Origin of the sequence: Paracerasibacillus soli (assembly GCF_042432965.1) — a bacterium.
Classification (GTDB): Bacteria; Bacillota; Bacilli; order Bacillales; family Amphibacillaceae; genus Paracerasibacillus; species Paracerasibacillus soli.
Window position 1 is genome coordinate 75517 of sequence record NZ_JBHLWL010000061.1, and the last position, 115343, is coordinate 190859.

General features: G+C 37.1%; 98 protein-coding genes, 5 tRNA genes, 2 pseudogenes and 3 riboswitches (1 of these 108 running past the window's edge). Of the genes and pseudogenes, 43 read left to right on the forward strand and 62 right to left on the reverse strand.

What is annotated here, in order from left to right; translation table 11 throughout:
• The 3 genes from ACFFIS_RS14910 to ACFFIS_RS14920 form a co-directional block, all read left to right on the forward strand.
• Positions 1-352: IS3 family transposase (locus ACFFIS_RS14910; protein ID WP_390188170.1), on the forward strand; the 352-nt coding region annotated here is incomplete at its 5' end.
• 126 nt (positions 353-478) lie between these two features.
• Entirely contained in the window at positions 479-1000 is a 522-nt protein-coding gene (locus tag ACFFIS_RS14915; RefSeq protein ID WP_390188172.1) for a GNAT family N-acetyltransferase, read from the forward strand.
• Between the two features lie 20 nt (positions 1001-1020).
• The gene (locus ACFFIS_RS14920) at positions 1021-1434 is read left to right on the forward strand and encodes an SLAP domain-containing protein (RefSeq protein ID WP_390188173.1); all 414 of its coding nucleotides are present in this window, start codon (positions 1021-1023) and stop codon (positions 1432-1434) included.
• Positions 1435-1578: 144 nt separating this feature from the next.
• On the opposite strand, the gene ACFFIS_RS14925 is transcribed toward ACFFIS_RS14920, so the two are convergent.
• The 6 genes from ACFFIS_RS14925 to ACFFIS_RS14950 all read right to left on the reverse strand — a co-directional run bounded on the left by ACFFIS_RS14925 (position 1579) and on the right by ACFFIS_RS14950 (position 10218).
• On the reverse strand, positions 1579-2334 hold the full coding sequence (locus ACFFIS_RS14925) for a class I SAM-dependent methyltransferase (protein ID WP_390188174.1): 756 nt from the start codon (positions 2332-2334) through the stop codon (positions 1579-1581).
• A gap of 1088 nt (positions 2335-3422) precedes the next feature.
• The gene (locus ACFFIS_RS14930; RefSeq protein ID WP_390188176.1) at positions 3423-5522 is read right to left on the reverse strand and encodes a hypothetical protein; all 2100 of its coding nucleotides are present in this window, start codon (positions 5520-5522) and stop codon (positions 3423-3425) included.
• A gap of 225 nt (positions 5523-5747) precedes the next feature.
• Positions 5748-5882: a hypothetical protein gene (locus ACFFIS_RS14935; RefSeq protein ID WP_390188178.1), complete on the reverse strand. Its 135-nt coding sequence runs from the start codon at positions 5880-5882 to the stop codon at positions 5748-5750.
• 306 nt (positions 5883-6188) lie between these two features.
• A complete protein-coding gene (locus tag ACFFIS_RS14940; RefSeq protein ID WP_390188179.1) occupies positions 6189-8039 on the reverse strand; it encodes an ABC transporter ATP-binding protein in 1851 nt (616 codons plus the stop codon).
• The gene (locus tag ACFFIS_RS14945; protein WP_390188180.1) at positions 8036-9760 is read right to left on the reverse strand and encodes an ABC transporter ATP-binding protein; all 1725 of its coding nucleotides are present in this window, start codon (positions 9758-9760) and stop codon (positions 8036-8038) included. Before ACFFIS_RS14945 ends, ACFFIS_RS14940 begins: the two co-directional genes overlap by 4 nt.
• Positions 9754-10218 carry a MarR family winged helix-turn-helix transcriptional regulator gene (locus ACFFIS_RS14950; RefSeq protein ID WP_320381144.1) on the reverse strand — a complete coding sequence of 155 codons (465 nt, stop codon included), beginning with the start codon at positions 10216-10218 and terminating at the stop codon, positions 9754-9756. The genes ACFFIS_RS14945 and ACFFIS_RS14950 overlap by 7 nt, the downstream gene beginning before the upstream one ends.
• A 302-nt stretch (positions 10219-10520) precedes the next feature.
• Here ACFFIS_RS14950 and ACFFIS_RS14955 point away from each other — a divergent pair, with 302 nt between their 5' ends.
• A complete protein-coding gene (locus ACFFIS_RS14955; protein ID WP_320381143.1) occupies positions 10521-11231 on the forward strand; it encodes a phosphatase PAP2 family protein in 711 nt (236 codons plus the stop codon).
• Positions 11232-11275: 44 nt separating this feature from the next.
• Here ACFFIS_RS14955 and ACFFIS_RS14960 read toward each other — a convergent pair whose 3' ends face one another.
• Complete coding sequence (locus ACFFIS_RS14960; RefSeq protein WP_390188181.1) at positions 11276-12616, reverse strand: MFS transporter; 1341 nt, start codon at positions 12614-12616, stop codon at positions 11276-11278.
• Positions 12617-12821: 205 nt separating this feature from the next.
• Here ACFFIS_RS14960 and ACFFIS_RS14965 point away from each other — a divergent pair, with 205 nt between their 5' ends.
• The 11 genes and pseudogenes from ACFFIS_RS14965 (at position 12822) to ACFFIS_RS15015 (ending at position 25051) form a co-directional block, all read left to right on the forward strand.
• A complete protein-coding gene (locus ACFFIS_RS14965) occupies positions 12822-14558 on the forward strand; it encodes an ABC transporter ATP-binding protein (protein ID WP_390188183.1) in 1737 nt (578 codons plus the stop codon).
• A 91-nt stretch (positions 14559-14649) separates the two neighbouring features.
• Positions 14650-14753: riboswitch (TPP riboswitch) on the forward strand.
• A 74-nt stretch (positions 14754-14827) separates the two neighbouring features.
• Positions 14828-14958 (forward strand): annotated as a pseudogene (locus ACFFIS_RS14970) (lipoyl synthase); the annotation flags it as partial.
• A 46-nt stretch (positions 14959-15004) separates the two neighbouring features.
• Positions 15005-15118, forward strand: a riboswitch (TPP riboswitch).
• A gap of 109 nt (positions 15119-15227) precedes the next feature.
• Entirely contained in the window at positions 15228-15722 is a 495-nt protein-coding gene (thiW, locus tag ACFFIS_RS14975) for an energy coupling factor transporter S component ThiW (protein ID WP_390188185.1), read from the forward strand.
• A gap of 65 nt (positions 15723-15787) precedes the next feature.
• On the forward strand, positions 15788-16612 hold the full coding sequence (gene thiD / locus ACFFIS_RS14980; RefSeq protein ID WP_320381142.1) for a bifunctional hydroxymethylpyrimidine kinase/phosphomethylpyrimidine kinase: 825 nt from the start codon (positions 15788-15790) through the stop codon (positions 16610-16612).
• Complete coding sequence (gene thiM / locus ACFFIS_RS14985) at positions 16609-17376, forward strand: hydroxyethylthiazole kinase (protein WP_320381141.1); 768 nt, start codon at positions 16609-16611, stop codon at positions 17374-17376. Before thiD ends, thiM begins: the two co-directional genes overlap by 4 nt.
• Before the next feature lie 6 nt (positions 17377-17382).
• A complete protein-coding gene (gene thiE, locus ACFFIS_RS14990) occupies positions 17383-18000 on the forward strand; it encodes a thiamine phosphate synthase (RefSeq protein ID WP_390188186.1) in 618 nt (205 codons plus the stop codon).
• 149 nt (positions 18001-18149) lie between these two features.
• Positions 18150-18950 (forward strand): pyridoxine/pyridoxal/pyridoxamine kinase, encoded by an 801-nt coding sequence (pdxK, locus tag ACFFIS_RS14995; RefSeq protein ID WP_390188187.1) that lies wholly within the window; start codon positions 18150-18152, stop codon positions 18948-18950.
• 413 nt (positions 18951-19363) lie between these two features.
• Complete coding sequence (locus ACFFIS_RS15000) at positions 19364-20329, forward strand: glycosyltransferase family 2 protein (RefSeq protein WP_390188188.1); 966 nt, start codon at positions 19364-19366, stop codon at positions 20327-20329.
• Positions 20316-20693: a GtrA family protein gene (locus ACFFIS_RS15005; RefSeq protein ID WP_320381138.1), complete on the forward strand. Its 378-nt coding sequence runs from the start codon at positions 20316-20318 to the stop codon at positions 20691-20693. Before ACFFIS_RS15000 ends, ACFFIS_RS15005 begins: the two co-directional genes overlap by 14 nt.
• The gene (locus tag ACFFIS_RS15010; RefSeq protein ID WP_320381137.1) at positions 20690-23308 is read left to right on the forward strand and encodes a YfhO family protein; all 2619 of its coding nucleotides are present in this window, start codon (positions 20690-20692) and stop codon (positions 23306-23308) included. The genes ACFFIS_RS15005 and ACFFIS_RS15010 overlap by 4 nt, the downstream gene beginning before the upstream one ends.
• Before the next feature lie 387 nt (positions 23309-23695).
• Complete coding sequence (locus ACFFIS_RS15015) at positions 23696-25051, forward strand: Nramp family divalent metal transporter (RefSeq protein ID WP_320381135.1); 1356 nt, start codon at positions 23696-23698, stop codon at positions 25049-25051.
• A gap of 99 nt (positions 25052-25150) precedes the next feature.
• On the opposite strand, the gene ACFFIS_RS15020 is transcribed toward ACFFIS_RS15015, so the two are convergent.
• The 3 genes from ACFFIS_RS15020 to ACFFIS_RS15030 all read right to left on the reverse strand — a co-directional run bounded on the left by ACFFIS_RS15020 (position 25151) and on the right by ACFFIS_RS15030 (position 28189).
• A complete protein-coding gene (locus ACFFIS_RS15020) occupies positions 25151-25603 on the reverse strand; it encodes a GNAT family N-acetyltransferase (protein ID WP_320381134.1) in 453 nt (150 codons plus the stop codon).
• A 29-nt stretch (positions 25604-25632) separates the two neighbouring features.
• Positions 25633-26328 carry an RluA family pseudouridine synthase gene (locus ACFFIS_RS15025; RefSeq protein ID WP_320381133.1) on the reverse strand — a complete coding sequence of 232 codons (696 nt, stop codon included), beginning with the start codon at positions 26326-26328 and terminating at the stop codon, positions 25633-25635.
• Between the two features lie 103 nt (positions 26329-26431).
• Positions 26432-28189, reverse strand: a complete 1758-nt coding sequence (locus tag ACFFIS_RS15030) for a chorismate-binding protein (protein ID WP_390188189.1) — start codon at positions 28187-28189, stop codon at positions 26432-26434.
• Positions 28190-28474: 285 nt separating this feature from the next.
• On the opposite strand from ACFFIS_RS15030, the gene ACFFIS_RS15035 reads away from it, so the two are divergent.
• Positions 28475-28894 (forward strand): YugN family protein, encoded by a 420-nt coding sequence (locus tag ACFFIS_RS15035; RefSeq protein ID WP_320381129.1) that lies wholly within the window; start codon positions 28475-28477, stop codon positions 28892-28894.
• 14 nt (positions 28895-28908) lie between these two features.
• On the opposite strand, the gene ACFFIS_RS15040 is transcribed toward ACFFIS_RS15035, so the two are convergent.
• The gene (locus tag ACFFIS_RS15040) at positions 28909-29832 is read right to left on the reverse strand and encodes a S66 peptidase family protein (protein WP_390188190.1); all 924 of its coding nucleotides are present in this window, start codon (positions 29830-29832) and stop codon (positions 28909-28911) included.
• Positions 29833-30016: 184 nt separating this feature from the next.
• Here ACFFIS_RS15040 and ACFFIS_RS15045 point away from each other — a divergent pair.
• Positions 30017-30130: pseudogene (locus tag ACFFIS_RS15045) on the forward strand (YjcZ family sporulation protein); the annotation flags it as partial.
• Positions 30131-30310: 180 nt separating this feature from the next.
• Here the strand turns inward: ACFFIS_RS15045 and ACFFIS_RS15050 are convergent.
• The 7 genes from ACFFIS_RS15050 to sigW form a co-directional block, all read right to left on the reverse strand.
• Entirely contained in the window at positions 30311-31690 is a 1380-nt protein-coding gene (locus tag ACFFIS_RS15050) for a sensor histidine kinase (protein ID WP_390188191.1), read from the reverse strand.
• A 72-nt stretch (positions 31691-31762) separates the two neighbouring features.
• Positions 31763-32440 carry a response regulator transcription factor gene (locus ACFFIS_RS15055; RefSeq protein ID WP_390188192.1) on the reverse strand — a complete coding sequence of 226 codons (678 nt, stop codon included), beginning with the start codon at positions 32438-32440 and terminating at the stop codon, positions 31763-31765.
• A gap of 100 nt (positions 32441-32540) precedes the next feature.
• The gene (gene glmM / locus ACFFIS_RS15060; protein WP_390188193.1) at positions 32541-33890 is read right to left on the reverse strand and encodes a phosphoglucosamine mutase; all 1350 of its coding nucleotides are present in this window, start codon (positions 33888-33890) and stop codon (positions 32541-32543) included.
• Between the two features lie 182 nt (positions 33891-34072).
• Entirely contained in the window at positions 34073-35302 is a 1230-nt protein-coding gene (locus ACFFIS_RS15065) for a CdaR family protein (RefSeq protein WP_390188194.1), read from the reverse strand.
• Complete coding sequence (gene cdaA / locus ACFFIS_RS15070) at positions 35295-36110, reverse strand: diadenylate cyclase CdaA (RefSeq protein ID WP_320381122.1); 816 nt, start codon at positions 36108-36110, stop codon at positions 35295-35297. Before cdaA ends, ACFFIS_RS15065 begins: the two co-directional genes overlap by 8 nt.
• 267 nt (positions 36111-36377) lie before the next feature.
• Positions 36378-37037: an anti-sigma-W factor RsiW gene (gene rsiW / locus ACFFIS_RS15075; protein WP_390188196.1), complete on the reverse strand. Its 660-nt coding sequence runs from the start codon at positions 37035-37037 to the stop codon at positions 36378-36380.
• A gap of 15 nt (positions 37038-37052) precedes the next feature.
• A complete protein-coding gene (gene sigW, locus ACFFIS_RS15080) occupies positions 37053-37616 on the reverse strand; it encodes an RNA polymerase sigma factor SigW (protein ID WP_320381119.1) in 564 nt (187 codons plus the stop codon).
• Positions 37617-37951: 335 nt separating this feature from the next.
• On the opposite strand from sigW, the gene ACFFIS_RS15085 reads away from it, so the two are divergent.
• Complete coding sequence (locus tag ACFFIS_RS15085; protein ID WP_390188268.1) at positions 37952-38119, forward strand: aspartyl-phosphate phosphatase Spo0E family protein; 168 nt, start codon at positions 37952-37954, stop codon at positions 38117-38119.
• 194 nt (positions 38120-38313) lie between these two features.
• Here the strand turns inward: ACFFIS_RS15085 and rocF are convergent, their stop codons facing one another.
• From rocF to ACFFIS_RS15135, 10 genes are all read right to left on the reverse strand, one after another.
• Entirely contained in the window at positions 38314-39210 is an 897-nt protein-coding gene (gene rocF, locus ACFFIS_RS15090; protein ID WP_390188198.1) for an arginase, read from the reverse strand.
• 141 nt (positions 39211-39351) lie between these two features.
• Positions 39352-40458: a phosphomevalonate kinase gene (locus tag ACFFIS_RS15095; protein WP_390188199.1), complete on the reverse strand. Its 1107-nt coding sequence runs from the start codon at positions 40456-40458 to the stop codon at positions 39352-39354.
• Between the two features lie 3 nt (positions 40459-40461).
• Positions 40462-41451 carry a diphosphomevalonate decarboxylase gene (gene mvaD / locus ACFFIS_RS15100; protein ID WP_320381115.1) on the reverse strand — a complete coding sequence of 330 codons (990 nt, stop codon included), beginning with the start codon at positions 41449-41451 and terminating at the stop codon, positions 40462-40464.
• Between the two features lie 137 nt (positions 41452-41588).
• Positions 41589-42560: a mevalonate kinase gene (gene mvk / locus ACFFIS_RS15105; RefSeq protein WP_320381114.1), complete on the reverse strand. Its 972-nt coding sequence runs from the start codon at positions 42558-42560 to the stop codon at positions 41589-41591.
• Positions 42557-43846, reverse strand: a complete 1290-nt coding sequence (locus ACFFIS_RS15110; RefSeq protein ID WP_390188201.1) for a hydroxymethylglutaryl-CoA reductase, degradative — start codon at positions 43844-43846, stop codon at positions 42557-42559. Before ACFFIS_RS15110 ends, mvk begins: the two co-directional genes overlap by 4 nt.
• Before the next feature lie 334 nt (positions 43847-44180).
• A tRNA-Lys gene (locus ACFFIS_RS15115) sits at positions 44181-44253 on the reverse strand.
• Positions 44254-44927: 674 nt separating this feature from the next.
• Positions 44928-44999: transfer RNA gene (locus ACFFIS_RS15120), tRNA-Gln, on the reverse strand.
• A 9-nt stretch (positions 45000-45008) separates the two neighbouring features.
• A tRNA-Tyr gene (locus ACFFIS_RS15125) sits at positions 45009-45093 on the reverse strand.
• 50 nt (positions 45094-45143) lie between these two features.
• Positions 45144-45216: transfer RNA gene (locus tag ACFFIS_RS15130), tRNA-Thr, on the reverse strand.
• 32 nt (positions 45217-45248) lie between these two features.
• Positions 45249-45323: transfer RNA gene (locus tag ACFFIS_RS15135), tRNA-Glu, on the reverse strand.
• A 434-nt stretch (positions 45324-45757) separates the two neighbouring features.
• A riboswitch (cobalamin riboswitch) is annotated at positions 45758-45947 on the forward strand.
• A 254-nt stretch (positions 45948-46201) separates the two neighbouring features.
• On the opposite strand from ACFFIS_RS15135, the gene ACFFIS_RS15140 reads away from it, so the two are divergent.
• The 7 genes from ACFFIS_RS15140 (at position 46202) to ACFFIS_RS15170 (ending at position 54413) form a co-directional block, all read left to right on the forward strand.
• Positions 46202-48385, forward strand: a complete 2184-nt coding sequence (locus ACFFIS_RS15140; protein WP_320381112.1) for an LPxTATN C-terminal sorting signal domain — start codon at positions 46202-46204, stop codon at positions 48383-48385.
• A 112-nt stretch (positions 48386-48497) separates the two neighbouring features.
• Positions 48498-49382, forward strand: a complete 885-nt coding sequence (locus tag ACFFIS_RS15145) for a DUF4430 domain-containing protein (protein WP_390188202.1) — start codon at positions 48498-48500, stop codon at positions 49380-49382.
• Positions 49383-49651: 269 nt separating this feature from the next.
• Positions 49652-50521 (forward strand): energy-coupling factor transporter transmembrane component T, encoded by an 870-nt coding sequence (locus tag ACFFIS_RS15150; RefSeq protein ID WP_320381110.1) that lies wholly within the window; start codon positions 49652-49654, stop codon positions 50519-50521.
• Positions 50512-52182: an ABC transporter ATP-binding protein gene (locus ACFFIS_RS15155; RefSeq protein WP_390188204.1), complete on the forward strand. Its 1671-nt coding sequence runs from the start codon at positions 50512-50514 to the stop codon at positions 52180-52182. Before ACFFIS_RS15150 ends, ACFFIS_RS15155 begins: the two co-directional genes overlap by 10 nt.
• Complete coding sequence (locus tag ACFFIS_RS15160) at positions 52158-52844, forward strand: ECF transporter S component (RefSeq protein WP_390188206.1); 687 nt, start codon at positions 52158-52160, stop codon at positions 52842-52844. Before ACFFIS_RS15155 ends, ACFFIS_RS15160 begins: the two co-directional genes overlap by 25 nt.
• A 248-nt stretch (positions 52845-53092) precedes the next feature.
• Positions 53093-53869, forward strand: coding sequence for an enoyl-ACP reductase FabI (fabI, locus tag ACFFIS_RS15165; RefSeq protein WP_390188207.1), 777 nt, complete (start codon positions 53093-53095; stop codon positions 53867-53869).
• Between the two features lie 376 nt (positions 53870-54245).
• Positions 54246-54413, forward strand: coding sequence for a hypothetical protein (locus tag ACFFIS_RS15170; RefSeq protein ID WP_320381108.1), 168 nt, complete (start codon positions 54246-54248; stop codon positions 54411-54413).
• Between the two features lie 205 nt (positions 54414-54618).
• On the opposite strand, the gene ACFFIS_RS15175 is transcribed toward ACFFIS_RS15170, so the two are convergent.
• Positions 54619-54870 carry an SHOCT domain-containing protein gene (locus ACFFIS_RS15175; RefSeq protein WP_320381107.1) on the reverse strand — a complete coding sequence of 84 codons (252 nt, stop codon included), beginning with the start codon at positions 54868-54870 and terminating at the stop codon, positions 54619-54621.
• Positions 54871-55319: 449 nt separating this feature from the next.
• Here ACFFIS_RS15175 and ACFFIS_RS15180 point away from each other — a divergent pair, with 449 nt between their 5' ends.
• Both ACFFIS_RS15180 and ACFFIS_RS15185 read left to right on the forward strand, forming a co-directional pair.
• Positions 55320-55847: a hypothetical protein gene (locus tag ACFFIS_RS15180; RefSeq protein WP_320381105.1), complete on the forward strand. Its 528-nt coding sequence runs from the start codon at positions 55320-55322 to the stop codon at positions 55845-55847.
• Positions 55848-56004: 157 nt separating this feature from the next.
• Positions 56005-56418, forward strand: a complete 414-nt coding sequence (locus tag ACFFIS_RS15185) for a hypothetical protein (RefSeq protein WP_390188210.1) — start codon at positions 56005-56007, stop codon at positions 56416-56418.
• Between the two features lie 176 nt (positions 56419-56594).
• Here the strand turns inward: ACFFIS_RS15185 and chbG are convergent, their stop codons facing one another.
• Both chbG and ACFFIS_RS15195 read right to left on the reverse strand, forming a co-directional pair.
• Complete coding sequence (chbG, locus tag ACFFIS_RS15190; protein ID WP_320381101.1) at positions 56595-57296, reverse strand: chitin disaccharide deacetylase; 702 nt, start codon at positions 57294-57296, stop codon at positions 56595-56597.
• Positions 57297-57364: 68 nt separating this feature from the next.
• The gene (locus ACFFIS_RS15195) at positions 57365-58093 is read right to left on the reverse strand and encodes a GntR family transcriptional regulator (RefSeq protein WP_390188212.1); all 729 of its coding nucleotides are present in this window, start codon (positions 58091-58093) and stop codon (positions 57365-57367) included.
• Positions 58094-58328: 235 nt separating this feature from the next.
• Between ACFFIS_RS15195 and ACFFIS_RS15200 the strand changes: the two genes are divergently transcribed.
• The 4 genes from ACFFIS_RS15200 (at position 58329) to ACFFIS_RS15215 (ending at position 61798) form a co-directional block, all read left to right on the forward strand.
• The gene (locus tag ACFFIS_RS15200; protein WP_320381100.1) at positions 58329-59651 is read left to right on the forward strand and encodes a 6-phospho-beta-glucosidase; all 1323 of its coding nucleotides are present in this window, start codon (positions 58329-58331) and stop codon (positions 59649-59651) included.
• Positions 59652-59721: 70 nt separating this feature from the next.
• A complete protein-coding gene (locus ACFFIS_RS15205) occupies positions 59722-61020 on the forward strand; it encodes a PTS sugar transporter subunit IIC (RefSeq protein ID WP_320381099.1) in 1299 nt (432 codons plus the stop codon).
• Positions 61021-61157: 137 nt separating this feature from the next.
• Positions 61158-61496 (forward strand): PTS lactose/cellobiose transporter subunit IIA, encoded by a 339-nt coding sequence (locus tag ACFFIS_RS15210; RefSeq protein ID WP_320381098.1) that lies wholly within the window; start codon positions 61158-61160, stop codon positions 61494-61496.
• A complete protein-coding gene (locus tag ACFFIS_RS15215; protein ID WP_320381541.1) occupies positions 61493-61798 on the forward strand; it encodes a PTS sugar transporter subunit IIB in 306 nt (101 codons plus the stop codon). Before ACFFIS_RS15210 ends, ACFFIS_RS15215 begins: the two co-directional genes overlap by 4 nt.
• Positions 61799-61878: 80 nt before the next feature.
• On the opposite strand, the gene ACFFIS_RS15220 is transcribed toward ACFFIS_RS15215, so the two are convergent.
• The 6 genes from ACFFIS_RS15220 to ACFFIS_RS15245 form a co-directional block, all read right to left on the reverse strand.
• On the reverse strand, positions 61879-62574 hold the full coding sequence (locus ACFFIS_RS15220) for an amino acid ABC transporter permease (RefSeq protein WP_390188215.1): 696 nt from the start codon (positions 62572-62574) through the stop codon (positions 61879-61881).
• A 59-nt stretch (positions 62575-62633) separates the two neighbouring features.
• On the reverse strand, positions 62634-63506 hold the full coding sequence (locus ACFFIS_RS15225) for a transporter substrate-binding domain-containing protein (RefSeq protein ID WP_390188216.1): 873 nt from the start codon (positions 63504-63506) through the stop codon (positions 62634-62636).
• A 288-nt stretch (positions 63507-63794) separates the two neighbouring features.
• Entirely contained in the window at positions 63795-64823 is a 1029-nt protein-coding gene (gene splB, locus ACFFIS_RS15230) for a spore photoproduct lyase (protein ID WP_390188217.1), read from the reverse strand.
• Positions 64816-65067, reverse strand: coding sequence for a transcriptional regulator SplA domain-containing protein (locus tag ACFFIS_RS15235; RefSeq protein ID WP_390188218.1), 252 nt, complete (start codon positions 65065-65067; stop codon positions 64816-64818). The genes splB and ACFFIS_RS15235 overlap by 8 nt, the downstream gene beginning before the upstream one ends.
• 213 nt (positions 65068-65280) lie before the next feature.
• A complete protein-coding gene (locus ACFFIS_RS15240; RefSeq protein WP_390188219.1) occupies positions 65281-67062 on the reverse strand; it encodes a cation:proton antiporter in 1782 nt (593 codons plus the stop codon).
• A gap of 208 nt (positions 67063-67270) precedes the next feature.
• Entirely contained in the window at positions 67271-68020 is a 750-nt protein-coding gene (locus ACFFIS_RS15245) for an acyl-[acyl-carrier-protein] thioesterase (RefSeq protein ID WP_390188220.1), read from the reverse strand.
• Between the two features lie 155 nt (positions 68021-68175).
• On the opposite strand from ACFFIS_RS15245, the gene ACFFIS_RS15250 reads away from it, so the two are divergent.
• A complete protein-coding gene (locus ACFFIS_RS15250) occupies positions 68176-68874 on the forward strand; it encodes a DUF421 domain-containing protein (RefSeq protein ID WP_390188221.1) in 699 nt (232 codons plus the stop codon).
• A gap of 265 nt (positions 68875-69139) precedes the next feature.
• On the forward strand, positions 69140-69589 hold the full coding sequence (locus ACFFIS_RS15255; RefSeq protein ID WP_320381092.1) for a hypothetical protein: 450 nt from the start codon (positions 69140-69142) through the stop codon (positions 69587-69589).
• 353 nt (positions 69590-69942) lie between these two features.
• Here the strand turns inward: ACFFIS_RS15255 and ACFFIS_RS15260 are convergent, their stop codons facing one another.
• The 4 genes from ACFFIS_RS15260 to ACFFIS_RS15275 form a co-directional block, all read right to left on the reverse strand.
• On the reverse strand, positions 69943-70941 hold the full coding sequence (locus ACFFIS_RS15260) for an SDR family oxidoreductase (RefSeq protein WP_390188222.1): 999 nt from the start codon (positions 70939-70941) through the stop codon (positions 69943-69945).
• 553 nt (positions 70942-71494) lie between these two features.
• Positions 71495-71701: a copper chaperone CopZ gene (gene copZ, locus ACFFIS_RS15265; protein WP_320381091.1), complete on the reverse strand. Its 207-nt coding sequence runs from the start codon at positions 71699-71701 to the stop codon at positions 71495-71497.
• 179 nt (positions 71702-71880) lie between these two features.
• The gene (locus ACFFIS_RS15270) at positions 71881-74265 is read right to left on the reverse strand and encodes a heavy metal translocating P-type ATPase (RefSeq protein WP_390188223.1); all 2385 of its coding nucleotides are present in this window, start codon (positions 74263-74265) and stop codon (positions 71881-71883) included.
• 18 nt (positions 74266-74283) lie between these two features.
• Complete coding sequence (locus tag ACFFIS_RS15275; RefSeq protein WP_390188224.1) at positions 74284-74589, reverse strand: metal-sensitive transcriptional regulator; 306 nt, start codon at positions 74587-74589, stop codon at positions 74284-74286.
• Positions 74590-75257: 668 nt separating this feature from the next.
• Here ACFFIS_RS15275 and ACFFIS_RS15280 point away from each other — a divergent pair.
• The 6 genes from ACFFIS_RS15280 (at position 75258) to ACFFIS_RS15305 (ending at position 82660) form a co-directional block, all read left to right on the forward strand.
• Positions 75258-76277 (forward strand): LacI family DNA-binding transcriptional regulator, encoded by a 1020-nt coding sequence (locus tag ACFFIS_RS15280; protein WP_390188225.1) that lies wholly within the window; start codon positions 75258-75260, stop codon positions 76275-76277.
• 187 nt (positions 76278-76464) lie between these two features.
• Entirely contained in the window at positions 76465-78855 is a 2391-nt protein-coding gene (locus ACFFIS_RS15285; RefSeq protein ID WP_390188226.1) for a glycoside hydrolase family 31 protein, read from the forward strand.
• 58 nt (positions 78856-78913) lie between these two features.
• Positions 78914-80191: an ABC transporter substrate-binding protein gene (locus ACFFIS_RS15290; protein ID WP_320381086.1), complete on the forward strand. Its 1278-nt coding sequence runs from the start codon at positions 78914-78916 to the stop codon at positions 80189-80191.
• Between the two features lie 108 nt (positions 80192-80299).
• Positions 80300-81163, forward strand: a complete 864-nt coding sequence (locus tag ACFFIS_RS15295; RefSeq protein ID WP_320381085.1) for a carbohydrate ABC transporter permease — start codon at positions 80300-80302, stop codon at positions 81161-81163.
• Positions 81163-81984, forward strand: coding sequence for a carbohydrate ABC transporter permease (locus ACFFIS_RS15300; protein WP_390188269.1), 822 nt, complete (start codon positions 81163-81165; stop codon positions 81982-81984). Before ACFFIS_RS15295 ends, ACFFIS_RS15300 begins: the two co-directional genes overlap by 1 nt.
• A 166-nt stretch (positions 81985-82150) precedes the next feature.
• Positions 82151-82660: a hypothetical protein gene (locus ACFFIS_RS15305; protein WP_390188230.1), complete on the forward strand. Its 510-nt coding sequence runs from the start codon at positions 82151-82153 to the stop codon at positions 82658-82660.
• 17 nt (positions 82661-82677) lie between these two features.
• Here ACFFIS_RS15305 and ACFFIS_RS15310 read toward each other — a convergent pair whose 3' ends face one another.
• From ACFFIS_RS15310 to ACFFIS_RS15405, 19 genes are all read right to left on the reverse strand, one after another.
• Positions 82678-83838 carry an anhydro-N-acetylmuramic acid kinase gene (locus tag ACFFIS_RS15310; RefSeq protein WP_390188232.1) on the reverse strand — a complete coding sequence of 387 codons (1161 nt, stop codon included), beginning with the start codon at positions 83836-83838 and terminating at the stop codon, positions 82678-82680.
• A gap of 174 nt (positions 83839-84012) precedes the next feature.
• On the reverse strand, positions 84013-85059 hold the full coding sequence (locus tag ACFFIS_RS15315) for a serine hydrolase domain-containing protein (protein WP_390188234.1): 1047 nt from the start codon (positions 85057-85059) through the stop codon (positions 84013-84015).
• Positions 85060-85249: 190 nt separating this feature from the next.
• A complete protein-coding gene (locus tag ACFFIS_RS15320; RefSeq protein WP_390188236.1) occupies positions 85250-86242 on the reverse strand; it encodes an N-acetylglucosamine kinase in 993 nt (330 codons plus the stop codon).
• A 182-nt stretch (positions 86243-86424) separates the two neighbouring features.
• Complete coding sequence (locus tag ACFFIS_RS15325) at positions 86425-87330, reverse strand: MurR/RpiR family transcriptional regulator (RefSeq protein ID WP_390188238.1); 906 nt, start codon at positions 87328-87330, stop codon at positions 86425-86427.
• Between the two features lie 18 nt (positions 87331-87348).
• On the reverse strand, positions 87349-88296 hold the full coding sequence (locus tag ACFFIS_RS15330; RefSeq protein WP_390188239.1) for a GNAT family N-acetyltransferase: 948 nt from the start codon (positions 88294-88296) through the stop codon (positions 87349-87351).
• Positions 88283-89215, reverse strand: coding sequence for an N-acetylmuramic acid 6-phosphate etherase (gene murQ, locus ACFFIS_RS15335; RefSeq protein ID WP_320381073.1), 933 nt, complete (start codon positions 89213-89215; stop codon positions 88283-88285). The genes ACFFIS_RS15330 and murQ overlap by 14 nt, the downstream gene beginning before the upstream one ends.
• Positions 89216-89226: 11 nt before the next feature.
• Positions 89227-90375 carry an exo-beta-N-acetylmuramidase NamZ family protein gene (locus tag ACFFIS_RS15340; protein ID WP_320381072.1) on the reverse strand — a complete coding sequence of 383 codons (1149 nt, stop codon included), beginning with the start codon at positions 90373-90375 and terminating at the stop codon, positions 89227-89229.
• 55 nt (positions 90376-90430) lie between these two features.
• The gene (locus ACFFIS_RS15345; protein ID WP_320381070.1) at positions 90431-91396 is read right to left on the reverse strand and encodes a carbohydrate ABC transporter permease; all 966 of its coding nucleotides are present in this window, start codon (positions 91394-91396) and stop codon (positions 90431-90433) included.
• A 12-nt stretch (positions 91397-91408) separates the two neighbouring features.
• Positions 91409-92323 (reverse strand): carbohydrate ABC transporter permease, encoded by a 915-nt coding sequence (locus tag ACFFIS_RS15350; protein WP_320381069.1) that lies wholly within the window; start codon positions 92321-92323, stop codon positions 91409-91411.
• A 153-nt stretch (positions 92324-92476) separates the two neighbouring features.
• Complete coding sequence (locus ACFFIS_RS15355; RefSeq protein WP_390188241.1) at positions 92477-93826, reverse strand: extracellular solute-binding protein; 1350 nt, start codon at positions 93824-93826, stop codon at positions 92477-92479.
• Between the two features lie 138 nt (positions 93827-93964).
• The gene (nagZ, locus tag ACFFIS_RS15360; protein ID WP_446686914.1) at positions 93965-95593 is read right to left on the reverse strand and encodes a beta-N-acetylhexosaminidase; all 1629 of its coding nucleotides are present in this window, start codon (positions 95591-95593) and stop codon (positions 93965-93967) included.
• A gap of 11 nt (positions 95594-95604) precedes the next feature.
• On the reverse strand, positions 95605-96321 hold the full coding sequence (locus ACFFIS_RS15365) for a PIG-L deacetylase family protein (protein WP_320381065.1): 717 nt from the start codon (positions 96319-96321) through the stop codon (positions 95605-95607).
• Between the two features lie 515 nt (positions 96322-96836).
• Positions 96837-98957 (reverse strand): SpoIID/LytB domain-containing protein, encoded by a 2121-nt coding sequence (locus tag ACFFIS_RS15370; protein WP_320381064.1) that lies wholly within the window; start codon positions 98955-98957, stop codon positions 96837-96839.
• Positions 98958-99619: 662 nt separating this feature from the next.
• Positions 99620-101137 (reverse strand): osmoprotectant update ABC transporter permease/substrate-binding subunit OpuFB, encoded by a 1518-nt coding sequence (opuFB, locus tag ACFFIS_RS18205; RefSeq protein WP_512700597.1) that lies wholly within the window; start codon positions 101135-101137, stop codon positions 99620-99622.
• Entirely contained in the window at positions 101130-102116 is a 987-nt protein-coding gene (locus ACFFIS_RS15385) for an ABC transporter ATP-binding protein (RefSeq protein ID WP_320381063.1), read from the reverse strand. Before ACFFIS_RS15385 ends, opuFB begins: the two co-directional genes overlap by 8 nt.
• Positions 102117-102366: 250 nt before the next feature.
• Positions 102367-102744 carry a protease inhibitor I9 family protein gene (locus ACFFIS_RS15390; protein ID WP_320381061.1) on the reverse strand — a complete coding sequence of 126 codons (378 nt, stop codon included), beginning with the start codon at positions 102742-102744 and terminating at the stop codon, positions 102367-102369.
• Between the two features lie 66 nt (positions 102745-102810).
• Positions 102811-103488, reverse strand: a complete 678-nt coding sequence (locus ACFFIS_RS15395; protein WP_320381060.1) for a hypothetical protein — start codon at positions 103486-103488, stop codon at positions 102811-102813.
• 19 nt (positions 103489-103507) lie between these two features.
• Complete coding sequence (locus ACFFIS_RS15400) at positions 103508-104062, reverse strand: signal peptidase I (RefSeq protein WP_390188244.1); 555 nt, start codon at positions 104060-104062, stop codon at positions 103508-103510.
• A 69-nt stretch (positions 104063-104131) separates the two neighbouring features.
• A complete protein-coding gene (locus tag ACFFIS_RS15405) occupies positions 104132-108322 on the reverse strand; it encodes a S8 family serine peptidase (protein ID WP_390188271.1) in 4191 nt (1396 codons plus the stop codon).
• 445 nt (positions 108323-108767) lie between these two features.
• Between ACFFIS_RS15405 and ACFFIS_RS15410 the strand changes: the two genes are divergently transcribed.
• The gene (locus ACFFIS_RS15410; protein ID WP_390188245.1) at positions 108768-110009 is read left to right on the forward strand and encodes a helix-turn-helix domain-containing protein; all 1242 of its coding nucleotides are present in this window, start codon (positions 108768-108770) and stop codon (positions 110007-110009) included.
• Between the two features lie 32 nt (positions 110010-110041).
• Here ACFFIS_RS15410 and ACFFIS_RS15415 read toward each other — a convergent pair whose 3' ends face one another.
• Positions 110042-111841 carry a M4 family metallopeptidase gene (locus tag ACFFIS_RS15415; protein WP_390188272.1) on the reverse strand — a complete coding sequence of 600 codons (1800 nt, stop codon included), beginning with the start codon at positions 111839-111841 and terminating at the stop codon, positions 110042-110044.
• Between the two features lie 237 nt (positions 111842-112078).
• On the opposite strand from ACFFIS_RS15415, the gene sipW reads away from it, so the two are divergent.
• A complete protein-coding gene (sipW, locus tag ACFFIS_RS15420) occupies positions 112079-112612 on the forward strand; it encodes a signal peptidase I SipW (RefSeq protein WP_390188246.1) in 534 nt (177 codons plus the stop codon).
• Between the two features lie 70 nt (positions 112613-112682).
• The gene (locus ACFFIS_RS15425) at positions 112683-113288 is read left to right on the forward strand and encodes a TasA family protein (RefSeq protein ID WP_320381047.1); all 606 of its coding nucleotides are present in this window, start codon (positions 112683-112685) and stop codon (positions 113286-113288) included.
• Between the two features lie 45 nt (positions 113289-113333).
• Here ACFFIS_RS15425 and ACFFIS_RS15430 read toward each other — a convergent pair whose 3' ends face one another.
• Positions 113334-114572, reverse strand: a complete 1239-nt coding sequence (locus tag ACFFIS_RS15430; protein WP_390188248.1) for a helix-turn-helix domain-containing protein — start codon at positions 114570-114572, stop codon at positions 113334-113336.
• 352 nt (positions 114573-114924) lie between these two features.
• Here ACFFIS_RS15430 and ACFFIS_RS15435 point away from each other — a divergent pair, with 352 nt between their 5' ends.
• Positions 114925-115343, forward strand: the 5' portion of a protein-coding gene (locus ACFFIS_RS15435; RefSeq protein ID WP_390188250.1) for a multicopper oxidase family protein. The gene runs 1066 nt beyond the window's last position; only the first 419 of its 1485 coding nucleotides appear in the window; its start codon is at positions 114925-114927; its stop codon lies beyond the right edge, outside the window.

Below are 115343 nucleotides of genomic sequence, written 5' to 3' on the forward strand. Positions count from 1 at the left end.
TCCCTTGAAGGAAGCTATTGAAATAGTAAAAGATACAAAATATAGAACCACTATCCACTCCGACCAAGGATGGCATTACCAACATAAAAAATGGGTAAAAACACTTAAAGATAATAAGGTTTTTCAAAGCATGTCAAGAAAAGGAAACTGTTTAGATAATTCACCAATGGAAAACTTTTTTGGTTTACTAAAACAAGAGATGTATCATGGAGAAGCACGATGTTCATTTGAAGAACTAAAAGCCAAAGTTGAAAGATATATCAATTACTATAATAACAAACGAATAAAGCAAAAACTGGCTGGTATGAGTCCGATACAATATCGTCTACACATCAGCCAATTAGCTGCTTAATATAAACTCCAACTTATGGGGGTCACATCAGAACCGTCCCCATGTTTCATGTCACTTTTATCGTGTGCTTATTTTTTGTTAAAATATAGAGAGTAACATTTAATTTGATGAATAGAGGTAACTATGATGTCAACTATTTTTAGAGAAGAAGGTTTTGATGAATTTACTGTCATACAAGCAACTGAAAGTGAAATTTCTTCTATCACTAACCTATTAAAGGAGACTGCAAAGTGGATTCAGGAGAAGGGGATCAATCAATGGAGTTATTTACTTTATGGGAATGGAGATGGTGAAATAATAAAGGATATTAAGTTAGGAAAAACTTATATTGTAAAAGATAAACATGGAAAGTTCGCTGCAACATTCAATATTTCACCCCAACAAAACGATTGGGATATTGATATGTGGGGAAAAAGGACAGACCATGCTTATTATATTCATCGATTAGCTGTAAGTGGAGATTATCGTCGTCAGCAAATTGGCAAGCGTTTACTGCATTGGATAATAAAAAACAGCGATGGAATAATTCGACTTGACTGCGTTGCCCATAATACTGTTTTGAATAAATTTTATCAGGATACTGGATTTGCACTAATTGGATTTCGTGGAGAAGGTGATGATACATATTCCTTATATGAAAAATGTTAGATGGGAGGTATATTAAGATAATGCAAAAACTACAGTTTGAACAAGCATGGGATCGTACTTTATCAGATAAGGATCGCAAGATGATCACAGCATTATTTAAAGAAACAAGCACATCATACAATGAGGAAATTCACTTCACTCCCGTATGGCAAGCGAAAAACTATAAGGGCGAGTTACTCATCACCGTTATCATGCATAATTACCAATCTGAACCGCTAAGAATAATTGAACAACCTTTTATAATAACGTATCAGAAGGAAAAAATTGCTGAGAATATATTTTCTCTACCTTTTAAAATAGATGCAAAAACGAGTATGCCATGGACATTTATCTTTCCTACCGGTAGTTTTGTCGGATTTGAAGATTTAGTAGAAGATGGATTAGCTAGCAATAGGGAATTACGTTTATTGATGAAAGAACCAAACCGTCTGTAAACCCTTCTATTTTGGCTTAATTTATACTAATGCTGGCATTTCGTATAGAAGAATTGCTCCTATGGGACCGGTTTTATCTTTTTAACTACTTCCGATCTCAATGGAGCAACCTTCTTACCTATATTTCGTATTACTCTTCTATGCCTAAACCTTCGTTGCTTCAAAAGTAATAATTTCAGTATTTGTATCTGGATATTTACCTTCACAGTAATCAGCGGATATGATGATATTATCAAATCCTACCTTTTCAAGAATTAATTTAAATTCCTCAACCCCATACCATCGTAAAGGAAAATGCTCTAATTCTGTTTCTATTAAACTTCCATTGCGCCATCTTTCATATTTACCAAGAGATACCGTATATTGATGAACATAATTAATTTCGACATTTACCGATTCCATCGTTATCATATCACCATTTGCACATTCCCATATCTTCGTACTCGTTTCTCCCACTTTAAAATCCTCTTGTACGATTAAATCTACAATGAATTTACCACCTTTATTGAGATGACGATAAAAGTTTTTTAACGCTTTAAGTGATTTTTCCCTTTCAGACAGTAGCAAAAAGGAACCTGTAGGCAAAATAATCGCACTGTATTGCCTTTCCATAGAAAAGCTTTCCATATCAGCTTCAATAAGTTTCGGAGCCAGCCCTCTTTTTTTACAGTTTTTCTTACATAACTGTAGCATTTCCGAGGAACTATCGAATCCTTCAACAGAAAGCCCATTTTCTAAAAGCGGGATAAGTATTCGTCCTGTCCCTGTAGCAGGTTCCAAAATTGTCCCCTTACAATCTTGTAACTTGTTCAAATAAAATTCTACATCTCCAAACGAGTGCCCAATTGGTTTATCTAAATCATATACTTCAGCAGAAAGCTTGTGATAAAAACTTGCCATGATTTCACCCCCTCGTATAAATATCGTGTTACACATGCTTTGCATTTCAATAATTAATTTACCATTAAAGCATCCTTTAAAAAAGTATTTTTAAAAAATAGGGTGAGAGAGGAATAATCACGGTATATCTTCGAGGAAAAGTAGGGGGAATCTACCGTGAGGAGGGCTGTCTCGGTTCATAATCGGGGAAAGGCGGAGGGATTATACCGAGAGAGGGCCTGTCTCGGCGCATTATCAAGCAAAAGCGGAAGCAATCTACCGAGAGAGAGCCTGTCTCGGCGCATTATCAAGCAAAAGCGGAGGATATATACCGAGAGAGAGCCACTCTCGGCGCATAATCAAGCAAAAGCGGAAGCGATATACCGTGAGAGAGCCTGTCTCGGTTTATAATCGGGGAAAGGCGGAGGGATTATACCGAGAGAGAGCCTTTCTCGGCGCATTATCGGGGAAAGGCGGAGGGAATCTACCGAGAGAGGGCCTGTCTCGGTTCATTATCAAGCAAAAGCGGAAGCGATATACCGAGAGAGAGCCTGTCTCGGTTTATAATCGGGGAAAGGCGGAGGGATTATACCGAGAGAGGGCCTGTCTCAGCGCATAATCAAGCAAAAGCGGAAGCAATCTACCGAGAGAGAGCCTGTCTCGGCGCATTATCAAGCAAAAGCGGAGGATATATACCGAGAGAGAGCCACTCTTGGCGCATAATCAAGCAAAAGCGGAAGCAATCTACCGAGAGAGGGCCTGTCTCGGTTCATAATCAAGCAAAAGCGGAAGCAATCTACCGAGAGACAGCCACTCTCGGCGCATAATCAAGCAAAAGCGGAAGCAATCTACCGAGAGACAGCCACTCTCGGCGCATAATCAAGCAAAAGCGGAAGCGATATACCGAGAGAGAGCCACTCTCGGTTCATTATCGGGGAAAGGCTGAGGGAATCTACCGAGAGAGGGCCTGTCTCGGTTCATTACCAAGCAAAAGCGGAAGCAATCTACCGTGAGAGGGCCCCTCACGGTATCTAATCTAGTAAAGGTAATGTCCTACATTCATTCCAAAACGTTATCCTATCCAGTTTGAAAAACATGTCCCCTATTATCTACTCAAAGGATGGATTAGGTACCGTTATACTATTATTTACTTCCATTTCATACAAGATGTTTGTTAGTGATATATATAACTTTTCCGATGACGTGATATATAAACTACTATAATCAAATCCAAATCTTTCTCCATCTTTAAATGCTGCATGTTGGGATAGTGTGGGGTGAATACCTTGCTCATTTACCGTGTAACCATTTATGTATTCATCTTTATCTCCATATATCTCCTCACTATCTTCCTCAACAAAAGGTATTAATTTATCCTTCATTAACAACGGGCCAATATCGCGGTCCTCAGAATACAACATGACTTGAACACCCTTTAAAGAATAAACGACTTTTTCCAAGAAAAGTTTAGTGGGGAAAAATCCCGCCACCACCTCTCCTACTTCCTTTTCATAAGGTAGTTCCTCTGATTTTATAATCTCATCATAATCAGACACGTCTACTTCGAATGCTACTTTTTCTGGGCTACTATAGATTACATAATCAATGTATAATTTATAGTTTTCTGCATTACTTGCCGTTGGAAATGGCGGAAAAAATAACTTTATTTTACTATCTTCTTTATAGTTAAAGTGGGAGTTATTTCCTTCTTCTTTATAGTTGAATTGAAAATTATTCTCCTCATAAAATTGAAATTTCGCTAATTCCTGATGATTGCTTATAAACGCGCCTTCCATATGTTGTAATTGAAGTTCATCTCCCCAATGAGATATTGTCCCAGATAAGGTATTTTCTGAAATACCTATATCTATTTTTTCAATATTTAATGTCTGACCGTACAAATGAAAGTGTGGTTGTTCATCAAATAGAATAGTTGTCTCGTGTTGTTGATTTTGACGATAATCATGTGGAATTTTTACATCTAAAATTTCATCGGCATGACCAAAATGATATAAAATCATATCAACAACGACTTTATTATCCTCTCGATCTATTTTATCTTCCTCGCTATCAGCATGGATGAGTCTTATCGCATGATATGCCTGATTTTTATAAATGACTCCTTCTTCCATGTACTGAATAGTTTGTAATACACCGTCTTTATTTGTCACTGGATAAATAATTAAATCTTTTTGCAATGCATTGCGCTCTGGGGCGTCAATATGGTAATAGACAATACTTTCATGAGAATTTGTCCAAACGTAATCTAAAGAAAACTCCGATCCATTTCTTAGTGTATACACTTTATCGATAGGCGTAATAAAATCATTTGCTTTTGCCCAAAGAAAACCAGGCGTCATTCTCTCATAATACGCTTGTAATTCGGCCTCACTTTCCGCTTCAGACCACGAAGGAATATTATCGGAAGTATGTTGATATGCTTCATCAACTTCATCCGTAGTTTCCTTATCTATTGGATCCACCCTTTTATTCACAACTTGCTCCGGCTCCTCCAAAAAGAATTTCACTCCGATGAAAAATAAAACAAACAAACCAACTCCGATACCTACTTTTGTCCTCGTTTGTTTTTTACTGTTCCTTTCCATTTGTTGCTGTTCTATAAATGTTTGAAAATCGACTTCTGTATAAAATGGTGCCTCCCCTTGAAAGGTATAAAAATCTTCTTTTGTAAGTGTGTGAAAGTCATGTTTGTTTGATGTGGATAACTCATTCCATATACGCATTACATGTTGCTGAATAGAGGATTCTTCTAGTTGGAAAATTAAACTTAAATCTTGTATGGAAAACGAATAAAACAGATACAAAATGATCATTGCACGGTCCTGTGTTGATAGCTCATTAATATCCCTTATCATTTCCTCCTTTTCCTTTTCCATTTTAATAAATGATACTTGTCGTATTTCTTCTTTTTCACTTAGGTTCTTCTTAAAAAAGCGCTTGTAAAATGGGAATTCAGTATGCTTTTTACACTGCGTGATGACCAGCTGAAAAAGTAACGCTTGGTCCAGCGAATTTTCATTCATTAGATTCTGATGAATAGATTGGAGGACTTGCTGAAAAACCACATTTGTTTCCGCTTCACTTTGCACATATGTAAAGATAAACCGCTTCATACCTTCCCCATCTTGCTCCATCATTTTAAGTAAAATGTCATTCCATTTCATTGTTTCCGCAAAACTTTTTCTCATCATTTTTCACCATTTTCACTTTATCTGTATGTAATCGTACACTTTCTTAATCAATTCGACATTTATAGATAAAAATCCTTTATTTACACGCGATAGACCAATACCTTCGAAATATCAATCCCTGTTGAACCATGTATCCCTTCACATATGCTTAGCTAATAGCGAGAAATTCAGCATCATCCAAGTGCAAGTTAAAATATGGTAGAAGCACATATTTCCATTACATCAGAAAGAATACTTTGAAAATGAAAACGGAAATTCAATTGATTTACCTCCATCTGGTATAAAGTACGAAAAATTAGCTAACGTAATCGATAATACTGGATTTGTCACATCTACTGTTTCATGTAAAGGCATCACATGTACAATCCCCCTTCATTTACGATTTCTATATCATTCCCGCACAAGATAAATTCACTCTTTTTAGAACATTATGTACTACATCCAATACTATATATAAAACAATACTTTGTAAAACTACTTTCATATAGGTACCGATTGCTATAATTAGACGTTTCATTCAACTCATCTCCCTCATAACAAAGCGATAAACAAAAGCTGAAATTTTTCCTCTTTCCCCACAAAAAAATAAGGTTGAGATATAGGGGGGTCAGACCCCTAATATCTCAACCTTACTACTTTGTTTAATTTCTAGTGTGTTCTTTTTTAACTAGCTTCTTCATCTGAAAACTGACTATTATATAGATCAGCATAAAATCCGCCTTGTTCTAATAATTCCGCATGTGTTCCTTGTTCAATCACACTACCTTGATCCATGACTAATATTAAATCTGCATCTTGAATGGTCGATAGTCTGTGTGCAATCACAAAACTTGTACGTCCTTTCATCAGTTCATTCATCGCTTGTTGAATAAATACTTCCGTCCGCGTATCAACACTCGATGTTGCCTCATCTAGAATCATAATTGGTGAATCTGCTAAGATAGCGCGGGCAATCGTTAGTAGTTGCTTTTGACCTTGGGAGATATTCGACGCTTCCTCATTTAATACCGTATTGTATCCTTCTGGTAACGTCCGAATAAAGTGATCAGCACGTGCTGCCTTTGCAGCTGCAATAATATCCTCTTCTGTTGCATCTTTTTTTCCGTATGCGATATTATCATGAATCGTACCGTTAAATAACCATGTATCTTGTAGCACCATGCCGAAGTTTTTCCGCAATTCTCCACGTGACATCTCGGTAACATCGACACCATCAATCGTTATTTTCCCATCATTTATTTCATAGAAACGCATGAGCAAGTTAATGAGTGTTGTCTTACCTGCTCCAGTTGGACCTACAATGGCAACTGTTTGGCCTGGCTTTACATTGATGTTTAAATCATGCATGAGCAAATCTTCGCCATAGCCAAAATCTACATGTTCAAATGCAACTTCTCCATGAGTCTTTTCCAACATACGTTGTGATTTTTCTTCTACTTCTTCAGCTTCATCTAGTAGTTCAAAAACACGTTCAGCTGCCGCAACAGTTGATTGAATAATATTCGCGATATTTGCTGTTTGCGTAATGGGTTGGGTAAACTGTTTCGAATACGTAATAAAGGCTTGGATATCCCCTATTGAAATGACACGATTCGTAACAAAAATACCACCAACTACTGCAATTAAAACATAGCTAATATTCCCAATGAATGACATGACAGGCATAATAATACCGGAAATAAATTGTGCTTTTCTACCTGCATCATATAGCTCTTCATTAACTTTATGAAATGTTTGCAACGATTTTTCTTCTTGACCAAATGCTCTTACAACTTGATGGCCTGTATACATTTCCTCAATATGTCCGTTCAACTCACCTAAAGTACGTTGTTGTTTGGCAAAGTGGCGTTGTGAACGTTTCAGAAATGGCCGAATCACGAAAATAGATAGCGGTAAACTTACTAATGCAATGAGCGTTAATGTCGGACTAATGAAAAGCATCATACCGATTATCCCTACAATCGTAATAATCGATGTAATAAATTGGGTAATACTTTGTTGAAGTGTACTACCAATTGTGTCAATATCATTTGTCACACGACTTAGTGTATCACCATGTGAATGGCTATCGAAATATTTTAAAGGTAACTTCTCTAACTTTTGAAATACAGACTTCCGTAAATCATATACTGTCTTTTGCGCGACACTAGCCATTAAGAATTGTTGAATAAAGGTAAACATACTACTAAAAATGTATAGTCCAGCTAGAAACAACAACATTTGGCCAATCTTTCCAAAGTCTATTCCACCACCAGGTACGCCTTGCAGTTTCGCGTAAGCTCCTTCAAATAATTCCGTAATCGTATTCCCCATCACTTTTGGTCCAAGAATGGCGAACACAGTACTTAAAATAGCAGCAAAAAATACCGCTAATAGCCGATACTTCCGTGGTTTTAAATATGCCAATAGTCTTTTCAATGTTCCTTTAAAGTCTTTTGGCTTTTCACCAGCAACCATCATTCCACCATGGCCACGTGATCCCGAGCGATGTGCCTGTTTTTTCTCTGAGCTCATGCGATTCCCTCCTCTCCAAGTTGTGATGCGACAATTTCACGATAAATATCATTTGTTTTGATGAGTTCCTCGTGTGTTCCCATACCAGCCATTTTTCCTTTATCTAATACAATAATTCGGTCTGCATCGATAACGGTACTCACTCTTTGTGCAACGATAAGTACTGTTGCATCTTTCGTTTCTTCTTTTAATGCCTTACGTAGGGTAGCATCTGTCTTATAATCAAGTGCCGAGAAACTATCATCAAATAAATAAATATCAGGTTTACGAACTAAAGCACGCGCAATGGACAATCTTTGCTTCTGACCGCCAGATACGTTTGTGCCACCTTGTTCAATTTCCGTATCATAGCCCTCCTTCATTTTAGAAATGAAATCATTGGCCTGTGCAATATTTGCTGCATGCTCAATTTCACTTTGGGACGCATCTTCTTTTCCAAACCGGATATTATCAGCAATTGTACCAGTAAATAACAATGCCTTTTGCGGCACAAAGCCAATTTTGCTGCGGACATCTTCTTGCGGAGCTTCTCTTATATCCACACCGTTTACTTTTATACTGCCGCTTGTTACTTCATAAAAGCGTGGAATCAATTGAATAAGTGTAGATTTTCCAGCTCCAGTACCACCAATAATCGCTGTTGTTTCGCCTGGTTTTGCTTGGAAAGTTATATTCTCAAGTGCTGGGTGCTCTGCTCCCGGATAGCGAAATGTTACATCACGAAACTCCAGATATCCCTTTTTAACGGATGCATTTTTTGTTCCTTTGTCTTGAATCGTAGGCTCCATATCCAACACAGCCTGAATACGATTGGCCGAAACAGAAGCACGTGGGATCATAATAAACATCATAGATGCCATGATCAAGGCAAACATAATTTGCATAATGTATTGAATGAAAGCCATTAAGTCACCGATTTGCATATTCCCGCCATCGATTCTCATACCACCAAACCAAATGACACCAACAATCGTTAAATTCATGAGTAACATCATCAATGGCATCATAAAGGCCATTACTTTGTTAACACGAATCGACACATCAGTTAAATTACTATTTGCCTCTTCTAATCGTTCCTTTTCTTCCGTTTCACGATTAAATGCACGAATAACCCGAATTCCGGTTAAATTTTCTCGTAAAATTAAGTTTAGTTTATCTAAACGTTTTTGTACTGCTTTAAATAATGGTGTAGCTTTTTTCATAATAAATAAAATCGTTCCAAATAAGAAAGGTAAAATCACGACAATCACTAAAGATAATTTTGCATCTTTAGACACAGCCATTATAATTCCACCAATTAACATAATGGGAGCGGCTAGTACCATACGTAACATCATGATGGTAACTTGCTGAATTTGTGTAATATCGTTTGTTGTTCTCGTAATTAAGGATGCCGTTCCTACTTCATCAAATTCTTGTAAGGAGAAATCTTGTACATGGGAGAACACCTTTTCACGCAAATCACGGCCAAGTCCCATTGCTGCTTTAGAAGATAGGTAACTTGCCGATACGGAAGCAACAACACCTAAAGCTGCTACAGCTAACATGAAACCTCCTATTTTCCAAATATAAGGTGTATTTCCTTGGACAACCCCATTATCAACAATATCTCCCATTAAAGTAGGTAAATATAAATCTGATAATGATTGTAAAAATATAAGTCCAAATACAGCTAAAACAATCCATTTATATACGGAAAGGTTTTTCAATATCTTTAACATGAAGCTTCACCTCGTTTCAGTTCTGTTAAAATTTGTTCATGTATTTGTATCATTTGCTTAAACTTTTCATCTGATAATGAATCCGTCACTTGTTGAAAAAGTTGATGAATACCATCGGGTTGGGTATTCATACTAGACATGAGCTCCTTACCTTTTGTACTAACTACAAGTTGCATTTCTCGCCGATTCCCTTCTACAACTCTTCTTTCGATAAACCCAGCTTGCACTAACCCATCAATCGCCTGGCTTAATGTACTCTTAGGTAATTTTGTTTTTTGTTGGATTCTTTTTTGCATCATTTCCTTTTGATGAACCATTGCCAATAAAGTTGTATATTGTGGCATGGATAAACCATTTTGTTGAGCTGTTTTTTGAATTGAAAGTGCCATCTGTTTTTGAATATGCCAAAATGACATTAATAAAGTTGTCGCACGATCACGTTTTATATCTTCATCCATCACTTTCACCTCACCATAAACATTCCATTTACAAACCGTTCATTTATGAACAATGAATAATATACTCCTACTTTTAACCAAAGTCAAGAAACATGGGGACGGTTCTCCTGTTTCATTCCAAGCTAATTCTTATGGTCGAAATTCATAGACTAATCGCTGTTCTCCTATTGCAACCAATAAACACCCCTCATTTTCTTCACATTCCTATTGCATAATTGAAAAAAACTGGTACGATTAGAAAAGGTATTTTTATCATGAAAAAATGGGACACAAGAACCGTCCCTGAGAAAGAGGGATTCTTTGTGCAACGTAATAGAATAAATACATTTCCGTTATTTATCATCGGCTTTATATGTTTAGCTTTATTCGGCTGGATTGCTTGGGGTGTTACAAATAATAGTAAGTGGATAGAAACATTTGATATTCGTGTAATTGATTTTGTGCAATCTTATATTTCTGACTTTCTAACAAGTATTGTCAAAATTACTACCGAACTTGGTAATATCCGTCTCATCATTATCTTCACTATCATCATCGCAGCTGCTTTATTTGTAAAGAGGAAATTTGCTAATGGTTTATGGTTTGGCGGCACAATCTTATTTTGTGGTGTTATTCTAACGAAAATTTTAAAGAAACTTTTTGATCGTGATCGTCCACAATTTTTACAGCTTGTTGAAAAAACAAATGAAAGTTTTCCAAGTGGACATGCAACAGGAACGACTATTTTTTACGGATTTATTGGACTTGTCCTCGTTCTAGCTGCTACACATATGGGTAAGAAAATCCTTATTAGCATGATTACACTACTATGGATTTTATATATTATGGCTACTAGAATTTATCTTGGCGTTCATTTTCCAACAGACGTATTAAGTGGATTCTTCCTTGGTATGGCATCTGTTTTTATTTCTATAGCAGTTTACGTTCACGCCCAAGAACCACTTCATCATTTTCTAAGAAAGCTTAAATTAGATGATAGAAGTGTAGTACACGAAAGACAGCGGTATTATTAAATTCAAGCACTGGACTTTATCACAAGTTCAGTGCTTTTTTTTCGCTATTTTGTCGTTCTTACTTTCCCAGGTAATTTAAAGGAAATGAGGGTAACAACAACACAAAAGACAAAACAAATGATTGCAACCAGATGTAGGTGCGCTTGATCAAGATGGCGGTTAAATACAATTCCAAGTAAACTACCAGACAAAATTGACCCGAAATATCGACTCATCTGAAATAATCCTGAGGCTGTTCCAGTATCTTGTGCATCAACCTGATCATACAATGCTGTCTGTGTTGCAATATTATTAAAGCCATTACTCATTCCTAGTACAGCCATAATGACTAAAAACCAACTTAAAGGAGAAGTTTCATGGTATGTTAATAATAACCCCGTTCCAATTAATAATAAAAATGCCCCAATAATCATGGGTAGTTTTGCACCATATTTATCAATTATTCGTCCAGCAATAGGGGAACTAACTACACTTAGTCCAGCTAATGCCAACATAATAAGTCCAGTATGTTCTTCACTATACCCTTTCACCTGTTGTAGAAAGGTTGGAAATCCGAAGAAATAACAATAATAAACGAGATTAATAAAAACAAATTGTACATAAATAATCGTTTCATTGTGGCTATGTATGAGCCTGTTAATATTAATAAAAGGTTCCGGATGGCGCGTCTCATGGAAAACAAAACCTGATCCTACAATAAGAAACATAATAAGCGCCCACCATCGAATGTGTTCCTGGTCCAACGAGAGTAAAAACAATATCAATCCTACAATTGAAATGATAAATAACCCAATACCTATTACATCGATTTTCTTCAAACGAAATGTTCCTGATTTACCATTTGGTAAGACTTTCCACGCCAATATGATGCCTATCATTATAATCGGCACATTAATTAAAAAAATTGCAAACCAGCTCCACGAAGCAACAAGGAAGCCCCCAATGGATGGCCCGAACGCAGCAGAAGTATTAGAAAAGATGGATAATGTACCTAGTGCTCTCCCCTGCCCCTCGGTAATATATTCACGAACAATACTCATCCCACTTGGAAACAGCGCCGAACTTCCAATTGCTTGTAGTGCACGACAACCAAGAAGAAATATGTAATGAGGTGAAAATGGTGCCAGAGCACAGGCGGTAAATACAATTACTAAGCCAGTCATAAACACCTTTTTTGCCCCAAACATGTCGCTTAATTTCCCCATTACAGGCTGGCCAGCTGCACTTGCCAAATAAAAAATTGAAATTAACCACGAGGCATCGGCAAATGTCAGGGAAAAGTCATGTTGTAAGTGCGTAAGTGCAACAGAAATCATTGATGAATTCAATGGATTAATCATAATTCCCAATCCAATTGTAAAAACAAGTAATCCTGACTTTTTCATGCGTATCAACACCCATTTCAAAAACAGTTATGCTATAATTTGCTGCAAACTCCACTATTCAAAAATGCACTCGAATATGCATACGTTTTAATATCCTTCCCCAAAACAACTTACTTTATTGTGATATAACGCTTCGCATTTGAATTGGCTCCAACATACCTATTCATGTAAAATATATGAAGATAATGTGAAGCAGGTGAATATATTGAAAGAACAAACGATTAGTAAGGGGTTCCATTCCTTTTTCTCTCTCATAGCAACAACAAATGTACCAAAGGCAATGTTAATCAGCGGATTAATCGGGAGTGTCATTACTACAATGACAGGATTAATCGTACCCATCTTAACCAAGGGGCTCATCGATAACTTCACGCTAGCTTCGATTCATTACCCTTTTATATTTGCAATAGGTGCAGCCTTTGTCATCCAAGCAGTCATAAGCGGTATTTCTATTTTTTTACTATCTGTTGTTGGTCAAAGGGTTGTAGCTACTATACAAAGGAAAATGTGGGATAAGCTCATTCATTTACCGGTGCGTTTCTTTGATCAAACAGCAAGTGGGAAAATAGCCAGCCGAATAGTAAACGATACAGCCGTCATTAAAAATTTAATTTCTGATCATTTTCCTCAATTTATTTCTGGGGTTATTTCAATTATTGGTGCTGTCATCATTTTGTTTATGATGGATTGGAAAATGACACTCGTTATGCTGTTATCCGTACCAATTACGATATTGATCATGCTGCCACTTGGTAAACAAATGGCAAAGATATCCCGTAATTTACAAGATGAAATGGCCAATTTCACTGGTAATGCCCAACAAACTTTAGGAGAAATTCGCCTCATGAAAGCTTCTAACGCAGAGCAAACAGAGACATCAAAAGGTTATACTGGTATCCAAAATATTTATAAACTTGGAATTCAGGAATCTAAAATATATGCACTCATTTCACCTCTCATGAATTTTGTTCTCATGGCGGTAATCGTTGTCATTATTTCCTATGGTGGCATGCGCGTTGCAACCGGGTCCCTATCTACTGGTTCACTCGTTGCCTTTTTACTTTATTTATTTCAAATCGTCGTACCAGTTACATCTTTTGCCATGTTTTTTACACAGTTGCAAAAAGCTAAAGGAGCAACTGAACGAATTATTGCGATTTTACAAGAGCCCTTAGAGGAAGACAAAAAGGGAGTTAGCGTACCTACTACAAATCAATCAATCATAGTTGAACACGTTTCTTTTTCATACAATGAGGAAAAGAGCATTTTACAAGATATATCTTTTCAGGCTAATCCTGGTGATGTGATTGCATTTGCTGGCCCGAGTGGTGGTGGTAAAACAACGATGTTTGCGTTACTAGAAAGATTTTATGAGCCCGATAATGGTGAAATCAAGCTAGGTGATACACCTATTCAATCATTTTCTTTACAAAGTTGGCGCAAACAAATTGGCTATGTTTCCCAGGATAGCCCGATGATGGCAGGTACTATTCGGGAAAATTTATGTTATGGATTAGAGGATCAAAATATTTCAGATGAAAGACTTTGGGAAGTTACGAAGATGGCGTATGCGGATCAATTTATCATTGGATTCCCACAAAAATTAGATACGGAAATCGGCGAGCGTGGCATTAAACTATCGGGTGGACAACGTCAACGCATAGCCATCGCACGTGCATTTCTCCGCAACCCTAAAATCTTATTAATGGATGAGGCAACTGCCAGCCTAGATAGTCAATCAGAAGGAATCGTACAAGAAGCACTTTCCCGACTGATGGAAGGTAGAACAACTTTTATGATTGCCCACAGACTTTCAACTATTGTACATGCAGATCATATTATTTTTATAGATAAAGGTAAAATTACTGGGATGGGTACACATGATAAGCTGTTGAAAACACATGCATTGTATCGTGAATTTGCTAAACAACAGTTAACTTAGCATGTGATATGAGCGTAAAGCCAGTAACGAGTCCCATTTACTTTACAGTTTAGAAAATTACCGATATGATAGTATTGTTAGAAAAATTGGATATTCGCACTAGGGGAGCTTCAATAGCTGAGAAGGACAGATTTGTCCTGACTCTTTGCACCCGATCCGGATAATACCGGCGTGGGGAAGTGCAGTTTACATACATGACCTTTATATGTCATGCAAAAGGACTGCATCCCCCATGGATGCGGTCCTTTTTAGATTTTCATGCATGCTGAAGCAAAAGACAGTGGGCAACCTTTATGATTTTGGGTCGCACTAGTACTGTACAAGTAGTTGCCGCTTTTGCACAGTCAAAACAGGTCTAAGCCTGCCAAATGAACTTGATTGGGGTGAACCGGAACAAATATACTACGGCTATGAAAAACAAAAAAAGCAGATAGATTATTAGTTTTAATCACTACTAGGGGTGCCCAAAACTTTTGGGCTGAGAGGAAAGCGAAAAGCATTCCAACTCTTTTGAACCTGATCTGGATGATACCAGCGGAGGGAAGTAGGACCGACAAAACTTGTCATCTTCTATTTCACTCATCGGAAATCAGGTTCATGCATGCTGAACTTGATTTTTTCTGTTTTAGATGTCCATCGTTCCACCAATATTAAGGAGGTTTGCATGAAATGAATAAAACAAGATTGCTTATCACAATGGCTGTATTCGTAGCCATTGGTGTTGTAGGTGCACAATTTCTTTGGTTTCCAGCTGGTATTGCCAAGGCTTATCCCGTCCAACATGCAGTGAATGTCGTTTCAGCAGTAACACTCGGGCCAGGACCGGCTATTATAATTGCATTCATGATTGGTCTCGTAAGAAATCTACTTGGTCTTGGGACATTACTAGCATTTCCAGGAGGGATATTTGGAGCAATGATTGCTGGAGTTTTTTATCAAAAATTTAAGAGTAGGCGGTTAGCTGCTATCGGGGAAATACTAGGAACTGGGATTATCGCTTCCCTTTTCTGCGTTCCATTTGCCAATTGGGTCATGGGGAGTGCTCACGGTATCTTTTTCTTTCTACCATCCTTTTTGGTTAGTAGTATCTCGGGTGCATTGATTGGTGTTTTAGTTCTTAGAAGAATGGAAGTAAGGAAGTTTATCCAATATCGAAGCTATTAAAGATCTGTATTTCTATACGTTTGCAAGACTAGAATACGAGAAAATAATATTCGAGGTGTTTATTGATGAAACATATTCCATGTGCTTTAACGATTGCTGGTTCTGATCCAAGTGGTGGGGCAGGTATACAGGCTGATTTAAAAACCTTTCAAGAATTACAATCATACGGGATGTCTGTCATTACCTCTTTAACTGCGCAAAATACAACAGGTGTTCAGGGTGTTTACCACATTCCCACTGATATGATTGAACAACAGCTCACATCTATTATGAATGACATGCCAATCCATGCCTTTAAAACAGGCATGATTGCAAATGTTGACATGATGAAAGTCATAGAAAAAAGGGTTCCTGAGATTAATGCACCTTACATCATGGATCCTGTCATGGTTGCGACAAGTGGTGATCCACTTATTTCAACGCAAGCACAGCAATATTTATGTAACCATCTATTACCATTGGCGACTGTTGTCACACCAAATATTCCAGAAGCTGAAACAATCATTGGCGAAAAAATTAATACGGAAGACGACATGAAAGAAGCAGCGATACAAATTGTGAAACATTACGGTGCACAAGCCGCTCTCATAAAAGGTGGACATATAAAAGGTGATGCTGTTGATTTTCTGTATGATGGGAACAACATGTTTACTTTTTCCGCACAGCGAATTGAAACTAAAAATTCACATGGTACTGGCTGTACACTATCAGCTGCCATAACGGCATTTTTAGCACAAGGTGCATCTTTCTATGATGCTGTAAAAAGATCGAAAACTTATATTACATTGGCTATCAAACATTCACTTCCACTTGGCAACGGAAGCGGCCCAACGAATCACTGGGCACCACGAATAAACGAAACAACAAAATTGGAGGAGATCAAATCATGAATCAAGCAATCATCCATCAAGTTCGTGAAAAGAACCCACTCATTCATCATTTAACGAATGAAGTTACGATGAATTTTGTCGCTGATGGACTACTTTCTTTTGGTGGTAGTCCAGTTATGGCAAAAGCACTGGAAGAAGTAGATGAAATGACATCCCACTCTAATGGCGTATTCATTAACATCGGAACTCCTACAGAAAAAGACCTTCCAGCTATGATAGCAGCCGGGAAAACTGCTAATAAATATGGTATTCCTGTTGTTATTGATCCAGTTGGTATAGCAGCTACATCTTATCGAGCAAATTATATTCATCAAGTTTTATCTAAAGTAAAGCCAACTGTTATTAAAGGAAATGCGGGAGAAATCGCTTATCTAGCCGATACACCTTGGGAAGTAAAAGGTGTCGATTCATTAGGGGATGAAAGCGCGATAGATATTGCACGTAAAGTAGCAAACAAATATGAAACAGCTGTTGTCGTTACCGGAAAAACGGATATCATCTGCACCAAAAATAAAGTCTCTGAAAATATAACAGGACATCCTTATTTAACAAAAGTTACAGGCGGTGGATGCCTATTAGGTTCTGTGATAACAGCATGTCTCGCAACGGAAGCTTCCATTGATGATCAGCTACTAACTGCTGTCAGTTTTTATGGTTTGGCTGCAAACTATGCAACCTCGCTTCAACAAGTTACTGGACCAGGATCATTTAAATCCGCATTTATTGACGCACTCTCTTACGATATAAATAAACTGAAAGGATGATAAACTATGTGTGCTATCAAACATAGACTAAGAAAGTATTTGATTATGGGTAGCCAGGATTGTCATCGCGACCCCAAAGACATATTAACAGAGGCCATTGCGGCTGGAATTACCGCCTTTCAATACCGTGAAAAAGGACCAGGTTCACTTCGCGGAGATCACCAAGTAGAGCTTGGAAGACAGCTAAGGAAGGCTTGTTATGAGCATGATATACTTTTTATTGTGAATGACGATGTTCATCTAGCGAAATTACTGGATGCAGATGGACTTCATATCGGACAAAATGACATTTCCGTTGAGAAGGCTCGGACATTATTTCCTAACAAAATTATTGGTCTATCCGTTTCTAATACCACAGAGGTAGACCAGAGTCCCATGCATTTAGTAGACTACATAGGCGCAGGGCCTATTTTTAAAACAGCCACAAAACCAGATAAAAAGCCTGTCGGTATCCAATGGATTAAAACATTACGAGCTGAATTTCCGACTATCCCTATCGTAGGAATTGGCGGAATAAATATAGTAAATGCAACTTCAGTCATTCACGCTGGTGCTGATGGCGTTGCATGTATTACCGCAGTTACACAGGGAGATCCTATAAAAGAGGTAGTTGCGCAGTTATAAGAAAAAACACCAAAAATTGTGGTAAATCTCTCATATATACAAATGATATTTTTTACGGTTTATTGCTTTTTTTATCATTCCTTTTGGTATATCCTATTTATATGTTAGAAATCAAAGACAAAATGCACAGACTTATGGGGGTAACAGCTATGACAATGAAGAAAACACTTACCTTAGCTGGTTCAGATTCCAGTGGCGGGGCAGGTATTCAAGCAGACTTAAAAACATTTCAAGAACATAATGTGTACGGCATGACTGCCTTAACATCAATCGTTACCATGAATCCAGAACAAAATTGGAGTCACGGCGTATATCCAATTGATGTCACGATTGTCGAAGAACAACTTAACACCATTTTATCCGTTGGTATCGATGCGATGAAAACAGGTATGCTCGGATCTGTTGAGATTATTAATTTAGGCGCCCGTAAAATTGATGAGTTTCACTTAGATAAGGTTGTCATTGATCCTGTCATGGTTTGCAAAGGTGAAGATGAAGTATTACAGCCAGAAAATACCGATGCGATGCGTGAATTATTACTTCCACGGGCACTCATTACAACACCAAACTTATTTGAAGCTGGACAATTAGCACAGACTGGTCCAATCAAATCGATTGATGACATGAGACATGCAGCTGTAAAAATTCATGAATTAGGTGTAAAAAATGTTGTCATTAAAGGTGGCAAGGCGTTAGATCATGAGAAGGCACTAGACTTATTTTATGATGGAACAGAATTTACACTTCTTGAGGAAGATAAAATAGATACAACATACAATCATGGTGCAGGCTGTACGTTTGCCGCAGCTATTACCGCAAATTTAGCACTTGGAAAAACTGTAAAAGATTCAGTCACAGCAGCAAAACTATTTACAACAGCAGCAATTAAACATGGCTGGAAATTAAATCAATATGTCGGCCCAGTTATGCATGGTGCATATCACAAGTAAACTTTCATCAAAAGTCATGAATCGATATTTCGGTTCATGACTTTTTTGATTTATAATCTCCCTACTCTTTACTAAAAAAGCATCCTGAACTAGCAAGCCACAAGCCAGCTAAGCCCTTTATGAATGAAGAAAAAATTATTCTTCCTAATACTACTAAAATGGTATATAATTCTAAAGTTAATACTTTTTTTCTATCAAATTGATGGGCTAGAAACATGCTACGTAGAAAAGACAGGATATGGTTTCGCGGACATGAAAAAAGAGGGTCATAGACTCATATCCGTTGCATCGGGTCCTATCTCTAACGAAGAGCAACTTTCAAATACGAATAAAATTACGAACTTGTAGCTTATATAAACCTACTAAAATAATATGAAATAGTTCCATCTTATAAAGGAGATGCTAAATAAACGATGAAACAGCCACTCATTTCTTTTATTATACCTGCCTACAATGAAGCTGTTAACATTTCTTCTGTTTTTCAAGAAATCACAAAAGAAATGAGTAAACAATCTACTTATAACTATGAAGTTATTTATGTAGATGATGGTAGTACGGATGATACTTTACACTTTCTACAACAACTCACACAATTCCATCCACAAGTAAAATATATTTCGTTTACGAGAAACTTTGGTAAGGAAGCAGCTATCTTTGCTGGGCTTCAACATGCAAAAGGAAATGCGGTTATTATGATGGATGCTGACTTGCAACATCCTCCCACACTTATCCATGATTTCTTGGCTGGTTTTGAAGAGGGATATGATCAAGTTATTGCAAAGCGTGACCGAACCGGAGACTCAAAAGTACGCTCTTTTCTATCATCATTATATTATCGCATTGTAAACAAGGTTGTAGATGTAAACCTTACAGATGGTGAAGGTGACTTTCGCCTTTTAAGTCGCAAGGCAGTTCAATCTTTACTCTCATTAAGTGAAGGCAATCGCTTTTCAAAAGGGTTTTATTCTTGGATTGGACTTGATTGTAAAATTGTAACGTATCAAAATGTAACGCGTAAAAACGGTCAAACCAAATGGTCATTAGCAAAATTATTTAATTATGGCCTAGATGGTATCTTTTCATTTAATCAAAAGCCATTACGCTTTTGTTTTTATTTAGGATTTTTCATCTTAAGTATTTCATTATTATACATTCTATTTATTCTCGTGGATATTATGTTACATGGTATTTCTGTGCCAGGCTATTTTACGGTTATTTCTGCGGTTCTATTCTTGGGTGGCATTCAATTAGTCAGCCTTGGAATAATTGGTGAATATATTGGCCGAATATACTTTGAAACAAAAAAACGACCACATTATTTAGTTAAATATACAAATATTGAACATAAGGAAATCGGTGAACATCATGCGGTACATTAAACCTGAATTTATTAAATTTGCAATCGTTGGCTGCGTGAATACAGTTAACTACTATGGCATCTATTTACTCTGCTTACACGTTTTTCATTTTCACTATTTTTATGCACATATCATTGGGTTTATTTTAAGTATGATTGGCTCGTTCTTTTTGAATGTGTATTTTACGTATCGTGTAAAACCAACGTGGAAAAAGTTCCTTCAATTTCCATTAACCCAAGTTGTGAATACAGTAGTTTCCACAGCGCTATTGTTTATTTTAGTGGAGATGGCACATATTAGTAGTAGTCTAGCACCTATCATTGCCATGTTCTTCACCGTTCCAATTACATTTGTTGTGACAGGGAGAATTTTAAAAACAGCATGATGAATAAAATATTAAATCCTCAAGATAACCTGAAAATAAAATACGAACAAAGCCAATGGAAATCCTTACTTATCTTTAGTTTTATTGTCGCTTTGTTCGCGCATTTGTTTTTTATAATAAAATGGCTAGATGGTAGCTATTTAATTGGCATAGGTGATGGTGTTTCACAAATGCTACCTTTTAAAAAGTTACTATATGATGAATATACAAGTGGTAACTTTTTTTATTCTTGGAAATTCGGTATGGGTGGAGGTACTTATTCTGAATTAGGATATTACTTCTCTACATCCATTGTTTATTTATGTACCGTTGTGCTCACATATATGTTGGAGTTTTTTCACATTATCCAACACCCAACCATTTCATATTGGGCGGATATGATGTTATTTATGAGCATTATTCGGATGACGTTCATCATCTTCATCACAACCCGTTTCTTCATGTATTTAAAAATAGACAAGTTCCCTGCTTTTATTGGAGCTATTCTTTACGGAACAAGTATCATCTATTTTCGGCATGTTGTATACTGGGAATTTTTTGCGGATGCAATGCTATGGTTCCCTTTACTTCTCATTGGTGTTGAGAAAATAATAAGGGAAAAAAAATCAGGTTTATTCATATTAGCAGTGGCCATTCATCTATTTAATAATTTCTATTTTGCATATATTAGCTTTTTATTAGCCTTTATTTATATTATTTTCCGCTGGATGATTCCGTTAAGTAAAAATGAGACGAGTATCGTAAAGCAAATAAAAACTTACTTAATTGGTGGTATCGTTGGGTTTGGTATGAGTGCTGTGTCGTTCATTCCAGCTGTTTATGGCTTCCTCAACAATTATCGCCCGGATTATAAACAATCCATTCATCTACTTGGATTTCCAGATAATATTTTACTAAATGGCCGGGTCATCCTAATTCCGACGATTGCTTTACTTTGTTTATTTTTATTTAGCCAGTATAAGCAGCGGATATTTCGCTTCTTCGCCCTTTTATTGTTATTATCGTTCGTCATGCACTATAGCCCCATTGTTGCTAGTGTATTTAACGGCTTTTCTGCACCCCAATATCGTTGGGAATATTTTATGGCTCTCGTCGGGGCGGGGTTATGTGCAATTTCGTTACAATCGATTGCAGAACGAACGAAACGCGAAATGCTTATTTCACTAGCTGGCGTATGTATCCTCTACATGATTGGGTTGATTTTTAGTAGAAATAGTAGTCAATATATTGTGGTAGCTACCATCATAACAGTGTTAGCTTGGTTATTTGTAACTTATAAACGAAAAATGACCCGAATATTGTCTATTACAGTGATCATTATTGCCATTTTTATCGGGAATAGTTATCAACAAGTAAAGCTGAAAAATGCAGTCGTTTCTAAAGATTATTTAACGAGTGATGCCTATGATGGTAGTGCTCAGCATAAATTACTGGACAAAATAGCGCAGCAAGAACAAGATCCATTTTATCGTATCGATTGGATGAATGGCGTACGCAATAATACACCTATCATCCAAGACTTTCACGGCTTTAGTGTTTATTCCAGCATATTAAATAAACAATTGCTCTATTTTTATTTATTTGATTTAAACATTGACATGGGAAGAGAAAGCGTTAGCCGCTATGCAACATTAGGCGATCGTTCAAATCTTTATAGTTTACTCGGTGGTAAATATTACATGACGACAAAAGATGACCAGTCCATCCCATATCAATTTGAAAAACTGTATCAAATTGGAGATTACATCGCGTATAAAAATAACAATGCTTTACCGCCCGTGCGAACTACGGCAACAATTTTTGCAGAAAGTGATTTGGTAGAGGCAACTGCACTTGATAAGGAAAGAGCCATGCTAGAAGGTATCGTGATTAACGATAAAGTAGCTCCTATCCCAATCACACACGCTGAATCCTTTCAACAGGCTGAAAACATCATAAAAAAAGGACAAATAACAACGAATAACGCATCATATAAACATGATATTTTACAGGTTTATAACGGTGAAGGTGGATTAGATATAAACCTACATCATCTTCAACCGCAAACCGAAGACTTATACGTTTCCTTTCATATTGAAAGACTTGATAAAGATAAGGGCTATACACTTGCGGTAAATGATTATATCACAACTCGAAAGAAAAACACCTCCATTTACAAAACGGGTGTAAATGATATGACGGTACGCATTACAAAAAATTCACGGATTCACCTTCGTTTACCAGAAGGAATATATAAGCTTTCTAATTTAGCGCTTTATGAAGAATCATATGAAGCGCTAGCGGCTGAAAAACTACGAGATACACAAGATCAAGCCACCATTAAGAGATGGGAAAAAAATCAAGTTCATGCCCAGTATCTTAATAAGGAAAATGAGCGTTTCATATCTTTTGCCATACCTTATGAAAAAGGATGGCATGCATATCGAAATGGCAAACCTATTGATATTTTGGAAGTAAATTATGCTTTTATCGGTTTACCTTTAACGGAGGGAAACAATGACATTCAATTAGTCTATTATCCACCTTATTTCTTTTTATCATTATGGACTTCATTAGGAACTGTAGTCCTATTCATCCTAGTCAGATGTTACTTAAGAAGAAAGAAATCCTGTTAAAGTATTTATTACAGCGTAAGTGTACTTAAGTATAATTTCAATAAAAGATACACGAAACATTGTTTAACGAAGCTTGTAGAGAAAGTGTGCACGATTTTCTACAAGCTTTTTCTTACATTTACTATTTCCTAACAACGGATAACGCAACACATCAACTTAGTAGAGAATTAATTCCACACAACGTATTACTATTTTAGAAAAGAGAAAAAAGTACTTGCCAAAATAACAAATTAGATTTATTATAAATTAGTAACCAATTATTTTACATTAAATGTATATATGACATAAATCTCTGTTGCGATTTGAAAAAGCAACATTATTTTTTAACCAGGTTTTGCCTTGGTGCAAATTAATTAGATAAGGAAACACTTTTGTGAGGTGATAAATATGAGTGCCCATGCACAACAAAAAGATAACCATTCATGGATTCAGAAAAGTTCACATGTCAGTTTAGAAGAAGTTAATAATTCCGTACGTATTCCAGAAAAGGCAGGATTTTGGAGAAAGTTTTTTGCGTTCGCTGGACCTGGTTCACTCGTTGCGGTTGGATATGTTGATCCTGGTAACTGGGCAACATCGATTGCAGGTGGCGCTCGATTTGGATATACATTATTATTTGTAATATTAATTGCCAACTTAGCAGCGATGTTACTTCAATCTCTTGCAGCTAAACTTGGGATTGTGACTGGTCGTGACTTAGCACAGGCGACTCGAGAAGCTACAGGGATAAAAACAGCAATCGTACTATGGTTACTTACCGAACTAGCTATTATCGCGACAGATTTAGCAGAAGTTATCGGTTCAGCCATTGCCCTAAATTTACTTTTTAAGATTCCTTTACTAGTTGGGATTATAATTACAACACTTGACGTTATTTTGTTATTATTATTACAGAAAAGGGGCTTCCGTATCATTGAATCAATCGTCATCGTTCTGATGGTTACAATTTTCGGCGTTTTTGCCTTTGAAGTAATTGCTTCTCATCCAAATGTTGCAGCACTATTCGGTGGTTATATACCAAATACCGAAATTGTTACAAATCCTGACATGTTATTTATTTCACTCGGTATATTAGGTGCAACCGTGATGCCACATAATTTATATTTACATTCATCTATCGTGCAAACAAGACAGTATAAACGAACAAGTGAAGGAAAAAGAGAAGCACTTAAATTTTCCGTGTTAGATTCTACTTTTTCGCTAACCATTGCATTTATCATTAACTCCGCCATATTAATTCTTGGTGCAGCTGCTTTTTATGGAACAGGTTTGAATGTATCAGAAATAGAAGCTGCTTATGAATTGCTTAGTCCGACATTAGGTATCGGAATTGCAAGTACGTTATTTGCTGTAGCACTTTTAGCATCTGGACAAAACTCAACCATTACTGGTACATTAACCGGACAAATTGTCATGGAAGGATTTATTCATTTAAGAATTTCTCCATGGCTACGTCGCCTTATCACCCGATTGATTGCAGTCATTCCAGCCTTTATTGTGACGTGGATTGCAGGTGCGAAAGGTACTGGTGATCTATTACTTTGGAGCCAAGTGATTTTGAGTTTACAGCTCCCATTTGCTATTGTTCCATTGGTTATGTTTACAAGTAGCAAAAAGCGAATGGGGGAATTTGTAAATAGTAAATGGATTACAGTACTAGCATGGATTGTAACAGCTGTGATTATCGTCTTAAATGTATTCCTTGTTGGATATATTTTTGTAACAGGACATGATTTAGGATAAACAGAAGGAAAGGGACTCATCATTCTAATAGTCATCCCAAAAGTTAAATTCTTTACGCTTACTTTTGAGACCAGTACTAGTAAGTGAGTCCCTTATACTTTACAACTTCATTGATAAACGAATCATATCATGGCATGGTATACCATTTTCTACAATTTCCTCTACATAATTTCTTGAAAAATAGTCTATATCAATGCCTACCATTCTAAAACCACATTTTTGATAAAGGGCTAGTTGTCCAATACTAGAATTTCCAGTACCTATTTCTACGTATTCGTACCCATACTTTCGTGCTTTTGTAACAGCATCCATTACAAGTTGTTTGCCAATACCTTTATTCTGATATTGTTCTGCCACGGCAATATTCATGATTTCGATTATGTTTGGTTTGATGGAAAGCAGCACATAGGCGCCAATAAGCTCTTTATTATTTTCTGCTACAAAACAGGTACCCTTCCTTAAATAATCATTTACCTTTTCGCTTGAGGGATCAGCTAATAGCAATAAGTTCATTGGTGCATGTTCATCATGACGTAATCTTCTTATCTTCAAAATATCTCCCTCCATTACATTTCAATATTTTACAAGGTAAGTTTTTCCCACTCCGTTCTCCATAAATTCCATGGATACATATTTGGAGGATTGGAGATATAAGTATTTAAATCCTTTTTTGTCGGATGCTGGAACGCAAGCTGATAAGACCATAGTGCAATTTGCTGGCCTACTTGATTAACTTTTTGGCCATATTTTTGGTCCCCATAAATCGGAAAGCCACTCGTTGCCAATTGTACTCGAATTTGATGAGGCCTTCCGGTGTGTAACTGCACCCTTAATAAACTAAGCCCTTCTCTACTAGCAAGCACCTCATAATCCAAAATGGCCTCTTTTCCCTTCTTGTCTCCAGGACCCGTCGTATACACTTTATTTTCCCGTTTATTTTTATATAAATAATGTTTTAATCTTCCTTGTTTCCTTTTTGGTGTGCCTCGTACGACAACAACATAGTGACGATAAACTTCTTGTCTCCGTAACTTGTCAGAAATTCGCGATGCTGCCTTTGATGTTTTAGCAAAAACCATTGCACCACCAACTGGCTGATCTAAGCGATGAACAAGACCTAAGTACACATTACCTGGTTTTTGATATCTAATTTTTATATCCTCTTTTAAAATTGTTAACAAGTCCTTCTCCCGTGATTGGTCTGCTTGTACAGGAACATTAACTGGTTTTTCAACTACAAGTATATGATTATCCTCGTACAAAATTGTTATATTCATAGATTGTAAAAACTCCTCATATGTATTACCCCCATCATAACATGAAAATAAAAGGGTGTTTTTAAAAACTTTGGGATGTATCACTCTAGCAAAATATGATAGCTTAGAATTCTACTTCCACCCATTTACGTACACTATTAATAAACCAAACCTTTGAACACATTTCTAAGTCTTGTATGGTTAACCTTTTTTCTTCAATTTCCCCTCTTGCTAATAAATATTCACGATAAGTTCCTGGCAAAAGGCCACTATCCAATTTTGGTGTGTAGTAGTTTCCATCCATTTCCACCACAATATTTCCCATTGTAAATTCCGTTATTTCCCCATGTTCATTCCATAAAAGTACATCAAACAGTGTGGGATGTTCACTTTTAAATCTATCATACAGGTCACGGTTTGTCGTTTTATGTCGCAAAAAGATCTCATGCTTTTGAATTGATTTTCTGGCAACTGTTACCTTTTTCACTTCTGTAATGGGGGAAATAACTTCTCCTTCAACCGATACATCACCATGATGTGAAACAAGTAATCTTACCTTCATTGTATTTTCCTTATTTTTCTTCGCATAATTGAGCAAGGAGTTTTCAATCGTATCGCGACTCACTTGATAGTTAAAGTAATCAGCAGACTGTAGCAGTCTATTCATGTGATTATCAATTAAAAAATAAGTGCCTTTTTCCAATCGCAAGCTTTCTAGCAACTGAAAATCTTGCTTATTTTGTTCAAGCACAGCAGCTTTTGTTAATATTTCCTCATATTCCTCATTCACATTTGAGTTAATTGTAATACCGCCACCTACACCGTATTCCGCTTCTCCTGTATCTTCTTGGATTACAACTGTTCGAATCGGTACGTTAAATGTCATGTTTCCATCTGGTGAAATGAATCCGATTGCCCCACAATAAACTCCCCGTGGACTTGACTCCACTTCCGCAATAATGTCCATCGTCTGTCCTTTAGGGTTACCTGTAATAGACCCACTCGGAAATAAGGCACGGAAAATATCAATAATTGATGCATCCTCCCGCAATTCTCCTTCAACCGTGGAGGTCATTTGATAAACAGTAGGATATGTTTCAATATCAAAAAGACTCGTTGCCGTGACGCTTCCGTGCTTAGATACCTTGTTTAAATCATGTTTTAATAATTCAACTGTTAACTTGTTCTCCAGTTTATTTTTATCCGACTGCTGCAACCAAGCATAAGAAGCCTCATCCTCAGCTTTTGTTTTCCCACGCTTTGCTGTTCCAGCCATGGGGCGGGTAATCATTTTACCATCTTGAATTTTAAAGAATAATTCCGGTGAAGCTGATAATATCCGCCTTTCATCTGTTTTCAAGTAGCACGTATAATTCGCCAATTGTGACTGTGTCAGTTGCCTAAAATAAGCAAAATCATCCCCTACAAAATGAGCACCTAACCGTATCGTATAGTTTACTTGATTTGTTTTATGATCGTGAATATATTGCATCACCTTATCGAAATTCTTACTGTATGTATCAAAGGGAATTTTCGGCTGCCAGTCCGTTATAGCAAATGATGTCTTTCGATGTGTTGGTAGATCACCTGGTTCCGTAAATAACCCAAACCAGAGTAACGGTTCAACTGTAGGCTGAATTTGTGATATTTTTATTTGAGAATGAAAAGCAAAAGATGCTTCATAAGCCATGTATCCAGCTGCATAATACCCCTCTTTCATTGCTTGCTGTATCCTTTCTAAACTTGGTAATATTTGCTCTGGCGTTCTAGCAATTACAACTTCGTGTGGATTAGAAAAGCAAACCGGTTGTATTTTATTTTCCCTATTCGGAAATTCAAAATAACATACTGGGCCATGTAAATCTTGAAAGCTTGTTAACAAAATAATCTCCCCAAAGTGTAAGTATTGGCATTTTAGCTGTAGCGCGTTATTCTCTGTGCAAAGATCTATTTACTAGTTCCCATTTCAAGCACTATCATCATATTTAACATTACTGTTCATTATAACAGGAGAAGTCTAATATGTTATGGAAAATAAAAATTAGAAATTCATGCTGTCCGCCTTGGGGGGGATATTCATGTAGAAAAGAGGGGCTTACGCTTGTTTGTATGTTTTATCATCTTTTGGCTAAAAATAGCAAATAACAACTAAAATGGAGTGAACCAAATGATTAAACTACAAACAGAACTAGAAGGAAAACAAGCATACTTTGGTCATATGCAAAACTTATTAAGAGAATACGGTTTTGTAATTTCAGGTAATTGGGAATACGACAAAGGAAAATTTGATGCAGTGTTATGGCGTGATCAAGGCGAAACCATTTATCTCCGACTACCTTTTGATGTATTAAGCGGAGCGCTCGATCACCACGATGCTTTTATACAATTTCGAACGCCTTATGTCATTAAACATATCGTTCATGTTGGCCTTGATCGAGATGAAAACTCCTTACTATCAGCGACTGGTTTTAGTCAATTCCAAGAGCCTTTAGATCGTGATGGCAATATAATTAAAGAAAATAAATGGGAGCAAGCTGGCCTACAAACAATACAAAACGTCATTTATAAAATGGAAAAAAGTTCTTGAGGGGTGATTCCCCCTCAAGCAGTTACTGTAGATTCTGTTACGGTTAGGGTGTTGTTTATTGTGTCTAAATTAACTGTTGCACCAATTGGAATAGCTGCTTTATAAAATCCATGTCCTGAAGCAACATTTGTCATGAGTGGTTTCCCCAGAGGTACGATAACGGCATTTATTAAATCCTCATATGTCGTGTGATAAGCCTCTGGGCAATTTGTACATTCTCCCATCACAATACCGAGACAATCATCAAATTTCCCCGCAAGTTTTAATTGGTTGATATACCGGAAAACAGTATTGATAGGCTCACTCGTCTCCTCTAATAATATTATTTTACCCTTCGTATCGATTTCATAAGGTGTTCCAAGTGAACCGACAAATGACGTTAAATTTCCCCCAACTATTGGACCAGTTACATTACCAGATACCCGACTGATTTGTGGCATGTTCGGCGGATTCTCGATTTGCCTTCGAGAAGTAACATTTGAAGTGGCACTAAAAAATTGATTGTAATTATATGCTGGCGTTACGGGAGAAAAATCAAGGAGTAGCAAACTGTGTAACGTTATTAAATTAGCTTGTTGAGCAAGAACATTTAATAAAATTGTAATATCGCTATAACCCGATATAATTTTAGGGTGGTTTTGAATAAATGCATAATCCAAGTAAGGTAAAATTTCTGCAACACCTACACCACCTCGTGTTGGCAAAATCATATCTACATTATCATTTGTAAACATATCCATGAGATCTTTTGCACGCATTTGAGCTGACCCTGCAAGAAACCCTGTCTCCGCATATACCGAATTACCAACAACAACATGAAAACCTAGTTGTCGCAAGGTCGCAATTCCAGCATTTATTGTTTGCGCTGCTAATGGACTACCAAGTGTGACTAAACCAATTGTATCACCCGATCGCAACATCGGTGGCTTTATTGGCATCTTTATACACCTCACAAGTTCTTTCGTCTATTCATACGATATTCAATTGTATGGAAACTTGTTAGTGTAAATCCATAAGAAAATGTATCTGACTAAAAAATTCTACTTCATTTCAAAACAACCCACACACAAAGCAAAGAGCAACCATAAGATACATTAACCTAGTTAAGGAGGTGCTTTTTTTATGGGTAAAGGTACAGGTGGAGGAGCTGGATCTGGTTATGGGTCTGGTTTCGCTTTGATTGTTGTTTTATTTATCCTTCTCATCATTGTCGGAACTTCTTACGTAGGCAACTATGGCGGAGGTGGCTACGGCGGTGGTGGCTGTGGTGGAGGAGGTTACGGCGGAGGTGGATGGTGGTAAACACCATCAGTCCGTGTAACCATTGAAATTAAATATTGGCATTCGCGAATCCTAAAGGATAGCGAATGCCTCTGTTATCATTAGGCAAGTAAAATGGGATATTGTATCTTACGTCTATTTTTGCGGTAAATATATCGTAAAGGTTGTACCTTGATTACGTTTGCTTTCTACTTCGATAAATCCGTCATGCATTTCAACAATTTCCTTCACAATTGAAAGTCCCAAACCTGTACTATCTTCAGTACGCGTTCTCGCTTTATCCACTTTGTAAAAACGCTCAAATAAATGCGGAATATGTTCAGCATCTATACCTATTCCATTATCTGTAAAAGATACTATGACATTATTTTTATGAATCCGATTCCGAATCTTAATCATACCACCTTGACCTGTGTAACGAATGCCATTGGTTAGTAAGTTGAGCCAAACTTGCCTCAATAATTTCCCATTCCCAAAATACTCCATCGGACGAACATCTAATTCTATAGTTAATTCCTTTTCACGCCATTGCCATTCTGCTAAATCAACCGATTCCCTTAACTGTTCAGCAACATCAAATACCAGACAATCTTCTTGTCCTTCTCCACGGTCTAAAAAGGATAATGTCAATAATTGTTTACTTAATGCGGACAACCTTTGACTTTCTTTATAGATGATATCCGAGTAATGATGACGCATATCTTCTGAAATCTCTTCTTCACGTAGCACTTTAGAAAAACCTTGAATAGAAGTAAGGGGTGACTGAATTTCATGTGATACATTAGAGACAAACTCTTGTCGTTTCTCTTCTGTTTTTGCAAGCTGTTCACTCATTTTTGTGAAATCTTGTGCAAGACGGCCAATTTCATCTGAACGATTAACATTTAATTTCAAATGGAAGTTTCCAGAGGCAATTTTTTTCGTCGCCTCTGTCAATCTCTTAATCGGTCTTACGACAAACATTGTACTAAGTATAATAAGTATGAAGCTGAGTACTAAGATTAACACTAATAAAATTGCTAAAAATATCCGCATTTCTCCGAATTGTAACTTTGTATTCTGACGTACGAATAAAGCCTCAGTTTTTCCATTTACCTGGATTGGAATGCCTACCGTATTGACAAGTTCATTATCAAAAAAACCCGTAATAAACAGTTTCCAAGGATAATCTTTTATCCCGTGATACGTACCGCCCTGTAATACTTTATCAACCATGACTTGATTCATTTCATATTTTCTAAATGGCTCTCCAAATAACCTTCCATCCCCATTTTCATCTATTAAGTAAAACTGATAGCCTAAAGTAGATAAAGTCGTCAAATAATTGCCGATATCTTCTTCCTTACTTTGCTCAAAAATGTCAACTGCATTATTGGCAATCGATACAACCTTCGCATCATTTTGTTCCTTTAATACATGATCATAATATATATTTGTCACGATAAAACCAACGATTGAACTAATTAACATAATCGCCGTCGTCATGACAATAATTCTGACGTAAAGCGTACGCATCGTCGTTCCCCCAATTGAAAACTTCTTTAAAAAATAAATACTGTGAAATGGGATGTAAATAATTGATGATTTTTAGGCGATTACTTCCTCTAACTTATATCCCATTCCCCGAACAGTTTGAATAACAAATCCATGTATTTTTTCATCAAAACGCTGTCGTAGACGCTTAATATGCACATCAACCGTTCTATCATTCCCAGTAAAATCATGACCCCAGACTAAATCAATAAGTTGTTCCCTTGTAAATAATCTTCCAGGGTAGTTTGCCAGCTGTGCTAACAACTCAAATTCTTTTAAGGGTAAAATCATTGTCTTACCTTCTGCTTCTACTTCATAACTTTTACGATTAATAACAATAAAGCCAATTTGTAGGATTTCCTCATTAATCATATTAAATCTACGTAAAAGCGCCTTAATACGAAATAGTACTTCCTTCGGTTCAAATGGTTTGACGATATAATCATCTGTACCTAAAAAGTAAGCTTTTTCCTTATCCGTAATTTCACCTTTAGCCGTAATCATCATAACTGGAATATCATACATGGTTCGGATTTCCTGACATAGCACATATCCATCTACATGTGGCATCATAATGTCAATAAGTGCAAGTTGAATGCGCTCTGTCTGTAATAATTCCAAAGCCTTTTGTCCATTTTCCGCTTCTATTATGTGGTAGCCCTCTTTTTGTAAATAAAATCGTAATAATTCCCGAATATGCGGATCATCATCAGCAACTAAAACATTAATCATCATGGACCCCCCTCTTTCATATCGATAATAAATCATTAGAATTCAGATTATATTTTGATTTAAAAAGTCGCTTTCCAATTATTGAAAAGCGACTCGTCATTTATTCCCCTACTCCATATAACTTTTCTACAAGCTCCCCAATTTGATCCGCGTATTTTTCACACGCTTCTTCAGTTTGCGCCTCAACCATCACACGGATAAGTGGTTCTGTACCAGAAGGTCGAACGAGCACGCGACCTTGATCGCCTAGGACATCTTCCACTTCTTTCACAACATTAGAAATCTCCTCATTGTGTAAAGCTGCTTCTTTATTCGTTACTTTAATATTTTTAAGTACTTGCGGGTATACTTTCATTTCGCTAGCTAGTTCCGAAAGTTTTTTATCAGTTTCCTTCATAACATTTACGAGTTGTAAAGCAGATAACATCCCGTCACCAGAAGTAGCGTGATCTAAGAAAATAATATGGCCAGATTGTTCTCCACCTAAGTTAAATCCGCCTCTACGCATTTCTTCCATCACATAACGATCACCTACAGCTGTCTTATCGCTATGCATACCATGTTTTTCAACTGCTTTATAAAAGCCAATATTACTCATGACTGTGGAAACAACCGTATTATGTCTTAGGAAACCTTTATCGTTCATAAATTTCGCACAAATAAACATAATTTGATCCCCATCGACGATGTTTCCTTTTTCATCTACTGCAATTAATCGATCACCGTCACCATCAAAGGCAAGTCCAATATCGGCACCTTTTTCAAGAACAAATGCTTGAAGTGCTTCTGGGTGCGTCGAGCCAACGCCATCATTAATATTCATCCCGTTAGGTGAAGAGCCAATTGAATAAATATCTGCTTCCATATCTGCAAATAAGTGAGTCGCTAAACTCGATGTAGAACCATGCGCACAATCTAAAGCAATTTTTAAACCAACAAAGTCATTTTCTACCGTATCTTTTAAGTATGAAAGATATTTTTGTGCCCCTTCAAAGTAATTACTAATCGAACCTAAGTCTGTACCAACCGGGCGAGGCAAATCGTCTTCCCCTGCCATCAACTGTTCGATTTCATTTTCTTGCTCATCCAATAGTTTAAATCCATCAGGCCCAAAAAACTTAATGCCATTGTCACCGACTGGATTATGCGATGCTGAAATCATCACACCTGCTTGGGAACTAGTAGCCTTCGTTAAATAAGCTACCCCTGGAGTTGTAATGACACCTAACTTCATTACTTCTGCACCAATGGATAATAAGCCAGCTGTTAAAGCCGATTCCAATAAATATCCAGAAACACGTGTGTCCCTACCTACTAAAAAACGTGGTTTTGTTGACGTGTTTTTCGTTAAGACATAGCCACCAAATCGTCCTAATTTAAACGCTAATTCTGGCGTTAGTTCTCGATTGGCGATTCCTCTTACTCCATCTGTTCCAAATAATTTACCCATTTTCTGTACCTCTCCTTTACTTCCTTTTAACATGACGAGAGCTCTCTTCTTAAAATTGATATATTCAGATTAAAATATAATGTTCATGTATGTATAAGGGGAAAATAATTGCTATATATAAACAAGACGGTAATAAATTTACTATCATAAATTCATGTTCCATTCAATTGAAAGTGTCATTGTTATTTCTCGACGATTTCAATTGTAACTTGCTTCATTTCCCCTTCTATATCTACATCGTCAGGCCCTTCTATTTCTATGGGAACCCGATGCTCACCAACTTCCAAATCCTTCGTATCTACTCGAATATGGAAGTTGGTGGTACGTAGTTCTCTCACAATCTCCTCATTCCCTACAACGGTTATACTCATTTGCCCTTGATTAGGTTGAACAAATTGAACATCTAAATTATCAGCCGTATTTTCTGCAGAGATGCTTATATCCTTAAATACTTTCGTTTGCTTTAAACTAACAGAGATAGCGACCTCGCTTGTTTCCGGAATAATAATTCCTTTAGGTATATCAAGTTTCGCTTCAATAGTTCCCGTTTTATTTACTTTTGATAAATCAATTACTTCAGTTTTTATTTCCTTTATATCATCCAGTGCAGTACTTGTCCCAAAAATTTCAACTTCCTTCACATTCACGTCCATATCTTCTAGAGTTAAACCATCAGGAAGCTTACCTTTCGTCTCAACTTTTACCGGCACTGTTTTACTCGGGTTATTTATTTCTGCGGAAACAATTACATTTTCTGGTTCAATTCTAACTCTCAACTCGTTTCCTTGACTATCATAAACCTTAACCGGTACTTCACGATTATTGATGGATTCGGTTAACCCTGCCACATTCACAAACACTTTGACAAGTGATATCTTTTCAATCACACTTTTTGAGCTTGTTATTTTTACTTTTTGAGGTTCAACCTTATACTCACCTAACTCATAACCATCTGGAAGTTGATCTTTATTTAAGAAATCTGCACTAATACTAAATTCCTTTGTACTTCTTTCCTCAATGACAACATCAATTGACTTTGGCTCAATATAAACTGCAAGTCCTTCTGGCATATTGGTATACTCAATTTCAACGGTGTGCTCACCTTCACCCAGGTTTCGCAAATCAACATACACTTCAAAATTACGTTGTTTATCTGCACGAGTAATATTACTTGTAGAACCCTCAACCGTCACAGACACTGTTTCCGGAATACCACTTACGACATATTTTTGTGCATCTATGCGAACATTTACTGGAACATCCTCTAATACTTTCGTTTCATCTGTACCACCGAAGAAACTATAGTCTTTAGGTTTTGTATCACTCTCTGTATAGGCAACAAAATATAGGAAACATGCCAATACTAAAGCTACTGCTCGAACAAACCATTTACTTCTAAACCATTTATCCATGTTTCTTGCCACCCCATCTCCAAGTTTTTCTTTCAGGGGATTTGATATTGATAGACAAGTTATCTCGTAAAAATGTTGCCAATTCTTCTTCACTTAACTCTCGATGTAATTCACCATTTTTGGTAGCAGAGATTAACCCTGTTTCTTCTGACACAACGATTGTTAATGCATCCGTTACTTCACTAATTCCCATTGCAGCACGGTGCCGAGTTCCTAATTCCTTAGATATAAAAGGACTTTCAGATAAAGGCAAATAACATGCAGCCGCTACAATATTGTCACCTTTTATAATGACTGCCCCATCATGTAGTGGGGTATTGGGTGTAAAGATATTTGTAATTAATTGATGGGTTAATTGACCATTAATAGGTATACCTGTTTCGATATATTCTCCTATACCAGTTTCTCGTTCTATGGTCATTAAAGCACCAATTCTTCTTTTGGCCATGTAATTACATGAATGTACAATATCATGAATGATTTGATCTAATATCTCCTCTTCACTCTTTGCACTTCTGGTAAAAATATTACCCCTACCAAGCTGTTCAAGTGCTCGCCTTAACTCAGGTTGAAAGAGAATAATAATGACAAGAAAACCCCAATCAAGTACTTGTTTCGTTAGCCATTGAATCGTTTGTAAATCAAATAAGATGCTAATCATTCTAACTAAAATAATAACGAAGATTCCCTTTAGTAGCTGAATTGCCTTCGTTCCTCGAATAAGCATTATTAATTTATATAATACATACCAGACGAGGCCGATATCAACAACTATTCTGAGCAGATTTAAAAAACCCCCATCAAGCATGTTCCCACTTCCTTTAAGTATCCGTAAACTATTCATTCACCTACACGATCATAACGTTTCTTATTATACCATATTTTAACCTATCATATCCTTTTTACCATTCCATTTTATGTAGTTTTCAACATGTTTTTTTCGATAAAAATACGCAAAGAAAATGATATTTGAACCATTCCTCTTTATTAGCTATATAAAAGCCAAGCTAGCCTTGTACTTGGAGGATTCGTTCACAGGGCCATTTTTCTTTGCGTATTCTAAAGTTGTTTATGGTTAATCCATCGCAAATATGCCTTTAAACACATTTTTTATATTAAACCAAATCCATTCAAATACTTCATCAACTTTTTCAAGCTCTCCATTTACTTCACCAACTGAAGCCATCAGTCCCTCTCCGTCAATGGAATCTCCATCTACATCATCCTGAATAAGCTTACCTTTAATTAGTGTTACTTTTCCATCCACTTTTCCATCAATTTTAAGATTACCATTTTTAACGACTAAATCACCTTCAACCGTAACGCCTTCTGGGACAATAACTGTGTCACCTTCAATAATTAAGTTATCTTGTTTTGAAACAACGAGCTTTGTATCTTGATGCCAGGTTGAAACCATGCTTCCTAACATAAAAATAACAAATATAGCCGCTGCCGTTAAAACAGGATGCGCTTTAAACCAACGCGTGTATTTAAAACGACGCTTTTCTGTTGGTAAATTTGCCATTACCTTTTGAGTAAAGTGGGGAGGGGCCTCAACTTGTTCTACACTTTTTACTAACGTAATTGTTCGTTTTAATTCATGAAAATATTTCTGGCAATCACTACAATCCTCCAAATGCTTCCGAAGTTTCGCTTCATCATCCATTGAAATATCTCCATCCAAATATATATGCATCAGTTGTATTATTTCTTTATTACAATCTAATTTATCCAAAGTGGATCCACTCCTTTACACGTGACGAAGCTTTTTCCTTAAAGCTTCCCTCCCCCTATGTAAGCGTGTTTTTACAGTACCCAATGGGATATCCATAATATCACTAATTTCTTTAAGGGAGAATTCTTCTAAATAACGCAACATAATGACACTGCGATATTTTGGAGGCAAACTTGAAATTTGCTGAAGTATATATTCCTGCAATTCCATATCTTGCACTTCTTCTTCTGGCAATCTGTCACCTGCAGCCAGTTGGGAATACATATCCAGACCATCCGTTCCTTTCACCTCTGCATCTAAAAAATAATCAGGCTTTCGTTTTCTTAAATGATCTATCGTTAAATTTGTTGCAATGCGATAGAGCCATGTAGAGAACTTTCGCCGATCATCGAAGGAATGGATGTTTACATAAGCACGTATAAATGCTTCTTGAGCAATATCCTCCGCCTCGTGCGCATTACCAAGCATACGAAAGCAATGCTGAAAAATCCTATTTTGAAATAATGCAACTACATCTTCATAGGCAGCCTGATCCCCTTTTTTCACTTGTCTAATCTTCTCTTTTATGATTACATCCATACTAAAATACCTCCGCCAATCCCGCGGCACCTATAATACGAAACATCGTTTAAAAAAGTTTCATGTTTTTATTAAAAAATACAAGCCTGCCCGCATGTTTAACTTATGATGTTATCTACATCATGCTAACAAGTATTTTTCAAATTTTAACTGCATTTTCAAATCTCTTTATATCTTAATCAACCAACATACTACTCCATTTTACCAAAAAAGTAGACTAATTTACATGAAAGATAAAAACTAGCAAAAAATTGTGTTAAAACTATTGCATTATTGCTCATAATTTCATACTATATATATTGGAACAGGGGGATAATATATTGGGTAATCTTTTATTGAAACAAATTGAACAATGTAGGAAAGAAATGATTTCCTTAGGCTCAGAGTATGAGCTCACATCGGATGTAGTTGTTCAATCAAGTAAAAGGTTGGATAATCTACTCCTGCAATATCAAAAAAAAATAGTCGATGACTTCAAGAGTAATCATTACATAATAGATTAATAAAACAACTGTTTTCTAATTGAATGAAAACAGTTGTTTTATTTGTATAGAGTAAAACTCCCATCAGAGTGGGGCTTTCGCATATTGCCTACTGATTTTCAGTTGTTATCCCTAACTTTTCATTCTTAAATACCATCGAATCCCTGTGGTCGGGGTCTTATACCGAGTAAGATAGCAACAAATAAAGTATGCGCTTACAATAATTGTTCGCCAAAAAGTGATCCCATCAATCCAACGGCAAGCGTAGCTGTTTTATTACGGTCATCTAATATCGGATTTACTTCAACAAATTCTGCTGAAACTAATAAATCCGAAGCTGCAATCATTTCCATTGCCAAGTGACTCTCTCGATATGTTAATCCCCCAGGTACAGGTGTACCAACTCCTGGTGCCTCTGTAGGATCTAATCCATCAAGGTCTAAACTCAAATGAATACCTTCAGTCTTTTCCGCTAAATAATCCAATGCCTCTTTCATAACAAAAGGCAGCCCCATGAAATCAATTTCGTGCATAGTATAAACTTTAATCCCTTTCTTACGAATAAAGTCCCGTTCACCTGGATCTAACGAACGAGCACCTATAATGACAACATTCTCAGGTTTTATTTTAGCTGTTTGACTATATAAATTTGTAAGCCTTTCGTCACCATACCCCAAGCTAGCTGCCAGTGGCATCCCATGAATATTACCAGATGGGGATGTTTCCGAAGTATTTAAATCACCATGTGCATCATACCAAATAACCCCCAGATGTTCATGGTGTTTGGCAAGACCCGCTAAACTTCCAATCGCAATACTGTGATCCCCTCCAAATATTAATGGGAAAGAACCTTTTGCTACTTCCTGATCTACCATTTTAGCTAATATCGTATTTGCTTCTACGACTTGATTTAGATTTTTCAAATGTGCATCAGCGTACTTTTGATCTGGACGATGAATAGGAATGTCGCCTAGATCGTGTACATCATATCCTAGGTTTTGTAAACGTTCAATCGCTCCAGCATAGCGAATTGCACTTGGCCCCATATCAACTCCACGACGACTTTGTCCTAAATCCATTGGTACCCCAATTATTGATAATTTCTGTTTCATATCTTTCCCCTCCCTATCGCTATTTTATCGGAAGGTATCACAATGACTCAACTCGACATTTCCATGTATATTTATGCGTATCAAATACGGATGGTTAATCTAACATAAAATTACCAAATAAAAAAACGGGTATTTAACCCGCTAATATAAAGTATCTTCTTTTGCACCATATGGATATAATTGTAAATCCAAAGACTTAATGCCAGCTCGTTCCCATGCGCTTATCAAAGCATCCGCACTTTCCTTTGTTGGCATAAACGCAATACCACAATCTCCACCACCTGCACCAGATGACTTTCCGGCTCCACCGTATTGCTCGGCTAAGTCACAAAGCGTTTTTAATAAAGGCGTTTCAATCGGTACAGATGCCTTATCACCGACCTTTTGCAACGCGCGGCGATTTTCTTTGATTCCTTGCATTAGCTGTGAATATTGCCCGTTCCTTAAACCGGTACCAATCTTCGCAACTGCTTCTTGACTCTCATCTAGAAAAAGCTGAAAATGTTGTGGATCATTCAATTTTAGTCGTAATACTTGATCAACTAACTTCGCAGTAGAAGCGGGTTTCCCCGTCCATCCGATGCACATATAAATAGGCGAAGGAATGGAAATCGGTTTAATTGTCAAGTACTTCCAATCTTTTTGTAGCAATGTATGTAAATCCGTTGCATTTTTATAGGCTTCTGATAACCATTCCGCCTGAAAAGAAGCATATTCTAATAATCCGCCATGAGATGATGCTGCAACGTCTGCACCAGAACCGTTTCCTTGTGTGGCAACATGCGAAGTAGCAGCAAGTTGAAATACTAACTTGGCGGTAGGACGTTCAGGCAGAAAATATGTCAATATAGCAGAAATAACAGATGTTGAAACAGCCGCACTTGAACCTAATCCATATTTTTTACCTGATTCATCATCGAGTTCACTTTTAACCGTCAACGAGAATGATTCCCAAGCAATGGACTGTTCTTCTAAAAATTGAAGGGCAATTTCCATCGCACTTTTCACAAAGTTTACACGGGTGTCATCTACTGCCACATGTACATGGCGATTAGTGTAGTCCCAATGCAACTGATGTAAACCAAAGTTTTCAAGTGTTACAAGATGCTGATTACTTGATTCTATTGTTGTATAAACAAAACGATTAACTGCCATCGTTATAAGGTTTTGATGCGGCTCAAGAACAGCAAATTCACCTGCAATATTTAATTTTCCTGGAGTTTTTATACGCAATGGTGATTTTGGCAAAATTTACTCATCCTCTGTTGTATAAGTTACACCTCGACCCGGTTTACTTACAATTACATCGGTTACACCAGGTAAATGACGAAATGTATTGACGATTTTATCCTCGTTTTCTGGTAAATAAAGTACTTTCACATTTGGGCCAGCATCAATTGTGAAATAAGCTGGAATTCCTTCTTCTCTTAACTTTTGCACCGTTTGCATCACGGAAACTGTAATATCATTCCAATACGTAAATGGTGGTGCAGCACCAAGTGTTGTTGCATGCATCTTGAGACAATTTGCTTCCGCAACAGCACCTACCTTCTCAAAATCTCGTGCTTCAATCCCTTGTTTAATTTCACGTAAATCTGCCGGTATGCTATCTACCCATCCTTTAAAAAATGGCGAAGTATCCACAGTACGTTTCATTCCTTCACGACTGGAAACTTTTTTCTCCTTTGCCGAAAGAACGATCGCAGCAACCCGAACATCCCAAAAATTTTGTTCTGCAATCGGAACAGCATACGAATCGGAACCATCTTCAAGTGTTCCTTGTTGCCACTCAGCAAAGCCACCATATATGGACCGACATGCAGACCCTGAACCTTGCCTTGTCAAACGAGATAACTCATGATCGGCTAGTTGTAAACCAATTGCCTTTGATCCAGCGGCAGCTAGAGCGGCAAAACCTGAAGCAGATGATGCAAATCCCGCTGCAGTTGGAACATGATTTGTAGAATGTACCGTTGCAAATAGATTTGGTTTATCCGCTATTTTCCTAATTAGATCTAGAAATAACGTAACACGTTCGTAAGCTATCCCATTAATCTTTTCCTTATTTAAAAAAAAGCTATCTTCAGTTAACGAATCTTGAAAATCGACTGTTGTTTCCGTATAAAATCCATCCAACGTTAGTGATAAACTATTATTTGTAGGTAAAATTAAGGAATCATTACGTTTTCCCCAATATTTAATTAACGCAATATTTGTATGTGCCTTCGCAGTTGCTTTCATACCTATCTCCTTCTCCCTCAACTCACAAAAAGAGCATGATATATATCAATTCCAAAGAGGCTGATAAAAAATGTAGTGTATTTGCCTACTCGCCAAAAAAAAGCAGGAGAAAAGACATCCTGCTCTCATTTTTACAACTACTCTTCACTATCTTGTCTTTTTAAAACAAAAGGCCAAACAGCATGCGCACCAAACTTTCTTAATTTATCAGCAAGCTGTCTTGAATGCACTTCATTTTGTGCTAAAGCAATAATACAACCACCATTACCTGCACCTGTAAGTTTCGCTCCTAAAGCACCTTCCTGTCTTGCAAAGTTAATTAATTTATTTAAAGTAGCATCACTTACACCTAGCGCTTCAAGTTCCTTTTGTGCCTCATTTAATAATTGTCCTAAAATATTCTTTCCAGCCTTTTCAAGTGCATGTTTAGCTTGATAAGTTAATTCTCCAATGCGATCAAGCTTTTCTTGGATTATCTTGGGGGCTGATTTGAATAAATTCGCCACAGATTCAACAGCAGTACGTGTATCACCGTATTTACCCGTATCAGCAACGATAAAATGAAAATCATCACTAGGTTTTATATAGTAAACTGGGTTTTCTCTTTCAAACCAAACCGGGCATTCAGCTGTTATAGTTAACGTATCAATCCCACTCGGGGCTCCATGTGCCACTTCTTCCGATAAATTTGCAAAATATAATAAGTCTTCCTTCGTATACGGCTGTTCGGCATAAGCAAACAAAGACTTCACAACTGCAATCGCAACGGATGCACTAGAACCTAATCCTTTTCCTGGTGGAATGGATGACTTAACTTGAATTAATAAATCTCTATGTGGTAATTTTAAGTGATCCAACGTTTCATAGATACTACGTACAATTCCTGCTAAGGATTTAGGCGCAGAACTAATTGGACCATGGTAAAATGTGCTATCAATTTTAATTGTGCCTGGGACATACTCGATTACAGATTCAACACCAACTAATGGAAAGGGAATCGCGATTGCAGGTTGTCCGTGTACAACTGCATGTTCCCCAATTAGTATTAATTTGCTATGAGCTACACCGATAGCTATTTGTTCTGTTGTCGTAACTTTTTCTGCACTCATTTTATATACTGTTCCACCAATTCTTTTGCTCTACCTACACGGATTTCTTTTTCTTCTACTAATTTATTTGCAATCATATCTATCATCTCCCCAGCAGCCCCCGCGGCAATTGCGACAGAGCGAGAATGTAATGCCATATGACCTTTTTGTATCCCATCGGTAACTAATGCTTTCAATGCCCCAAGGTTTTGTGCCAATCCAACAGAAATAATAACTTGCGCCAACTCTTCTGCTGAATCAATTTCTAATATTTGTAAAGCTAATTTAGCTACAGGATGAACACGGGTGGCTCCTCCAACAATACCGATGGACATTGGTAACTCTAGTTCGCCTACTAAATTACCCTGCTCATCTACTGACCACGTTGTCATCGATCGATATCTACCCGTACGAGCTGCATAGGCATGTGCTCCCGCTTCAACGGCACGCCAATCGTTACCAGTCGCAATTACAACCGGGTCAATACCATTCATGATTCCTTTATTATGCGTAACAGCACGATACGGATCAGAGTCAGCAAATTCAAACGCATGTACAATACCATCACGCACTTCTTCTCCAGTAAAACCGTCACTTGCCAACAGTTTTGGCGGAATAACACAAGTAGCCTTTGCTAATGACCGATCAGCGTAATTGGAGAGAATTCGTAAATAAACCTTACCTTTTGTTAGCTCTTCCACCAAAGGTGCAATAGACTCCACCATCGTATTAATGATATTCGCACCCATTGCGTCGCATGTATCAATATACATATGCAAGATAAGCATTTTATCATACGGTGAATCAGATTCTTCATTAATAATACGAACATCTAAATCCTTTGCTCCACCACCCCTAGCCACAATACTAGGGTATGCATCATTACATGCAGCAACCAATTTATTTTTCTCGTTTATTAACATTTCCTTTGCAAGTTGAAAATCAGGGCAACCGACTACTTGAATTTGCCCGATCATGACTCTACCTGTCGATTCTGTCGTAAATCCACCAGCTCCGCGAATAATCTTCGCTATATAACTTGCAGATGCTACAACAGAGGGCTCTTCTATAGCCATTGGGACGATATACTCTTTTCCATTGATTAAAAAGTTTAGTCCTAAACCTAAAGGAAGAGGAAGGGTCCCAACTACATTTTCAATCATATTATTTGCAATATCTATTGGCAATGATTTTTCAGATGATAATACCGCAATATCTTCATCAGAAAAATCGTTCCATTTCTTTAGAATCTCAGTCCGTTCTGTAACGGTCTTATTATAAAAGCCTGGGATTCTAGAAGATTTCATATGAATTCATCCTCTTTTTCTGTCATGATCATGCTTCTATTTAGCATGTAACAATATAGTTTATTCGTAAAAGATATTAAGATATATAAATTATAATATAAAACATAACATTATGCAGTAGAAGTGATACATTTTCAGTACGAGTTCATAAAGGTGGATATTTTTACCTGGCCTTTTGAACTACATTTTAAAGTCTATAATAAATTCTCCCATCTATTATGTTAAAATACACTATAAAATGCAAATAAACAAGGTTGTTTTTCAGACGACCTTGTTTATTTGGGTAATAACATGTAGTTTTTTTAAATATATAGTGGACAATTTATATTCATGATGAGCCATACAGGATTCGAACCTGTGACCCTCTGATTAAAAGTCAGATGCTCTACCGACTGAGCTAATGGCTCGTGATGTTAATGATGCTCCGCTTCCTACAGGTCGTGCGTGCCATACCTCACTTCCTTTTGCCTATTCAAGAAGTGATGGGAAGTTCGGTTACTCGTAGTTAATTCGGTAGATGTATTGCTCGTTGCTCTACCGACTGAGCTAATGGCTCGTGATGTTAATGATGCCCCGCTTCCTACAGGTCGTGCGTGCCATACCTCACTTCCTTCATGCTTATTCAAGAAGTGATGGGAAGTTCGGTTACTCGTAGTTAATTCGGTAGATGTATTGCTCGTTGCTCTACCGACTGAGCTAATGGCTCGTGATGTTAATGATGCTCCGCTTCCTACAGGTCGTGCGTGGCATACCTCACTTCCTTTTGCCTATTCAAGAAGTGATGGGAAGTTCGGTTACTCGTAGTTAATTCGGTAGATGTATTGCTCGTTGCTCTACCGACTGAGCTAATGGCTCGTGATGTTAATGATGCCCCGCTTCCTACAGGTCGTGCGTGCCATACCTCACTTCCTTCATGCTTATTCAAGAAGTGATGGGAAGTTCGGTTACTCGTAGTTGATTCAGTAGATGTATTGCTCGTTGCTCTACCGACTGAGCTAATGGCTCGTGATGTTAATGATGCTCCGCTTTGCTTTAGTTAACAGTTGTTTTGATCCATGCATTAAAAATAAACACAAAAAAGCTGGGCTACTAGGATTCGAACCTAGGAATGACGGGACCAAAACCCGTTGCCTTACCGCTTGGCTATAGCCCAATAATCATATGGTGGAGGGGGGCAGATTCGAACTGCCGAACCCTGAGGGAGCGGATTTACAGTCCGCCGCGTTTAGCCACTTCGCTACCCCTCCATAAATATATTTTACAAGATGGCTTGTTCTTATACATAAAATAAAAAAAGTGCCGGCCAGAGGACTTGAACCCCCAACCTACTGATTACAAGTCAGTTGCTCTACCAATTGAGCTAGGCCGGCATATAATAGTTCACGCTAACATCAAGAATACTTGGTGACCCGTACGGGATTCGAACCCGTGTTACCGCCGTGAAAGGGCGGTGTCTTAACCGCTTGACCAACGGGCCACTATGTAATTTCTCAAGTCAACGATTTTCATTATATACACTATTTCACATTTTGTAAAGGGGTTTAATAAACTTTTTTTATACTTCTCTTCATTTTTCAACAAAAACATTGATTTCATAAGTTTTTAAAACCCTTCACTCCTCTCCTAATATTCTTTAACTTATTGATAATTAGAGTAGTGTCATGACAACGTGAATTCCTATGAAACTTATCACACCATAATAAATTGCTCTTCAAAACAGAGGATATTAGCAAGTTTTGGATGTACTATTTGTCTCCTTACAAATATTTAGATTTCACTTTTGGATTTAGTGCATTCATTTATTATCACAATTATTACATTTAAATTTTGACGTTCTAATATTTAGAATACCTTCTCTAATCCTACCGAGGATTATTGACTTAATAGTTTTATTATTCTAGAATAAAAGTAATTGAATACGAGAAGAGAGGTTGATTCTAGATATTTGTCTAGAATCATGAAAAGGGAAGTCCGGTGCAAAACCGGCGCGGTCCCGCCACTGTAAATAGGAGTTTTCTATCCATGCCACTGTCAAACGATGGGAAGGTGATAGAAAATGATGATGATGAGCCAGGAGACCTGCCTTTCTTTATACGATTCGACCTACGAGGATAGGAGGGATTGCTTATACAATATAACTTGCATACTTTTTGAGTTATACACATATCGTACAGCCCTGCTGTGCATTGCATAAGCATACACCTCTAATTTAGGAGGTGTATTTTTTATTGTTGTATGAAAAGAATCTGATGAAAGTTTGATTGAAAAGAACACAACACTTTTACTTGCAAATCAAAATTTACTACAGAAGATAATAACCTATTTTGAAAGCGTAACCATTGGAGGGGTAAATCATTGAAAAAGTTTCAAAAAATAATAAGTACTAGTTTAGTAATCTTACTTACTTTATTTTTAGCCTTGCCCAATCTAGCTACTGCTACAGCACGAGTTGATATTCACACGATTGATGAAGCGATTGATAAAGCTAGCGAATACATGATTAATAAAGACGAAGGTGTTATAAGTGAATGGGAAGCAATAGGTTTAGCGAAGGCTGGTAAAGAAGTTCCAGCATCCTACCAAGATTGGTTTCATTCCAACTTTCAAAGTCAAATTATAAGAGGACTAGATAACGGTCGCATTAAAATTACTGATATTGAGCGCTTAACCATTGCTGCTGTTGCAATAGAAAAAGACCCAAGAAACATTGATGGCATCAATTTAATCGAGCTCATTTATAATAGTCCAGATCATCGAAGTGGCGCTGACACGATGACATTTCAAGGAAATAACGGTCCGATATTCGCACTAATTGCACTTGACACAAAATCATTCGACGTACCAGATGATGCACGTTGGACACGTCAAAGCTTAGTCAATGAATTGTTACGTACACAAAATAAAGATGGTAGTTGGAATTTAAATGAAGCTTTTGGTTCTCCGAGTGTTGATATTACAGCAATGGCTTTAATAGGCCTAAGTCCATATAAAGATCAACCACTTGTAGAGGAGGCTTTAGATAAGGCTACCAATTGGCTATCATCGATTCAAAAGCAAAATGGTGGATTTGATGGTGGTGATTTTGTTGGCGGAATTACGAGTGAGGCTGCATCACAAGTCATCATCGGTTTAACTTCTTACGGTATTGACCCGACAAGTGAGTTATTTACGAAAAGCGGCAATCACGTCATCAGTCATTTATTAAGTTTCCAAGCTGACGATGGTGGATTTAAGCATACCGCTGAAGATACGTCGTCTAATTCTATGGCAACAGAACAAGCACTACAAGCATTAGTTGCTTACAAACTATTTCTTGAGGGCAATGGTCCGCTTTATCACTTCGGAAATCATGACAAAGACCCGACACCACCAGTTGAAGATGTTACGCCAGAAATCAGTGTAAAAGGGTTAAACAATGGAGAAATTATCACATCATCCGAAATCACCTTTACTGTTTCAGCAAAAGCTGGCGATCAACAGCTTGAGCCAATAGTACAATTAAACGGCAAAGACTTAACCGCAAATGGCGGGCAGTATACAGTACAATTAAATAAAGGAGAAAACAAAATTTCTATACATGCCGAAAGTGATAGTGGAAAAGTAACTTCAGTCCAATATATTGTAATATATCAAGCAACAAATACGATTGAAGTTGGCGAAGCATTACCTGTAGCAAGCTATGAAAGAATCGTAATAGCAGGTTCAAATACACAAGTCGTATTACCTGATAATATTCCACAAGGGACGACTCTATTGATTGAAAAGTCTGCATGGGATCACGATGGACTAACAAAAGTTGGAGACGCATTTAACTTTATATTCCAGCACCCAGAGAATAAACAAATAGCAGGCGTGTTTACATTAACGATGGGAGTATATGACAACAGCGAAAAGGAAAAAACTGGGGTCTACCATTACAATGAAGAAACTGGAAAATGGCAGTATGCCGGTGGATGGGGGCAAATGAAAGATGATGTAATCATAGTTGATGTCAATCATTTTTCAACTTATGGCGTGTTTATGGATACGGAAGGACCTACTAACGTTCAGCTTAAAAGTAAATCAACGACAAATAACCAAGTTACGTTAGACTTTTCAGCTGAAGATCCATCAGGAATAGCATCCTATGACCTTTATCGAGATGGTAAACTTCTACAAACAATAAAGGGAAATGAACATGAATTTATCGATACAGATGTACAGCCCGGCAAAGAATATCTCTATGAAATTATCTCTACTGATAAACTTGGTAATGAATCCGAGAAAACTAGCTTACGAGTAAAGGTTAGTGTCAGCGAAGAGACAGTAAAAGAAGATAATGATAATCAAGATGAAATGAACAACGGAAATCATGACAATGATAATTTACAAGGGAAAACGGACAAGGACAAAGAAACGACATTAGCACCAACAGACACGAATCAAGGTGATAAATTACCAGCAACAGCTACAAACATATACAATTTCTTCTTCATAGGAACAATGCTCGTTATGATTGGTATGTTTGTACTGTACGTTCGAAAAAAGCACATTATTTAAGATGGAATGAAATAGAACGTAAATTAACGGGAATACCATCCCCGTTAAAATAGACAGTAACCATAAAATATAATGGCGCGAAAATATCTTTAATAAACAAGGAGGACACTGCATGCGTAATCCATTAAAGATTTTATTTACTATTATCGTGTCTGCAATCATCATGTTAAGTTTAGCAGGTTGTGCTGATTCATTCAAAAAGCCAACGGGTCTGGAAGATAAAGATGGCATAGAATTAACGCATTCAACTGATGACCAAATAGCATCTAAGGATAGTCAGGAAGAAGAACAAACAGACCGCAATAAACCGAATAATGCAAGTACTGTAAAAAAGCAAGACGAAAAGTCAAATCAAACAAGTTCTTCTAAAGATAAAACAGTCAGCAAGGGTAAATCTGACAGTGGAGAATCATCGTCTAAAGAAAAGACCGACACGAAAGGAAAAAGCAAAGATATAACGTCTAGTAGCCCTTCATCGAACAAACAAAACAAAGAAAAAACGAAAGAGAAGAAATCAGATACAAAAAAGTCTCCTTCTACTAACAAGACAAAGGACAAGGAGAAAAAGTCTGACAAGGAGAAGAAGGAAGATCCAGAACCAGCAAAACAGAAGACGAGCACAATGGTTTATTCTATTGTTATATCGGATAACGAAGTCCCCTTACCACCAACAGAAATGGCAGTCCTAGATGAAGGCGATACGGTTTTAGAAGCGTTAATCCGAATAACCCGCGAAAGAAAAATCCAAATGGATTATCGCGGTGGCAGAGGGGCAACTGCTTATGTAGAAGGTATTGATAATGTCTATGAATTTGATCGTGGACAGGGTAGTGGTTGGATGTACCGTATCAATGGTGTGTTCCCAGATCGTGGCGCCGGGGTTGTACCAGTATGCCCTGGTGACCGCGTGGAATGGATATACACAACGGACTTAGGGAAGGACATTGGTGCAGACTTAGCCCCTGTCCGCAGAGATGGGAAATGTCCAACGCCATAAGATAAACATATTCAGTCGATGATATTTTCAGCAACATTTTGAATGTATGTTCATAAAGCACCCCGTCGGCTATGTTCCTAACGTCTAGGATTCGTGTAACGCAATGACCATAGACGTTGGAACTGCCGGCTTTATAAAGAGATATATTATTTCGCCAAATTTTTAAGCAACCTTTTAAATTAAATCATCTCTTTACGGTACATTCAGTAGCAGCATGCACATGATACACTACTGAATGAATTTTCATGGATTAAAAAGTAGGTGGAACGATGGAAAGTGGATTTCGCGGGTACCATCCATATGTACAGTTTCTTTATTATATATACACAGGTGCATTGGCATTTTACTTCAATCATCCATTATTTTTATGTACGGCCTTTTTACTCATCGTATTCGTAAATATTTCACATGATCGTGGACTGGCGCTTAAACAATGGATTCCAGCACTGTTCATAATGGCAACAATTATCATCGTGCTTAATCCGTTTTTAGTTTCCCGAGGTACAAATATTTTGTTTTACTTTAGAGGAAAACAGGTTACATTGGAAGCGACAATATATGGTGTGACAATGGCTTTATCCATTGCTCTCATACTACTTATCTTTGTATCCTTTAACTTGATCTTAAACGGTAATCGTTTCCTATACATATTTTCTAAGTTTTTGCCACGTACTGCCTTTTTAATTATGCTAGCAATTCGGTTCGTCCCTTTGCTAAAAAGACGTCTACAGGAAATTACCGCCGTACAGCGCATAAGAGGAATCAGTATGGTGGAAGGATCGATTATAAAACGGGCTAAAACTGGGATGGTCTTTACACAAATCTTGTTAACATGGTCATTGGAAGAGGCCATTCAAACAGCTGACTCCATGAAATCAAGAGGATATGGAATCGGAAGGAAAAGCACCTACATTCCTTTTCAAATAACCAAAAGGGATTGGGGATGGCTTCTGACACTTAGTTTATTATTTATCATATGTATTTCCGGAGGATTACTAGGGTATGGGAAAATCCTCATCTATCCAAAACTTGGAACATTACATATTTATTCACTTGATTGGTTCCTTTATATTTGTATGATTATGTTATATTCATTTCCAATACTTGTGGAAGGGAGAGAGCAATTAAGATGGCGATGATTCAAATAAATAATCTCTCATTTCAGTATGCCGACACGGAGGAAAATACGCTAGAAAATCTTTCCCTCCATATTAAGGAAGGAGACTTTGTTCTACTTTGTGGTCCTAGCGGTTGTGGCAAAACGACATTACTCCGATTATTAAAGAAGGAAATTGCACCGGTTGGTCACGTAACTGGAGATATATTATATAGGGGTAAGCTTTTAAACGAATGGGATGACCGTATTCTAATTGAAGAAATTGGCTTTGTTTTTCAAGATCCAGAAAATCAAATCATTATGGATGACGTCATGCAAGAAATTGTATTTAATATGGAAAATCTACATTATTCGCAGTTAGAAATGCGTAAACGATTAGCTGAGCTTGTTCACTTTTTTGGAATGGAGTCCCTCTTACAAACGAAAACATCTGAACTTTCCGGTGGACAAAAGCAAATGTTAAATTTATTATCCGTTCTTTTATTAAAACCAACACTACTCTTATTGGACGAGCCTACTTCCCAATTAGATCCTGTGGCAGCGAAAGACTTCATTCTAATGCTAGAAAGAATGAATAAGGAAATGGGGATTACGATTATACTTGTGGAGCATCGGTTAGAAGAATTATTTTCCATTGCCGATCATGTAGTTTGTATGGAGCAAGGGAATATTATATATGAAGGAACAAGTAAAGATGTCATTTATTCTGCTTTCCAACAACAAGATGAAGTCTTTTCATCCTATGTACCATCCATATCCCAATTGTATATGAAAAAGGAGAGAAACCCGAAACTATTAGAAATACCGTTGACAGTAAAGGAATGTAAAGCTTGGTTACGTACTTTACCAACGTTTACAAAAAGACATGCAGATGCTAAAACAGTTACAGACAAAAGGCCAATTCTGGAATTAACTGATATATATTTTCAATACACAAAAAAGGCTCCTTTTGTACTAAAAAACTTATCCATACAAATAAAGAAGGGTGAATTCTTTTCAATCGTCGGTGGAAACGGTTCCGGGAAAAGCACCTTTTTGAAAGCAAGTATCGGCAACATCAAACCACAGCGTGGAAAAGTATCATTTTTAGGTAAAGAGACAAGCAAATTAAAAGGTGATGTTCTTTTTCGTAGTTTTGCTTATTTACCACAGCATCCACAATCATTTTTTATTCATGATAGTATCGAAAAGGAAATGCAGGAGACAGTAAAGCGACATCATGTATCAAATGGTTCAGAAATAATAACTAAAATGTTAGACGCCTTCGGAATTCAGCATATTCGTTATCGCCATCCATATGACTGTTCTGGAGGGGAAATGCAAAAGGCTGCACTCGCATGTATGTTGCTAGGAAATCCAGAAATTCTTTTTATTGATGAACCTACAAAAGGCCTTGACCCAATTTCAAAGGAGAATTTTGCTGAAATCATTCAAAGACTCCACCAAAATGGATTAACGATTGTCATGGTTACGCATGATATTGAATTTGCAGCACGATATGCAGAACGCTGTGCCATGATGTTCGATGGTGCAATTACGACTATCGGGACACCGAAGGAATTGTTTAGTGGTAATTATTTTTATACGACTGCCATTAACCGTGCAACAAGTAATATGCACATAGAGGAAATGCTCACTTTAGAGGAGGCAATAGAAACATGGCCAAATCACGTACTTATTTAATGATCATTTCACTCATTATTTTTTTCCTGTTAGTCGTCTCTATTACGCTATTAAAATATCATGCCTATTTCCTATTAAGCATGGTCATACTCGCCTGTATCATGGTTCCATTTTTTATCCGCTTTGAATTTCGTAATATTACAGGAAGAGAGGTCGTCATTTTAGCAATATTAGCGGCAATTGCAGCTGTCGGACGAGTTCCATTCGCTGGATTGCCTAGTGTGCAGCCTACCTCTTTCGTTATTATGATAACTGGTCTCGTATTTGGTGCAGAATCTGGCTTTATCGTTGGTGCAGTGGCCGCAATTGTTTCCAATATCTTTCTAGGCCAAGGTCCTTGGACGCCTTGGCAAATGTACGCATGGGGGATGATGGGGATGACCGCAGGATTACTGCGAAATATAGACTGGATGAATAAACGGTGGGTTCTATGTATATTCGGATTTGTATGGGGTTATCTATTTGGCTGGTTTATGAATATATGGATTATCGTTAGTAACATGAGCAATATCTCATGGGAATTTATCGTTGGTATTTATATTTCCAGCTTCTATCACGACCTCGCACATGCACTTTCTAACGTCCTGTTCATAGCCATCTTCAGTGTATCATGGATTAAAATTATCAACCGAACAAAAATAAAATACGGACTATTCGAATGAAACATGGGGACGGTTCTCTTGTTTCATCTCGACATGTGAAGATCGAGTCTTCTGATCCATCTGCAGACAGTATTCGAACGATACCGTACTTAATTTCGCACTTTCCTCAACAATTGCTTGTCTTTTTTCAGGCTTTTACTTTATTATTGTAACCAGGTACTAATACCAAATTATATTTTTTGTTTCCTTACTATGAAAATTACGCTATACTTAATGAAGGAATCTTATTTGGGGGTGCAACAATAACAATGTCACAATTATTGGATGGAAAAAAAGTAGTAATTATGGGTGTTGCGAATGAAAGAAGTATTGCATGGGGAATTGCCAAGTCTTTATACAATGCTGGAGCAAAACTTATATTTACGAACCGACAAGAGCGATCATATAAAAAACTAGTAAAATTACTTGAAAAACATCATATGAATCCAGAGCTTATCGTTAGCTGTGATGTTGCAAATAACGAAAGTATTGAACAAGCCTTTGCTGAAATAAAGGAAAAAGTAGGCACGATTCACGGCCTCGTTCATTCAGTTGCCTTTGCGAATCGTGAAGATTTACAAGGTGATTTTAGCGACACATCACGTGATGGCTTTTTACTAGCCCAAGAAATAAGTGCCTTTTCGCTAGTTGCTGTTGCAAAAGCGGCAAAGCCACTAATGTCAGAAGGCGGAAGCATCGTTACCCAAACATATCTGGGAGCAGAAAGAGTTGTTAAAAACTATAATGTCATGGGAGTTGCTAAAGCATCTCTTGAAGCAAGTGTACGCTACTTAGCAGAAGACATTGGGAAAGATGGTATCCGTGTTAATGCCGTCTCAGCTGGACCAATTCGTACCTTATCAGCAAAAGGTGTCTCTGGTTTTAATGAAATTAACGCTGTCATTGAAGAAAAGTCACCATTAAGACGAAGTGTCGATCAAGATCAAGTTGGCGATGCCACACTATTCTTCTTAAGCGACTTATCTCGTGGTGTTACAGGCGAAGTCCTACATGTAGATTCAGGGTTTCATATAATTGGATATTGATAATTAGATAATTTGCAAGAGGCTGGGGCAACATCAAAGGGGCAGACTCCTCAAGAAGGGGGGTCTGACCCCTTTTTTGCATGAAGTAGAACAAACTAAATAAATACTTTCATTTGACATGAAGTAACGCCTAAATGTAGATAATCAGCCTTTCTATCACCAACACCGATTACCAACTTTTTTATAATATATTCAACGTTACACTCAAAATCAAAAAGGACAAATTTGATTAATGTCAAACTGTCATCATTTTTAAATATATTAGTGCGTTTCCTGTCCAGGGTAAACTCGGGTCCATAAAACACTTATCTGTACAAAATCCCTCACTCATATTCTTCGCTTATTTGGCAAAACATATGATGGAGGAGGGTTGTGAATGGAGCGTTCAAAACGAAGATTCCACCAAAACGAGGACATGATTGCACCTGGAATGAATACAGATGACAAGCTTGATATGGATGCAAGTGATACAGAGAAGCAAGCTGGGGAAACAACAAAAGTAACAAAGCTTATCTATGACGAATACGATCCTAGTGAAAAATAAAGTGAAGCTTCAATCAGTAGGAGCTTTCGTTTTTCCTACTAATTGTTAGCTCATCCTAACGGCTTTTATGGTTACGGACCACACTTATTATTCATCAAATCCCCACGAACGATTGAAGTGGGTCTTGCACCAGCTAAAATGATAAAATTTTTTATTAACCCCTCTCTAATATGCAGCATCAGAGGGGGGGTTATAAGTATACAGCTTATACGTTCAAAGAATCCTTTAACTCGGCCAATCTTTCCCTGTATTCTTCTGTACTAATTTCACCACGGGAATAACGCTGTCTTAATATATCAATCGCTTGATCCTTTGGATAAGGTTTCTCATTAGACGACCTACGAACAAGATAAACAATGAGCCAAATAACTAAACCCCAAAAAACGATCATCATGATTCCACCACCAAACATCATTGGAAAAAAACCGTCCCAATTTCCTCCATGGTGCCACATCATCTTTGATCACCTCGTAATCCTTCATTTTTTATATGCCATGCTATATAACATGGCGCTTCATTATCATTTTATTACTTTCCCCCCCAAGTTACCATTAACCAAGTTCATTTCTCACATTATTATTCCTTTTCCTTTCACTACTTTGTCATACTTTGCTAATTATGCTTTCGATTAGTCAGTAGTCACTATTTGGGTATCTATTCATAAAATAAAGTAAAACTTCAATCAGTAGGGGGTATTCGTACATACCACCCATTAAAGGAGAACAAAGGTTAAGATCGCAATTTCTTTTTGCAATGCTTTGTGATGTACGTCTTTTAAACCCAAATAAACCAGGTTTTTACTGGCTATCCATCCCCTACTTATCGTTCGTTAAAAATCCTCAAATCTTTGAAACGAGGATTTTACAGCAAGTATTCCTGTGATTACTAATGAGGAGGTTGGTATCTATGTTGCCATCTGTAGATCTAGGATTAATGACTGATCATCTTAACTCACACGAAGGTGTAATGAATAAATTAAAGCTTTATACTTCTATTGTTAAAAACAATTCGTTAAAATCTATTATTACATTGCAAACAAATATACTACGTGACCATGTTCAGGTTATGTTAGGGTTAATCAATCCAAATACGTACAATAAGACCGAGCTTAAGTCGTTTCATGAACAATTTCAACATCTCCTCCATCAACCACAAATAACAATTCAAGGTAATGAGGCCTATCCAGACAAATGGATCACATTAGAAAGCAATAGTACTGCAAATAACATGGGAATGGTAAATTTCTTTTCCGCCTCCATGATGCAGGATGAAAAAGTAAAAAGGATTCATATTCTTATGGCATTACAAAATGTAGAATTGCAACGTTTATATAAGGAAATAATAAAACATAACAGCTGGTCTTACACCCCACACGCATCTATAGCGGAACAAACGGATACAATTCACCATTTACACTATTTACTACAAATATAGATGGAAATAAATAAAGTTTCTAGAACGGTAACGGAGATTCTTCGTACATTTTTCGTATATCATTTTAATAAAGCCTTATACTAAGTGGATAAGTTTTCAAGCACACAACAAAACCAATTAACACACCTAGCAATACACTTTGTAAAGGAGGATTTTTTTGTTTTCTTCACGCGGGGATGCACATCATTTATATTTACAATTGAAAAAGGAACGTCATCTAAAGGAAAATAAATATTTAAAGGAAACCGCAGACATTCAAAAATTCTATGAAACAGTCGATAGTCATACGTTAAAGCTCATATATTATCGAATGGTTAAGGAAAAAAATGGCTTAGGAATCATTCCAATATTTGCTACGGGCATACCGTGGTTATTATTTTTATTTTCCAATAAAATACAAGACTTCCTCTTTAATAATGGGAACATGCTTTGGGTCATTTTTGTTTTCGTTTATCTCATTATTTTAACCATAACCACTGTCCTTCATTTTAAGGAAAAGGCCTGGGCTGCTTTGCATATTGCTATCATTGAAGATATTTTAGACGAGCGTTCCCCCAGCAATTCCTCATGAGAAAAACGTACACACTGTTTGGTCTCCTTCCACTTCAAAACTACTATAGTAGAATGCTACCTATAAAAAGAGGGCCAAGACATAGGCGTCTGACCCCTCACTTCCACTACTATAATGAACGTAGCATATTTAGAATACTCAAATTATGTGTAGTTAATGAGGGGTCTGACCCCCGCTTACATTTCCTCTACCCAGTCTGGTATTTCTAAGGAACAAAGAATGTCTAGTTCTGCTTCTCTTTTGGATGTATATGAGCTAACGCTTTGTAAATCGGCATCAACAAATGCTGGATGTGTCATCACTTCTACTGATTCAACAGATAACTCTTGTAACTTTTCAAAAATATCCCGTTCCACACCCTCACCATAAAAACCAACATATAATGTATCAGTTAGTAGTATTTCCGGTGATTCTTTTAATGAATCAACATAACGCACAGGAACTTGAAAATCCTTTGCTAGTTTGTAAACAACTTCTTTTAATGGATCCCAACCATGAACATGATGGTGGCTATCGATATGATGTAATGTCAAGCCAGTCGCCAGAAAAGCTTCTATTTGAGTGCGCCATTCCTGTTCAACTTGTTGTACATCTGGTGCTTCCATTTTAGCGAATGAGCTACTGTATTTAAACATACCTGTTTCATCTATTAAGTTAGGAACATCATTACGTAAGGGTTTGCCCCATGTTAGCACAAGATGTATCCCGACACGTAAATTTGGATGTTGCTTCGCTTGTTCTACTGCGTATGCCACAGCGTTTCCGTTCATCATTAATGTGGTTGCATGTACAACTCCCTCTTCATGCGCCTTGATAATGCCATCTGTCACACCTTTTGTTAAACCATAGTCATCTGCATTAAAAAGTACTTTCATCATATTCTACCTCCCATTAGGTGAATGCGTTTACTTATTGGACAATGCATATTAGGAACAGTACACCTGTCCTATTCCTCTGTAAGATAATTTCTTTCGATTAAGAAATTCGTCTTATCTCCTCGAAAATAAGCTCGAGAGAACTCTATCCTTCTCCCCTTGTCATCTTTTGTAACCGTTTCTATATAAAAACAAGGTAAACCTTCCTCACACTTTAAATGGTTACTAATACGTTGGTCGACAAGTGTAATTTCAATATTCTCGATTGTTTTGGCAACTTGAATATTAAAATCTTCTTGAAAAGATGCATAAAGTGAGGTTTCCGCATGTTCTTGTGTAATACCGGGTGCAATATTCCACGGTATATACGCAACTTCATATTGAGTAGGATCACCATTCGCTTGTCGAACCCGCTCAATTCGCTGAATAGGTGCATCTATTTCAACTTGAAGTGATTCAGCGAGATGTTCATCCGCCGGAACTACCGTAAGCGCAACCAGTTTAATTTTGGCCTTCTTCCCTTGAACTGCAACTTGATCGCCATATCGTTTTATCGTATGAGAGAGTGTTTGTTTTAATTTTGGATCAGCGACGTACGTTCCTTTTCCTTGCTTTCTAATTAAATAGCCTTCTAATGTTAATTGATTTAATGCAGTCCGCACTGTCGTTCTACTCACATTAAAATCTTTGCAAAGTTCAAGCTCTGTCGGAATTTGGTCACCTTTTTTATATTTATTCGTCTTAATTCGATCAAATAATTCTTCTTTTATAAATGCATGCAATGATTGATTTTTTTCCATCTCCTGACTCCTTCATCTTCTATACTTTGAGTGTACAAGAAATAACAAAGAATGACAATATAAAAAAGTTGTAATGACAAATTAAGTTTTTTCAAAATATGTATGGACATTATTTTAAATGTATGATACATTTTGATTAAAGGTAAGAACAATTATTTTTAACCGCTTTCATTAACATTCAAAGAAAGCAAACTTCATAAAACTTACTACAATCATGATAAAGGAGATGACTTTTATGTCATTAAAAGTAGCAATTATCGGTGGTGGGTCTAGTTATACCCCTGAGATAATCGAGGGAATGATAAATCGTTACGACAGTTTTCCAGTCACTGAAATTGTCCTCGTCGATATAGAAGCAGGAAAAGAAAAGCTCGAGATTATCGGCAACCTAGCAAAGCGAATGATTGAAAAAGCAGGTAAACCAATTCATCTATCTTGGACTTTGGATAGAAAGAAAGCGTTAACAAACGCAGACTTTGTATCTACCCAAATTCGTGTTGGTGGATTAAAAGCAAGAGAAAAAGATGAACGTATTCCTTTAAGTCACGGCTTTATTGGACAAGAAACAAATGGAGCAGGAGGAATCTTTAAAGCCTTCCGTACAATCCCTGTACTCATGGATATCGCAAAAGATATACAGGAACTTTGTCCAAATGCATGGATGATTAACTTTACAAATCCAGCGGGAATCGTAACCGAAGCGTTAATGAAACATTCTGCTCATAAAAAGGTCATTGGTGTTTGTAATATTCCTTATAACATGCGTCATTCCGTTGCAGAAATTTTAAACGCCGAACCAAATGATGTAAAAATTGAATTTGTCGGGATGAACCATTTCGTCTTCGGTCAAAAGGTAACTGTAAAAGGGATTGATCGTACAGAAGAAGTATTAGAAAAATTACGCGACAGTCTCGATTATTCACCAGCAAACATTGTAAGCCTTGGCTGGTCCAAAACATTTATTGAATCGATGAAACTATTACCTAATCCTTATCATGAATATTATTTCCATACAAAGGAAGTATTGGCTAAAGATATAAAAGCCTATGAGGAGCATGGTACGAGGGCTGAAGTCGTTCAAAAACTTGAGGATTCATTATTTGAATTATATAAAGACCCAGAGCTTCGTGATAAGCCAAAAGAGCTGGAAAAACGAGGAGGTGCTTTTTATAGCGATGTTGCATGCAGTTTAATGGATTCTATTTATAATAACAAGGAAGATATTCAAACTGTTAATACGCTAAACAATGGTGCAATTCCTGATCTACCAGCAGATGCAGTTATTGAAGTAAATAGTGTCATTACAAAAGATGGTCCAAAACCAATTGCTGTAGGAAAATTGCCTAGCGCTGTAAAAGGTATTATTTTACAGATGAAGAACTTTGAAGAATTAGTAGTACAAGCGGCCACTTCAGGTAATTATCAAGATGCTTATCTCGCTTTTGTTGCTAATCCGCTACTAGCTGATGAAAAACAAAGCAAAGTCATTTTGGATGAGATGCTTATTGCACATCAACAATATTTACCGCAGTTTAAAGATGTAATCAAGACATTATAATTTATCATGTACACAATCAACATAGCTTTATTAATCTATTAAAAACACTTATACATGAGGAGGCGTTAAAATGAATAATAAATTTATGCAGAAGTTCATTGAAGTAGCTGGACGAATTGGATCCCAGCGACATCTTGTAGCAATTCGTGATGGTTTCGTCGCGATTATGCCACTAATCATAGCTGGTTCACTGGCAGTATTAATTAACAACTTTCCAAAGATTGGTAGTTTTGATTTAGTTAGCATATTAAATGGAATATTTGGTGATGGAAATTGGCAAACCGTTGGTGGTAGTATTTGGAATGCAACGTTTGCTGTACTAGGAATCTTGCTATCCTTCTCCATTGCTTATAATCTTGCCAAGTCATATGAAGTAGATGGTCTATCAGCGGGGCTTATCTCCGCAGCATCTTACATTATGCTTGTACCAGAAACACCAGACTGGGGATTGAACTTTGCTTGGTTAGGTGCACAAGGACTCTTTGTTGCGATTATTTTATCACTTCTTGTTACTGAACTATTTAGATTCTTAATGGGCAACAAGAGATTGGTTATTAAAATGCCTGATGGTGTACCTGAAGGGGTTGCAAAATCATTTGCAGCATTATTCCCAGCTCTAATCATTATGATTATTGTAGGTTTATTCCAAGCTTGTATGACTGTTTTTGCAGAAACAAGTGTTTTCGAAGTTATCTTCGATGCCATTCAAAAACCGCTTCAAGGTATTGGTAATACATTACCTGCAGCGATTATTGTAGCATTTTTAAACCATTTACTTTGGTTCTTCGGACTACACGGAACAAATATTTTAGGTGGCGTAATCGAACCCATTTATTTACCACTTATTGAAAAGAACGCTGACCTTTTTGCTGGCGGAATGTCCGCATTTGATGTACCTTACATTGTAACTAAACCATTCTTTGATGTATTCGTATACATGGGTGGATCTGGTACGACAATTGCCCTTATTATTGCAGTGTTTATCGTCGTTCGCCGTGAGAAAAATCATCCGTATCGAGAAGTTTCAAAACTAGCAGCACCAGCAGGATTGTTTAACATAAACGAGCCAGTAATCTTTGGTTTACCAATTGTATTAAACCCAGTATTCTTAATTCCATTTATTTTTGGACCTGTAGTACTAACAATTATTTCATACCTTGCACTTTCTACTGGTCTCGTACCAAAAACGGTTGCTATTCTACCATGGACAATGCCACCAATCTTAAGTGGTTATCTCGTAACAGGTGGAAGTTGGCGTGGTATTGTACTACAAGTCATTAACTTAACGATTGCAGTATTTATGTATCTACCATTCGTTATGGCTGGTGTAAAAGCACTTAGAATGCGAATGGAGCAGAAAGCAAAATAAATAAGGTTATGCTATTATAAGATATGTAGCGCGCCCAACTAACAGATAAATGTTTGGGCGCAATGCTTCTATCGATATAAGTTTCATAGATATATTAGCAATTTTTTATGAACCAAATGATAAATGGAGGTTATTCCATGACACAATCAAATGAAGATATACAGATGTTATCCTTTAATATTATCTTACATGCTGGAAATGCTCGGTCATTTGCAATGGAAGCAATCTGGTTGGCAAAAGAAGCGAAATTTACTGAAGCTCGCGAGAAAATTGCGGAAGCAGATAATGAATTTAATGAAGCACATCATATACAAACAAAACTATTACAAAATGAAGCAAGTGGCGAATCGACGAATGTGACTGTCATACTCGTTCACGCTCAAGATCATTTAATGACTTCCATGGCAGTGAAAGACCTTGCCAAGGAAATGATTGATATGTATGAGAAAATGGAAAAATTGGAGGCGAAATCATAATGAAAATACTATTAGTTTGTTCAGCAGGTATGTCAACATCTTTACTCGTTAGCAAAATGCGTAAGGCAGCAGAGGAAAAGCAACTAACCGCAGAAATCGATGCTGTTGGTGAATCCCAATTAAAAAACCATCTAGAAGATCTTGATGTTGTTTTAATCGGGCCACAAGTTCGCTATTTAGAAAGTAAAATCCGTAAACTTGTAGAACCAAAAGGAATTAAAGTCGATGTCATTGATTCTATTGCATACGGTATGATTCAAGGTGACAAAGTACTTGAACAAGCAATAAATTTAGCAAAATAAATATTAAAAAAATAAAGCGAAACAGGCTTGCTCATATACAGCAAGCCTGTTTCTTTAATTCAAAGGGGTCTGACCCCCCTTTAACTTTTTACTAAAAATTTACTAAACCTATCTTCTAATCTTTCCTGCATAATGGAGATGATGACACATATTGGCCAGTAAATAAGTGCGACCATTATGTACATTGTCATCGAATCAAATGATCTTCCAGCTACAATTTGTGCCTTTTGAAATAGCTCTGGTACCGTAATGACTGCTGCGAGCGAAGTTCCTTGCACAACGCTAATAAACACGTTCGTGAGTGGCGGAATTGCGATACGCCAAGCTTGCGGTAATATAATTTTTCGCAAAGTAAACCAATACCCCATGTTTAAGGACTTCGCTGCTTCCCATTGTCCAGAATCGACGCTATTTAATGAAGAACGATTAATTTCCGCTATGTAAGCAGCACTATTTAATCCAAAACCGAGTGATGCTGCTGCAATTGCATCTAATTCAATCCCAATTACTGGAAGACCAAAATATAAAATAAATAAAAATACGATAAGTGGCGTCCCTCTCATAAAAGAGATGTAAACGCGAGCTGGCCAACGTAATATTGGACTTGAAGCCCCCCTTGCCAAGGCTAAAAATGTACCTAGGATCATCCCAATTCCCATACCGGCAATTGCTACTATTAATGTCATCGGTATTCCGGTAAGCAAAAAGGGTAAGCTTTCCCACGCTAATTTAAAATCAAAAAGTTTTTCTAATTGAACATAATCAAGTGAAAACATAAGCGCACTTCCCATATTTTGAATTCACATATCATGAAACAAGTATTGCTTTCCAACTTTTATTTTGCAATTCCAGGTATCTCGATAACTTCTTCATTAGGCTTTTCCGATACGTCTTGTCCACCATAGAACTGTTCCGATATTTCTGTTAAAGTACCATCTTCTTTCATTTCAGCCAAAACATCATTTACCTTGTCTAATAAAACAGTTGCTTCTTTACTCATTACAATACTTCCAGTTGATGTATGAAATTTTAAATCTGGGTGAATTTCTATATCAAACTCAGGAAAAGCTGTAAGAGCTAGACTTTGTAAATAATAATCATTGATCACAACATCTGTCCGGCCATTATGTACATCACGTAAATAAGCATCATTCGTTACATTCCCATATGTCACAACTTCAGCACCGAATTTCTCGGCTATTTCACTGTATACGGTTGTTGCTGCTCCTCCTGCCTTTTTCCCCTTTAAGTCTTCCAATTTTTCTATACCTGAGTGATCGCCTTTTCTGACAACCATCGTCGAATAGGAATATTTAATAGGCTCACTTTGGCCAAACTTTTTAGCATTTTCACCGCGTAGCCCCATCGGAACAATATCTACCCTATTAGAATTCAATGCTGTTAACATTGCATCAAAGCCCATGATTTCAAATTTTATATCCACCTCAAGCCGTTTTGCAATTTCACGCAGTACTTCCACATTATAACCAGTTAGTTCATTAGAATCATCTGTATAATAAGAGGCTGGAAACAATGTACCTTCCGTTGCAGCAACGATTTCTCCCTTTTCTTTTATTTTCTCCCAAACTTTATCCTCTATTTTATCTGTTGTATCTTCTGAACCTTTATCTACATTTTCCTTTTCACTACATGCCCCCAAAACTAGTAGACTAGCAACTATCCCTATGAAAACTAATAATCTTCTCATTCTTTCTATCTCCCTCTGTTTTGAATTATTCAGTGTAAACCTATTTGATTGTACCAACAAAATTCAACAAAATCAAAGAAGTGTCAATAAATTAAAATAACTTTCTCTTTATATTATTCCTTACAGAACAATTCGTATTTTGCCGTATCACACCTCCTAAAGATGAACACAATAAAAAGGCTAAGCCCCTATTAACTTGACTTAGCCTCATTGCGGGTTTATACCATTTTCTTCACTGTATGCTCACGATATCATCGTTCCTCTACAACCTAACTTTCAAATGAAATATTAGGTGAAATATTCTATCTTCGCTTCCGGGAAATACTTTTTTAAATAACCACCTAATGTCTCCTTAATATCCGCTTGCTCTTCATCCGTGTAAACATATTTTCCTATCCCGTAACGCCCCCATTTCCACTTTCGCTTTGATTCATCAAGTTCAAGCTTTGTCATTGGGTAATTTTGCTCAATCACACGTTTTGCAGGCTTTGTAAAGCGATGTTGAATCATCTCAAACGTTAAATTCTTTCGTGCAAACTTTGGTAAAGCCGCTTCCAGCCGTTCAAACATTTCATGATACCCATCTTTCCAACCCTCATGTAAATAAATCGGAGCGATGATAAATCCAAGTGGATAATCGGCCTCTGCTACTTTAACAGCTGCTTCAATTCTTTCCTTGAGGCGTGAAGTACCTGGCTCAAAATATTTAATTACATAGTCATCATTAATACTAAAACGAAATCGTGTTTTCCCCTGATGGTCCGCATCTAATAAATGATCGACATGGGCAAATTTTGTTACAAACCGGAGCCGCCCATGTTCCGACTTACCGAAGTATTCGATTGCTTTCTTTAATGTATGTGTTAAATGATCAACTCCAACAATATCCGACGTACAAGATGCTTCAAAACGTGTGATTTCCGGTGCTCGTTCTATCATATAATCTTCTGCTGCATCAAAGATTTCATCAACATTTACATAAGTACGGATATAAGGCTTTGCCCCCATTGTCGTTTGCAAATAACAATAATGACAATGCCCCATGCACCCCGTTGCAAAAGGTATAGCATATTCTGCAGATGGTTTAGATGTATCAAACTTCAATGTTTTTCGGATTCCAACAACCAAAGTTAATTTCGCAATCCTATATTTTTGGAAGTGATTTTCCCCAGGTAAATCCCGTATTTGATTATGTGAAGTTGTTTTACGGATTTCGATTCCCATATCACTAAACTTTTCAAATAATTTTTGACCCAATGGATACTCTAGAGCACTAGGCTCAAAATATGCTAACTGTGGAACAAATGGCTTAACCATTATACCCTCCTATATCCGGTGTACCAAATGCATCTGTATAGGCCTCTTCCGCTTCTTCTTCCGTTTTGAAAATCGCAAACTCATCTGACATCGGATAATACGTCTCATGAACAAATAAAGCTAGTTCGTTTGGACGTTCTGGGTCCTCTACAACTGCTGCCTGCTGCACATGTGCCACGTCTTGAGCATGTGGATTACGAATAATCAGATACACAACTTCTCCTGGGCGAATTTCTTCACTCATGTTTCGTCACCTAATTTCTATGTATTTATTCTCATTATGGCTTATAAATGGAAAAGTTATGTATCCATACTATATTTCACCACGATATATATATATTAGTTAAAGATTGAACGCGATGGAAAAAGCTAAGCCCTTTATTTAGAAGGCTTAGCTTATCTTTCCATTTCATTATGAAGGCGCTATGTGTTTTACTTTGTCACATCTTTTTCTATACTATTTCGGTTGGAGAACGATTAACTTGTCACCTTCTTCTAACATCAGTCTCGACCGTTGTGTAATAAACTCAATCGTTTCATTCTTTCTTTTCACAAACAGCGGGGTCGTGTCATCAGGTAACGTGTCTTTTGTAATCACCTGGTTTTCCTCCATATCCATAGTCACGATATCGTAATTAGTATTTATTTTTCGATTTAATTCAGTGAAAACGGCATGCTCATCAAATAAAAGATGTGCTTTAACTGCCGATGGTAAAGAAGCTTGTCGCTGTTCATCACCCGAAAAAAGCGAAAACGTTTGATTGAAACCAAATTCGGGAGCAAAGGACTGGGTCACAAGTGCATTATAGGAAGGATCAATCGTCATCGCCAATATCATATCATATGGTGTTAGGTCTGCTTCAAACTGTACATGTTCTGATAAGACTTCCCCTTCATGCGTTTGTATATTTCGATCAATAGCTGGTTGAAGTCGGCCCTTTGAAGTATCAATAATCAATACTTTCTTTCCTAATTCCGTTAATTTCAAAGCCAAGGCAATAGAGAAACTACTAGCCCCAACAATTAACACTCCTTCTTCATCTTGGTTCGATAAGCCGAGTTTTTTAGCAAGCGGTCCAAGTGTAAACCCATGCGCACATACCGTAATAAAGACTAGCGCGAATGTTAAAGCTACTAGTGTATCTGCATCTTGAAATCCGTCATCTGTTAAGGTTGTAGCAAAATATCCTGCAACAGTTAAGGCAACAATTCCTCTTGGTGCAATCCAACCAATTAATGTCCTTTCCGATTTCGTTAACTCCGTTCCTATCGTTGGAATCCAAATAGAGAGTGGTCGAACAACAAATAGCATGACAAGCACAAAAGCAATAATTGGCAATGTAAAGATTTGCCCAATTGTCTCCCTTGCTAAAGAAGCAGTCAATAAAATAAATACAGTTGATGTGAGCATCACCGAAATATTTTCAACAAAATGACTGATATTTCCTAGTGCACTTATATGCTTTTTGGCGCGACCTAACGTGAGCCCCATTACGGTGACCGCTAGCATACCTGTTTCATGCATAATTACTTCTGCAATAGTAAAACAGAGTAATACGAAAGTTAATGTAATTGGCGCCTTAAGATATTCGGGAAAAAAGCCTCGATTTGCCATCATACTAATCATGAAGCCTAATATTAATCCCAGTACAATCGCCAAAAAGGCTGCACTAAAGAATGTTAATAAATAGCCCACAGAATTTACTTTTGTCATTACTTTAATTACTTCGTAAGCAAAAAGTGCAAGTAATGGCCCCGCAGGATCAACGATAATTCCTTCCCACTTCAATACGGCTGCGGTACGCTGTTTTAGCTTTGCATTTCTTAAAAGTGGAATAATAACGGTTGGTCCAGTCACAACAAATAACCCACCAATAATAAAGGCTAACTCTAAACTTAAACCTGCAATAAAATGGGCAGATAAAGAACCTAGAATCCACGCAATAAATGCTCCACCTGTCACTATACGAAATACAGACTTTGAAACATCTTTTATTTCACGGAAATCTAAACTTGAACTACCTTCAAATAAAATAATCGCTACTGCTAAAGAAATGAGCGGACTATACAAGTCCCCCAATGCTTCACCAGGATTAACAACTCCAAGAACAGGTCCAATAACCAAACCAGCAATAGACATAATCACAATGGAAGGCCACTGAATACGCCAAGCAATCCATTGTGACAATATCCCGATTCCTAGAATCGTTACAATAAGTATAAGATTTATGTTTTCCATACATTTCACCAACTCTAATAAATTAAATATCGTAAGTTTGTATTCTAAGAAAGCAATTTTACTTTTCCCTATTCACTTCGGTTTAACCCTCTGATAAGTTTTAATGAAGTAGTCCACTCCATTTAAGTAAAACTTAGGGACAGGAGTTTTCGGATATTTTCTAAAATAGAAAGCATAGGACAGTGGCAAGAAACTTACCACCGTCCTATCATACTTCCTCAATGATTAACTTTGATTTAAAAATTACTTTCTCAGATTGGTCATTTTTACCTTCTATATAAACTTCTTCTTGTCCAACCATAACCTTTTGTAATGCCATCACTTCACCCGGAAAGGCTTCATTCGTAAAATGTACTTCAATTGATTTTACTTTATATTTTTGATGCTCTTCAACTTGAAAGCAATCCATCATATAATCAACGTATTTAGAGTTGTTTAAGTGCCCATTAAAATCAATGTCACTGTAACCAATCATTTTTTGATAAGCTACCTCCAGCGGTTCTTCTACCTTTAATTTTCCTAACTTGCCTTCAATCGCTCGTTCATTTTCCCCAAACGGATAGACAATGGGTACTGTACTCGTTCTTTTAATTTTCCGCTCATGCATGTCCATAATAACCCATGAGGAAATAGCCCGAATTAAAATATTACTATCTCCGTCCCGTACGATAAAATCACGGTCACACGCAATTTTACCTGGCTCTAGTGGCCATGTTTCTATCGTAATTGTCTCACCGACTTTCGGATTTCGAACAATATCCACCCTAATTTTCATCAAAACCCAAGCAACACCAAAATCTTGTTGTAGATGTTCAATTCCGAAACCGAGTTCTTCAGACGCCATGCTAGAAGCATCCTGAAAAAAGCTAAATAAAGTACTAAGTTTTAGCTCTTTTTTAAAATCAACGTCGCCCCAATCAACATGATAATCCTTTTTATATATACTAGCCGATGTCATATCAACACACACTCCTATTTTATCTTGTCCCATTTTCCCTTTGTCCAAATGGAACAATTTGAATATTTTAAGTTGCTACTGTTTTACTGATGGATAACTATTTCAATGAAATGCCATAATAAATACAATTATGTAGACTAAAGGAGTAGATTTTCATGTCCCTTTCCACATTATGTTTACGTCTTGGAATTTCCTTTTTTACCCTTCTCATTTTAACACGAATGATGGGTAGAAAAGAAATATCACAAATGACTTTCTTCAATTTTATCTCAGCAATATCTATTGGAACAATCGGTGCTTCGCTTGCTATAGATAGTACAGTTAGTATTCGAAACGGCTTATTTGCGCTTATCGGGTGGGCCATTTTCACACTTGTTCTCGGGTGGCTTAACCTCAAATCAGAAACAGCTCGTAAGCTCGTTACTGGTGATCCACTAATCGTTATAAAAGACGGAGAAATTATGGAGGATAAGCTACGGCATGCACGCTTAGATATCAATAGCTTAAACACTTTACTTAGAAAGAAAAATGTATTTTCCATTGCAGACGTTGATTACGCTATATTTGAAACAGATGGTAAACTTTCTGTCATGAAAAAGCAAGATAAACAGCCCGTAACGAAAAAGGAAGCGGGTATTACAATAACGAAGAAAAAAGTATTTCCTATTGCGACAGGGGTTATCTCCGACGGCCAAGCTATGACAGCAAACTTAGCAAAACTTCATTTAAACGAAACTTGGCTTGAAAATCAACTGCAAATGGCTGGTGTCGACTCACCTGAAAATGTGTTTTATGCAGAAGTACAGGAGGATGGTACGTTGTATGTTGATTTTAAGGAAGAAAAACTTGACTAAAACGAAGCTTCAGCATGGAGAGGGGTGCCAAAACCGCTCTCTTTTATCCATTCGTTGTCTATCTACCGCTTTTTAATTAACCCCAATTGGATTATTTTACCACACGTTTTTCCGCCATATTTTACCCGCGCATCATACTTTGTACCTATTTTTATGATATAATTTTCCCGTTCATTTTAAATCATTTTTCATATTTTGCAATACTTGTAAACCTAGTATCGTATGCAATACAGTTCCACATTTTATAAAAAAAGGGGAAGTAACGGTGAAAAAATTATTGTATCCAATTTTAACAGCAATATTACTTATTTCTCTTACAGGTTGCTTTGGTGGCGGTGCAGCATCAACTGTGAAAGATACATACAATGCAGCGCTTAACCAGGATAGGGATTATCTTAACAAAGTACTTTCACAGGGAGAAGGCTACGATCCAGACGATTTAGATGAAATCATTGATGTTTTAACTGACGATGTAAAAGCAGCAAAATCTATTAAAAATCTTGAAGCAAAAGAATATAAGCAAGGTTCTCTTAACAAAGAGGCTGTTGAACATTTTAATGACATGTTCGACAACAACTGGGCACTTGTTACAACTAAAAGTAATCGAGATGATTACATTCAAGTATGGATACTCCAAGAAATAAATGGAGATTATTTCATAGTAGATACAAGTGGCTATGATATGGAGGAGTTTCAAGAGGAATTTCTAAAATAGTTTAATCGATTACTAGTGAGCAAGTTTTAATTATCATGATAATAGATGATTTATTTTATGAATTGAGGTAGGTAAGGCATGATTTTATGTCACCTGCCTTTTTATAATGCCCCTCATATTGTTATGCTTACTTTTATAAGCGTAAGCATAAGTTTTAGACGTCAATTAAAAATCGGATGAGACTTCAATCAGTAGGGAGCTTCGCACTTCACCTACTGATTGTTAGTTGGGCCTTTGTTTTTATTTCCCTTTCATTCCCCTGGATTTCTAAAGTGACTGACTGTCCATGAACCCGCGATAAACAGCGTTGCTTCAAACATTGGATAAGCTCCACATTTAATGTAGGGGATTTGCTAGGAATTCGTCGACTCCCCACCATCAACATGGAGTACTTGGCCTGTTACAAATCTGGAATCATCAGAAGCAAGATAAACAAATGTAGGTGCAACTTCAAATGGTTGCCCCGGACGCTCGTATAGGCCATGGCCATGAAGTGCATTGTCTCCAGCTGAAAAGCTAGCAGGAATCAGTGGCGTCCATATCCTTCCTGGTGCTATTGCATTTACCCTAATTCCACGATCGGCTAGATTTTTTGCTAGTGATCGGGTCCAACCGACAATAGCTGCTTTAGTCATAGCGTAATCAAGTAATGTCGGTTCTCCAGCGTATGCTACGACAGAGGTTGTTCCAATAATAGAACTCCCTGGTTGTAAGTATGGTAATGCTGCTTTAGTTGTATAAAAATGAGAGTAAATATTTACTTTTAATGTCTCATCAAACTGTTCATCCGTTATATCTAACAAGTCGGTTTGCTGGAATTGAATACCAACATGGTTACATAATATATCAAGTTTTCCAAAGGTTTCTATTGTCTTTCCTACGATTTCTTTACATTGTTCTCTTTCACGCAAATCACCCGGCAATAATAAACATCGTCGCCCAAGTTCTTCAATTCTATCCTTTGTGCGATTTGCATCTTCATGCTCATCCAAATAAGAAATTGCAACATCTGCGCCCTCTTTTGCAAACAATATAGCCGCCGCTGCCCCCATTCCACTATCCCCGCCCGTAATTAACGCCACTCGTTCCTGTAATTTCCCACTTCCACGATAATTAGGATTTTCAATAATCGGCTTCGGTACCATCACACCCTCGACCCCTGGTTGACGTAATTGGCGTTGTTCTGGATTACTTAACGGCACCTCTTTATACGCTGTAATTTTTCCATAATTAGGATAGAGCGGATATGGATCCGTTTGCATATGATCTGTAAACCATTTTTGATATTGTCTAATTTCCTGAAGATCTTGCTCATGTTGTGCATGCTGCCGTCCATCTTTTTCCTTTGACATAAAAAAACCACCCCATTTCCTTTCACAGTTTATGAAGGAAGGCCCAGATATGTGCTACTGTCTATAGTTTTTAAAAATATCGGACCAGACGTTGTATGTATTGCATACGTTACTAAAGAGGAAGCATTTTGAAGCCAACAATCTGTTGATGAGAAAGGGGGAGGAGCTTTTGCCTTTCCAATTTAGCCCAAAAGTATCTAATCTATTGATCAATCAATCTACAAAGAGGGTCCCTGTGAGGTATTTACAAGATACATTTCAATTACCCTTCATCGGAATGAGGCCACCCTTCTATACAAATCCACAATACAAACCATACTTCCCATTCATTTAGGTTCATCAATAATGCTTATCCATACGCCTAAACCGTAAGATAAAGCAAAACTTCAATCAGCGGGGATTTTCGCACGTCACCTACCGATTGTTAATTGAACAAATCGTGTTGATGCTCACACTTGCTTATCATTGATGTTGCCAACCGAATTAAAAACTTTAACAAAACAAAAAGGCTGGTTCCTCACCCAAATGAATGGGGAAACCAGCCTGTCCTCAACTATTTCACTACATCGTATCCTTGTTCTTCTATTGCATCTTGTAGCTGTGTCAATGTTACTTTTGATTCATCGTATGAAACGTCGACTTTACCAGTCTCTAGGGAAACTTCTACAGCGTCTACCCCATCTAATTGTTCAAGTGCTCCATTGACGGATGAAACGCAATGACCACAGCTCATTCCTTTTACATTTATTGTTGCTTTCATATTTTTTCCTCCTCATATATTCGTATTATTATTTCGTATTACTTTCATTGTAAAGACTCACTTACTTCAATTCAACATATCTCATTTACTCGTATGGACGCTTCCTTACATCATGCAACTTCTATTTGTGCAATGCAATGAAGTGTGACTTTACTTTTGGAAAATACCTTTTAAGGGATTTATATTTTCACACGCTTCAACCGAAGTGAGTTTGTCACAACACTAACAGAACTAAATGCCATGGCTGCACCTGCTATCCATGGTGCAAGTAATCCGGCTGCGGCAATAGGGATGCCTGCGCTGTTATAAGCGAATGCCCAGAATAAGTTTTGGCGGATATTTTTGATTGTTGCATGACTAATTTTAATTGCCTTTGGTATGAGCAATAGTTCTCCACCAAGAATGGTGACATCTGCAGCTTCAATTGCCACTTCTGTTCCCGTGCCAATTGCAATGCCAATATCTGCAATTGCTAGTGCAGGTGCATCATTAATACCATCACCAACCATGGCGACTTTTTTACCTTGTTGTTGAATTGCTTTTACCTTATCCGCTTTATCTTCTGGTAGTACCTGCGCGATTACATGATCAATGCCAACTTGTTTGGCAATTGCTTGTGCAGTTCTTTCATTATCACCTGTTAGCATGACCACATCTAAACCTGCAGTTTTTAATTGCTGTATTGCTTCAGTTGCAGTTTCTTTAATCGTATCCGCGACCGCAATGACACCAGCATATTTGCCATCAACAGCGATGATCATCGCTGTTTTTCCTTCGACTTCATATTTTGCTAGCTCTTCTTCAATCGCATCCACATTAATATGATGATCTTTCATTAATTTCCGTGTTCCGACAAGAACATGTTGCTCGGAAATAACAGCCTGAATACCATGTCCGGGTATCGCAACAAAGTCGTCTACATCTATTAATGGAATACTCTTTTCTATTGCATAAGAAACAATTGCCTCAGCTAATGGATGTTCAGAGCTTTTTTCGGCACTAGCTAATAATTGTAAGATGTTGTCATCAGCCGAAAAATCCGTTACTTCTGGTTTTCCCTTTGTAATCGTTCCTGTTTTATCAAACACAATCGTATTTAATTGGTGTGTTCTTTCAAGATGTTCGCCACCTTTAAAAAGAATACCATTTTCCGCAGCTTTTCCTGTACCAACCATAATCGAAGTTGGTGTTGCTAATCCAAGCGCACACGGACAGGCAATGACGAGGACAGCAATTGCTGCAACTAAGGAAGTTTCAAAATTACCTGGTGCAACAAGTGTAATCCAAACAATAAATGTAATAAGCGCAATTCCAACAACAATCGGTACGAAATATCCAGAAATAACATCCGCTAACCGCTGAATCGGTGCTTTTGAACCTTGGGCATCTTCAACAGCTTGCACGATTGAAGCAAGCGCAGTATCTTTACCAACCTTTGTTGCTTCCATTTCGATTGTACCGTTTTTATTAATCGTTGCACCGATAACTGCAGAATCAGTAGCTTTTTCAATTGGAATCGACTCACCGGTAATCATCGATTCGTCTACAGATGTTCTACCTTTTTTAACGATACCATCAACGGGGATTTTTTCACCAGGTTTTACAATTAAATGGTCTCCAACGGTAACTTGTTCAATCGGAATCATCTGTTCTTTTCCATCTCGTAAAATACGTGCTTCTTTTGCTTGTAAATTTAATAGTTTGGAAATAGCTTGTGTTGTTTTGCTTTTAGCACTTGTTTCTAAATATTTTCCAAATAGAATAAGTGTAATTAAAATGGCACTTGTTTCAAAATAAAGATGTGGCATATATCCTGCATTACCAATTGTTTGGACCGCTTCATATAAACTATAAAAATATGCAGCACTCGTACCTAAGGCAACTAACACGTCCATATTCGCACTACCGCTACGAAGGTTTTTATATGCCCCTTCATAAAATTGCCAACCGATGATAAATTGTACTGGTGTAGCGAGCGCAAATTGGAACCATGGATTTAAAAAGATGTCAGGAATGTGGATCCCTAGCAAATGATCTAACATCGTAATTAATAACGGGACAGAAAGTAGTGCTGATATAATTAACTTCGTTCTCATCCGTTTCAATTGCTGTTCTTTTTGTGATTGTTTTTCTGCCTTATCCGCTCTTGGCTTGGCGTCATAACCCAATCTTTGGATAACTTCTACAATCTCTTCTTCGCTCATCAATCCTGGATTGTATGCTACGGAAGCTGATTCATTTGTTAGGTTAACTGTTGCATGCGTGATTCCTTCTTGTTTGTTCAGCACTTTTTCAATCCTCGTGGAACAAGCTGCACATGTCATACCCATCACATCTAATTCAGCCTTTTCCGTTTGAACACCATAACCGAGCTTTTCAATTTTTGATTGGATGGCTTCCACATTTGAAACATTCGGGTCATAAGCAATACTTGCCTTTTCTGTCGTTAAATTTACCTTTGCTTCAACACCATCCATTTTATTTAGAACTTTTTCTACGCGTGTGGAGCAAGCTGCACATGTCATACCTGTAATGCCAACAGTAAGTTTCTTTGCCTCACTCATATTGGGACCCTCCTTCCACTACTTGGAAATTTGTTTCATAACCTCAAGTAATTCTTCCATCGCATCATTTCCTTCTCCAGATTTAACAGCATGTGTAACACAATGCTTCATATGACGCTCCGTCACAGAGAAGCCTACTTTTTTTAGTGCTGCATTTATCGCACTAATTTGTACTAAAATATCAACACAATAGCGATCTTCTTCTATCATTTTTTGTATTCCACGCACTTGGCCTTCTATTCGCTTTAAACGATTAATAACGGCTTGCTTTTCAGAATCCGTGCGCGGCTTAATCGGTTGATCATGAAGATACTGATCTGCCAAATAAATCACCCTTTCTTCATTCGGGATGTCTATCACCCCAATTTTTATTATTTTTTATCATTCATTTAAAATACTGTATGTTTTTACGGTTTATCAATTTCTTTATATATACTATACCCCCCCACCGTAATTTTGTAAAGCAATATGTATAAAAGTGGGTATCTTTCTTATCTCCTCAAATATTTATAAAGTGAAACTTCATTCAGTGGGGGTTTCCCTATCTCCCCCACTGAATGTTAGTTAAACAGAATCGGGCTTTTACTGGCTGTTGATCCCCCACTTACATTTCTTGGATTATACTCGAATTCTTGAAGTGGGGGGTCTTACAGCCAGTTAATGCGGGATAAAAGTAAAAAGAAGGAGCAATTAATTTATCGTGATATATCTTATTGCTCTCTCGTTTTGTTTTCTTTAGTATGTATGTTATGTATAAAACTATTTATAATAGGAAGGAACTTACTTTTCATTAAACTGGTGCTTAAATAAATTTACAATTGGTATCATTACTTATAAAATGTCATTACTAGCTCTAATTAATATAAAGGCTTTAAAAATCTAGGTTAGATACATCATGATTCGTTCAGGGCCGGTCCCTTATTAGGCGAATGATAATTTAAAACCTAGGATTAGGCCAGCTTTTTGGGAAGGAGAAGATAACGATTGTTACATTGAAAGATATTGCTAAGGAAGCAAATGTAAGTATTATGACCGTTTCTAATGTCATTCACAAGCGAAAATCCAAGGTCTCTGAAAAAACGGAAAAGAAAATACTCGAGATAATTAATAAATACAATTATACGCCTAATATGAGTGCTAGATCATTGGTCAATAATTCTTCAAAGCTCATTGCGTTTATCTTATATCAGAATCGGAAAGGTGAAAGGAATCTATTTGAAAACCCCTTTAATACAGAAGTACTTGCAGGTGTTGATAAAGTTTTAAAAGAAAACGACTATTATTTATTAGTCCAATCTGTATCAACCTTAGAAGAAATCTATTTAATCATTAAAACCTGGCGGACAGCAGGGGTAATTATTTTAGGTATCCTTCCTAATGAGGTTAGTCATCTAAAGGAAAATATTGACACACCTATCGTATTAATTGATACTGTTACACCAAATGAAGCGGGAGTTTATACAGTTGGAATTGATGACAGGAATGGTTTCCAAATTGCAACTGAGCATTTAATTGCCAATGGACATAAAAATATTGGTTTCGTGTCTTATTCGCAAATACTAGGTGGTGTGGATGAGCAACGATATCTTGGTTATGTAGATGTCCTTAAAGCACATCATATTGAAATAAATGAAAACTTACTCTTCCGGTACAATAAAGACAAAATGAATATGGATACATTTAGTGATGAAATCGTTAAAAAGAAGGATTTCATTACTGGATTAGTATTTACTGCAGATTTCTTAGCAATTGAAGTGATGGACTCATTAAAAAATAAGGGTATTGCAATACCAGATGATATCTCAGTTGTAGGATTCGATAATCTTTCTATTTCTCAATTTACGTCCCCTAAGTTAACAACTGTTCATCAAGATATTACAACCAAAGGTCAAGAAGCAGCCCATATATTGTTAAAAGTACTGATGGAAAAAGAAACTGAATTAAGTGGGATTAACTTACCTGTTCATTTAGTAGAAAGAGAATCAGTAAAAAATATTGATTTTGAGAAGTAAATATGTTATTATTTCCTTGAGTTTAACGTTAAACTTTATAAAAAGGAAATGATAGAAACTTCTCCCTTATTTTTTTAAACGTTTAGTTTAACGCTAAACCTAACGACGGGAGACAATAATTGGATACCTTTTATATGTAAAAGCATATCTAGTAGTTTGAAAGCGCCATCAAGAAAGGAGCACGATTATGCCTGCTAATATGAATATGCTTACACTCAGCCCCAAGGCACATGAAGCAACAATTGTGCAAGGTGATCATTACCGTTTTACGGTCTTAACGGAGAAGTTAATACGAATTGAGTATGCTGAACATGGTAATTTTGAAGATAGAGCTACCCAAGCTATTATCAATCGTAACTTCCCGATTCCTAAATTTGAAGTTGTAAAAAAAGCAGAATCACTAGAAATTATCACAAAACATTTTCATCTGTATTACACATACGGACCCTTTTCAAAGTCATCATTAAGAATTGATGTGAAAAATAATTATAGTTTGTATTCCAATAGATGGTATTATGGTGATTCTTTTGAAACATTAAAGGGGACGGTGCGGACACTTGATCATCAAGATGGTCCAGTAGAACTTGAAGAAGGAATTCAATCACATAATGGCTTTTCCGTCATTGATGATTCCAAGTCTAATGTCCTAGTTGACGAAGAAACGATAGAGCCAAGAGCAAAGGAGCAAATTGATCTTTACTTTTTTGCTTATGGAAGAGAATATAAGGAAGCTTTAAGAGATTTTTATAAACTAACCGGGGTGACACCGCTTTTACCTAGATACACATTAGGTAATTGGTGGAGCCGATATTGGAAGTATACAGAGACTGAGTACAAGGAGCTATTTCAGCGTTTTCAGCAAGAAGATGTTCCCTTTTCATTAAGTGTTATTGATATGGACTGGCATTTAGTCGATATTCCAGCAAAATATGGTAGTGGTTGGACTGGATATACTTGGAATAAGGAATTATTTCCTGATCCTACTCGTTTCTTGAAATGGCTACAAGACCAGGAATTGCGGGTTACATTGAATGTACATCCGGCTGATGGCGTTAAGGCCCATGAAGAGATGTATGTTCCAATGGCAAAGGAACTTGGGATTGATTATACTGCAGAACACCCGATATCATTTGATATTACCGACAGGAAATTTAGGGATGCGTATTTTAAATATCTTCACCGTCCCGAAGAAGAACGTGGTGTTAGTTTCTGGTGGCTTGATTGGCAGCAAGGTACAACTACAAAGGTAGCTGGACTAGATCCTTTATGGCTACTTAATCACTACCATGCGCTTGATCAGGTGAAGCAAGATAAACGCCCACTTATTCTATCTAGATATGCTGGAATAGGAAGTCATCGTTATCCCGTTGGGTTTTCAGGGGATACAATCATCACATGGGAGTCCCTTCGTTTTCAGCCGTATTTTACTTCTACAGCAACGAACGTTGGCTATACGTGGTGGAGTCATGATATTGGAGGACATTATAAAGGATATAAAGATGATGAATTAAGTCTAAGATGGATACAATTTGGTGTATTCAGTCCTATTATGCGTTTGCATAGTACAAATAGTCCATTTAACGGCAAAGAGCCATGGCGTTTCCAAGAGAGTATCGGAACTATTATGAAGCAGTACTTACGCTTACGGCATGAGTTAATTCCATATCTGTATACGATGAATTGGCGTACACATCAAAATAATCATCCATTGGTCATGCCAATGTATTATGAATATCCATTTGAAAATCACGCATATGATGCACCACATCAATACTTCTTTGGTAGTGAGTTAATCGTTATTCCAGTAACCGAAAAGCTAGATTCCGATTTACAAAAGGCTCCGGTTGACGTTTGGTTACCAGAAGGTAGATGGATAGATTTCTTTAGCGGCCGAGTATATAGAGGTGGTAAGAAATTAAGGATATTTAGAGGCTTAGATACCATTCCAGTCTTTGCAAAAGAAGGTGCGATTGTCCCAATGGCAAAACATGTACCCCATTCGAATTCTGTCGATAATCCGACAGCTTTATCCGTTCTTGTTTTTCCGGGTAAATCGAATACGTTTGAATTATATGAAGATGATGGTGAATCGTTTGCTTATCAAACTGGGAAATACGCAATAACGAAAATGCAATTGGATTGGGAGAATAAACAATTTGTTATCTTACCAGTAGAAGGCGACAAATCAATCATTCCAGAAAATAGAGAGTTAAATATAAGCTTTAAAGGTTTTACAAATATGAATAAAATTAAAGTCTATATAAATGGACAGGAAGTTGACTTTATTGATAACTATCATAGTGAAACAAATACATGTACAGTAAAGGTCATGAATTATGACACACAATCTAGTCTAGTGGTCAAGCTTCCAGATGAGCCCCTTATCCAAGCATTTAACAAGCACGAAGAAGCCACCTTCGATTTATTAAACAAAGCACAAATATCTTTTGAATTGAAGGATGAGCTCTATCAATTAATGAAGCAAGACAAGAATAAGTTCGATTTATTACTAGAGTTGCGATCAATGGAGATAGATGAAAACCTTTACGATGCACTATTAGAAAATCTGATTGATTAAGCAAATTAGTCCAAAGGCTATCTAAATTTAAAATAATACTTTATAGAGGAGGATTACCATGAGAAAAGGTTTTATTATTATATCAACTTTTTTAATTGTTATTTCATTGACACTTGTTGGGTGTTCTAAGGATAAGAGCTCAGGAGACGCTGACAAAACCGTTGTGAATCTTTTTAATATGAAAGTCGAAACAAAGGAACAAATGGATGATTTAGTAGCTAAATATGAAAAGGAAAATCCAAACGTTAAAGTTATTGTAACTACTGTTGGTGCCGGACAAGATGGGGCAACTGCTTTACAGGCAAAGTTTGCTTCTGGTGAAGAACCATCTATCTTCTTATTAGGTGGACTTCCAGAAACGCAAAAGTACTTAGATAAGCTAGCAGATGTATCTGATACAAAGGCAGCAAAAGCGGCTATTGAGGGAACGTTAGAAGGAGCAACGATAGATGGTGTCCCTTATGGATTACCAATGAATATTGAAGGCTTCGGATGGATGATTAATAAGGACATATTTGCCAAGGCAGGAATTGATGTCGCATCCATCAAAACTTATGAAGATTTTACGAAAGCAGTAGAAACTCTTGAAAGTAAAAAAGGCGAACTTGGCCTTGATGCCGTATTTGCCTTCAGTGCGAAGGAAGATTGGGTAGTCAACCAGTTCTCTAATCATTTTAGTGCACCAGAATATCATCAAAGCATCATTTCGGCTTTTGAGTCAAAAGAGATCAATTATGAATTTGGAGATCGTATGAAAGAGTATACGGATCTTATAAACAAACATAATATCCAACCAATTTTATCGGTAGATTATAGTACTTCAGTTGAAGAACTATTTGCCAACGAGAAGGTCGCAATCGTCCATCAAGGAAACTGGATTGTTCCTACTCTTGATAGCCTAGATCCTGAATTCTCCAAAACTAAACTAGGTATCCTACCTTTCTTTGTTGAAAGTGACACGGAAGGAAAAATTAGCGCAGGGCCTTCATGGTACTGGGGAATTAATAATACATTAGAAGAAAATGTTGTGAAAGAAGCGAAAAAATTCTTAGATTGGATGTATACTTCTGACGAAGGTAAAAAAGCCCTAACAGAGGAATTCCAATTCATTCCCGCATATGAAGGGTACGATGTAGATAGTTTTAATGATCCTGTATCAAAAGAAGTATACAATGCATTATTGGATGGTAAAACTTCGGTATGGGCGATGAATCAATATCCAAACGGATGGTATTCATCTTCGTTATTCCCTGAGTTCCAAAAATATCTAAATGGTGATATTTCATGGGATGAATTTACAGCAAATACGTCTAAGAAATATACGGAAATGCGATAAATACGATGAAGTAAATCGTGTTAAAAAGCAGGGATAGAAATTGCTTTGCTTTCTATCCCTATTTTTGACTAAACTTTATTGGAATTCAGTAAACAGGGAGGAAACAATATGAACAATAAAAGCCTTTCTTACTGGGCATTCTTAGGACCTTGTCTATTGGCTTTGTTTCTTGTTCTCTTATTACCGTTAGGATATGGTATCTATTATTCATTCACTGATTTTAACGGATTCACAATCAGTACATTTGTAGGATTAGATAATTATGCAAAGATATTTAGTGATACACAGTTTCTTAATAGTCTATGGTTTACTGCCAAATTCTCAGTTGTTGCAATTATTGGCGTCAATGTAATTGGGATGGCAATGGCCCTTTTGGTAACACAAAAAATGGGGAAAATTAGTACAATCTTTCGGACCATCTATTTTATGCCAAATCTAATTGGGGGAATTATTTTAGGATTCATTTGGCAATTCGTGTTTATTAAGGCATTTTCCGCTATTGGAAACTTAACTGGAATCGAACTATTTAATGGATGGCTATCAACCGAAACAACTGGATTCTGGGGATTAGTCATTCTTTTCCTATGGCAAATGAGTGGCTATATCATGATTATTTATATTTCATTTTTAAATAATATTCCTTATGAATTGATGGAGGCTGCAGAAATTGATGGAGCGAGTGCTTGGAAAAAGTTCTGGAAGATCAAATTTCCTTTAATTGCTCCTGCGTTTACGATTAGTCTATTCTTAACTCTATCAAATGCATTCAAAGTCTATGATCAAAACTTGGCTTTAACCGCAGGTGGTCCATTTGGTTCAACCGAAATGGCTGCTATGAATATTTATAATACAGCTTTTAAAATTCAAGATATGGGATATGCCCAATCAAAAGCGATTATCTTCTTATTTATCATTGCTTTAATATCAGTGATTCAGATATACGTCACTAGAAAGAGGGAAACAGACCTATGATGAACTCAAAAAGAAAATCAATCTTCCTAATTGGACTAATAGGTATCATTACTTCCCTAGTATGGCTATATCCTTTTTATTTAATAGTTGTCAACTCTATTAAAACAAAGGCAGAAATCTTTACAAATACTCTCATGTGGCCAGAAGCATTAACATGGGAGAATTACTCAAAAGCATTCGAGAGTCTAGATTTTATTCATAGCCTTTTTAACTCGGTTCTAATCACTGCACTTAGTATTCTCCTCATTGTTGTTTGTACGTCAATGGGAGCATACGCTCTTTCAAGAAATAAGAGTAAATTAAGTTCATCTATCTATTTTATCTTCGCAATTGTGATGTTAATTCCTTTCCAATCAATTATGATTCCGTTAATTATGATTTTTGGTAAAGTAGAGATGCTTAATCGTGCCGGATTAATGTTCATGTACTTAGGATTTGGATCGAGCATTGCAATTTTCCTATATTACGGTGCCTTAAGGTCCATTTCTGTTTCATTAGATGAGGCAGCAACAATTGATGGTGCCAACCGGTTCCAAATTTTTAGGTATATCATTTTTCCAATGTTGAAACCAACAACGGTAACAGTCATCATATTAAATGCAATATGGATTTGGAATGACTATTTATTACCTTCTCTTGTCATTAATAAAGAGGGAATGTATACGATCCCACTGAAAATGTTCTATTTCTTCGGAGAGTACTCAAAGCAATGGCACCTAGCATTAGCAGGGTTAGTAATTGCTATTTTACCGATCATTATCTTATACATGTTCCTACAAAAACATATTATTAAAGGCATATCGGATGGAGCCACGAAATAATGGGAGGATTTTCAACATCATAAAAGGTGTGAGAAGGGCCTATTATCCCTCTTCACCTCCCTCTCCATCACACATACGATACTCCCCTGTATAAAAATGGGTTATATTTTTTATCTCCTTCAAATATAGATACAGTATGGACAGGCAGAAGGAGAGGGGGGCATGAATGAATTTAGCATTTTATATTATATTGCTTAGTATTGTTTTCTTTTCTATGTATGTTATTTATAAAACTATAAATTATAGAGAAAAGCTCACTCCCATGGTTGGAATGATGATTGCGATGACGTTAGGAATGAGTGTAGGCTTAACTGTAGGTGTCATAGTTGGAATTCTGCTGCCTACGAATTTCTTCATTGCAACGATATTAGGTATGTTCGTCGGAATGATTGTCGGTTTTTCCGCAGGATTGCCTTTTCATACGATTGCGGTATTAGACGGCTTGCTTTCCGGACTCATGGGGGGAATGATGGGGGCCATGCTAGGGAATATGATTGACATGGGATACGATGCAGCAATGACAAAGATTATGTTCTTTATATTCCTTGGCACCATGATGATTCTTTTACAAATGATTCATCAAACCGCAAAGGAAAAGGTTAATCTTCAACCGTATTTATTGATTACAATCGCACTCTTCACCTTTTATTTTGTAATTTTTGAATGGGCATACTAAGTAGGGGGTCTGACCCCCTACCAAGCAATTTTCCCCATCACAACTGGTTTGGTGGCTCCTGTTGCGGTTGGGAGGTTATTTGTTTTTCTGTAATAACATTGATAACCTAGTAGCGCAAATGTAATTGCTTCCTTCGCATCTGCAGACATACCATACTTTTCTGTACCAGCAACGGTAATTCCTTTCGGCAGATGAAAAGCAATCCGCTCCATTAGCGTTTGATTATATCTCCCACCACCACTAATTAACACTTCTTTAATATTACTTTTATCCGCATGTTTCCTAATCTCTTGTGCAATGGATTTAGCCGTTAAATCCGTAACTGTCGCTATTTTATCATTTACATGCATATTTGATTTAATTTCCCAAAGCGCCCGAGCATACTCCGTACCAAACATTTCTCTCCCAGTGCTTTTGGGATAAGGTAAACCGTAATATTCATGTTGCAATAGCTCTTGAAGCCATTCTTCATTTATATTTCCCGCTGCAGCCCGTGCACCATCCTTGTCATATGTTTGCATACCTTCCGTTGCCCAGTAAACAAAGGCATCGATAATCATATTTCCAGGTCCGGTATCATAGGCAATGACATCCGACTCCTGACAATCTTTCGGTAAGATGGTGAAATTAGAAATACCGCCAATGTTCACGAGCACTCTCCCATATTCCTTTTCTTTAAAAAGCAGATAATCTGCAAATGGTACAAGTGGCGCTCCTTGCCCTCCAGCAGCCATATCTCGTGTTCTAAAGTCACCAACTGTTGTTATTCCCGTCACTTCCGCAATAACCCCAATGTCTCCAATTTGCAAAGTAGAAGTGATATCTTTTCCGGCGATTACTTTAGGCTTTGGCTGATGAAAAATGGTTTGTCCATGTGAACTAATAAATAAAATATCTTCAGGTAAAAGCTTTGCGTCATGAATTGCCTTCAATGCTGCTTCCGCGAACATTTCCCCGAGCAACATATTCATTGTAGAAATATCTTCTACCTTTGCCTTTTGTGGGTCACAAAGCGCTAATATTTCTTCTTTCATTTTTTGTGAATAAGATGATGACAAAAAATGGACGAGCTGAATATTTGGCTTTTCCTCTGTTTCTGTAATTTTTACAACTGCAGCATCAATTCCGTCCAAGGATGTACCGGACATAAGACCAACCGCATAACAAGTATCTTTCATTCAGAACCTCTCCTTTCTCAATAAAGCAAGATTTCAATCAGTGGGTTTTTTGCACTTCCCCTACTAATTAGAAGTTAAACAAATACGAATTGTTAATCCGCCACCGATCATGCTTTAAATCCTTTCAAACTCTTAAAGCGAAAGTCCTACCGCCAGCCCAACTTGCAATGAAAATTAAAATTGTGAACGAATGATATGATGTAGTCTTGGGCGCAATCTGATAATGGGTGGCTTTCTACCAAAATGAACCCGATTGGTTAAAAGAATAACATGTAAATCTATCGATGGATCGAACCATATACTAGTACCAGTAAAACCTGTATGACCATATGAACTAGTTGAAAATAAATCACCACATGATGAAAGTGTTGGACTTTTTAAAATCCAACCTAAACCTCTATATTCGTCAGCAAAAAGAGTATAATTTTCTCGCGATAAATCCAGAACTGCTTCTGATAATATCCGCCTTCCTTTATAGATACCATTATTTTCTATCATGCTAGCATATTTTTTCAAATCCCCGATAGTAGAAAATAAGCCTGCATGCCCGCTAATCCCGCCCATTGATTCGGTATTATCATCATGAACAATCCCGCATTTATAAGCTTGTAATTTATCACTATACTCTGTGGCAGCATATCTTTCTGTAGGGAAAGATGGGTTAAATCCGGTCTCTAGCATCCCCAATGGTTTAAAAATCTCCCGACGGACATAATCCTCAAATGCTACGCCAGTTATCTTTTCAATCACTTTATACAAAATAATGAATCCTAGGTCACTGTAAACTACTTTTTCCCCTACTGGATACGCTAGTTCTTGTTCATAAATACTATCTACTATTTCCGTAGTTGATAAATGATTCAAGTAATATTGTCTATGTGCAGGTAGTCCTGATGTATGTGTTAGCAAATGCCTCATACTAATATGTTCCTTACCATGTTTGCGAAATTCCGGTAAGAAAAAAGCGACTGAATCATCGAGTCTTAACTCCCCGTTTTCAATCAATTTTAAGATTGCTGGCAATGTGGCGACAACCTTCGTTAGAGAAGCCAAGTCAAAAACAGTATCTAATGTCATTGACAATTCATTCGGGAATACTGATTTAGATCCAATTGCCTCCTGCAGTAATGTCTCACCCCTGTACGAAACATGTATAACAGCTCCTGGTATATGTCCCAAATCAATCTCCTTTTGCAGAAAACCTAGTACTCTTTCTTTCATTTGTAACATCCCTTTATAGATTTATAGTTTTTTACTATTCGTGATAGCTTCTTCAAACGTTACATTTTAATTCTTTTAAAGCAGCCTACTGAGCCAAATCATTACAATGGACGACACACCTCAATTGCTAGTATTTCTCCATCCCAAAGATTAACCGATTCCGTAACATGCCAAGGTATCATTTCGTTTGTCAGTCCTCCAAATATTCAATCCCTTTGCTAAACATCGCTTGAAAAGATGGTTCTATTTCTAAATCTTCTTCACGTAAAGCAGCAATAACTGCACCTCCAACAGGTGGTATGTCAGGTAAAATTAAATTTGCCTTCACTCCGTCTGCCTGTAATACAGCTTCTATTTGCTTTTTAAATAAATCAAAGCGATTAAATACCCCACCAACAAGTACGACTGGCATCTCCTTTACTTGGTGCGTATGCATATCCATCTTTTTAATTAAACAGTGAATTGATTTTCCTATATGTACTGCATTATTTGTTATAATTTTTTGGGAAACCTGATCACCATCATCCGCTGCTTGCACGACCAACTTACTTAATGATGCCATTACTTCCTTTGCATGATCCGAATGATAAACTTTAGGAATCACATCCGGTAAAGAGTTTACTTGAAAATGGGTAAGGATCATACTAGTTAATTTTGTGTTACGATCTAGCCCATCATGCGCACGAAAAGCAGCCTCTAGTCCATCCCTTCCAAGGGCATATCCACTTCCTTTTTCACCGATTAAATAACCCCACCCACCTACACGTTCCAACTTGCCTTCCGCATTCAATCCAAATGTAATCGAACCTGTTCCAGCAATTTGCACAATGCCTGGTTTACCTAATGTACCAGAATAAAGCGCTGTAATTGCATCATGATGTATCGTGAGTTTTGCATGATCTGGCAATAATGGGGCGATCCATTCATACATCTTTTTTCTCGCAGATGGATGAGCCGCCCCAGACATTCCAGCAAACACACTTTTCACATTAAAAAACGCATCTGTATGCTGTTCTTTTAATGAATAAAATAATGTTGTCATCTCTTGTTTGATAGATTCTTTCGTAACACCATTTGGATTAGATGGGCCAACAGTCACTTCTGCCAACACTTCTCCTCTGGCATTCGAGATGACACCTGTTGTTTTTGTTCCTCCTCCATCAATCCCCATGACATAGACCATTTCACATCCTCCATTTCTATTAGCATATGAGTGTTTTTAAATTTTTAGGCACTTCATACATTGTACTTGTAAAGTAAATTAAGGTATTGATGCGATTACTCTATAAACTTACCGTTAGAAAAATTGGCATTCGCAAGCACAAGCGAATGCCATATGTACACTTCTTTCCAGGTGGTGTATATTTAAACGGAATCAACCGTTAATTTATGTACTGTTCCCTGATTACCTTTTTTATTACTACTTGTTAAAAATTCTACCGCATCCCGAGTTGCGTCTATATGTCTTACTGTTTCATCATATTGCAAGGAAGCCACGCACATAAACAGAATGTCTATAACTTGAAGTTGTGCAATACGTGATGACGTCGCACCACTTCTAAATGTCGGTTCTTTCGTTGCCGATGTATATAGACGAATACTCGCATGCTCTGTTACGGCAGAATTTCCATACTTTGTTAAACTAATGGTGTGCACACCGTTTTGCTTTGCTAATTGCAGTACCTTTGCTACTTCCATTGTCTCTCCAGAGAAAGATACACCAATCACTACATCTTCTGGATCTGCGTTTGCTACTTGTGTTGCAGCCATGTGCATATCAGTAAAGGCATATGCATTCTTGTTGATACGCAAAAACTTTTGTTGCGCGTCCATCGCAATAATACTCGATGCCCCGACACCAATAAAATGAATTCTTCTTGCCATTCTTAAAACTTGTACAGCCTTTTCCAATTGATCAATAGCCAATAATTCAGATGTTTCTCGAATGGTTTGGATACTATTATTCGTCATTTTATCAATGACAGACATTACCGACTCGTTTGGCTCTATATCACGATATCCAGCCTCTGTCGTTTTTTGAAGGTCACCAGCTATACGTAATTTAAGTTCCTGAAACCCTTTGACATCCAATGATTTGCAAAGCCGGATAACCGCTGCACCACTTGTTGAACTGCGCTTTCCTAATTCCATAGCTGTTAAAGTGATAGCCTCTCTAGGATGTTCAATAATATAAGATGCTATTTTCCTTTCTGAGGGAGGTAGCAATGGAATCATCTCATTAAGCATTACAATTCCTCCGTTTGTTGACATGACATCAGCTCTTTTCTATTAGATATCCTTTTTCATCACATGGAAAGTTCTTGTAATTTCAAAACCAGTTTTTTTATATAAATAACCAGCGGAGGATTTTTCACCTGTCCAGAGGAACCAAGCACCATGTAGGCTCTCTGCTTTCATTTGCTTCAAGCAGATGTTTAACAAAATTTTACCTAGGCCTTTTCCTTGTTCATCAGGATCAACACCAAATGGACCGAAACGATCTGGTACCCCTTCATAGCCACCAAATATACAAAACCCAACTACTTTATTACCATTTCGAGCCACCAAAATATGTTCCATTGGCAAACCTTGCAGTATCCCTTCCCGGATTGCACGTCCCCAATCTGGATTAAATTTTATATTGGCAAATTGGATAACTTCATAGAGATCCTTATCTTTCGCAAGCGAAAAAGAATACCCTTCTGTTTCCCTTTGCTTTATAAGTTCTTCTATATCTTTTGATATTTTAAAATCAATAATATTTCGGTCCATCGCAATTGGGGAATACAGCTTTGTGAACCCTTGCATTTTTAAAAATTGATATGCTTCTGGATAAGCATCTTCGTCGATCCCGGGCATAATGTAGTTTGGTGCATAGGAGGCGAAAAACATATGCTTTCTCCCATTCCTTTTCAAAAAGATAGCTGCCTCTTCCATGAGTTGACTACCTACACCTGTTTTACGATAATCTTCATCAACAAAAAAGAAAGGAACCCAACCATTATCTGGCTCCAAGTCAGTACCAAACATTGGCAAAAGCCTTCGTACGGCATATACACAACCAACTAACTTATTACCCACAAATGCTAATCGCATCCCCTCTGGATCAAAGTTAGCATCCAATAAGACTAAGTTTCGGAAACGCTTTGCTGTAATGGGATCTTTCCATAGGCTTTTATTCCATAAATCTAGTATGTCTTTCTCATCACCAGATTCATAGTATCTATAAGTTATCATCATGACTTCTCCCCTTTTGTGCAAATTCAATTGCTTGACGAACAAATCCATTTGCCATGGAAATATACTGCTTTGCTTCTCGTAATGTTGCGCCCGTTTTCATCATTACAATAGCTGGTTTTACTTCATAATTCGTTGTTTCCAATACCTTTTCTGCCTCGTCATAGCTAACTTCTGTAATGGTCGTTACAATATTTTTGGCACGTTCTTTTAATTTTTGGTTGCTTACTTTTAAATCTACCATCAAGTTTTCGTATACCTTCCCTATCTTTATCATCGTAGTTGTTGTAATCATATTTAAAATGAGTTTGTGTGCAGTCGCAACCTTCATTCGAGTTGAACCAGTTAAAACTTCAGGTCCCGTTTCCACTTCTATATTGATTTCTGCAAATTGACTAATAATAGCCTTCTTATTACCAGTCAAGCTAACCGTTCTCGCTCCTACTTCGTTAGCATATTTTAAGGCGCCAGCAACATATGGTGTTCTACCACTTGCAGCAATTCCGATTACAACATCTAACTCGGTTAGACTCCTGTCTTTAAGATCTTGTGCACCTAGTTGTTCATTATCCTCTGCACCTTCAACAGCTTTTACAAATGCATGAGAACCTCCAGCAATAATCGCCTGTATGAGATCAGGTGGTGTACTAAAAGTTGGTGGACATTCTACCGCATCTAACACACCAATGCGGCCACTCGTGCCGGCACCAACATAAAATAGCCTTCCACCTCTTTTTAGTGACTGGTGTACTGCATCTATCGTCTGTTCGATTTGCGGTAAAACTTCTTGCACCCTTTTTGTGACGCTCATATCTTCATGATTGATTACTTGTAAAATTTCCATCGTTGACATATTATCGATATGCATAGAATTTACATTACGTTGTTCAGTTTTTAATGTCGATAAGTTAATTTCCATTTATTATCATCCTAGTTGTATAAAAGATACGGTTTTTTTTGTTGATTAAAAGCTTCTATATGTGCTTCGCACGACATGAAGAACGCTTCTGATGACCCTTCCAGTATCATTTCTTTTAACTTTTTCGTTCCTGCTAGAAGGTCAAAGAAATATTTATCATGTTCATTCGATAAAAACGCAAACTTACCTGGATACATATTTGCTATTGTTTCTAATAAGACAATACCAGTATGAAGTGAATGCAATTTGGTTCGATCAACAAGATGTAATTGGATTCCACTACAAATTTTATCCTTATGTTTCTGATATGTCGGGATAAAAGATGTCGGGCGAGCTAAGACGCCAGGAACATTTTTATGATTGAATTCCTTTGCTAACTCATATCCATCGATAAAAGGAGCACCGACTTGTTCAAACGGTCTTGTTGTACCTCTTCCCTCTGATAAGTTCGTTCCCTCTATTAAACATGTTCCGGTATAAAGTATATTCATATCAATATTTGTAGTATTTGGAGACGGTGGCACCCAAAAAAGCCCTGTATGATCGTAATACATGTCTCTATTCCAACCCTGCATAGGTACAACTGTTAAATCACAATCGTAATCAAATTCATGTTTAAATAAAAATGCAAGTTCTCCTACTGTCATTCCGTGCCTGTTTGGAATTGGCAACAAGCCGACAAATGATCGTACATCCTCTTCAACTAGATTGCCTTCTACATTTACTCCTGAAACTGGATTAGGGCGGTCAAGCACAACGAATTGCTTTTCGTATTTTGCACAAGCCTCCATGACATATGCCATTGTATAAATAAAGGTATAATACCTTGAACCGATATCTTGTAGATCAAATACAATGACATCCACAGGATCCAACATTTCCTTACTAGGCTTTTTATTGGCACCGTATAAACTATAAACTGGCAATTTTGTATAGGGGTCTTCCATCGATTCCACAGTTTCTCCCTCTTTTGCGTCACCGCGAATACCATGTTCCGGCGCATAAAGTGCAGTTAGCGTAATGTCAGGATGTTCATGAAATAAATCAATGGAAGGAATGAGTTTTTCATTGACACCCGTCATATTGGTAACTAAGCCGACTTTCTTCCCTTTAAACCTTTTGTATTCCTTCTCTAGGAATATATCCAATCCTATTTTCATTCTGCATCCTATCCTTACTTGTTCAGACATTATGATATAGAGATTAAGGTGGATGTTATTCTTTTACTCCACCTAAAGTTAAACCTTTTACAAAGTGTTTTTGGAAAATCAAAAATACGATAATCATTGGAATGGCGGCAATAGCTGCTCCGCTCATTAATAATTTAAAACTTGCTAAGTTCGCATCTTGCAAAGTTTTCAAGCCTACAGGCAACGTATACAAATCTGAATTATTCAATACAATAATTGGCCACAAAAAGGAATTCCAAACATTCATAAACGTAAAGATTCCTAATGCTGCTAGACCGGGCTTGGCAAGTGGTAATACAATTTTCCAGAATGTCCGCCATTCACTTGCACCATCGATTTTTGCAGCCTCAATCAATTCATCTGGAATGGAATACATGAACTGACGCATCAAAAATACTCCAAACACCATCGATAAATCAGGCAGTATGAGCGCCCAATGCGTATCCATCAAATTGAGATCCCGGACCATAATGAATAATGGCACTAATGTTACTTGTCCAGGTATCATCATCGTTGAAATGATGAGCCAAAAGATGAGATTCCTGCCTGGAAACTTTTTCTTTGCTAACACGTATCCAGCCATTGAATCAAATAATAAAATTCCTATCGTTACGACGATGCCGATATATAAACTATTTAAAAACCATCGCCCCATGTTGTTTTGCTTAAATAATGTTTTAAATCCAGAAAATGTGTCTGTCACAATGTTACTCATTACTTCACGATGATATGCTGCCCCTTCCGTATCATCGGCCTTTTCAGCATCCCTAGCCTTTTTCCAATGTTCAAAGTACTCGGTTATACCTACAGGATACATTTTAGGAGGGTTTGAATTAACATATGATATCGGTCGTTCTAAATCCTCATCCTGATAACTACTCAATTGTAGCGATGTACTGAACACCCAATATAAAGGTAATAGGGAAACAATAGAAAATAAGATCAAGAATGTATATATGATGATTTTGCTAGCGGTTGCCTTCTTTTTCATTTCATTTCCCCTCTAATCCTCATGATTTAAAACACGAAATTGAAAAATCGATATAATAAAGATAATAAAGAATAAGACAACTGACTGCGCTGCGGCTAGTCCAAACTCAAAATCTCTAAAACCGGTTTTATAAATTAAGTGGACGAGTGTTTCCGTTGCATAACCGGGTCCGCCACCTGTCATCAGTATGATTTGGGTAAAAACTTGAAACGAACCGATTGTACTTAGTAGGACTAAATACAAAGTAGACGGTTTTAACATCGGTATCGTGATTTTCATCCATTTTTGAAATGCATTTGCCCCATCAATCGTTGCAGCCTCATACAAAGATTCCGAAATCGAGCTCATAGACGCGAGATACAAAATAATTCCCACACCAAACGGAATTAACATTTGCATCAAGATAATTGCCCATAACGCTGAATTCGACTGTCCCAACCAATTAATTGGTTCCATACCAAACAAGCCAATAACATAGTTAAATAAACCATATTCATAGTTGTACATCCATCTCCATACCATCGCGATAATGACCATGGACGCAACTGTTGGCAAATAAAACGCAGCTCGAAAGAAGTTTTGTGCCATTTTGCCTAGCGAATGAATAAGTGTAGCTATAATTAACGCCGAGATAACATTGAAAGGTACTGTTACAACGGTATATATTGTCGTATTCATAAGTGCCTTTCTAAATCCTTCACTATGAAATACTTTTACGTAATTATCAAATCCTGCCCAAATATTGCTGCCAATTACTTTATATTCTTGAAAAGAAAGCAGAAATGCCCATACAACTGGGATTGCGATAAACAAAGTAAATAGAACGAGTTTGGGGAGTAAAAAGAGATACGCCGCGTAATTTTTTTTCATTAAATAAAGCGTGCCACTTTTATTTTTAGTTATGATTGTGTCTTTTGAAGCTTTCACTATTTCACCCTCCTGCATTAGGAACTTAGACTGTGAGATTCATAATAAAAAAGGTCCATTCTATATGATGAAGGGCTGGGACAAAACCAAAGTGCCAGCCCCTCCCAGAGGGGGTCAGACCCCTTATATCCCAGCCTCCTTTTCATGAAACCATTAGTCTAGAAATTCCTGAACATCTTTTTCCGCCGTATCCATCGCTTCTTGCGCTGTCTTCTCACCATTAAAGACTAGCTGAAGCTCACGTTGAATGACCTCATCAATCTTTTTCCAATCAGAATGGCGAGGCAACATGACAACTTGTGTTGACATTTCCTGTGCACGTGCCATTTCTGGATTGTCTGCGTACGGATCCTTGTCAGCTGCACTTTGCAATGCAGGGAAAGTACCATATTCTTTTGCCATGATATATTGCTCATCTGTTGAAGATATATATTTCATAAATTCAGCAACCATTGCTTTTTTGCCATCATCTTCTTGGTGGAACATCGTCCAACCACCTACTCCGCCAATCGTAACCGGCTCACCTGTTTCGCCTGTAGGATAGTTTGCTACCATGAAGTTAGTAGGATATTGGCTCTGTGTTGAAGTAATTGCCCATGTTGCCCACGGTTCCATTGCTACTGTTCTTTGTTCTTCACTTGCCCATGCTTGGAAAGTCCCACCAACATCAGCTCCACCTAATGATTCAGGCGCTGAACCATCTTTAAGTTTAAGATCAGCCAATCTTTGGATAGCATTTACTGCTTCAGGACTATTAAATGTAAACTCTGACAAATCATCACTTAATGGTTGACCACCATCAATATAGAAGAAAGGCCACGCTTCATAATAACCGGGTAAAATATATGTTGAAAATCCATACACGTCTATTTTTCCATCGCCATCTCTATCGAAAGTAAGTTTTTCTGCTGCATCAGCAAATTCATCCCATGTCCATTCACCATTTTTCGGTGGTTCTACACCAGCCTCTTCAAATAAATCAAGATTCAACAGCATAGAATGTACAGTCATCGAGTTAGGAATTCCATAAAGTTTATCGTTGTAAGTATAAGCATCTAAAGCATTTTCATAGAAATCAGCAAGCTCTTCTTCTGTAAAAAACTCATCTACTTGTTCAACAACACCTTGTTCAATATGTTCAATACTTACAGCACTACCACTAATATCTACTGGAGCTATATCCGGCCATGCTTGCCCAGCAATTGATACGCCTAACTTATCTGGAAGTTCCGCCCAAGGTACTTGAACTAACTCAATCTCTACACCTTCATGTTCCTTTTCAAATTCCTTAATTTTATCCTCTATCCAAAAATACTTATTTCCTTCACCATCCTCACCAGAATCATCACCTGGCTCAGCCCAACGTGGACCATCCCAAATTGTAATTTTCCCAGTCCAACCATCCCCATCACTTGATGATGGCTTTTCATCTTTACCACATGCACTTAATACTCCCACTAGTAAAATCAACATGATAAAAGTTAATTTCATTTTACCCTTCACAATTTTTCCCCCTTATTTGTTTGTCATCCTCGTAAAATAATAAAAGTATGATGCCTACCGAACTTATTCACCTCCCTTACCCTTCATTTATACTAATCTTCACTTGGTTTTTCCTTGGTGGATAAGTCGATAACAACCTTAAACCTCTACTTTATTTGGTATTGTGACAGGGGACTTTCCTTTCACATTGACATCCCCGAATATAGCCTTCGCCGCTGTCTCTAGTGCTGGATACGTAAATTCATACGTATTGATATATACCGGAACATCAGGTAAATAAGCAATGTCATATGGACTTCTCGTTGCAATGACAATGACGTTTTTATTATGGTTGTAGATTGCATTCACTAATTTGGTTTGCGCATCGTTCGCCTGCACTGTTAACGTACCAACAACAACAATGTCATATTCTCCTGCCATTGTTTGTACTTCGGAAATTTCCTTTTCTGTTGGTGGATTAGAAACTTCCACTATTTCCGTAGACTCATAGCATTCTTTTACTGCCTTTCCTAAAGAGAACGTTGCGTATCTTTTATCCTCGACCATCATTGCATAGTTATTTTTTGGATAGACAACGAGAATACGATCATGACCATCTTTTTTTATTGGAATGAGATGAGACTCATTTTTTAATATGGATATTCCTTGTTTATAAATTTCATATGATTCAGCTCGATGTAAATTACTGCCAACTCCCGCTGATTTTAAATATTCTGATACTTTTTGTTCATGGAATGGAATATCGGCCCAAGATAAATATTTATCTTTTAATTGCATAACCCGCTCATATGCGCCATCCAATACTTCCATTTCAATGTCCCCTGATGTAATAGCTGCATTTATTGCATTTATTGACTCATATTGACGTGTTTGCAAATGAGAAACCATAATTAAATCCACACCTGCTTGGAGCGCTTGGACACTTCCCTCGGCAGTTCCAATCCCTTCTGAAATTGCATTCATTTCCATGCAATCAGTTGTAACAACTCCATCAAAACCTATTTTATTACGTAAGAGACCTGTAATAACTTTATTTGAAAGCGTTGCGGGAACATTCTTCTGATCTTCTATTGCCGGAAAATACACATGGGAAGTCATGACAGTATCTGCGCCTTGTTCTATACATGCAATAAATGGTTTAAGTTCAACATTCATTAATCTTTCCATGTCATGATTGATTACTGGTAAATCTAAATGTGAATCTACAGCTGTATCACCGTGTCCTGGAAAATGCTTCAATGTTGTCATTACACCCGCATCATTCATTCCTTTCATCGCTTGTTTTGCAAAGTCAGATACTAGCTCAGGTGTTTCACCATAAGAACGAACACCAATGACCGGGTTATCCGGATTGTTATTTATATCCGCAACAGGAGCAAGGTTCCAATTTATTCCTAATGCCTTTAATTCTCTACCAGTAGCAAGTCCGGTAATATAAGCATTTTCACTTCTACCTGTAGCACCTAACAACATCGCTCCTGGAAATATCGTTGTACCCTCACCAAGTCTTCTTACGACACCATTTTCCTGATCAATACAAATGAATAGCGGACGTTCATGACCAGCATTTTTAGCCTCCAATTGCAACTCCCTCGTTAAATTAAAAACTTCCTCGGGAGTACCAATATTTCTGCCAAATAAAATAATACCCCCGACATGATATTCACGAATTAGTTTTCTAATTTCAGGCGTCACTTTTTTACCATTAAATCCTACCACCATTAATTGGCCAATCTTTTTATGTATTTCAGTTAAGTTCAATTTCATCTCTCCATTCTTTATAATTCAAAGCCAGGAATTACATTTCCAATTCTCGTATTTGCCCCAGTAGGGTATTTTAACGTTTGTGCATATTTTGTTCTTGCTCTACAACCCCGTACCGTGCCAAGTGCTTGATAGTAATCGTAATAACGGAAATCAGCGGAGTTCATAATAAACCAATACTTTGATAGCGCTTCTAAGTATTTTTCAAATTCATCCGACACATCTACAAAAACATCTGGCGTATAGCCTTCCATGTCTTCCCAATTCTCACTATGAAACATCCTTGATAATGAATGAGGTGGAAGTCCTTCTAATTCAAAGCCTGGTAAAGCTGCTTTAAGCCATGCCTCCTGAACTATCTTTGGGCAAAGTGCGTGATCCGGATGCATACTATTTTCCCAATGTGTAATGACAACATTTGGCTTTAGTTGGCGAAATATCGTGGCAACGGTGGATATTGTCTCTTCGTCAGCTTTTAATTCAGCATCTTTATAGTCAAGTGTGATACTTTTTGCCCCTAAGACATATGCTGCCTCCTCAGCCTCGCGTATTTTTTGTTTTCTATATTCCTCCACTGTTATATGAGGTGGTGTTCCTTTCTCTCCAGCAGTTAGGTGTAAAAAGGTTACCTCATGACCAGCCTTAGCATATTTATGAGCAATTGCCCCCGCCTGCATCTCCACGTCACCACAATGGGCACCAACTAACATTAAATGAATCTTATTATTCATCAAAAGCACCTTCCAACATATAAATTTAGACAACAAAATTGATACCGCTTTCATTTATTACTATTATACTATTAATATTCAGGAAATGAAATAGTAATTTATTAATTTTATATTATTCCTGTACTTTTATTTTAGAACTGAGGTGACTTTATCATTATATAGGCTTCATAGCCCCTTATCTGATACGATCCTTTGGTGTTATTTTTTGTACCCTAGGTAAAATTATAGAGGAGGATTCATTTATTAATAAATAGGATAGGAAGAAGTGTTTATATAATTAGACTGGTAATTTGGTAGGGATTTATGAGACATATTTCGCTTCCGCAAAAATACGTTTTTCTAAAATAATGGTTTCCTCTATAACAGAAATTTACTGTTATAGAGGATAGAACCTTATAAGCCAATTTTTGACCAGTCAAACAATGAACCAGGATCAGTTTTTCGGTCAGGCGCATATTCATCATGACCAACAACATGCTCCCGATCCTTTAAAATATCAGGATTGCGTTTTATGATTATTTAATTTCCAGCGTAGTTTCATAACTTGAAACAAATTGATTCGCTTGATTAAGCAGTGTGTCATATGCTGATTCTGACACTGATTCTTGCTCCCTATGGTGGTCGAGTAGCAATTTAAAGCCATCCATATGTTTCAGTACTTTCTCGTTCTCTTCTTTTTTAACGAATTGATTGACAGAAGTTAAGTGAATAGTGAGTGCCCGAGCAACACTATCGTTTGCAAATTCTCCTTCTTCCTCAAATTTCACTATCAGAGCTAACATATCTTCTATTGTAGGCACCTCACTTCCGTCCCCTGTATCATTATCATCGCCATCACCTGGGTCTGTGTCATTTTCTTCATAGATATCATCTAGTACCATATTTGGGTAATAAGCAGTTAGAATTTCATCGAATGCCCAACCCTTACTTTCGCCAAGATGATAAGCACCATATTGACTCATGCCAACTCCATGTCCATAACCACCTCCAAAGAATGTAATATCTTCACTTTCCTCATCAATTTCAACACTGAAGAAAGCGGATGGAAGAATATTGAAATCCTCTCGAGAAGGTGCATCATAACCGTCACTTCCTGCGCGGGCCATGTATAATGTAACTGGATCTCCACCTGTATCTGGGGACCACGGTCTAATAACAAAGCGAATATTGTATTCCTTTATTACTTTATATGTCCCTGTCGTTCCCTCTATCACAAGATCCATAATATTTCCACCTTCACCCCGCTTCGTTACATACATATCTTGGAATTCACCAATCCCTGCCTCCGGAATTGGAAGACTAACAAACTGACCCGCATCATTTTGTGTTAAAACAAATTTGGGATCTGCCTGTTGTCTAAGTGTTAAGTTTTTATTAATTGTATTTCCTAGCTCTTCTTTTGATAGCGTTGTTTTCCAACGAAAGAAATCTGATGCATCATCATAACCTGTATATGATAGAGTTTTGAAAAAATGGAGCATCTCTTCTTCATCACTCGTATCCAACTCGAGCATTTGGTCTGGGTTATCCGGATCAAATGTATGGCTTTGTGCTAGTAAATAAGGTACAACACTACTAGGAAATGTACCATCTGCTTCTGACCATACTTCATGCTTTGAAGCACCGTATCCTGCTGAAGTAGAATAATACCTAGCATCGACTAAACCACCCGTTTCATCCCGCATTACAATCCCTGCAGTCTCTTGAACTGCTTGTGTAGTAAGCGCATTTTCTGGAGCATTGTTATATACTTGGCTCATGACACTATCAAGTACAAAAAATCCATCTTCTGTAAAACGCTCACTAAAATAATCTCCCAAGGCATAGGTTCTTGCGGCAACTGATTGGGCCTTCAGTGCTTCTAGTCCAAAACTTGCTGGCATCTCGCTTGGCACAACCTGGTATAAATAATCTTCTAAATTCACTTCATTAATGAGATGAAGTTTGTCCCCCGAATGAGTTGCTGTGATTTCAAAAAAACCACGGTAACTCGCTTCAACTGGCGTCCATTCACTTCCTCGTCTAATATTATCAACTATAATCTTCCCGTTTTCTTCAGTAGATACATAGATTCGATTCGTAGTCGTATATAATGTTGTTCCATCCTCTGTCATAATTGTTACTTCGTGTTGTTGAGCTTGAATTGTAATTAACTCATTCGGATTTATCAATAATATCTCATCCGCAACCTTGTCCACTATTTCTAGACCTGTAGCAGATTGCACTTCAATTTCATCATGTTCTAGCGTGACAAAATCAGTTGTCATAATTCCAACGCGCATATTTTCAATTGGTGTGTAACCATTTAATATCATCTTTGTAATTTCATTATCTTGGTTCACTTCCACCGTAACATTTTCAGCACCCACCCGAACCTCTCGATAAGATACTGCTTCTAATTCACCATCCACTAATCGATATACTTCATAACTCGTAGCTAGAGGTAATGCACCTTGTATTTCTAGCTCTAAACTACTTGAGCTCTTAGCCATAATCTTTTCGGAATATATATTTTCAGATTCCGCCGCTCCTAAAACAGTTTGTCCGGGTAACATAAACTGTACAACGGTACTTAATATTAAAGTAAATACCGCAATGAGATTTATTGTACGTTTCGATTTACAAGCAGTTAACATGATAGTCCTCCTTACTATATTTAATATGCTGATATTGTAAACATAACGATTCCGAACTTCATATGAACCCTTTCTACTTGTTGTACAGTGAATTTTTAATCGATGGGGGTCTTACAACGTACAGGACGTTGCGTCTTTGTAGGATAGCCAAGTCTGTACTTACTGCGGAAAATCAGTAAATATAAATAACTTGTCAAAAGAAGATTGATAAAGCGTATATTGAGCTGTATACATTCTGCGTGGGTTGAAGCCTTTTCAATCCATTGAAACAGGTAAACAACCAACTCTACTAATCTATTACGGATCATAATTGAGATGTCATATTTTTATTCTAATATTGTGTTTTGCACAAATACCACGATGTGTAAAATAATATTTCAACCCAGCGTGCATTATCCTTATATATAAGGATTTAGATACTCCCCTCCTTATCCTTATAGTTGGTACGTACTTGGTAACGCTTACAACAAAATTAACATTTCTTATGAATCACCACCTTATCATTATGACTAGTATAGTAGAGTTTTTGCAAAAATGGTGTCGAAGTTTGGCAGAAGTAGGAAGTATTCCAAAAATGATAGCAAGGTAGGAAGACTTAAGTACTATAAAAGGGGTCAGACCCCATGTTAAAAGCTTCACATGGGGTCTGACCCCTCTATTTTCTACTTGATTAATTTTTCCTTTTTTAAGTATTCTTTTGCGATTTCATATGGTTTCTTACCTTCTACATTGACTTGATAATTCATCTCTCGCATTTCATCATCTGTTATTTTTCCTGCTAGTTTATTTAAGGCTTCTTTTATTTCCGGGTATTTTTCTACCGTCTCCGCTCTTAACAATGGTGCACCTTGATAAGGTGGAAATAATTGTTTGTCATCCTCCAAGACTTTCAGTGAATACTGTCTCAACTCACTATCTGTAGAGTATGCATCAATCACTTCAATATCACCAGATTCCACCGCACTATATCGTAGCTTTGGCTCCATTGTAACGAAATTTGCAAAGTGAATATCATACAGTTTTTGCATCCCGACATAACCATCTTCACGATCAGAGAATTCTAATGTAAATCCAGCTTTTACACTATTTTCCACACTTTTTAAATCCGATATAGTCTTTACGTGATATTTCTCAGCAAATTCATTTGGCACTGCTAGAGCATATGTATTGTTATACGCCATAGGTTGCAATAATTCCATATCGAATTGATCCAACATACCTTTTCTAGCTTGTTCATATACTTCATCACGGTTCGTACTATCCGCTGTCTCTTTTAAAAACTCGGCAATAGCTGTTCCTGTGAATTCTGGATAAATATCAATACTATTTGACCGTAAAGCATTAAATACGAAAGAAGTTTTTCCAAGCCCAGGCTTTAATGACACCTGTAAATCTGTTTCATCTTCAATCAAAATTTTATACATATTAATTAAGATTTCTGGCTCTGATCCAAGCTTACCTGCAATGACAATTTCTTGATTTTGACTGTTCATCACAAATGGTGCGAGGAAGAAGAAACCTACAAGTACGATTATCGAGCCAATTGCAATGATGGAATTTTTATAGGATGCTTTTTCCAAACGCTTCAGAAGAAAATCAAATAAAAGTGCTAATATGGCAGCTGGTATGGCACCAAGTATAATTAAAGACGTGTTGTTACGGTCAATTCCTAATAAAATAATATCTCCTAAACCACCGGCTCCGATAAGTGCTGCAAGTGTGGCTGTGCCAACAATTAACACCATCGCGGTCCGAATACCTGCCATCATAACAGGTAAAGCCAATGGTAGCTCTACTTTCATTAACCGTTTACGATTATTCATTCCCATCGCCATTGCCGCCTCGACGAGCGAAGGATCCACCTCTTTAATACCTGTATATGTATTTCTGATGATTGGCAGCAAAGCATAGATAACCAAAGCAATGATGGCGGGAACTTTTCCAATCCCAAATAGCGGAATTAGCAGGCCTAATAATGCCAAGGAAGGAATTGTTTGTAAAACTGCCGTGACACCAATTATGCTCTCCGCAATTTTTGGCCTCTTCGTTAAATAAATACCTAGCGGAATGGCTATCATAACAGCAATCAAAAGGGAAATAAGAGAAATCTGGATATGTTCAAAAAGTGCACCGATAAGCTGATCTTGCCGTTCTAAAAGCACTGAGAAAAAATTAGCCATGGTTTTTCCCCCTATTCATACCATCCTCTATTAGATGCTCTGCCAAATAATTCATCATCATTTGTCGATTGATCATGCCAATTTGGGTCCTATTTTTTTCAACAATGAGCTGTTCATGAAATGCTAATTTCTTCAAAACATCATGTAATGAAGTTGAAACGGGTATTACCTCAGTCGCTGTTACCGCATATGGTGTGCCACCTTCGGTAAATGGTTGAACAATCGTTTCAAGTCGGAGATCTCCACCAAATCTATTAGGTTGATGTCCAACAAAGTCTTTTACGAATTGATTGACGGGATTTTCCATAATCTCAAGTGGTGTTCCAATTTGGACTACTTCTCCATCCTTCATGATACAGATTCGATCAGCTAATTTCATTGCCTCTTGCATATCATGCGTGACAAATATTGTTGTCTTTTGAATACTCTTTTGGATTGATATAATATCATCCTGCAGTTTTTCCCGGCTAATCGGATCAAGCGCACTAAATGGCTCGTCCATTAATACAATTTCGGGATTTGCTGCTAAAGCTCGGATGACTCCTACTCTTTGTTGCTGACCACCCGATAATTCTTTCGGTTTCCTATGGAGATAAATGTTTGGATCTAACCCGACCATTTCTAATAGTTCACAAACCCTTTTTCTAATTTTGTCACGTTCCCACTTTTTTAATTCTGGTACAATTGCGATATTCTCTTCAATAGACATATGCGGGAAAAGCGCAATGCGTTGCAGCACATAGCCGATATTCCATCTTAATTCATGAATATCGTATTCACTAATCTTTTTATCATTAATAAAGATTGTCCCTTCTGATAGTGGAATAAGACGATTGACCATTTTCAATGTCGTCGTTTTCCCGCTCCCACTCGGACCAATTATGACAAAAAATTCACCTTGCTCAATTTCCATATTTAAATCTGTCACAGCTGTTGTTCCATCTGGATATTTTTTTGATACATTTTCAAACTTTATCAATGTTTTTGACTCCTTATATTATCATCATCAAGCATCTATATTATCTGGGTGATTATCCATTTTATATTAGGCACTGAAAGGATGAAGTATCAAATGATTTGCTTGTAGAGGATGTTTTGATGATAAGAAAAAAGGATAATAGTTATTGTAAAAGACGGATGTGAAGATATGAAGTATGTTTGAGCTAAAACTGTAGATAAAGAAGTGGGGATGGAAGAAATAAACATAGTGGGGTCAGACCCCACTATGTTTATATTTGATACCTAGGATCGTTTGGTTGAATCGGAATGCTCATCTGGCTATTTAAATGAATTGCTTTCATTTCACTAGATTGCAATAAATATTTGATGTTTACTCCTTGAATTCTCATCGCAACACCATTATAAACCTCTTTATAGCGATTGAGTATGTCAAATGAAATGAGATGTTCATTGCTTATTCTGATTAGCTCCGCTTCAAAACGCTTGTGACTTTCTTCTACATTTTGCATAGCTTGATCCAATGTTAGACCCGCATCACTTAATGCTATCTGCACTTTAGCAGGATTCGTTTTGAATTGAATAATAACTTCTATACTTTCTTCACTATTAAGATCAATTTTCGGATCAACATAGATAGAAGAATTCATATTATTGTTATTCCTTTCATTTGAGTTTATATTTGGGGTCTGACCCCAAATATAAACTTCATTTCCTTATTCGGCGTATTCGGCGCCGTTATCTGTTTGTTTTGCTTTTACTTTTAGTGCTGCGTCATATTTAACCCCTTGGTATTCATTTCCTGCACTATCTTCCAGTTTAATCCCGACCATAAGATCAATATACTGCCCTTCATCTAGTTGCCAGAAAGAGTCTTCACTACCTTCACCAAGAAGAATTTCACCTGAAGTAACCGCATCTTCTGATAACACTTCACCGTATACCTCTACATCTCCAGATACATTGGATAGTTTTGCCACCGAACGCTCATTTGTTGTTCCATTAAACAAATTATCTAATGCGATTTTTGAGTCTTCATACACGTCTTGCCCAGGTTTAACCGTATATTTCATTGCCATATATCCGACTGAATATCCTTCTAGAGATGCATTATCAACAGAATGTGTATAAACCGCTTTTAAATGTGCATCTAAATCACCTGTATTAGAAATAGAAACCCAATTACCATATTGAAGTTGGGATGGTGCAAATTTTGTTTCTGCAAATAATGGCTCTTCAATATCCTGCCCATTATTTATCTCTAAAACTCCACTTTCAAGTGAACCAGATGCATTTGTTTCTGCAGTAAACCAAGAATGTGTTCCCATTCCAGCAGTTGCGATAAGTACTCCCGCTAACGTTGTTCCTAATAAAAATCTTTTTGTCTTCTTCATGATATGATTCCTCCCCATTTTACGTACTAGATTTTTTAACTTGATTAGATTTAAATATTCTTTCATATAGTGTTAAACTGACATATCCGATTAACGGCACAATAATTAGAAGCATAAAACCTAGTGAACTACTTGCAAATCTCGCAATAAACCCACCATTTTTTATAAGGAAGGCCTGTCTACCTATTAAGGCATCAGAAGTTACAATGTCGTCATCAACGACATTATTGTTGTCCCCTTTTGTTTTCATGACAGGTGAGCCATCCTCTTGTGAAATATCAACCACTCGGTGTGTCACAAAACGGCCTTCACTATCTTGAAATGTGATCACATCATGAACAGTGATATCCTTTGCTTCTAACATTTTCACAATAACTAAATCACCTGTTTCAAATGTTGGTTTCATACTGTTTGAAACAACCGTGTATGGTTGGTATCCCAAAAAAGATGGGGGTTGGCCAGGATGCCTAATCATTTGCAAAACAATAAACAGAACAAAAGCAAGTAGTATAATAAATATCAAACGAAGACTATAAATAAATATTTTTCTAAACGCAATATTGCTTTGAGACACCTTTCGCCACCCCCTATTTTTGATGGGGGTCAGACCCCTTTTGCGGGGTCTGACCCCATTCACCATTTATTAATTATCTTCTGTTGGTTGAAGACCTAGTGATTGTAAGAAGTCATTCAAGCCTTTAGGTCCAAGCTTTTCTACTGGATCCTTCTTCACCCCAGGACCTACTTTCAAGAAATTCTTCTCGATATAACGAATATCCACTTCATCGACGATACCATCTTTATTAATATCCATTGCTTTATCGTCTTTACCATACATAGCTACAATACGCATGACGTCCATAATATCAATGACACCATCGCCGTTTACGTCTCCGGCAATATTTGGTTGTAGATACACTTGTGCCATCTCACCATAGATTTCGCCGTTCTTTTCCTTCCCTACCGTTACTTTTTGTGCAGTAGTCAAATGACCTGGTACTTCAATTATAATTTCATACGGCTTATCCGATACTGGCAAATCAGTTATTTCAAACTGCGCGTGTTCATCGACAGTACCATTATAAACTTTACCATCCGCTCCTTTTGCATACGCCTTAACTCCTAACCCTTCATAGTCACGTGTTAAAGGAAATCCTGCTTCATGCATAAATGCTTCCGGAGTAAAGTTACCGTAAACTACCGCATGTTTAGAAATAAATTGGTAGTAATCATGTATAAATGTTGGAATGACAACTTCCTCATTCGTAATATTTTGATATGTGAATGTATCAACTCCACCGTAGCCCAAATTACCACGATTTTCATAATACAGATCACTGACCACCTCAAAAGTGACATCAATAAAGTTCATATTACCTGTAACCCCTTGAGCGTGTTCCCCTTCCAAAGAAGCTCCAACAGTTACAATACTTGAAAAGTTATCCTTGCTAAATACCGGGTCATCCAGTGTGACAGATAAGTCATTCTCCTTAGCAAAGTTAGCAAATTCCTTATTCAGTTTTACATCTTTATATTCATAAATATCACCTAGATAATTTAGGTCAAATTTACCTGAAACAAGATCCTCTACGTTGTTCAAACTTAATGTAAACGTGACACTATCACCTAATTTAACCTCATCTTCTTGATAAAACCCTTCCGCATATGCTGTTCCTTTTTTAATAAACGTATAATGGACGGAATCACCAAGATTTGTAGCCAAGTCAATCGGATCTAATACCAATTTTAATGGACCATCCGCAATTTCCTCTGGTAATACACCGAATTTCATTTCCCCTTCTGCTGTAACAGGTAAAATACCTGGGAACGGAAAGCTATTTTCATAATAACCTACTATATTTGATGATTGATCATAATCTAACCCTTTTTCTTTTAGAACATCAATCGCATCGTCATAGACGTTTGTATGGACCCATAATGCATGATGACCATCTTCATCCGTATACATAGATTCATCTACTTCAATAACACCTGGTTCATAATCATTAAAACTCATTTCCGCTGGCTTATTATCAATTAATGCGAAGTCATGACCCGTATACATTTCGCCATTCTCATCCACCCCAATCATTTTAATATGATAGTCGCCCTCTGGTAACACTATAACTTCCTCGCTAATCGGGTTATTAGGGTCATCCGTAAATGGGTTCACCATACCTTGAAATACATTCATAAGGAAGTATGTTTGATCTGGCATTATTTCCTCTGCAAACAGCGTTCCGAGATAACCAACTGGTTTATCCGTTTCACTATCTGTTACGATAACATCTATCGTTTCCATTGGACTTTTTAATCTGAAATCCATGTTGAGAAAAGGATCTAAAAAGTAATGGAAATTCCAGTCATTTGTCACCGCATGTCGATCAAGCTCTATAAGGTCAAAACCTTTATCAGATACACGAACAGCAAATGGGACTTGGTATTTTTCCTTCGGGTCATCTACATTTGAAATTCGAACATACCCTTCATATACCCCATAATCTGCGCCGCTTGGTATTACAATACTAGCTTCCAAGTCTTTCTTTTGTTCCGGTGAAAGCGTAAGCGTAGCTTCCCCCACTTCTAATTCAACGCCATTTTTAGATGCATCTTGTCTATTTCCTTTTGCTTGGAGAAAATCAACTTGCACTTCATAAGTCTTTTCTTCATTGGATTTATTTTCTATTGATAGTCTTTTTGACTTTTCAATAGCCTCTCCATCCAAATAATACCCTCCAAATGATATAGAACCTGTATCATGATTAAGGCTTACAATTTCTACACCCTCAACCATATCCGTTTGGTCATGAACGACAACCGCTGTATCCGCATGAACTGCATCATACGCATCGATACGTCCTGCACCAACTTCATACACAGAATAATCTTCACGTAGGTCAACAGCTGTATTCATTAATGCTGCCTTTACTTCAAAAGGTGTGTAATCTGGGTTTTGTTGTAAAATCAATGCTGCAACTCCCGCTACATGAGGTGTTGCCATTGACGTTCCATTCATTCTGCTATAAGCAGATCCATATGAATTATCTTCTGGATCATTAATAAATGAAGGTACAGTTGAATTAATTGCAACACCTGGTGCAGTCACATCAGGTTTAATGTCATACGTACCTGAAACTGGCCCTCTTGAGCTGAAATCAGCCAAATTATCGCCTTCTGATTTCACATTTCCTAATTCACCAAATGTAAATAATGCTCCTTCGTTCACAGCCTTCTTTAAACTTTCCCCATCTTCTTTTGACAAACGAAATGATGGAATATAATCGGAGTTTTCACCGACATAATGTGGAATTTGCCCTGCTTCATTGTTATAAACAATTGTCGCAACAGCACCTGCGCTTTTTGCATTTCTAATTTTCTCATCAAAAGCAAGTTCTCCACGCTCAATTAGTGCGATTTTACCTTCAACATCTACATCCGCAAAATCACTATCAGCCCCAAGTCCTACATAAACAACAGGTAGTGATTCATTTTCTAAATCCGCTACGTTATCTGCAAAGCTCTTTGCTAGAAGCTGAACATCAGAAAAAGTAAGTTCATCTACAGTTGCAGAAAAGGTCGGAGTGTTTTGCGAAACATCACTTGCTCCTACTGCAATAGACAAAGCCGCAGCACCAGGTGTACCAACTGTTTGATCACCAGGGCCCGCATTACCTGCTGCAACAACTGTAACAACATCAGATAACATTGCATTGTTAACCGCAACAGCTGCCGGGGATAGTGGATCATTGGCATTCATACCTAAAGACAGATTAATTACATCCATTCCATCGCGAACCGCTTTATCAATTCCACCTATTACCCAGTTCATGTCTCCACTACCATAAGCTCCTAACACACGATAGCTATATAAATCAACTTCTGGTGCTACCCCTTTAACAGAATAATCTACGAAACTATCTTGTTGTCCCGCAATCGTTCCAGAAACGTGTGTACCATGTGCTGTATAATAACTATTGCCATACATATCAAACTCTGGATAGCCAGATTCTAACCATTCATCATATGTCATTTCCATTGGGTCAGCGTCATCATCAACAAAATCCCATCCTTTTACAGAATCCGGATCAACTTTACTCGCATCCCCTCCGTCAGATTTTCTGTATCCTTTATAAACATTCGTTAAATCCGGGTGATTATAGTCAATCCCCGTATCAATAACCCCTACTTTAATTCCTTCACCTTTAATTCCCTCATCATGGAGTTCATCCACCCCAATATGCGGAACACTATCAATCATTTTTGGTTTTGCCTTTTCGCCCTTTGTTTCAGGCAATGTAAGCTGTACCTTTTCATCATTCCAAACACGCTTGACAATACCCGCTTCAACTAAGTCCTTAATCATATTTGCCGGAATTGTCATTGCCACACCGTTAAAAGCATCACGATATGCTTGATGCACTTTAATTTCTGATGCCCCTTCCGTTTTAGCACGCTTTAAACCATCAATCACTTTTTGAAACTTCTTATGTGAAGCATCTACCTTTTTACTAGCATCAGAAAGTGAAACAGTAGCACGTTTTTTGATGAGTTTCGCTTTCGCAACTTCTACCTTTGCTGGCTCCTGTTTAAACTCAACAATAACTTGAACCGGATTTGCACTATCTACGTTAATATCGGGATGTATCGTAAATCCCGGTTGTGCTTCCAACTGGTTCAAGGCGCGTCTTTCTGCATCCGTCAAATTACTCAAAACCTCTTTTACATTTAAAGAAGAATTTTTCGCCTGTGCTAATTGTAATGACGGTAGCATGGTACTCAATATTAATACGAATGATAATACAACCATCACTTTACTAAGATATTTTCTAGAAATCATCCATCTTTCCCTCCTCTATTTTCTCTTTCTTAAAATCTAGTAAAAAACGAAAACTCACACTCCTTCTATTCATCTATTAACTCATTATTAATGATAGATGTGATATGACATACTGTAAATTGGGGTTTTTAATATATTTCTAAATATTTAAAATAGTGCTTTAGACTGGTCGTATATTGTCGAATTTTGATTTACATGTCGAATTCATGCCGAATGCAGGTGATTAGTACTAATTTAATTCCCCCAATTTTTCAATTATTTTGGTTACGCCAAAGCATAATAGTGGGAAAATTATATAATTTTATATAAAATCATATGAAATCACACTAAAAAACGAAGGAATGAGGAAAATGTAGATCTTATAACGGATACAAAATTGATAAAAAATAACGTAAATGTTTGCAAGGTAAGAATTTCTGTCTAAGAAAGGGGAAAACATCTGATGTATGAAGGAAGAATCATCAAGTTCTATCGAGAAAAATATGGCATGACACAAGAACAACTAGGGCTAGGGATATGTTCAACGACGCATATTAGTAAAATAGAGCGTGGGCTGACAGAATATTCTCCTGAAATTACTTCGTTATTGGCAAAAAGATTACATATCCACATGGAACAAGAACTGGATAAATTGAAAAACATCAAAGAAAAACTCGATCTATGGCACGAAATGATCATCGCATTAAATATGGAGGCCGCTTCCAAAATTTATAGTGAATTAGCGAACAATGAGCTCATTGAAATTTCTAACTATCACGCCTTGTATCAATTACTCACACTTAAATATCATATTAGACAAGGAAACTCAGCTGATATCAAACGTGAATTATCAGTGATTGCCAAGGAATATGAACGCTTACCCCCATTTGAACAAAACTTGTATAAACATGTAGTTGGTATTTATGAATTATTCATGAATAACTACGCAAAGTCGATTCAGGTATTGAAAAGTATTCATTTTGATGATTATTCAAATGCCCTCGTTTATTATGATTTGGCAACCGCCTATCATTGTAATAACTTACCTATTTTAGCCTATTACTACGCTGAAAAGGCACTTTTGTTATATAAACAAAAGAATAACTTCTTAGGGATAATAGATACAGAAAATCTTATGATCATTCAACTAGAATCAGGTCAACATCGGGACTTCAAAGAAACAGCAGAACATTTTGAAGAACTTATAAAAATTTGCGATTTATGCCATGCACCTGATAAAAAGGCAAAATTACTCCATAACTTTGCATATGAATGTTTAAGACGTGAGAAATATAAAATGGCATTGGATTTATATAACGAATCCATGCAATTGAAGGAAAAATATACAGGCATATATTTACTATCACTCGAAGGATATATTCGAGCGGGATTAGAAGGAAATCTATTATCTAGGGAAGCATTGCTAGAAAATGTCCACGAAGGATTAGAAATTGCGGGGGTGACGAAAGATCGTTTATATTCGTTTATACTTCACTTGCACAAATATTCTCTTATGGGAAGAGAAAAACGGTATTATCAATATTTAACGGAAAAAGCATTACCTTTTTTTAAAAAACAAGGATACATCCTCATTGCTGAGAAATATGAAAAGGAATTGTTTTCCTATTACATCAGAACAGGCGAAAAAGATAAAGCATTGCAAATTGCTGAGGCAGTGATAGGGGGACAGACCCCATGTGAATGAATCACATGGGGTCTGTCCCCTTCTTTTATTTATTAATAAACACCAACGGCATCGTATGCTGCCATTACCGCTTCAACTTCCGCTGATGGCTCTCCATCTTTATCCGGATATAAATCACGAGCTGCTTGAATTGCTGCTTGACGCATTTCGCTAAAGCCCGAAGAAGCCGTCAAATAATGAGTTAGTGCACGGTAGAATATCTTCTCCGCCTTTGTTTTCCCAACTCCATTTACAGTCACTCCGTAATGTGTACCACCTTCCGTAATTAAGTAGGCAGCTTTATTATTAATACTACTATTAATATGAACGCCACCTTTATCCTCTTCACCTAAATAACGGTCATCATAATGGTCCGGGTAGAACCCAGTTTCTGTAAGATACATAGGCACAGATGCAGGATCTTTCATATCACGAAGTCCAACACCAGGAGTATGCGGTTCATAAATGTCTTCTCCCAAGAGCCATAAATCATCGCCTTCTTTATTCTCGATAAATGCTCCCATAATATCGGCAATTGACTCATTCAAAGCCCCAGATTCATTTTCATAAATTAACTTTGCAGTATGTTCAATAACCCCATGTGTCATTTCATGTCCAATTACATCTACACTACCTGAAGTAGATATCATAAGTCTTCCATCACCATCACCATAAATCATCTGCTTTCCATTCCATCCAGCATTATTCCATTGTGAACCAACATGAACAGTTGAAATAAGCTTCATACCATTATCATCAAGCGAGTCTCTCTCAAATACTCTCTTATAATAGTCGTACACTTTTCCCGCATTTACATGTGCTGAAACTGCTGCTGGATCATAGAAGAAGTTAGAATTACTCGTTACTTCAAACCCTGTAAAACCTAAGAGAGCTGACAGTAATATGAAAGGTGTCTCTCCCATACGATTGGCAGTAAATGTATGAACACCATCTGCTCTTGTGCCATCAAATAAGAAGCGCTCTCCTGTTTCCGTATCTAAAACGGAATTTAACGATAACATATTCCCAAATATATCTATTCCTCTTGATGTGACTGGTTCGGATGGGTTTGGTTCTACCACCGGAGTAACTTCTCCATCGTTATCTGTAGCCCCCATTGGAAAACTCCCTTTTCGTGAGTCCTCGATTACAGGAGTCATCTCGTGAAGCGCATTATACTTATTCATAATTTCCCCACTTTTAGCATCTACAAAATAATGGTAATATCCTGGTGCAGGATACGTAGTTGATGCTTTAATGAGATAAGCTAATGTATGTTTGCCTTCCTCTGGATAGAGAATAAGCTTAGCTTCAATTCCATCGTATTCTTTTACTTTACCAATCTCTTTTTCAATATCACTTTTAGCAACATCTAAAGCTTCATCCTCTTGGAGTGCCGGGTCCGTTGATATGTTGGAACGCATGAGGTTTGGCGTAACCGTTCCAAAATACGCGGTCACCTGATTATCTTTATCTACTGCTACAGTTTGCTCCGATCCATAGACAGGAATGCCATTGTGCAATTCAATTATTCTAAAATGATGTGTGTCTGTCATACTATCACTTAATTCGTCGACAATTTTAAACTGATCCTTTGCATGGTTGATTTCTACGTTTATATTTTCTGCACTTCTACCTTTTGGCTGTAATACTTTCGTTTGTAAAAATAGATAAACAGCGTCCTCTTTACTCAATCCCTCAGGTGTGTCCCACGATCCAATCATGTAAGATGGTGTTTTTAAATCGTCATCATACGCCACTTGATTACTTGCTAGCACATTGCTGCCAGGTACTAATCCGCCGCCGAAAACTAATGAAGCTGTCAAGAATATAGGTAACGCCTTTCTTTTCATGCTTCCTTTCTTCCTCAACACAATCACTCCTCCAATTGAATTTGATTACACCTTCTATTATTGGAGGCTTCCTATTGAACGTCAATTGGGTTATAACAAACCCTATCAATATCACATTTGCTAGATTTAAGAGGAAATGAATACCCATTTTCACTATATTTTTGCAAAAAATAACCCAATTTACAATATTCCACCCATGTTCTACGATTAAAACATAGACATGAGAGGAGGATGGTAATGAAAAAGATGGTAGGCAGGATTGCAAGAACGATATCTATCGTATTACTTTTCACTTTGGTCTTTTTGGTTCTATCTGCAAAAGCATCCGGCGGCGAACCATCTATATTTGGCTATCAAGTAAAAGTCGTCGTATCCGGTTCCATGGAGCCTGCCATTCAAACAGGGTCTATCATTGTAAACAAGCTAATTGGTAAGGATACATCTTATAAAAAGGAAGATATCATTTCTTTTCAAGCTGGAGATAAAGTAGTTACACACCGCATCACCGATATTAGAACAACAAACACCGAAACAATGTATCAAACAAAAGGTGACAATAACAATGCACTTGATGCTAACTACGTCTTACAACAACATATAGTTGGCAAGTACACAGGAATTACCATTCCAAAAGTAGGCTATGTGATTGGACACGCAACTTCGAAAACTGGTTCTGCGCTTTTATTATTTATTCCAGGTCTACTACTGGTCCTTTCAGCCGGACGGTCCATTTTCCTGGCCGCTAAAGAAGTGGAAGCTAAAAGTGCCTAAATACTGTTTCAACTCTTTTCTTTCTTGTAAGGAAAAGGTGAATAAAATTAAATTAAGGGGAGGAAGCAAAATGAGTTTTTCAAAAAAGGTAAGCAAAGGTCTCTTAACTGCAGCATTAGGTTTTTCGTTAATGGGTGGAGGAACGTATGCCTATTTTAGTGACACGGTAGAAGTAAATAATACGTTTGCCGCCGGAACACTAGACTTATCCGTCAATCCGGAAACAATCGTAAATGTAGATAACCTTAAGCCTGGCGACGAAATTTCTCGCGAATTTATGTTGACGAACAACGGTACTTTAGACATCCATAAAGTATTATTGGATACAAGTTATGTCGTTCACGACGTAAATGGTGATAATACCGATGACTTCGGCGAGCATATTAAAGTAACCATTCTCTACAACCAAGCAAATGCTACTGTCGAAGTAATGGAAACGACTTTAAGCGAATTACAAGAGATGACACCTGATATTACTGCTATCGATGAATTTGTTGGGGGTGTTCAGAGACCAAACGGATTAAAACCAGGTGACATGAATAAAATTATTGTCTTATTCGAATTCGTTGACAATGGAGAAGATCAAAATCGATTCCAAGGTGATTCATTACAACTTAAATGGAAATTTATTGCCGAACAGGCTGAAGGGACACTTTACGACGGGGACACAGAATAAAAGACAAGCCCCCGAGAATGAATTCCTATTCCAAGGGGCTATTTTTCATAATTGATCTGCAAGGACTGTGGTTGCTTTCATATACTGACTTGTCTCTACATAGTAATGAAACAGAAGCTTTCCATATCTTTTATGATAGATTACATGATTAATTGCTGAAAAATGGGGCAAAGCCTTTTCCTCTATAAATTTATAATAAGCAATATCGTTCCCTTCCGCTTTCAATTTCATCAATTGAAATAGAACGATAAAATGCATACTATTTAATTTCTTAGCACGGGAAAGGCCTTCCCTTATTTTCTTTAATAGAATCCCTTTTCGAGACAAATTTCCTTCCAAACATGCATCGACATAATTACAAAGATGTAAAAGATACGATGTGGAATTTGGATCATCTAATAATAACGCTTCGTAGTAATACTTTTTCGCTAAAGTGAAATTACCAGTATTAAAATATTCAAAGCCAAGGTTATTTAAAAAAAGTGCTTTCTTGTCTTTCAGACCTAAAGTATCACTATTATGAATTAAATTTGTGTAGCGCTCAGTCAGTTCATTAAAATCTACAGATGCATCTTGACTCATTTGTAAAAGCATAACAGACTCCGCATTTAGAGCTCGTCCATAGTTATTCGTTTCCTGAAAATAATGTAAAGCCTTTTCTGCATAAAAATAGGCCATAATCCGAGAGCCAACGAGATGATATCCAGTAGCAAGATGATAATAATATTCCCGATTTCCGTACTCGTCCATGTTTACCTTTTTTAAATACTGGAGTGGTTTTTGGTTACCTTCTTGTTTCACATTTACTCGATTACCAATGTAGTAAATGCCATATATATGAAACAGGAGATTTCGTTCATATGCAGTAAGATTTACATGAGACTTGCGTATATCTTCCAGTATAGTAAAAGCAGACTTCCATTTTTCGTGAATAATGTAGTACCTTGCCTGTAGCAAGCGATAATGTGCCGCAAAATATGTTGATTGAATTAATGTTATCGATGCTAAATCATGTTTAATTTGTTCAATCATTTCCGTTCTTCCCATGATGATAGCCGAATGCCACTCTTGCAGTAATTTATCAATTTCTCCTAAAGATGCTATTTCCTTCTTAATATCTATAGATAACCGTTCTGAAAACATCGCAATAATCTCATCAGAATACGCTGTTTTCCCACGTTCAATTTTACTCACATGTGTAGTCGTACATATTCCCTCACCTAATTGAGCTTGTGTCATATTCTGCTTCTCACGATAAAACTTAATAATTTCCCCCTCTACCATAGTATCCCTCCAAATATAATGCGTATTTTCTAACTATAATCAATTATTATAATAATTACATCATACACGTAAATAATTAGCCATAGGAGGAATGAACCATTTCCCAAGCAAAAGAGAGGACATTATACTTAGGGGGACAGACCCCATGTGAACGAATCACATGGGGGCTGTCCCTTCAAAAATAGCCACTTAAGCAGCAGCTACTTGCGATAAATAGCGGCGGGAGTGCGAATACTTAGATAACTGGAACGAGAGAACCGTCCCTCTGTGTCGCGGTCCCTCTGTGTCGCGTGCAGGTGGGGTTGATTCTTGATAGAATGGATGTAGAAAAGTAGATTGGAGAATCCTATTGATGAGAAAACGTTACATTTATTTAACTATCGTTGCAATTGTACTAGTTTGCGTATTTTTTCTAGTAAAATATATTTTTTTAAATGATAAATCATCATCTGAGTCGCATGATTTATCTGAATTAGTAGAATCAAAACCTTTGCCAATACCACCCCTATTAGAGGATGTAGATCCTAATCCAGATCGCGCTGAATTTCACTTAACTGCGCAAAAAGGGACGAGTGAAATCTTGGATGGCATAGATTCTGAGACATTAGGTTACAACGGAGACATTCTTGGGCCAGTTATTCGAGTTCGTAAAGGCGAAACGGTAAACGTGAAAATGAAAAACAGCCTTGATGAAGCGACGACACTCCATTGGCATGGACTGCGCGTAGATGGAAAATACGATGGTGGGCCACATTCAGGTATCAAAGCAGG

Bases quoted from the DNA above. Each gene is read 5' to 3' on its own strand.
- ACFFIS_RS14915 (WP_390188172.1), top strand. From the start codon at position 479: ATGTCAACTATTTTTAGAGAAGAAGGTTTTGATGAATTTACTGTCATA.
- ACFFIS_RS14920 (WP_390188173.1), top strand. From the start codon at position 1,021: ATGCAAAAACTACAGTTTGAACAAGCATGGGATCGTACTTTATCAGAT.
- ACFFIS_RS14925 (WP_390188174.1), bottom strand. From the start codon at position 2,334: ATGGCAAGTTTTTATCACAAGCTTTCTGCTGAAGTATATGATTTAGAT.
- ACFFIS_RS14930 (WP_390188176.1), bottom strand. From the start codon at position 5,522: ATGAGAAAAAGTTTTGCGGAAACAATGAAATGGAATGACATTTTACTT.
- ACFFIS_RS14940 (WP_390188179.1), bottom strand. From the start codon at position 8,039: ATGAGCTCAGAGAAAAAACAGGCACATCGCTCGGGATCACGTGGCCAT.
- ACFFIS_RS14945 (WP_390188180.1), bottom strand. From the start codon at position 9,760: ATGTTAAAGATATTGAAAAACCTTTCCGTATATAAATGGATTGTTTTA.
- ACFFIS_RS14950 (WP_320381144.1), bottom strand. From the start codon at position 10,218: ATGGATGAAGATATAAAACGTGATCGTGCGACAACTTTATTAATGTCA.
- ACFFIS_RS14960 (WP_390188181.1), bottom strand. From the start codon at position 12,616: ATGAAAAAGTCAGGATTACTTGTTTTTACAATTGGATTGGGAATTATG.
- thiW (WP_390188185.1), top strand. From the start codon at position 15,228: ATGAATAAAACAAGATTGCTTATCACAATGGCTGTATTCGTAGCCATT.
- thiD (WP_320381142.1), top strand. From the start codon at position 15,788: ATGAAACATATTCCATGTGCTTTAACGATTGCTGGTTCTGATCCAAGT.
- thiM (WP_320381141.1), top strand. From the start codon at position 16,609: ATGAATCAAGCAATCATCCATCAAGTTCGTGAAAAGAACCCACTCATT.
- thiE (WP_390188186.1), top strand. From the start codon at position 17,383: ATGTGTGCTATCAAACATAGACTAAGAAAGTATTTGATTATGGGTAGC.
- pdxK (WP_390188187.1), top strand. From the start codon at position 18,150: ATGACAATGAAGAAAACACTTACCTTAGCTGGTTCAGATTCCAGTGGC.
- ACFFIS_RS15000 (WP_390188188.1), top strand. From the start codon at position 19,364: ATGAAACAGCCACTCATTTCTTTTATTATACCTGCCTACAATGAAGCT.
- ACFFIS_RS15005 (WP_320381138.1), top strand. From the start codon at position 20,316: ATGCGGTACATTAAACCTGAATTTATTAAATTTGCAATCGTTGGCTGC.
- ACFFIS_RS15010 (WP_320381137.1), top strand. From the start codon at position 20,690: ATGATGAATAAAATATTAAATCCTCAAGATAACCTGAAAATAAAATAC.
- ACFFIS_RS15015 (WP_320381135.1), top strand. From the start codon at position 23,696: ATGAGTGCCCATGCACAACAAAAAGATAACCATTCATGGATTCAGAAA.
- ACFFIS_RS15025 (WP_320381133.1), bottom strand. From the start codon at position 26,328: ATGAATATAACAATTTTGTACGAGGATAATCATATACTTGTAGTTGAA.
- ACFFIS_RS15035 (WP_320381129.1), top strand. From the start codon at position 28,475: ATGATTAAACTACAAACAGAACTAGAAGGAAAACAAGCATACTTTGGT.
- ACFFIS_RS15040 (WP_390188190.1), bottom strand. From the start codon at position 29,832: ATGCCAATAAAGCCACCGATGTTGCGATCGGGTGATACAATTGGTTTA.
- ACFFIS_RS15050 (WP_390188191.1), bottom strand. From the start codon at position 31,690: ATGCGTACGCTTTACGTCAGAATTATTGTCATGACGACGGCGATTATG.
- ACFFIS_RS15055 (WP_390188192.1), bottom strand. From the start codon at position 32,440: ATGATTAATGTTTTAGTTGCTGATGATGATCCGCATATTCGGGAATTA.
- glmM (WP_390188193.1), bottom strand. From the start codon at position 33,890: ATGGGTAAATTATTTGGAACAGATGGAGTAAGAGGAATCGCCAATCGA.
- ACFFIS_RS15065 (WP_390188194.1), bottom strand. From the start codon at position 35,302: ATGGATAAATGGTTTAGAAGTAAATGGTTTGTTCGAGCAGTAGCTTTA.
- cdaA (WP_320381122.1), bottom strand. From the start codon at position 36,110: ATGCTTGATGGGGGTTTTTTAAATCTGCTCAGAATAGTTGTTGATATC.
- sigW (WP_320381119.1), bottom strand. From the start codon at position 37,616: ATGGATGTAATCATAAAAGAGAAGATTAGACAAGTGAAAAAAGGGGAT.
- rocF (WP_390188198.1), bottom strand. From the start codon at position 39,210: ATGAAACAGAAATTATCAATAATTGGGGTACCAATGGATTTAGGACAA.
- mvaD (WP_320381115.1), bottom strand. From the start codon at position 41,451: ATGAAAGCAACTGCGAAGGCACATACAAATATTGCGTTAATTAAATAT.
- mvk (WP_320381114.1), bottom strand. From the start codon at position 42,560: ATGAGTGCAGAAAAAGTTACGACAACAGAACAAATAGCTATCGGTGTA.
- ACFFIS_RS15110 (WP_390188201.1), bottom strand. From the start codon at position 43,846: ATGAAATCTTCTAGAATCCCAGGCTTTTATAATAAGACCGTTACAGAA.
- ACFFIS_RS15145 (WP_390188202.1), top strand. From the start codon at position 48,498: ATGCGTAATCCATTAAAGATTTTATTTACTATTATCGTGTCTGCAATC.
- ACFFIS_RS15150 (WP_320381110.1), top strand. From the start codon at position 49,652: ATGGAAAGTGGATTTCGCGGGTACCATCCATATGTACAGTTTCTTTAT.
- ACFFIS_RS15155 (WP_390188204.1), top strand. From the start codon at position 50,512: ATGGCGATGATTCAAATAAATAATCTCTCATTTCAGTATGCCGACACG.
- ACFFIS_RS15160 (WP_390188206.1), top strand. From the start codon at position 52,158: ATGGCCAAATCACGTACTTATTTAATGATCATTTCACTCATTATTTTT.
- fabI (WP_390188207.1), top strand. From the start codon at position 53,093: ATGTCACAATTATTGGATGGAAAAAAAGTAGTAATTATGGGTGTTGCG.
- ACFFIS_RS15170 (WP_320381108.1), top strand. From the start codon at position 54,246: ATGGAGCGTTCAAAACGAAGATTCCACCAAAACGAGGACATGATTGCA.
- ACFFIS_RS15175 (WP_320381107.1), bottom strand. From the start codon at position 54,870: ATGATGTGGCACCATGGAGGAAATTGGGACGGTTTTTTTCCAATGATG.
- ACFFIS_RS15180 (WP_320381105.1), top strand. From the start codon at position 55,320: ATGTTGCCATCTGTAGATCTAGGATTAATGACTGATCATCTTAACTCA.
- chbG (WP_320381101.1), bottom strand. From the start codon at position 57,296: ATGATGAAAGTACTTTTTAATGCAGATGACTATGGTTTAACAAAAGGT.
- ACFFIS_RS15195 (WP_390188212.1), bottom strand. From the start codon at position 58,093: ATGGAAAAAAATCAATCATTGCATGCATTTATAAAAGAAGAATTATTT.
- ACFFIS_RS15200 (WP_320381100.1), top strand. From the start codon at position 58,329: ATGTCATTAAAAGTAGCAATTATCGGTGGTGGGTCTAGTTATACCCCT.
- ACFFIS_RS15205 (WP_320381099.1), top strand. From the start codon at position 59,722: ATGAATAATAAATTTATGCAGAAGTTCATTGAAGTAGCTGGACGAATT.
- ACFFIS_RS15210 (WP_320381098.1), top strand. From the start codon at position 61,158: ATGACACAATCAAATGAAGATATACAGATGTTATCCTTTAATATTATC.
- ACFFIS_RS15220 (WP_390188215.1), bottom strand. From the start codon at position 62,574: ATGTTTTCACTTGATTATGTTCAATTAGAAAAACTTTTTGATTTTAAA.
- ACFFIS_RS15225 (WP_390188216.1), bottom strand. From the start codon at position 63,506: ATGAGAAGATTATTAGTTTTCATAGGGATAGTTGCTAGTCTACTAGTT.
- splB (WP_390188217.1), bottom strand. From the start codon at position 64,823: ATGGTTAAGCCATTTGTTCCACAGTTAGCATATTTTGAGCCTAGTGCT.
- ACFFIS_RS15235 (WP_390188218.1), bottom strand. From the start codon at position 65,067: ATGAGTGAAGAAATTCGCCCAGGAGAAGTTGTGTATCTGATTATTCGT.
- ACFFIS_RS15240 (WP_390188219.1), bottom strand. From the start codon at position 67,062: ATGGAAAACATAAATCTTATACTTATTGTAACGATTCTAGGAATCGGG.
- ACFFIS_RS15245 (WP_390188220.1), bottom strand. From the start codon at position 68,020: ATGACATCGGCTAGTATATATAAAAAGGATTATCATGTTGATTGGGGC.
- ACFFIS_RS15250 (WP_390188221.1), top strand. From the start codon at position 68,176: ATGTCCCTTTCCACATTATGTTTACGTCTTGGAATTTCCTTTTTTACC.
- ACFFIS_RS15260 (WP_390188222.1), bottom strand. From the start codon at position 70,941: ATGTCAAAGGAAAAAGATGGACGGCAGCATGCACAACATGAGCAAGAT.
- copZ (WP_320381091.1), bottom strand. From the start codon at position 71,701: ATGAAAGCAACAATAAATGTAAAAGGAATGAGCTGTGGTCATTGCGTT.
- ACFFIS_RS15270 (WP_390188223.1), bottom strand. From the start codon at position 74,265: ATGAGTGAGGCAAAGAAACTTACTGTTGGCATTACAGGTATGACATGT.
- ACFFIS_RS15285 (WP_390188226.1), top strand. From the start codon at position 76,465: ATGCCTGCTAATATGAATATGCTTACACTCAGCCCCAAGGCACATGAA.
- ACFFIS_RS15290 (WP_320381086.1), top strand. From the start codon at position 78,914: ATGAGAAAAGGTTTTATTATTATATCAACTTTTTTAATTGTTATTTCA.
- ACFFIS_RS15295 (WP_320381085.1), top strand. From the start codon at position 80,300: ATGAACAATAAAAGCCTTTCTTACTGGGCATTCTTAGGACCTTGTCTA.
- ACFFIS_RS15300 (WP_390188269.1), top strand. From the start codon at position 81,163: ATGAACTCAAAAAGAAAATCAATCTTCCTAATTGGACTAATAGGTATC.
- ACFFIS_RS15305 (WP_390188230.1), top strand. From the start codon at position 82,151: ATGAATTTAGCATTTTATATTATATTGCTTAGTATTGTTTTCTTTTCT.
- ACFFIS_RS15310 (WP_390188232.1), bottom strand. From the start codon at position 83,838: ATGAAAGATACTTGTTATGCGGTTGGTCTTATGTCCGGTACATCCTTG.
- ACFFIS_RS15315 (WP_390188234.1), bottom strand. From the start codon at position 85,059: ATGAAAGAAAGAGTACTAGGTTTTCTGCAAAAGGAGATTGATTTGGGA.
- ACFFIS_RS15320 (WP_390188236.1), bottom strand. From the start codon at position 86,242: ATGGTCTATGTCATGGGGATTGATGGAGGAGGAACAAAAACAACAGGT.
- ACFFIS_RS15325 (WP_390188238.1), bottom strand. From the start codon at position 87,330: ATGTCAACAAACGGAGGAATTGTAATGCTTAATGAGATGATTCCATTG.
- ACFFIS_RS15330 (WP_390188239.1), bottom strand. From the start codon at position 88,296: ATGATAACTTATAGATACTATGAATCTGGTGATGAGAAAGACATACTA.
- murQ (WP_320381073.1), bottom strand. From the start codon at position 89,215: ATGGAAATTAACTTATCGACATTAAAAACTGAACAACGTAATGTAAAT.
- ACFFIS_RS15340 (WP_320381072.1), bottom strand. From the start codon at position 90,375: ATGAAAATAGGATTGGATATATTCCTAGAGAAGGAATACAAAAGGTTT.
- ACFFIS_RS15345 (WP_320381070.1), bottom strand. From the start codon at position 91,396: ATGAAAAAGAAGGCAACCGCTAGCAAAATCATCATATATACATTCTTG.
- nagZ (WP_446686914.1), bottom strand. From the start codon at position 95,593: ATGAAATTGAACTTAACTGAAATACATAAAAAGATTGGCCAATTAATG.
- ACFFIS_RS15365 (WP_320381065.1), bottom strand. From the start codon at position 96,321: ATGAATAATAAGATTCATTTAATGTTAGTTGGTGCCCATTGTGGTGAC.
- ACFFIS_RS15370 (WP_320381064.1), bottom strand. From the start codon at position 98,957: ATGTTAACTGCTTGTAAATCGAAACGTACAATAAATCTCATTGCGGTA.
- opuFB (WP_512700597.1), bottom strand. From the start codon at position 101,137: ATGGCTAATTTTTTCTCAGTGCTTTTAGAACGGCAAGATCAGCTTATC.
- ACFFIS_RS15390 (WP_320381061.1), bottom strand. From the start codon at position 102,744: ATGAATTCTTCTATCTATGTTGATCCGAAAATTGATCTTAATAGTGAA.
- ACFFIS_RS15395 (WP_320381060.1), bottom strand. From the start codon at position 103,488: ATGAAGAAGACAAAAAGATTTTTATTAGGAACAACGTTAGCGGGAGTA.
- ACFFIS_RS15410 (WP_390188245.1), top strand. From the start codon at position 108,768: ATGTATGAAGGAAGAATCATCAAGTTCTATCGAGAAAAATATGGCATG.
- ACFFIS_RS15415 (WP_390188272.1), bottom strand. From the start codon at position 111,841: ATGAAAAGAAAGGCGTTACCTATATTCTTGACAGCTTCATTAGTTTTC.
- sipW (WP_390188246.1), top strand. From the start codon at position 112,079: ATGAAAAAGATGGTAGGCAGGATTGCAAGAACGATATCTATCGTATTA.
- ACFFIS_RS15425 (WP_320381047.1), top strand. From the start codon at position 112,683: ATGAGTTTTTCAAAAAAGGTAAGCAAAGGTCTCTTAACTGCAGCATTA.
- ACFFIS_RS15430 (WP_390188248.1), bottom strand. From the start codon at position 114,572: ATGGTAGAGGGGGAAATTATTAAGTTTTATCGTGAGAAGCAGAATATG.